At 40.1% G+C, this 115,343-nt stretch carries 101 protein-coding genes and 1 tRNA gene (1 of these 102 running past the window's edge); 49 read left to right on the forward strand and 53 right to left on the reverse strand.

Going from position 1 to position 115,343, the window contains the following annotated elements; genetic code table 11:
• The 13 genes from CFS60_RS06965 to abc-f form a co-directional block, all read right to left on the reverse strand.
• Nucleotides 1–202 (reverse strand): hypothetical protein (locus CFS60_RS06965; RefSeq protein WP_369823185.1); only part of this gene is annotated, 202 nt, incomplete at its 3' end.
• 272 nt (nucleotides 203–474) lie between these two features.
• Nucleotides 475–1,815: a D-alanyl-D-alanine carboxypeptidase PBPD1 gene (pbpD1, locus tag CFS60_RS06970; protein ID WP_088839014.1), complete on the reverse strand. Its 1,341-nt coding sequence runs from the start codon at nucleotides 1,813–1,815 to the stop codon at nucleotides 475–477.
• Between the two features lie 114 nt (nucleotides 1,816–1,929).
• On the reverse strand, nucleotides 1,930–3,621 hold the full coding sequence (locus CFS60_RS06975) for a CocE/NonD family hydrolase (protein ID WP_088816029.1): 1,692 nt from the start codon (nucleotides 3,619–3,621) through the stop codon (nucleotides 1,930–1,932).
• 100 nt (nucleotides 3,622–3,721) lie between these two features.
• Nucleotides 3,722–6,112: an immunoglobulin-like domain-containing protein gene (locus CFS60_RS06980; protein WP_088839015.1), complete on the reverse strand. Its 2,391-nt coding sequence runs from the start codon at nucleotides 6,110–6,112 to the stop codon at nucleotides 3,722–3,724.
• A 237-nt stretch (nucleotides 6,113–6,349) separates the two neighbouring features.
• Entirely contained in the window at nucleotides 6,350–6,619 is a 270-nt protein-coding gene (locus CFS60_RS06985) for a YiaA/YiaB family inner membrane protein (RefSeq protein WP_088810052.1), read from the reverse strand.
• Nucleotides 6,620–6,742: 123 nt separating this feature from the next.
• Nucleotides 6,743–7,870, reverse strand: coding sequence for a GGDEF domain-containing protein (locus CFS60_RS06990; RefSeq protein WP_159458297.1), 1,128 nt, complete (start codon nucleotides 7,868–7,870; stop codon nucleotides 6,743–6,745).
• A 91-nt stretch (nucleotides 7,871–7,961) separates the two neighbouring features.
• Nucleotides 7,962–8,318 (reverse strand): hypothetical protein, encoded by a 357-nt coding sequence (locus tag CFS60_RS06995; protein WP_088810054.1) that lies wholly within the window; start codon nucleotides 8,316–8,318, stop codon nucleotides 7,962–7,964.
• A 122-nt stretch (nucleotides 8,319–8,440) separates the two neighbouring features.
• A complete protein-coding gene (locus CFS60_RS07000) occupies nucleotides 8,441–10,600 on the reverse strand; it encodes a DNA topoisomerase III (protein ID WP_088839017.1) in 2,160 nt (719 codons plus the stop codon).
• Entirely contained in the window at nucleotides 10,597–12,381 is a 1,785-nt protein-coding gene (gene recQ, locus CFS60_RS07005; protein ID WP_088810181.1) for a DNA helicase RecQ, read from the reverse strand. Before recQ ends, CFS60_RS07000 begins: the two co-directional genes overlap by 4 nt.
• Before the next feature lie 802 nt (nucleotides 12,382–13,183).
• Nucleotides 13,184–14,332 carry an ArgE/DapE family deacylase gene (locus CFS60_RS07010; protein ID WP_088810056.1) on the reverse strand — a complete coding sequence of 383 codons (1,149 nt, stop codon included), beginning with the start codon at nucleotides 14,330–14,332 and terminating at the stop codon, nucleotides 13,184–13,186.
• Between the two features lie 244 nt (nucleotides 14,333–14,576).
• Nucleotides 14,577–15,113, reverse strand: a complete 537-nt coding sequence (locus CFS60_RS07015) for an O-acetyl-ADP-ribose deacetylase (RefSeq protein ID WP_088810057.1) — start codon at nucleotides 15,111–15,113, stop codon at nucleotides 14,577–14,579.
• Between the two features lie 53 nt (nucleotides 15,114–15,166).
• Nucleotides 15,167–15,889 carry a Crp/Fnr family transcriptional regulator gene (locus tag CFS60_RS07020; protein WP_088810058.1) on the reverse strand — a complete coding sequence of 241 codons (723 nt, stop codon included), beginning with the start codon at nucleotides 15,887–15,889 and terminating at the stop codon, nucleotides 15,167–15,169.
• Between the two features lie 97 nt (nucleotides 15,890–15,986).
• Entirely contained in the window at nucleotides 15,987–17,600 is a 1,614-nt protein-coding gene (gene abc-f, locus CFS60_RS07025; RefSeq protein ID WP_088839018.1) for a ribosomal protection-like ABC-F family protein, read from the reverse strand.
• 453 nt (nucleotides 17,601–18,053) lie between these two features.
• On the opposite strand from abc-f, the gene CFS60_RS07030 reads away from it, so the two are divergent.
• Genes CFS60_RS07030 through CFS60_RS07040 form a run of 3 tightly spaced genes read left to right on the forward strand, consistent with a single transcriptional unit; the run spans nucleotide 18,054 to nucleotide 21,275 of the window.
• Nucleotides 18,054–19,508, forward strand: a complete 1,455-nt coding sequence (locus CFS60_RS07030; RefSeq protein WP_088839019.1) for a glycoside hydrolase family 1 protein — start codon at nucleotides 18,054–18,056, stop codon at nucleotides 19,506–19,508.
• A gap of 52 nt (nucleotides 19,509–19,560) precedes the next feature.
• Complete coding sequence (locus CFS60_RS07035) at nucleotides 19,561–19,863, forward strand: PTS sugar transporter subunit IIB (RefSeq protein ID WP_088810061.1); 303 nt, start codon at nucleotides 19,561–19,563, stop codon at nucleotides 19,861–19,863.
• 35 nt (nucleotides 19,864–19,898) lie between these two features.
• On the forward strand, nucleotides 19,899–21,275 hold the full coding sequence (locus CFS60_RS07040) for a PTS sugar transporter subunit IIC (protein WP_088810062.1): 1,377 nt from the start codon (nucleotides 19,899–19,901) through the stop codon (nucleotides 21,273–21,275).
• A gap of 52 nt (nucleotides 21,276–21,327) precedes the next feature.
• Here the strand turns inward: CFS60_RS07040 and CFS60_RS07045 are convergent, their stop codons facing one another.
• The 4 genes from CFS60_RS07045 to CFS60_RS07060 form a co-directional block, all read right to left on the reverse strand.
• On the reverse strand, nucleotides 21,328–22,056 hold the full coding sequence (locus CFS60_RS07045; RefSeq protein ID WP_088810063.1) for a MurR/RpiR family transcriptional regulator: 729 nt from the start codon (nucleotides 22,054–22,056) through the stop codon (nucleotides 21,328–21,330).
• A gap of 83 nt (nucleotides 22,057–22,139) precedes the next feature.
• Entirely contained in the window at nucleotides 22,140–22,796 is a 657-nt protein-coding gene (locus tag CFS60_RS07050) for a DUF1129 family protein (protein ID WP_088816024.1), read from the reverse strand.
• Nucleotides 22,797–22,882: 86 nt separating this feature from the next.
• Nucleotides 22,883–24,016, reverse strand: coding sequence for a hypothetical protein (locus CFS60_RS07055; protein ID WP_088810065.1), 1,134 nt, complete (start codon nucleotides 24,014–24,016; stop codon nucleotides 22,883–22,885).
• A gap of 12 nt (nucleotides 24,017–24,028) precedes the next feature.
• On the reverse strand, nucleotides 24,029–24,916 hold the full coding sequence (locus tag CFS60_RS07060) for an ABC transporter ATP-binding protein (RefSeq protein WP_088810066.1): 888 nt from the start codon (nucleotides 24,914–24,916) through the stop codon (nucleotides 24,029–24,031).
• Nucleotides 24,917–25,066: 150 nt separating this feature from the next.
• Here CFS60_RS07060 and gshAB point away from each other — a divergent pair, with 150 nt between their 5' ends.
• Together gshAB and CFS60_RS07070 are read left to right on the forward strand one after the other, a co-directional pair.
• A complete protein-coding gene (gshAB, locus tag CFS60_RS07065; protein WP_088839020.1) occupies nucleotides 25,067–27,400 on the forward strand; it encodes a bifunctional glutamate--cysteine ligase GshA/glutathione synthetase GshB in 2,334 nt (777 codons plus the stop codon).
• Nucleotides 27,401–27,669: 269 nt separating this feature from the next.
• A complete protein-coding gene (locus CFS60_RS07070) occupies nucleotides 27,670–28,224 on the forward strand; it encodes a hypothetical protein (RefSeq protein ID WP_088839021.1) in 555 nt (184 codons plus the stop codon).
• A gap of 176 nt (nucleotides 28,225–28,400) precedes the next feature.
• Here the strand turns inward: CFS60_RS07070 and ychF are convergent, their stop codons facing one another.
• From ychF to CFS60_RS07145, 15 genes are all read right to left on the reverse strand, one after another.
• Nucleotides 28,401–29,501: a redox-regulated ATPase YchF gene (ychF, locus tag CFS60_RS07075; RefSeq protein ID WP_088810069.1), complete on the reverse strand. Its 1,101-nt coding sequence runs from the start codon at nucleotides 29,499–29,501 to the stop codon at nucleotides 28,401–28,403.
• Nucleotides 29,502–29,649: 148 nt separating this feature from the next.
• Nucleotides 29,650–31,116: a catalase gene (locus tag CFS60_RS07080; protein WP_088810070.1), complete on the reverse strand. Its 1,467-nt coding sequence runs from the start codon at nucleotides 31,114–31,116 to the stop codon at nucleotides 29,650–29,652.
• 107 nt (nucleotides 31,117–31,223) lie between these two features.
• The gene (locus tag CFS60_RS07085; RefSeq protein WP_088825768.1) at nucleotides 31,224–31,430 is read right to left on the reverse strand and encodes a DUF951 domain-containing protein; all 207 of its coding nucleotides are present in this window, start codon (nucleotides 31,428–31,430) and stop codon (nucleotides 31,224–31,226) included.
• Nucleotides 31,431–31,456: 26 nt separating this feature from the next.
• Nucleotides 31,457–32,302, reverse strand: coding sequence for a ParB/RepB/Spo0J family partition protein (locus CFS60_RS07090; RefSeq protein ID WP_088810072.1), 846 nt, complete (start codon nucleotides 32,300–32,302; stop codon nucleotides 31,457–31,459).
• Complete coding sequence (locus CFS60_RS07095; protein ID WP_088810073.1) at nucleotides 32,295–33,056, reverse strand: ParA family protein; 762 nt, start codon at nucleotides 33,054–33,056, stop codon at nucleotides 32,295–32,297. Before CFS60_RS07095 ends, CFS60_RS07090 begins: the two co-directional genes overlap by 8 nt.
• A gap of 188 nt (nucleotides 33,057–33,244) precedes the next feature.
• The gene (locus CFS60_RS07100) at nucleotides 33,245–33,982 is read right to left on the reverse strand and encodes a transcriptional regulator (protein WP_088810074.1); all 738 of its coding nucleotides are present in this window, start codon (nucleotides 33,980–33,982) and stop codon (nucleotides 33,245–33,247) included.
• Between the two features lie 106 nt (nucleotides 33,983–34,088).
• Entirely contained in the window at nucleotides 34,089–34,394 is a 306-nt protein-coding gene (locus tag CFS60_RS07105) for a hypothetical protein (protein WP_088816018.1), read from the reverse strand.
• Between the two features lie 13 nt (nucleotides 34,395–34,407).
• Nucleotides 34,408–35,262, reverse strand: a complete 855-nt coding sequence (gene noc, locus CFS60_RS07110) for a nucleoid occlusion protein (RefSeq protein WP_088816017.1) — start codon at nucleotides 35,260–35,262, stop codon at nucleotides 34,408–34,410.
• A 71-nt stretch (nucleotides 35,263–35,333) separates the two neighbouring features.
• Nucleotides 35,334–36,050, reverse strand: a complete 717-nt coding sequence (gene rsmG, locus CFS60_RS07115; protein WP_088816016.1) for a 16S rRNA (guanine(527)-N(7))-methyltransferase RsmG — start codon at nucleotides 36,048–36,050, stop codon at nucleotides 35,334–35,336.
• A gap of 133 nt (nucleotides 36,051–36,183) precedes the next feature.
• A complete protein-coding gene (gene mnmG / locus CFS60_RS07120) occupies nucleotides 36,184–38,070 on the reverse strand; it encodes a tRNA uridine-5-carboxymethylaminomethyl(34) synthesis enzyme MnmG (protein ID WP_088839022.1) in 1,887 nt (628 codons plus the stop codon).
• A gap of 12 nt (nucleotides 38,071–38,082) precedes the next feature.
• On the reverse strand, nucleotides 38,083–39,456 hold the full coding sequence (mnmE, locus tag CFS60_RS07125) for a tRNA uridine-5-carboxymethylaminomethyl(34) synthesis GTPase MnmE (protein WP_088816014.1): 1,374 nt from the start codon (nucleotides 39,454–39,456) through the stop codon (nucleotides 38,083–38,085).
• A 191-nt stretch (nucleotides 39,457–39,647) separates the two neighbouring features.
• Nucleotides 39,648–40,895: a DUF1015 domain-containing protein gene (locus CFS60_RS07130; protein ID WP_088839023.1), complete on the reverse strand. Its 1,248-nt coding sequence runs from the start codon at nucleotides 40,893–40,895 to the stop codon at nucleotides 39,648–39,650.
• A 69-nt stretch (nucleotides 40,896–40,964) separates the two neighbouring features.
• Entirely contained in the window at nucleotides 40,965–42,149 is a 1,185-nt protein-coding gene (locus CFS60_RS07135) for a 3-phosphoglycerate dehydrogenase family protein (RefSeq protein WP_088839024.1), read from the reverse strand.
• A complete protein-coding gene (serC, locus tag CFS60_RS07140; protein WP_088810082.1) occupies nucleotides 42,142–43,236 on the reverse strand; it encodes a 3-phosphoserine/phosphohydroxythreonine transaminase in 1,095 nt (364 codons plus the stop codon). Before serC ends, CFS60_RS07135 begins: the two co-directional genes overlap by 8 nt.
• A gap of 273 nt (nucleotides 43,237–43,509) precedes the next feature.
• Complete coding sequence (locus tag CFS60_RS07145; protein WP_088810083.1) at nucleotides 43,510–43,863, reverse strand: hypothetical protein; 354 nt, start codon at nucleotides 43,861–43,863, stop codon at nucleotides 43,510–43,512.
• Nucleotides 43,864–44,066: 203 nt separating this feature from the next.
• On the opposite strand from CFS60_RS07145, the gene CFS60_RS07150 reads away from it, so the two are divergent.
• Nucleotides 44,067–44,666: a nitroreductase family protein gene (locus CFS60_RS07150; RefSeq protein WP_088839025.1), complete on the forward strand. Its 600-nt coding sequence runs from the start codon at nucleotides 44,067–44,069 to the stop codon at nucleotides 44,664–44,666.
• Between the two features lie 38 nt (nucleotides 44,667–44,704).
• Here the strand turns inward: CFS60_RS07150 and CFS60_RS07155 are convergent, their stop codons facing one another.
• Both CFS60_RS07155 and CFS60_RS07160 read right to left on the reverse strand, forming a co-directional pair.
• The gene (locus tag CFS60_RS07155) at nucleotides 44,705–45,022 is read right to left on the reverse strand and encodes a co-chaperone YbbN (RefSeq protein ID WP_088810085.1); all 318 of its coding nucleotides are present in this window, start codon (nucleotides 45,020–45,022) and stop codon (nucleotides 44,705–44,707) included.
• A gap of 65 nt (nucleotides 45,023–45,087) precedes the next feature.
• Entirely contained in the window at nucleotides 45,088–46,437 is a 1,350-nt protein-coding gene (locus CFS60_RS07160) for a hypothetical protein (RefSeq protein ID WP_088839026.1), read from the reverse strand.
• A 112-nt stretch (nucleotides 46,438–46,549) separates the two neighbouring features.
• Between CFS60_RS07160 and CFS60_RS07165 the strand changes: the two genes are divergently transcribed.
• Entirely contained in the window at nucleotides 46,550–46,933 is a 384-nt protein-coding gene (locus CFS60_RS07165; protein ID WP_205408901.1) for a VOC family protein, read from the forward strand.
• A gap of 143 nt (nucleotides 46,934–47,076) precedes the next feature.
• Here the strand turns inward: CFS60_RS07165 and CFS60_RS07170 are convergent, their stop codons facing one another.
• The 13 genes from CFS60_RS07170 to CFS60_RS07230 all read right to left on the reverse strand — a co-directional run bounded on the left by CFS60_RS07170 (nucleotide 47,077) and on the right by CFS60_RS07230 (nucleotide 67,760).
• Nucleotides 47,077–47,868, reverse strand: a complete 792-nt coding sequence (locus CFS60_RS07170; protein WP_088839027.1) for a class A sortase — start codon at nucleotides 47,866–47,868, stop codon at nucleotides 47,077–47,079.
• A 29-nt stretch (nucleotides 47,869–47,897) separates the two neighbouring features.
• Complete coding sequence (locus tag CFS60_RS07175; RefSeq protein ID WP_088839028.1) at nucleotides 47,898–48,410, reverse strand: DUF4352 domain-containing protein; 513 nt, start codon at nucleotides 48,408–48,410, stop codon at nucleotides 47,898–47,900.
• Nucleotides 48,407–48,631: a hypothetical protein gene (locus CFS60_RS07180; RefSeq protein WP_088816008.1), complete on the reverse strand. Its 225-nt coding sequence runs from the start codon at nucleotides 48,629–48,631 to the stop codon at nucleotides 48,407–48,409. The genes CFS60_RS07175 and CFS60_RS07180 overlap by 4 nt, the downstream gene beginning before the upstream one ends.
• Before the next feature lie 59 nt (nucleotides 48,632–48,690).
• A complete protein-coding gene (locus CFS60_RS13955) occupies nucleotides 48,691–56,094 on the reverse strand; it encodes an isopeptide-forming domain-containing fimbrial protein (protein WP_088839029.1) in 7,404 nt (2,467 codons plus the stop codon).
• 616 nt (nucleotides 56,095–56,710) lie between these two features.
• A complete protein-coding gene (locus tag CFS60_RS07190; RefSeq protein WP_088839030.1) occupies nucleotides 56,711–57,823 on the reverse strand; it encodes a glycerate kinase in 1,113 nt (370 codons plus the stop codon).
• Nucleotides 57,824–57,834: 11 nt separating this feature from the next.
• The gene (locus tag CFS60_RS07195) at nucleotides 57,835–59,979 is read right to left on the reverse strand and encodes a glycoside hydrolase family 65 protein (RefSeq protein WP_088839031.1); all 2,145 of its coding nucleotides are present in this window, start codon (nucleotides 59,977–59,979) and stop codon (nucleotides 57,835–57,837) included.
• Nucleotides 59,976–61,004 (reverse strand): Gfo/Idh/MocA family protein, encoded by a 1,029-nt coding sequence (locus CFS60_RS07200; RefSeq protein WP_088839032.1) that lies wholly within the window; start codon nucleotides 61,002–61,004, stop codon nucleotides 59,976–59,978. The genes CFS60_RS07195 and CFS60_RS07200 overlap by 4 nt, the downstream gene beginning before the upstream one ends.
• Nucleotides 61,005–61,019: 15 nt before the next feature.
• Nucleotides 61,020–61,811: a sugar phosphate isomerase/epimerase gene (locus tag CFS60_RS07205; RefSeq protein WP_088810095.1), complete on the reverse strand. Its 792-nt coding sequence runs from the start codon at nucleotides 61,809–61,811 to the stop codon at nucleotides 61,020–61,022.
• 12 nt (nucleotides 61,812–61,823) lie between these two features.
• Nucleotides 61,824–62,876 carry a zinc-binding alcohol dehydrogenase gene (locus CFS60_RS07210; RefSeq protein ID WP_088810096.1) on the reverse strand — a complete coding sequence of 351 codons (1,053 nt, stop codon included), beginning with the start codon at nucleotides 62,874–62,876 and terminating at the stop codon, nucleotides 61,824–61,826.
• Nucleotides 62,877–62,954: 78 nt separating this feature from the next.
• Entirely contained in the window at nucleotides 62,955–63,806 is an 852-nt protein-coding gene (locus CFS60_RS07215; RefSeq protein WP_088816005.1) for a carbohydrate ABC transporter permease, read from the reverse strand.
• Nucleotides 63,793–64,674 (reverse strand): carbohydrate ABC transporter permease, encoded by an 882-nt coding sequence (locus CFS60_RS07220; RefSeq protein WP_088810098.1) that lies wholly within the window; start codon nucleotides 64,672–64,674, stop codon nucleotides 63,793–63,795. Before CFS60_RS07220 ends, CFS60_RS07215 begins: the two co-directional genes overlap by 14 nt.
• A 93-nt stretch (nucleotides 64,675–64,767) precedes the next feature.
• The gene (locus CFS60_RS07225; protein WP_088810099.1) at nucleotides 64,768–66,072 is read right to left on the reverse strand and encodes an ABC transporter substrate-binding protein; all 1,305 of its coding nucleotides are present in this window, start codon (nucleotides 66,070–66,072) and stop codon (nucleotides 64,768–64,770) included.
• Nucleotides 66,069–67,760, reverse strand: coding sequence for an alpha-amylase family glycosyl hydrolase (locus CFS60_RS07230; RefSeq protein ID WP_088839033.1), 1,692 nt, complete (start codon nucleotides 67,758–67,760; stop codon nucleotides 66,069–66,071). The genes CFS60_RS07225 and CFS60_RS07230 overlap by 4 nt, the downstream gene beginning before the upstream one ends.
• Before the next feature lie 209 nt (nucleotides 67,761–67,969).
• Between CFS60_RS07230 and CFS60_RS07240 the strand changes: the two genes are divergently transcribed.
• The 6 genes from CFS60_RS07240 (at nucleotide 67,970) to CFS60_RS07265 (ending at nucleotide 72,622) form a co-directional block, all read left to right on the forward strand.
• Nucleotides 67,970–68,989, forward strand: coding sequence for a LacI family DNA-binding transcriptional regulator (locus CFS60_RS07240; protein ID WP_088810101.1), 1,020 nt, complete (start codon nucleotides 67,970–67,972; stop codon nucleotides 68,987–68,989).
• Nucleotides 68,990–69,181: 192 nt separating this feature from the next.
• Nucleotides 69,182–69,514, forward strand: a complete 333-nt coding sequence (locus CFS60_RS07245; protein WP_088810102.1) for a PadR family transcriptional regulator — start codon at nucleotides 69,182–69,184, stop codon at nucleotides 69,512–69,514.
• Complete coding sequence (locus tag CFS60_RS07250) at nucleotides 69,507–70,094, forward strand: HAAS domain-containing protein (RefSeq protein ID WP_088810103.1); 588 nt, start codon at nucleotides 69,507–69,509, stop codon at nucleotides 70,092–70,094. The genes CFS60_RS07245 and CFS60_RS07250 overlap by 8 nt, the downstream gene beginning before the upstream one ends.
• A 1-nt stretch (nucleotide 70,095) precedes the next feature.
• Nucleotides 70,096–71,187 carry a DUF4097 family beta strand repeat-containing protein gene (locus tag CFS60_RS07255; RefSeq protein WP_088825758.1) on the forward strand — a complete coding sequence of 364 codons (1,092 nt, stop codon included), beginning with the start codon at nucleotides 70,096–70,098 and terminating at the stop codon, nucleotides 71,185–71,187.
• Between the two features lie 95 nt (nucleotides 71,188–71,282).
• Nucleotides 71,283–71,355, forward strand: a tRNA-Val gene (locus tag CFS60_RS07260).
• A 100-nt stretch (nucleotides 71,356–71,455) separates the two neighbouring features.
• A complete protein-coding gene (locus tag CFS60_RS07265; protein WP_088839034.1) occupies nucleotides 71,456–72,622 on the forward strand; it encodes a metallophosphoesterase in 1,167 nt (388 codons plus the stop codon).
• A 130-nt stretch (nucleotides 72,623–72,752) separates the two neighbouring features.
• Here CFS60_RS07265 and jag read toward each other — a convergent pair whose 3' ends face one another.
• The 5 genes from jag to CFS60_RS07290 form a co-directional block, all read right to left on the reverse strand.
• A complete protein-coding gene (jag, locus tag CFS60_RS07270) occupies nucleotides 72,753–73,373 on the reverse strand; it encodes an RNA-binding cell elongation regulator Jag/EloR (RefSeq protein WP_088810106.1) in 621 nt (206 codons plus the stop codon).
• Nucleotides 73,370–74,233 (reverse strand): membrane protein insertase YidC, encoded by an 864-nt coding sequence (yidC, locus tag CFS60_RS07275; protein WP_088810107.1) that lies wholly within the window; start codon nucleotides 74,231–74,233, stop codon nucleotides 73,370–73,372. The genes jag and yidC overlap by 4 nt, the downstream gene beginning before the upstream one ends.
• A gap of 40 nt (nucleotides 74,234–74,273) precedes the next feature.
• A complete protein-coding gene (rnpA, locus tag CFS60_RS07280) occupies nucleotides 74,274–74,636 on the reverse strand; it encodes a ribonuclease P protein component (protein WP_088810108.1) in 363 nt (120 codons plus the stop codon).
• A gap of 83 nt (nucleotides 74,637–74,719) precedes the next feature.
• On the reverse strand, nucleotides 74,720–74,854 hold the full coding sequence (gene rpmH, locus CFS60_RS07285) for a 50S ribosomal protein L34 (protein WP_007548627.1): 135 nt from the start codon (nucleotides 74,852–74,854) through the stop codon (nucleotides 74,720–74,722).
• 147 nt (nucleotides 74,855–75,001) lie between these two features.
• The gene (locus CFS60_RS07290; RefSeq protein ID WP_088810109.1) at nucleotides 75,002–75,469 is read right to left on the reverse strand and encodes a hypothetical protein; all 468 of its coding nucleotides are present in this window, start codon (nucleotides 75,467–75,469) and stop codon (nucleotides 75,002–75,004) included.
• Between the two features lie 437 nt (nucleotides 75,470–75,906).
• Between CFS60_RS07290 and dnaA the strand changes: the two genes are divergently transcribed.
• The 23 genes from dnaA to CFS60_RS07410 all read left to right on the forward strand — a co-directional run bounded on the left by dnaA (nucleotide 75,907) and on the right by CFS60_RS07410 (nucleotide 103,416).
• Nucleotides 75,907–77,256 (forward strand): chromosomal replication initiator protein DnaA, encoded by a 1,350-nt coding sequence (gene dnaA / locus CFS60_RS07295; protein ID WP_088810110.1) that lies wholly within the window; start codon nucleotides 75,907–75,909, stop codon nucleotides 77,254–77,256.
• Nucleotides 77,257–77,437: 181 nt separating this feature from the next.
• Nucleotides 77,438–78,583: a DNA polymerase III subunit beta gene (gene dnaN, locus CFS60_RS07300; RefSeq protein ID WP_088810111.1), complete on the forward strand. Its 1,146-nt coding sequence runs from the start codon at nucleotides 77,438–77,440 to the stop codon at nucleotides 78,581–78,583.
• Nucleotides 78,584–78,635: 52 nt separating this feature from the next.
• Nucleotides 78,636–79,979 (forward strand): MATE family efflux transporter, encoded by a 1,344-nt coding sequence (locus CFS60_RS07305; RefSeq protein WP_088816002.1) that lies wholly within the window; start codon nucleotides 78,636–78,638, stop codon nucleotides 79,977–79,979.
• Between the two features lie 160 nt (nucleotides 79,980–80,139).
• Nucleotides 80,140–80,379, forward strand: coding sequence for a S4 domain-containing protein YaaA (yaaA, locus tag CFS60_RS07310; protein ID WP_369823186.1), 240 nt, complete (start codon nucleotides 80,140–80,142; stop codon nucleotides 80,377–80,379).
• Between the two features lie 12 nt (nucleotides 80,380–80,391).
• Nucleotides 80,392–81,498, forward strand: coding sequence for a DNA replication/repair protein RecF (recF, locus tag CFS60_RS07315; protein ID WP_088810114.1), 1,107 nt, complete (start codon nucleotides 80,392–80,394; stop codon nucleotides 81,496–81,498).
• 50 nt (nucleotides 81,499–81,548) lie between these two features.
• Nucleotides 81,549–83,486 carry a DNA topoisomerase (ATP-hydrolyzing) subunit B gene (gene gyrB / locus CFS60_RS07320; protein ID WP_088810115.1) on the forward strand — a complete coding sequence of 646 codons (1,938 nt, stop codon included), beginning with the start codon at nucleotides 81,549–81,551 and terminating at the stop codon, nucleotides 83,484–83,486.
• A gap of 62 nt (nucleotides 83,487–83,548) precedes the next feature.
• On the forward strand, nucleotides 83,549–86,074 hold the full coding sequence (gyrA, locus tag CFS60_RS07325; RefSeq protein ID WP_088816001.1) for a DNA gyrase subunit A: 2,526 nt from the start codon (nucleotides 83,549–83,551) through the stop codon (nucleotides 86,072–86,074).
• A gap of 136 nt (nucleotides 86,075–86,210) precedes the next feature.
• On the forward strand, nucleotides 86,211–86,465 hold the full coding sequence (locus CFS60_RS07330) for a hypothetical protein (protein ID WP_088810117.1): 255 nt from the start codon (nucleotides 86,211–86,213) through the stop codon (nucleotides 86,463–86,465).
• The gene (locus CFS60_RS07335) at nucleotides 86,462–87,814 is read left to right on the forward strand and encodes a tripartite tricarboxylate transporter permease (RefSeq protein WP_088810118.1); all 1,353 of its coding nucleotides are present in this window, start codon (nucleotides 86,462–86,464) and stop codon (nucleotides 87,812–87,814) included. The genes CFS60_RS07330 and CFS60_RS07335 overlap by 4 nt, the downstream gene beginning before the upstream one ends.
• Before the next feature lie 21 nt (nucleotides 87,815–87,835).
• Nucleotides 87,836–88,804 carry a mevalonate kinase gene (mvk, locus tag CFS60_RS07340; RefSeq protein ID WP_088839035.1) on the forward strand — a complete coding sequence of 323 codons (969 nt, stop codon included), beginning with the start codon at nucleotides 87,836–87,838 and terminating at the stop codon, nucleotides 88,802–88,804.
• Nucleotides 88,761–89,729: a diphosphomevalonate decarboxylase gene (gene mvaD / locus CFS60_RS07345; protein ID WP_088816000.1), complete on the forward strand. Its 969-nt coding sequence runs from the start codon at nucleotides 88,761–88,763 to the stop codon at nucleotides 89,727–89,729. Before mvk ends, mvaD begins: the two co-directional genes overlap by 44 nt.
• Nucleotides 89,722–90,795 carry a phosphomevalonate kinase gene (locus CFS60_RS07350; protein ID WP_088810121.1) on the forward strand — a complete coding sequence of 358 codons (1,074 nt, stop codon included), beginning with the start codon at nucleotides 89,722–89,724 and terminating at the stop codon, nucleotides 90,793–90,795. The genes mvaD and CFS60_RS07350 overlap by 8 nt, the downstream gene beginning before the upstream one ends.
• A gap of 270 nt (nucleotides 90,796–91,065) precedes the next feature.
• On the forward strand, nucleotides 91,066–92,169 hold the full coding sequence (qoxA, locus tag CFS60_RS07355; RefSeq protein WP_088810182.1) for a cytochrome aa3 quinol oxidase subunit II: 1,104 nt from the start codon (nucleotides 91,066–91,068) through the stop codon (nucleotides 92,167–92,169).
• An 18-nt stretch (nucleotides 92,170–92,187) separates the two neighbouring features.
• Complete coding sequence (gene qoxB, locus CFS60_RS07360; protein ID WP_088810122.1) at nucleotides 92,188–94,167, forward strand: cytochrome aa3 quinol oxidase subunit I; 1,980 nt, start codon at nucleotides 92,188–92,190, stop codon at nucleotides 94,165–94,167.
• Entirely contained in the window at nucleotides 94,155–94,766 is a 612-nt protein-coding gene (gene qoxC / locus CFS60_RS07365; protein WP_088810123.1) for a cytochrome aa3 quinol oxidase subunit III, read from the forward strand. Before qoxB ends, qoxC begins: the two co-directional genes overlap by 13 nt.
• Before the next feature lies 1 nt (nucleotide 94,767).
• Nucleotides 94,768–95,100, forward strand: coding sequence for a cytochrome aa3 quinol oxidase subunit IV (gene qoxD, locus CFS60_RS07370; protein ID WP_088810124.1), 333 nt, complete (start codon nucleotides 94,768–94,770; stop codon nucleotides 95,098–95,100).
• Between the two features lie 148 nt (nucleotides 95,101–95,248).
• The gene (locus tag CFS60_RS07375) at nucleotides 95,249–96,148 is read left to right on the forward strand and encodes a tyrosine-protein phosphatase (protein ID WP_088810125.1); all 900 of its coding nucleotides are present in this window, start codon (nucleotides 95,249–95,251) and stop codon (nucleotides 96,146–96,148) included.
• Between the two features lie 535 nt (nucleotides 96,149–96,683).
• Complete coding sequence (locus tag CFS60_RS07385) at nucleotides 96,684–98,117, forward strand: 6-phospho-beta-glucosidase (protein ID WP_088815997.1); 1,434 nt, start codon at nucleotides 96,684–96,686, stop codon at nucleotides 98,115–98,117.
• Between the two features lie 236 nt (nucleotides 98,118–98,353).
• Nucleotides 98,354–100,261 (forward strand): beta-glucoside-specific PTS transporter subunit IIABC, encoded by a 1,908-nt coding sequence (locus tag CFS60_RS07390; protein ID WP_088815996.1) that lies wholly within the window; start codon nucleotides 98,354–98,356, stop codon nucleotides 100,259–100,261.
• A gap of 40 nt (nucleotides 100,262–100,301) precedes the next feature.
• Entirely contained in the window at nucleotides 100,302–101,102 is an 801-nt protein-coding gene (locus CFS60_RS07395) for a histidine phosphatase family protein (protein ID WP_088839036.1), read from the forward strand.
• A gap of 85 nt (nucleotides 101,103–101,187) precedes the next feature.
• Nucleotides 101,188–102,027 (forward strand): LD-carboxypeptidase, encoded by an 840-nt coding sequence (locus CFS60_RS07400; RefSeq protein ID WP_088810130.1) that lies wholly within the window; start codon nucleotides 101,188–101,190, stop codon nucleotides 102,025–102,027.
• 70 nt (nucleotides 102,028–102,097) lie between these two features.
• Complete coding sequence (locus tag CFS60_RS07405; protein ID WP_088810131.1) at nucleotides 102,098–102,433, forward strand: DUF4064 domain-containing protein; 336 nt, start codon at nucleotides 102,098–102,100, stop codon at nucleotides 102,431–102,433.
• Nucleotides 102,434–102,756: 323 nt separating this feature from the next.
• Nucleotides 102,757–103,416 (forward strand): DedA family protein, encoded by a 660-nt coding sequence (locus CFS60_RS07410; protein ID WP_088810183.1) that lies wholly within the window; start codon nucleotides 102,757–102,759, stop codon nucleotides 103,414–103,416.
• Nucleotides 103,417–103,477: 61 nt separating this feature from the next.
• Here the strand turns inward: CFS60_RS07410 and CFS60_RS07415 are convergent, their stop codons facing one another.
• A complete protein-coding gene (locus CFS60_RS07415) occupies nucleotides 103,478–103,993 on the reverse strand; it encodes a hypothetical protein (RefSeq protein WP_088810132.1) in 516 nt (171 codons plus the stop codon).
• A 228-nt stretch (nucleotides 103,994–104,221) separates the two neighbouring features.
• Here CFS60_RS07415 and arcA point away from each other — a divergent pair, with 228 nt between their 5' ends.
• The 13 genes from arcA to CFS60_RS07480 form a co-directional block, all read left to right on the forward strand.
• Nucleotides 104,222–105,439 (forward strand): arginine deiminase, encoded by a 1,218-nt coding sequence (arcA, locus tag CFS60_RS07420; protein ID WP_255387556.1) that lies wholly within the window; start codon nucleotides 104,222–104,224, stop codon nucleotides 105,437–105,439.
• Nucleotides 105,440–105,607: 168 nt separating this feature from the next.
• Complete coding sequence (rpsF, locus tag CFS60_RS07425) at nucleotides 105,608–105,901, forward strand: 30S ribosomal protein S6 (RefSeq protein WP_088810134.1); 294 nt, start codon at nucleotides 105,608–105,610, stop codon at nucleotides 105,899–105,901.
• Between the two features lie 53 nt (nucleotides 105,902–105,954).
• Complete coding sequence (gene ssb / locus CFS60_RS07430; RefSeq protein ID WP_088810135.1) at nucleotides 105,955–106,479, forward strand: single-stranded DNA-binding protein; 525 nt, start codon at nucleotides 105,955–105,957, stop codon at nucleotides 106,477–106,479.
• Between the two features lie 54 nt (nucleotides 106,480–106,533).
• Nucleotides 106,534–106,773 carry a 30S ribosomal protein S18 gene (rpsR, locus tag CFS60_RS07435; RefSeq protein WP_036097540.1) on the forward strand — a complete coding sequence of 80 codons (240 nt, stop codon included), beginning with the start codon at nucleotides 106,534–106,536 and terminating at the stop codon, nucleotides 106,771–106,773.
• A 433-nt stretch (nucleotides 106,774–107,206) separates the two neighbouring features.
• Nucleotides 107,207–107,821 carry an accessory gene regulator B family protein gene (locus CFS60_RS07440; protein ID WP_088810136.1) on the forward strand — a complete coding sequence of 205 codons (615 nt, stop codon included), beginning with the start codon at nucleotides 107,207–107,209 and terminating at the stop codon, nucleotides 107,819–107,821.
• Nucleotides 107,805–107,957 (forward strand): cyclic lactone autoinducer peptide, encoded by a 153-nt coding sequence (locus CFS60_RS07445; RefSeq protein WP_088810137.1) that lies wholly within the window; start codon nucleotides 107,805–107,807, stop codon nucleotides 107,955–107,957. Before CFS60_RS07440 ends, CFS60_RS07445 begins: the two co-directional genes overlap by 17 nt.
• A 95-nt stretch (nucleotides 107,958–108,052) precedes the next feature.
• Nucleotides 108,053–109,348: a sensor histidine kinase gene (locus tag CFS60_RS07450; RefSeq protein ID WP_369821469.1), complete on the forward strand. Its 1,296-nt coding sequence runs from the start codon at nucleotides 108,053–108,055 to the stop codon at nucleotides 109,346–109,348.
• Between the two features lie 15 nt (nucleotides 109,349–109,363).
• Nucleotides 109,364–110,092: a LytTR family DNA-binding domain-containing protein gene (locus CFS60_RS07455; protein ID WP_088810139.1), complete on the forward strand. Its 729-nt coding sequence runs from the start codon at nucleotides 109,364–109,366 to the stop codon at nucleotides 110,090–110,092.
• A 130-nt stretch (nucleotides 110,093–110,222) separates the two neighbouring features.
• Entirely contained in the window at nucleotides 110,223–112,196 is a 1,974-nt protein-coding gene (locus tag CFS60_RS07460) for a DHH family phosphoesterase (RefSeq protein ID WP_088810184.1), read from the forward strand.
• 1 nt (nucleotide 112,197) lies between these two features.
• Nucleotides 112,198–112,644, forward strand: a complete 447-nt coding sequence (rplI, locus tag CFS60_RS07465) for a 50S ribosomal protein L9 (protein WP_088815990.1) — start codon at nucleotides 112,198–112,200, stop codon at nucleotides 112,642–112,644.
• 37 nt (nucleotides 112,645–112,681) lie between these two features.
• Nucleotides 112,682–114,028, forward strand: a complete 1,347-nt coding sequence (gene dnaB / locus CFS60_RS07470) for a replicative DNA helicase (RefSeq protein ID WP_088810141.1) — start codon at nucleotides 112,682–112,684, stop codon at nucleotides 114,026–114,028.
• Between the two features lie 78 nt (nucleotides 114,029–114,106).
• Nucleotides 114,107–114,562 carry a universal stress protein gene (locus CFS60_RS07475; RefSeq protein ID WP_088839039.1) on the forward strand — a complete coding sequence of 152 codons (456 nt, stop codon included), beginning with the start codon at nucleotides 114,107–114,109 and terminating at the stop codon, nucleotides 114,560–114,562.
• Between the two features lie 175 nt (nucleotides 114,563–114,737).
• Nucleotides 114,738–115,343: the beginning of an adenylosuccinate synthase gene (locus CFS60_RS07480; protein ID WP_088810143.1), read on the forward strand. Its footprint extends 687 nt past the window's final position; only the first 606 of its 1,293 coding nucleotides appear in the window; it begins with the start codon at nucleotides 114,738–114,740; its stop codon lies off the right edge, out of view.

The following is a 115,343-nucleotide window of genomic DNA, read 5'->3' on the forward strand; positions in this document are numbered from 1 at the left end:
CAAGCAAACTCCCGCCTACCGTCTGATAGGTTTCGCGAAAATAATACTGGGAAGCTTGAATCGCTTGCCCGTCTAAGAAATAATCCGCCGAATAACGAAAGGCGCTTGCTTGTACCGCTTGAATACGGGCACGCATGGTGGCATTGGCCTTTTGTAAGGCTTCTTGAAAGGCACGTACTTCGGCAATACTAATCCGGCTCATGAGGACAACGCCTTTCGAAGCTCGGCTTGCGTATGGTGCTTACTTCTTGTCTCCCTTAACTCGCTTATGAATGTACGCAATTGGTTTTTGCTAATTCGGATTTTAATCATATCCACTCACCTCTTTGTTGTCTAATAATTACATGGTTCAGTATAACACAAAGGAATATAAGAGGGAATTGTGCACGAAATCGCTAATTTTACAACTAAAACAAATACATTCATTGCAAAGCAAACCCTAGACAAAGCCTTTGCCTAGGGTCTAAAATTTTTTTAGTTAAACCAACCTTTAACTCCGTCAGATACGTATGTTCCTACACCTTGGAAGAAACCGCCGACTGCATGCATGCTTTGCGTGAACCAGCCTGCTTCTTCGACATTTGCATTTGTGATAACTGGAACGGTTAACACGTCTGTGCCGTCAACATAGCCTAGCTTATCACCATCTTTAAGAGTAATGGACATCGTTCCTACGTTGGTACCTTTTTTGACTGGCGCATCAATTGACTTTTCTTTTAATGTTACTTTGTTGTCTAATTTGGCATCACCAGTTGAAATGGAGACAACGAGATTGGCATTTTCTCCAGTTACAAGGCCAACTGTATCTTCTTTCCCTTTCACGACATCAATCGTTTTAGGGTCTTTCACTGCAGTTCCTGCTTTTGCTACTTCTTGAACTTTAAAATTATTGAAAGCATAATCGAGCATTTTGTTTGTTTCGTCAAAGCGCGCACTGTTGTGCTGACCTGCGCCAGTTCCGCCATTTGCATGGAGAATGACTGTGATGACGCGCATACCATTTTGTTCAGCCGTTGCAGTTAAGCACATTCCCGCGTAATCAGTCGTACCCGTTTTAAGACCATCAACGCCTGTGCGGCCGTAAATCAGGCCTGGCAGAAGCCAGTTCCAGTTTGTCATTGCGATACGGTCGGACGTTCCCGGTCGGAAATCCTTCTTCGTAATGCTCGCCGTTTTCAGAACTTCTGGATAGTCATCGACGAGATGTTTCGCTAGTTTTGCCATGCCACGCGCGGTCATCTGGTTTTCATCTTTATTCGTCCCAACTTGTTCCATACCTTTTAGATCTTCATTGTTTAACCCAGTAGAATTGACGAACTTGTGGTCGCCAAGTTTTAGCTCATTCGCTTTCTTATTCATCATTTCAACAAACTTACCTTCGGAACCGGCGATTTTTTCCGAGAGTGCAATAGCCGCACCGTTTGCGGAATAAATAGCTATCGCCTCATATAACTCTTGGACGGTGTATTCTTCGCCGAGGCGGAGTGGCACGTTTGATAATGACGTGTCTTGTGAAATTTTGTGAGCGTACTCTGAAATCGTGACTTTATCGTCCCATTTTATTTTTCCATCATGAATTTGCTCAAGGAGAATGTATTCGTCCATCATTTTCGTCATGGACGCAATACCTAATAATTTATCGGCATCTTTCGAATATAAGATTTTTCCAGTACTTTCCTCAATCGCAATGGCTGCACTCGCATTCACGTTTGGTGCATCTGCCGCCTGCGCTAAACTCGGGCTCATAAATAGTCCACTAATTGCAATCGTTCCAGCCATTAAAACAGCGCCGATTTTTTTTGTAAATTTCTTCACTCTACCTTCTCCTTTATAAAACCACTGGCACGCGCCAGTTTTCTCTAAAATTAAAAACATAACCATTTTATTTTACCATGAATACGGAATACCGTACACCAACTATAGACTTATCTATTTTTTTATTATCGGCAAAATGACACAGGACGGATGTTCCGCATCATGAAAAATAACTTGGTTTGCGGGGATGCTCGTCGCCGTGTCAATAAAGCTTCCACCAGTGTTTGGATTCGGATCAAAACGCGGGAAGTTGCTTGAGGAAATTTCCACGCGAATCTGATGCCCTGGAAGAAACACATTACTAACTGCCCATAGATCAATCGTATATTTTAAAATGTGGTTTGCGACGTCATTTTGATGCACACTGGACGCACGAATGATTCCATCGGTCAAATTGAATGCCGTTCCGTCTGGCGCAACGTCCACCAGTTTGGCCGTAAAATCGGTGTTCACCGCATCCGTTTTCGCATACAATTCCACAACAATCGGCCCTGTCACTTCAAGTGGCTCCTCCACCGAAGCGGACGTGTAGCACAAAACATCTTCGCGAAGTTCAAGCGCCGCCTGATCTTTCGGTCCATCAACTTGAAGCCCCTTGTGGAGCGTACCACCGCCATTCGATGGCACCGGATTTTCAGGATTATACGTGTAAAAATCTTGCGTTTGATTCCCCTCCGGAAGCTTTGTGTGCAGCCTGCCGTCGCCATTTCGCGTGTTCGCCGACCCTTCGCTTGCCAAATAAAACGGCGTGAAGTGCGTATTCTCAAGCGGCCAATTTTTCGCCGACCGCCATTCATTCGCCCCCATCGCAAAATATTCAACCGCTGGACGCGGCGCCTCATCTCTGCCCTTCAAATGATGATCAAACCACGCAAGATGCAATTTATGCATACTCGGCCCGCTAAATTTATTCGCCGCCGACCCAAAATCCCGATTTCCAATGTACTGTGTGAAATTCGCATGCGTCCACGGCCCAATAATCAGTTTATCCCCCAAACCACGTTCATGCCCATTTTTAAAATTCGCAATCGTTTTATCCAAAAAGCAGTCGTACCAGCCCGCAATATGTAGCCCCGGCACATTCACACGCGCATAATGATCCCGCACCGTAATCCCGCGCCAGTGCGCATCATCTGGCCGAAGTGAGAGCAATTCCGAAAAATAATTCATCGCACCCGTTCGCACAATTGGTGGCCACTCCACATACGGCTTAAAGTCATACCAAGAATCAATGTCGTCTAAGTCACGCAATACATCTTGCAGACGCTCACTCCGTTTTGATGACTCTTCCCGTGCAATCATATTTGGAAGCATCGACTCCAAATTCCATGTTTCCCACATGCCGAGTTCGAGCGCACCGTCATGGTCATTAAACACGTCTGTCATACTATTTTGCGCCATCACAGGTGCAATCGCTTTTAGTTCAGGTGCTCCGCTAATCGCAGCAAGCATTTGCGTATAACCGTAGTAAGACAGGCCAAACATGCCTACCACGCCGTTTGCATATGGCAGGTTAGCAGCCCATTTAATCGTGTCAAACCCGTCACTTTCCTCCGCCACATATGGCACAAATTTTCCAGAAGAAGAATAACGACCACGCACATCTTGCACAATAACCACGTAGCCCGCCTCCGCCAAAATTTCCGCCCGCATAAAGTTCAAACCGTACTCCTTGCTATAAGGTAGCCGCGTTAGTAAAACCGGGTAAGTGCCTTTTTCTGGGCGATAAATATCCGCCATAAGTGTAACCCCGTCACGTGTTTCCATAGCTACATTTCGTTCTAAAACAATCCGTCTCGATTCCATTTTAAAACCACCTCTCCACCTTATTTTTTCGTAAATTGGAAGAGAAGTCAAAAAAGAGGCTTCCTAATTTGCAGGAAACCCCCATTGTAATGATTTACTTCTATTTAGATACTTTAACGCTTTCCTTATTTTCCTTCTTCTTTTTTCGCCATAGAAGAAGCATTCCGAGTGTCAATAAGATAAACCCTAGCACTACCGTTTTGGTCGATGCAGTATCTCCCGATTTCGGAAGTGTTTTAGTTGGCTCAGATAATTTCAAAAGTTCCGCTTGTACAATGACTTCGCGAGTAAATTCCGCCACATTCCCGTCCGAATCCGTTACTTTATAAAAAACTTGGTACGTATCTGGGTAATTTGTATTTACGTTATTCGAAATAATTTCAATCTTAGCTGTCAAGTTGCCGTCCTCTTTATCTTGCGCTGTTAGATAGACAAACGGGTCAAACAACTCACCTTGTTTTAAAGTTATCGTCTCCTGCCCCGTTATAACCGGCGCCTCAGTGACAATTACTGTACGTATAAAGAACGCTTTATTTCCATCGCTATCCGTCACTTCGTAGCTTACTTCATACGTATCTGATTTACTCGTATCGACGTTGTTGCTTGTAATCTCAACTTGGCTTGTAATGTCTCCATCTTCTTCATCCGTCGCGTTTATCGTACTCATTGGATCAAATTTCGCATTTGGATTTAAACGCGTTTTAGCTTCCCCAGTTATTAGCGGCATTTCTGTAACCAAAACCGTGCGGGTAAATACAGCTTTATTCCCGTCACTATCCGTCACCTCGTAGCTCACTTGATACGTGTCTGGTTTGCTCGTATCAACATTATTACTTGTAATCTCAACTTGACTCGTCACTTCCCCGTCTTCTTTATCCGATGCCCCGATTGTACTCATTGGATCAAATTCCGCATTCGGATTTAAGCGCGTTTCCATCTCCCCTGTTATTACTGGGGCTGCTGTCACAATAACGGTACGAATGAAAGTCGCTTTATTTCCATCACTATCCGCGACCTCGTAGCTTACTTCATATGTATCAGATTTACTCGTATCAACAGGGTTGTTCGTTACAACAACACGACTCGTTATATCTCCGTCCTCTTTGTCAGCCGCTCGAATCGTGCTCATCGGATCAAATTCCACATTCGGGTTTAAGCGTGTTTCGCGCTCACCCGTTATCGCTGGAATATCTTTTACAATAATCGTGCGGTTAAAAGTCGCTTTATTCCCGTCACTGTCTGTAACTTCATAGCTTGCTGCGTATCTGCCTGATTTACTCGTATCAACCGAATTGCTCGTTACACGAACACGAGCTGTAATATCCCCGTCCTCTTTATCCGTCGCACGAATTGTACTCATTGGGTCAAACAGAGCATTCAGTTGTATAACCGTTTCCGCTTCCCCCGTGAGGACAGGTCGTTCATCGGTTCTCACCGCAATCGCATCATCAACTGCGTCTGCATTGTAACTTTCTTCCTCAAAGTTTTCATCACTATAGGTTGCTGCTGTATCAGGGCTCGCAGCAGATGTTTCACTGCTCCCAGTTAACGGAATGGTTACATTCACAGTAGCATTTTTTGCAATACTATCTGTTTTAAAAGTAAGCGTGCGCGTCGCTTCATTATAACTTTCCTGACTAACCCTCGTATTCGCGGACGTTAATCTTCCAGTTGTGTAGGATAACTCATTCGGAATCCGAACAGAAAATTGATTGTTAACAGCTGTCATCCCACCTATATTTTTAGCTTCCAATTGATAATCCGCACTCTGACCAATTTTTATACTATCCAAAGAAAATTGACCCTTCACTTGAAGTTCAGACGGCGTTGTAAACTGGACGTTATCTAAATAGTTTCCTCTACTCGTAAACTCACCCGTATTACTGACCGCACGAAATTGAAAGCGCGTTGTTGTTTGGCCCTCAGGAATTGTATAGCTACCTTTATATTCTCCCCAGCCACTATTCCCATCAGTCATTCTTACTTGTTCAATTAGTGCCCCACCAGGCGCACCAAATTCAGCAATAGCAATATCTGCCTTTTGTCTACCCATGTGATAGACTTGCCAACGAATTTTTGTCCCTGGTGTTGTTGAAATATCTTGATAAAGCGCTGAATTCTCATGTGCATTTAGTTCGGCCCATTGCGTGCCACTTTGTGCATGAAAAGTTTGCTGAATAATCGTATCAATAAAACCTGTCTTCAATAACTCAATTTGATTGTCGCTAGCTGTTGTTTGCCACCCTGGTACAAGCGATGCGTCAAACCAGTTCCAGTTTTCCGCACTGTTAAAAGATGGATTCTCAAAATCACCATTTTGAAGCGTATTAACTGCTGCATCATTTTGAACGTTTGAATGACTTACTGCCGTATCCGCATCTACTTGCATATCTAGCTTTCCTTTGATAATAGGCGAAATGATTAAGCCTGTCACAAGAGTCAAAACAGCAATGATTCTCATCTTTTTTTTGCCGATTTTTTTATTTTTCATTCAATCAAACCCCTTTTTGTTGAATTTTTTAAATTTTACAAATTATCTAACGATAAATTTGTATTTACAGTATACACATATTTAAAAATAAGTGACAACCTTTATCTTTATATAAATCGAATCAAAAAACCTATTTTCACTTTTTTGTCAATTTTCAAAGACAAATAACTACATTTTGGACCTATCATACAAAAAAAACAAACCAGAAATTCTCCTTCTGGTTTGTTTCAACGTAAACTAATTTTGACTTTCTCGTTCAGCACTTTGATCAATTGCACGGAACATCTGATTGTAACGCTCTTCGTCTTCTTGATTATCCCGTACTACTTTTGCAACTGTGAAGGCAGATGAAATTAAACCAACAGCTCCCATCAAGTAATATCCTTTTACCATTAACGGTTCTTTTAACGTAATTAACCCAATTACCATCAATGCTAAAAATGTAACAAATGATCCCCAAGCCAACAATACAAAAGCTGGTGAATTTCGATAAGCTTTTCTCTTCATAGATAGTCTCCTTTTTTATAAATCTGTTTACTTATTCACTATATCATACCATTGTATGATTATTTGTGACAATTTTTCGACACTTATTCTTTTAAACATAAGAATTTTCCCGATTCCAGTTACTTATCCAGCAACCGCGTCTTGCATGTCTTCACTATTACATAAAACTACTTTGTTTCTCCCCGTATGTTTAGCCTCATAGAGCGCTTTATCTGCATATTGATAAAGCTTATTAAGTTGTTTTCTACTTTTTCCACCCGATGCGATACCGATTGAAATCGTTGTTCGAATTGTTTCGCTTGAGCTAAGTATAATAGGATGCTCTTGAATAGCTAATCGAATTTCTTCACCTATTTCATGGGCTTTTTCACTAGGCGCGTTTGGCAGTAGGTAGCAAAATTCTTCCCCGCCGACTCGGAAGAGATTTTCAGGCATCTCCACTTTTGTTTTCATCGTTTGAGCAATTGATTGGAGTACGCGGTCACCAGATGCGTGCCCATACGTATCGTTAACTTTCTTAAAAAAATCAATGTCCATAATAAAAATGGCGAGCTCCTGAATTTTCGGGTTCTTCGCAAGCTCTTTTGTACGGCTGCTGAAAGCTCTCACATTGTACAGCCCCGTTAAAAAGTCCACATACGCGTACTCAACCTCTTCGCGGAGTAAGCGTCGCGTCGTGAGCATATCATTGATAATAAAATTAATGCTAAATAGCGCTACGAATGAAACTACGAAGATACTCCCGCCAATAAAAAACACAAATGGCTGATATCCGTAATAAAGAAACAACGTAGCCGTATAAATCGTCACCCCTATTGTGTTTAAAAGGAGAAAGGACTGGATTTGGTGCAATTTGCTTTTCCTAAGCTTCACCGCAATAAAAATAAGCGGGAGTGCCACGGTTAACGTGCAAAACACCCCAAATAGCGTAGATTCGTTTAGTCCTCCACCAATAAAAATACGAATGCCACAAGCAACCAGGGCGGCAAGGAGCGCAGGGGAAGCGCCAATATAATACGCTAATAGCATAAAAACAATAAAACGTAAATCAACTTGAATACCACTTGGTAACTTAATCGCGAAAAACATCAAAGCAAAGTTCGTCACAGAAGCCGCCATAACAATATAACAACGTGTTTTCCAAGTAAGACTCAACTTTTTTTCATTTGGAATTATCTTATTGATGATGTAGCAACCAGTAATCACAATGAAAACGTTGGTCAGAGACGCCATAATAACTTCTATTAACATATACATTCCTTTCCATGATAAATTCGTCTACTTTATTTTAACAATTTAAGCAAAGAATGTAAAATTAATCACAAAAAGGCGGTTTTGCCATTCAAATCTTATTTAACCTAACTTCCAACTCTTTAACCCAATTTGTAATGGCGTCATAAAACAAGACAAACTCAAAATCAGACATATTATAATGAACTATATATTGATTATCACGTAAGCAAATCATAATCGAAGAACGTATTTGTTCCTCCAAAGCATCTTTTTGAATGTCTTCACGATAAAATACCCAGTGTGTGGCTGTTGGGATTGGCTCCGTTTTCTTCTTTAAGTCTTCTGCAATGAGTCTACAAATTGTTTCTTCTAGTCCCTCTTCCTCTATGCTTGAAAAGTGCCCGTACCAAAGCGTACGACTGCATTCCTCACCTGAAGAGTGGCTCTCATCATAAAATTGTTTCATCTGCTTCAGCTCCTTTATACCTCTTAATTAAATCCTCAAGAAATTGCGTTTGATTATCAGACAACCTCTTTATTATAACTAGCAAAATCGAATGTTCCACGTGAAACATTCGATTCCTTCAACTACTTATCTAACTTCAATTTAGCTAAAGCCTCTGCCATAGGATTGTTAAATGGCTCATCTTCTTGTTTATTCTGCTGTTTCATATATTTCGCAACATCTTTTTTAGAAACATTTTTATTTTTTTCTTTGCCACGACGATCATTAAAGGCACTCAGTTTTTCACGATAGCCACACGTACCACAAACAAAAATTTGTTTATCTCCTTGCCCTTTTAGCTCTAGTTTTTTATGGCAATTGGGGCAGCGCGCATTGGTTGCACGCGATAGGGATTCGCGGTGCCCGCATTCTCGGTCTTGGCAAACTAGCATTGTGCCGCGCTTACCTTTGACCTTCAGCATTAACTTACCGCAGTCTGGGCATTTTTGCGAGGTGACATTATCATGCTTAAATTTGCGATCGTTTTGCTTGATTTCTAAAACGGCTTTTTTAGCATAGTCGCGCATTTCGCTCGTGAATTTTTGTTCGTTCAGTTTTCCAGATGCAATTTGCGATAGCTTTTGCTCCCAAACAGCCGTTAATTCTGGGGATTTCAAATCAGACGGAACTAAGTCCAGCAATTGGCGTCCTTTTGATGTAATTTGAATTTCTTTCCCGTGTTTTTCCAAAGAAAAGCTGTTGAAAAGTTTTTCAATGATGTCTGCGCGTGTTGCTACTGTGCCAAGCCCCCCCGTTTCACCAAGCGTTTTTGCTAAACTCTTATCGGAAGTCGCCATATACTTGCTTGGATTTTCCATTGCCGAAAGCAGTGTGGCTTCATTGAATCTTGCTGGCGGCTTGGTTTTTCCAGAACGAATTTGAACCTGTCTGACAGGAATTTTATCGCCGACTTTCATTTTGGTTACCGTATCAGCTTCATCGTTCCGCCCAGCTATCGCCTTCCAACCAAGTGATCTAACTACTTTTCCTTTTAAAGAAAAGGCGACATCTTCCATCTTAGCTTCTACGCTCGTTTCCTCGTACACATAAGGCTCGGAAAGTACGGCTAGAAAGCGCGTTACAACTAGGTCATAAATTTTCCGTTCTTTGTCCGATAAATCGCCAAGTGACACAGTTTCTTCAGTCGGAATAATCGCATGGTGATCACTAACTTTGCGGTTATCAACAAAAGATTTATTCGCTTTTATTCCTTTTTGGATAATGCTGCGCGCAAATTTCGCATATTCGCCGACACCGCAACCTTCAAGACGCTCTTTCAAAGTAGGTACGATATCATCAGAAAGATAGCGCGAATCTGTACGTGGATAAGTCAGCACTTTATGACGCTCATATAAATTTTGCATTAAGTTTAATGTTTCTTTCGCAGAGAAATCATAGCGCTGGTTCGCATCACGTTGCAGTTCTGTTAAATCGTACAGCCCCGGTGAAAAACTCTTTTTCTCTTTCACATCGACACTCGTCACATGCAAATCAGCACCACGCAATTTTTTCAGAAGCGTTTCAATTCGCTCCTTATCAAAAACTTGCCCCTCTTTCCAAGTAAAAGTCCCATTTTCTGTAACGGCTTCGAGCGTATAGTGTTCTCTTGGCTTAAATTTTTGAATTTCTTCCTCACGAGCGGCAATCATTGCGAGCGTAGGCGTTTGAACCCGACCACAAGACAGCTGCGCGTTAAATTTCGTCGTCAATGCGCGTGTTGCATTAATCCCAACAACCCAGTCCGCAACCGAACGGGCAACTGCCGAATGATATAGGTTTTCATAGTTCTTTCCGGGCTTTAAATTTTTGAAGCCTTCCCGAATTGCCTTGTCCGTCACAGACGAAATCCACAGGCGCTTAACAGGTTTGCGCACTTTCGCATAATCAAGCACCCAGCGCGCAACTAGTTCGCCTTCGCGTCCCGCATCCGTCGCAATGACAACCTCCGAAACATCCTTTCTAAGCAAAAGTTTCTTCACCGTTTCGTATTGACGGCGTGTTTCTTTAATTGGTACTAACTTCATTTTTTCGGGTAAAATTGGGAGATCTGCCATATCCCAGCTCTTAAATTTCGCGTCGTACATCTCAGGATCCGCCAGCGTAATGAGGTGCCCAAGAGCCCACGTCACAATATATTTGTCGCCCTCTAAAAAGCCGTTCTTGCCATTTCCTCGCGCATTTAAAACGCGACCAATATCTTTACCAACTGAAGGCTTTTCAGCTAGCACTACTGTTTTTGTCATTCTACATTCACTCCAGTTTGTTCATTTTGTAAAAGCGTTAAAAATTCAAAGCCATATTTTTCCATCTTCACCGCTCCAACACCTTTAATTTTCAGCATATCCGCTTCATTTTGCGGCATAAATTGACACATTTCACGCAGCGTTTCATCCGAAAAGATAATGTATGGTGGGACCTTGTCGCGTACGGAAAGCTCTCGTCGTTTCTCACGTAACAATTCGAATAGCGTTTGGTCCACATCAAGAACAACACGCGTCGCCTGTTTCGCTTCTTTTCGCATCACAATTAGTTCCGATTTCAGCACTTGAACGGCTTTTTCCGTCAAATAAAGCGAAGGAAATTGTCCGTCTGCCGGTTGTAAATATTTTTCCGCTGTCAAATAGTCGATGAGTTGCAAAACGTCTTTTTGTGACATGCCTTTCATTAAACCGTGCGTACTAAGCTGATCAAAACGCCATTGCTTCACTTTTTGGTCATTCGATCCGGTTAAAACTTTGGCCACAAGCACCTTTCCGAATCGCTCACCCATACGTTTCACACAAGAAAATACTTGCTGTGCTTGAATCGTAATATCTTTTTCCTCACGTGTATCTAAACAATTACTACATTTCCCGCAGTTTTCCTCGTCCTCACCGAAATACTGAACGATATATTTTTGCAAACAAATCTCTGTGTATCCGTAACCCGACATTTGTCGCAGCTTGCGGTATTCGTTCTCTTTCCGTTCATCCGGGAGCTCCGATTGCTCAATCAAAAACTGCTGAATGTGCGTATCCTGCGGCGAAAACAGTAAAATACAGTCACTCGGCACACCGTCACGTCCCGCACGTCCTGCTTCCTGATAGTACGCCTCCATGTTGCGCGGAATGTTGTAATGCAAAACAAAGCGCACATTCGATTTATTGATGCCCATGCCGAATGCATTTGTTGCTACAATCACTCTTTTTTCGTCAAAAAGGAAAGCAGTTTGTGTTTCGTCGCGCTCCGTATCATTCATGCCCCCGTGATATTTTCCGGACGAAACCCCGTTTTTATTCAAAAACTCCGCAATCCGTTCGACTTCCTTACGCGTAGCCGCATATACAATGCCCGATTCGGTATTATTTTGTGCCAAATAATCGAGCAAATACTTATCCTTGTCTTGCCCTTTTACGACTTGAAAAGCTAAATTATCTCTAGAAAATCCCGTTTTGATAACATGCTCATTTTGAATGCCGAGCAATTTGCAAATATCCTTTGAAACGTCTGGCGTTGCTGTAGCCGTCAAAGCGACAATCAGCGGCCTTACAGCCATATCATTCAAATAATCGCACAGCTTCAAATAGCTTGGCCGAAAATCGTGTCCCCACTGTGAAATACAGTGCGCCTCATCAATTGCAAAAAGCGAAATTTCCGTTTCATCTAAAAGGCTTTGAAATTGTGGCGTGTCTAGTCGTTCGGGTGCAATATACAGCATTTTGAGGTTCCCTGTCCGCGCCAAATTAAGTCTTTCATTCACTTCTCGAATGGATAATGTGCTATTAATAAACGTCGCCGAAATTCCCGCCGCATGAAGCGCATCGACCTGATCTTTCATGAGCGAAATAAGTGGCGACACCACAATTGTAAGCCCCTCAAAAACAAGTGCCGGAATTTGATAACATAGCGATTTCCCGCCGCCCGTCGGCATAATCGCAAGCGTGTCTTGCCGATTTAAAAGCTGCCGAATCGCTTCTTTTTGCCCCGAACGAAATGACGCATAACCAAAGCTCTTTTGTAAAATCTCTTCTGCCTGTTTGAGCACCATATACGCCTCCTTTTCCGAATTTAGTCTATTTAAAAGTGTACCACAAAACGCGCAAAATGAATAATCGCTCACCAAACGCAAAATTCCATTTTGACCTGCAATTTAGGCATGAAAAAAACACCCAAATATGGTAATTTGAGTGTTTCTATACATTATACGCTGTAATTAGGTGCTTCTTTTTGTAATTTGCATATCGTTGTGGGTGGCTTTCGCGAAGATTGACACAACAGTAGCCATGCTAGAACGAATTCCCCAAATTAACTGAAACTGCACATCATAAACAGAGCCTTTAGCCAGAACACGCCCTTCCATATTCACATGAAATTCAAGTTTTCAAAGTCGACATAAAAAAACCAACGTGGAAAAGGGAGGGAACCACGTTGGTTAAAAAGGGAGTTTTGGAATTTTCATTTGGGGGAAATGAAAATCATTTGTTGTTAGCTTATGGTTATATTTTAACTGCACTCTACTAAAATCTACTGTGAAAAAAATGAAAGTTTGTTAAGAAAAACACGTTTCCCGGTAAAGCTGTTATATTTTGTCATCTCTTGGTGGCTAAATCAAGTGGTTTTTCCAAACTTATTATTGCAGACTGATTCTTTCTTGTAAATATACTTTTTCAATCCATAAAAAAACCAGTGTGGAAAAGGGAGGAACCACACTGGTCAAAAAAGGGAGTTTTGGGATTTTCATTTAAAAGGGGAAAATGAAAATGTTTGTTGTTAGCTTATGACTATATATTACCGAGAAATCCCTAAAATCCACTGTGAAAAAAATGAAAATTCACTAAGAAAATGATTTATTTCTTTTCATTCAGGAAGCGAATCGCAATTTGTTTATACACATCAATCATTTCCAAATAATTCGCGATGCTGACATATTCATTCACTTGATGCGGCGTTTCGTTCCCTGGTCCAAAAATAATTGTCGCAAATTCTTTTTTTGATTTTGTGAATTCCGCAGCATCTGTCGTTCCTGAAATCCCAAGAAGCGGCATTTTCTTTCCGATAAGCTCTTGCGCCACATCTTGCGCGACTTGAACGAGTTCGGAGTCGGCTTCACTAAACACGGGTTGCTTATCATAATCCCACTTTAATTCCAACTGAACTTGCTCTTGTCCATTTAACTGTTCTACAATTTCAGCAAATTTTTGCTTCACTTCCTCATTGCTAACTTCTGGAATAGTTCGGATATTCCCTTGCATGTATGCTTGCTCAGGAATGCTATTCACTTGATTACCGCCTTCAATAATGGTGACATTATGGATAAATTTTCCTAAAATTGCATTTTCCTTCTGTATAGAGTGAACATAACTTTCTATTGCACGATAACAAAGCATCAAATTGTCAATTGCGTTAATTCCAAATTCAGGTGTCGAACTATGCGCATTTTTTCCAAAAGAAACAATCTTATAATTCATCGATCCTTTGTGCGCATAGACAATATTATGCCCGCTCGGCTCACCGATAATTAAACCATCTAAATTATCAGCATACCCTTCGTCAGTAAGCTGCTTAGCGCCTAGCTCCCCTACTTCCTCACCAACAGTCGCAAGCAATTTGATTTCTCCGTCTAACGAAATCTTCTCTTCGGCAAGTTCAATCATCGCAATAATAAGCGCCGCCAGCCCAGATTTCATATCCGTTGCCCCGCGACCGTATAGCTGATCATTTCGTTCAGTTCCTTCAAAAGGGGGCGTGTCCCAATCCGCCAAGTTCCCCGCATCAACCACATCCATGTGACCCGAGAAACCTAATACGCGACCATTTGGGTTCCCAATACGACTTATTAAATTCGCTCGCTTTTCAGCAAACATCACTTTTTGAGATTGAATCCCATGGCGACTCAAAACCGCAGCTAAATAGTCTGCCACAGCCTCTTCGTTTCCATTCGTAGAATCAATGCTTACAATGTCTTTCAAGATTTGTATTTTTTCTTGTCGCTCCATGTCCCATCCTTCTTTCACCTAGATTTACTCTTCCTTCTATTCCCTAAATTCATTACTTTTACGCACAAAAAAACCAACGTGGAAAAAGGGAGGAAACCACGTTGGTCAAAAAAGGGAGTTTTGGGATTTTCATTTTGGGGAAATGAAAATGTTTTGTTTGTTGTTAGCTTATGACTATATATTATCCAGATTTCCCTAAATTCTGCTGTGAATAATATGAAAGTTCCCTAAGAATTCCATTTTTTTATTTTAATAAACCTTTTTCTCGTAACTTAATATCATATAATTGATAATTTTCTACATCAAAACATACAAAACAAATTTCCTCTAAGGACGTTTCAGGTTCTGCAGATAGCCATTCGGAAACTGTATCTATTGCAACTTCAGCAGCCAGTTCTTTCGGGAATTGATAAATACCCGTTGAGATATTGGGAAACGCAATACTTTTTAGCTCTTTATATGCCGCGATATCAAGCGATTTCCAGTAGCAAGAAGCTAATAAATTCGGCTCGCGTTTATCTCCACCCTGCCAAATAGGTCCAACTGTATGAATAACGTATTTTGCCGGCAATTGGAATCCTTCGGTAATGACTGCCTCACCCGTTGTACAGCTTCCAATTTTTTGCGCAATCTTCTTACAAGCCGAAAGCAATTCGGGGCCTGCTGCTTGATGTATGGCACCATCTACGCCGCCACCGCCAAGGAGTGTGTTGTTTGCGGCATTTACAATTGCATCGGTCGTCTGTTCTGTAATGTCACCTTGTACTAAACGTATTTTCATAGAAAAGCACCTCCTCCCTCTATTTTAAAGCATAGAAAGAGAAAGTGCATTTTTTAAAGACGATTAATATCTTTTATAATCCATGGCTTCGGTCGAACGTGTAAAATATCATCTTGCACAAGTCGGCCAAGTGTTAGCGCAACAAACTCACGTGTTGCAGTCGAATACTTTGCTAAAATGGGTTGAGTAATCTCTGAAGGCAAAATAATTTGACCTTGTTCATCTTCTCTGCCAAGTTCTAGTCCAATTTGAGCAATACAAGCACGAATTCTTTCTTCTTTAGACAAAGTATTTTTGACTAAATGCTCCATCGCCATCTGCAAAAGTCGCTCCTTCTGATTTAAAAAAAAGCGCGAATCAATTCCAGCACGTGCTAAAATGCGAGTTAAGAAAGAATGATTAATTTCCCAACATGCCCCACTTGTCAAAGACTTGATATTTACTTGAGTTGTTGAGTCGAATTGCATAAGTGCATCTGGGGCAAAAAAAGCACTTTCAGTTAAAAATTTCAATGTTAATTCTTGTTGTTCCATCTCTTCAAAACTAAGGTTTAACATCATTGTTCCGGCAACTAGAAAATATACTTTTCCATCTGGATTTGATTCAGTAAAAATGGTTTGACCCTTTTTAAAAAGAATCATTTTAGCATGCTTATTAAAGTCTTTCTCACGTTTACAAAGGGTTAATATTTCATCTTCCGAAATCTGAGTGGCTTGATTCTCTCTATTATACATCATAAAAAACTCCTCTTTGTCGTTTCTCTCAACTAAAATCATAATCCACTTCTACTAATTTTGTTAAACCTTTTTTTGTAAAATTAATATATAAATTAACAAGTTTCACAAAAAAGTCACAAAAAATATCTTATTTTTGTTAAAATATAACTTTTTCAGAAAACCAGGAAAAATTTCCATCAAAATTGTTTAATATTTTATTATGCAAATAAAGTGTCCGTGAACAAGTTTCGTCAATAAAATATCGATCATGTGATATCACAATTAATGTTCCTTTAAATTGACGAATTGCTTCCTCAAGCACTTCGCGCGATGCAATATCCAAATGATTCGTTGGCTCATCTAAAATAAGCGTGTTGACTGGCTGATTGATGAACTTGGCTAATCTAAGTCGCATACGCTCTCCCCCGCTTAGTTGCTCTACTTTTTGAAAGACCATTTCCTGATAGAACATAAAATTCGCCAACATGTTTCGTGCTTCTCCTTCTGGCACGTGAACCTCCTTACGAAATGCTTCAAGCACGGTTTCCTTGCCCGACATTTCGTCCATTTGTTGCGATAAATAAGCGATTTTCACATTACTCCCAACCTTCACACGCCCTTTGCTCGGTGCCTCCTCTCCTAAAATCATCCGCAGAAGCGTTGACTTACCGGCACCGTTATCGCCAATAATCGCAACACGCTCCCCCTCACGAATATGCAAATTAACATCTTCAAACAAAACCCGGTCATGAAATGATTTCGTCACTTCATCAAACAAGACAACATCTTCCCCGCTTCGTTTCGCCTCTTCAAACTGCAACTGCATTTCCTTTTGACTTAAAGCAGGACGTTTTACTTTTTCCATTCGCTCAAGCGCTCGTTCCATACTCTTGGCTCGCCTAAAGAAGTTATCATTTGGCGGGTTGGCTTGTATTGCCCATTCTCTAAGTTGCTTAATTGCTTGCTTCATCTTTTTAATTTTTTTCTGTTGGTCTTTATATGCTTGAAATTCTCTTAAAATCCGTTCTTCACGCTCTTTTAAATAGCCAGAAAAATTAGTATGGTACGTGATGAGTTCCTGATTTTCCAATTCAATCATTTTTGAAACAATTTCATCCAAGAAATATCGATCATGTGACACAACTAAGATGGCACCTTTATAGCGCTGTAAAAATTGCGTCAACCATGTCACTGCTTTTAAATCCAAATGATTTGTCGGTTCATCAAGTAAAATCAAATCGTTTTTTTGCAATAAAAGTGCTCCTAAAGCTGTTTTCGTCTTCTCACCACCACTTAAATCTTTAAATTTTTCCGCTTGTAAAGAACTGATACCCAGGCCATTCATTACTTTCGCAATTTCCGAATCCATTTCATAACCGCCTTGTTCCGCAAATGATGCAAGTAAATCGCCATATCGATCCATAATTTTAGTCGAGGCATCCATCTCCATTTGTTTTTCCAAGTTCTCCATTTGCGAAGCAATTTCAAGCAGATTAGAAAAACTGCTTTTTAAAACATCATAGACTGTCACATCAGCTGTTTTTTCTTGGAATTGATTCAACATACCGATTCGCAGACCTTTTTTTCGAGTCACATTTCCACTATTAATACTTTCCAATTCTGCAATAATTTTTAATATCGTACTTTTACCTTCACCATTTCGTCCAATGAGACCAACTCGTTCACCTTCCATGATTTGCATGGAAATATTGTTTAAAATGTTATCACCCGCAAAGCTTTTACTTACTTGATTTAAATCTATAATTTTCATCTTTCTTCCTCCTTCATACGCTGAAAAGAGGCATGAATGTTTCACGTGAAACATTTTTTGTACGCAAAAAAAAGCACCAGACAAGCGCCTGGTGCCTTCCCATTTATTCAAAATGAGATCCATGCTTCTCTTCAAATTCCATCTATGCATTTACTGAAAACTGGGCATACTTGTCCCCTGTAAATGCGAAAATGGAAAAAAGCGCACGAACAATATATAAGAATTCAACTAAACTTGCTTGTGCCTTTGAAAGAAACATCGATCTCACCTCACTTTTAATTTATTTCTTACAGAATAACTTGATTTTGGCATTTTGTCAATGAAACATGTTGTTTCAGTTTTGAAACTTTTACCAATCACATGAAACAATGACCAGAAAGGCATGAAACTATTTACGTTTAGAAATAAATCGCTTACATTGAGAATAACAAGTTTAATGACGGAGGTGTCAAAATGGAACATAAAAATCTAAAGCCCTTTCCAGAAGATTTCTTATGGGGTTCTGCATCTGCAGCCTATCAAGTTGAAGGAGCTTGGAATACAGACGGAAAAGGCCCATCAGTATGGGATAATTTTGTAAGAATACCCGGAAAAACATATAAAGGAACAAATGGAGATGTCGCTGTTGACCACTACCATCGCTACAAAGAAGACGTTAAATTGATGGCTGAACAAGGATTGCGCGCCTATCGTTTCTCCGTTGCTTGGAGCCGTGTAATTCCGCATGGCAACGGGGCGGTTAATGAAGCTGGCTTGCAATTTTATGAAAATCTCATTGATGAACTGATTTCTTGTGGGATAGAACCAATTGTAACGCTCTATCATTGGGATATCCCACAAGGTATTCAAGACGAATACGGCGGCTTTGAATCTCGGCGTATTATTCAAGACTTTACGGATTACGCGGAGGTGCTATTTAAACGCTTCGGCGACCGTGTGAAACACTGGGTGACCCTAAACGAGCAAAATGTATTTATCACGCACGGGTATCAATTGGAGTATCACCCTCCTGGGATTTCGGACTTAAAACGCATGTATGAAGCAAATCATATCGCCAATTTAGCGAATGCTTCCGCGATTAATAAATATCGCGAACTTGGCCTGGATGGGAAAATTGGACCTAGTTTTGCTTATGGACCAAGCTACTCGATTGATGCAAATCCAAAAAACGTTTTAGCTGCCCTTGATAATGAAGAACTAAGTGCCTATTTTTGGATGGATGTTTATACGTTTGGCGAATATCCTATTGCCGCTTGGAACTGGCTGGTAGAAAATGATCTTGCACCTACGATACAGCCAGGGGATATGGAGCTCTTAAAACGTGGTCGCCCAGACTTTATGGGTGTCAACTACTACCGCACTATGACCAATGCTTTCAACCCAAGAGATGGTGTTGGGGCTGGGAAAATGAACACGACGGGCAAGAAAGGCACTACGGAGGAAAGCGGGATCCCGGGAGTTTCGAAGCACGTGAACAATCCACATTTAGAGAAAACGAATTGGGACTGGGACATTGATCCGACCGGGCTTCGAATTGGGCTTAGACGTATCACGAGTCGTTATCGCTTGCCGATTATGATTACCGAAAATGGGCTTGGTGAATACGATTCGCTAACAGAAAACAAGGAGATTCACGATGAATACCGTATTGATTACATTCGTAACCATCTATATGCAATTCAAGAAGCAATCACAGATGGCGTCGAAATGATTGGTTATTGTACGTGGAGCTTCACAGATTTACTTAGCTGGTTAAACGGCTACCAGAAACGCTATGGTTTTGTTTATGTAGACCGCGATGAAACCGATGAAAAAGAGCTTGCACGTTACAAAAAAGATAGTTATTTTTGGTATAAAGATACGATTGAAGAAAATGGGCGCAATATTGAACGAGAAATGAAAAAATGAGTGCTACTCCTCCGCCCTTTTCGCAGGGCGGAGAAAAAACAGGAGGTTTACTATGAAACAAATTTTACTTGTTTGTGCAGCAGGAATGTCCACCAGTTTGCTAGTTGAAAAAATGAAAGCGCACGCAAAAGAGATTGGGGAGGATGTTGCGATTGAAGCGCTATCGATTTCTGAAGCAAGCAATAAAATAAATGATGTCGATATCGTCATGCTTGGCCCACAAGTTCGCTATCAGGAGAAGCAGATTAAGGAAATGGCTGCTGGCCGAATACCTGTAACCGTTATTGATATGATTGATTATGGTAAAATGAACGGTGCTGCAGTCTTAACGAAGGCGCTTGCTGCAATTCACTAAAAATTAAATGATTTTTAAAATGGGAGGTTTTTTAAATGAGTATGATGACCAAATTTGAGCATGGTATGGAGCGCTTTTTAGTTCCCGTGGCAAACAAGCTAAATTCACAACGCCACATTGCAGCCATTCGTGATGCATTCATTTTAGTTTTCCCTTTAATTATGGCTGGTTCAATCATTATTTTACTTAACTTTGCAGTCCTATCTCCAGACGGATTTATCGCTAAAATTTTATTTCTTGGTAAGATTTTTCCCAATTTAGCGGAAGCACAAGCCATCTTTGCTCCTATTTTACAGGGCTCCACCAACATAATGGCCATTTTGATTGTTTTTTTAGTGGCACGAAACTTGGCAATCTTTTTTAAACAAGATGAGCTCTTATGTGGTCTTACAGCTATTGGGGCATTCTTCATAATCTATACGCCGTACACGATGGTTGAGGAACAAGCTTACTTAACTATCAAATTCTTAGGTGCCCAAGGGCTTTTCGTCGCTCTAATTGTTGGTCTTATTACTGGGGAAGTTTTCAGTCGGTTAGCACGTAACGAGCGGTTAGCAATTAAAATGCCGCCCCAAGTGCCGCCAGCGGTTTCACGCTCGTTTAGAGTGCTTGTACCGGTTATTATTGTCATGATTCTCTTCTCTGTTTTAAATTACCTTATTTCGCTGATTGCTCCAGCGGGACTTCACGATTTGGTGTATAAAGTCATTCAATCACCACTTAAAGATATGGGGACAAATGTTTACTCCGTCTTAATTCTTGGCTTTATTTCGAACTTGCTTTGGATTCTTGGTATTCATGGTCCAAATACAGTTGCTGCGATTCGTGATACCATTTTCACTGAACCAAACTTAGCAAACTTATCTTACGTTTCGGAACATGGATCGGCTTGGGGCGCACCATACCCGGCAACTTGGGCTGGCTTAAATGATGCTTTTTCTAACTACGGCGGCTCTGGAATGACGCTTGGTCTTTTAATCGCCATCTTCATTGCCTCTCGCCGCGCTGATCATCGTGATATTGCCAAGCTTTCTATTGCGCCCGGGCTTTTCAATATTAACGAGCCTGTCATTTTCGGGCTACCAATTGTATTAAACCCGATTATGTTTATTCCTTTTATCGTCGTACCGGCAGTCACTACACTAGTTGGGTATTTCTTTGTAGCAACGAAAATCATTCCACCGATTGCTTATCAAGTGCCTTGGACAACTCCAGGCCCGCTGATTCCTTTCCTCGGAACAGGTGGAAACTGGCTAGCTCTACTGGTTGGGCTACTCTGCCTGGCCATCGCAACTGTCATTTATTTACCATTTGTTATTATTTCGAATAAAGTAGCCGCGTCTGATGCTGCAATGGACGCTAAAGCAACCGAATCGGCTGAGAAAACAAAGCCCGAAGTTGTAAATGAATAATTAAATCGCGCGCACCAAAAAAGAAAGTTCTCAAGAAGGAGAACTTTCTTTTTTAGGCATGTTCTTGATTATATGTACGTTTTGCCATCGATTCTAGCAAAAACAACACAGGAATTTGAGTCGTAATATTTGTCCGGTCAACCATTTCTGGCGTCACAAAGTACGGAATATTTACATCTGAAAGCCCTGCAAGCGTGTTCTTTGTTGTGTTCGTAATGCTAATAATTTTACTGCCATACTCGCGCATGTTCTGCGCCTGCAAAATGACTTGATCTGTTTCACCAGATACCGATAAAATAATCATAACAGCATTCTCAAACTGCTCTCCAGGATTGGGGTAAAAGGGGTCTTTAATATAAAAGGTTCTTTTTTTCAAGTTGGAGAAATAACGGGAGCCATATTCTGCTAGAATCCCTGATGTCCCTATCCCGAAAAACACAACCAGGCTTGCTTGCTGAATCATGCTAACTGCAGCATCCAATTGCTTGTCATAGTCACGATTTAACGTCCGCTCAAAAAACTCTTCCAAAACCTCAACTGTATCCGCTGTTTTCCTCTTACTATTTGATTTAGCTTCTTGTTTTAATTGAACTTTAAATTCTGAAAAGCCATCAAATCCGAGTTTTCGTGTAAAACGAACAATTGAAGCTGGCGAAACATGTGTCGCTTCTGAAAGTTCTCTCACTCGCATAAACATAACTTTATCCCGATTTTCCATAATAAAACGGTATAAATGTTGTTCTGTTTCCGTAAATTGCTTAATAATTTCATAGGAAAACATCATATTCCCCCCGATTTGTTATGATTATTTCCCGGGAAATAATCATAGGAAGCAGGTTGATTTCAACCTGCTTCCTTCTTATTTTATAATGATGGAATGTTTTTCTTTCTTTTAATGTACCATCTAAGTGCTAGAATGGCAGCTCCGGCAATGACCATGACCGTCGGATCTAACGCAACGTTAATTGCTGGTGGAACTGTAATTTGAACAATCGTCATAATGAACATCCACAGTGCGATAACTAGGACGGCCATTAATATGTAGCGAAGTGTTCCACCTTTTCTTCCTGCACGCATTTCTGTTGCATAACGGCGTAAAATAATCATGGCGAAACCACCTATAATACCCGTTATAAGGAGAACAGCTAATCCTAAAGTTTGTCCTTGGAAATAAGCACTCAATCCTGAAATAAGCATCATTGCGCCCAGAACGAGTAAGCCTCCGTCTAAACCAAGCCACCATTTGCTTGTATTTGGTGCCGCTTCAGCACGTGCTGCTTTAACCGTTAAAGAAGTGACATATTCTGTCGGTGTTAAGTCAAACAATTTGCGGGCCGTTACGCCTTGTTTTTGTTCCGCCAAGATTTTTTCTGTCATTTCAATAAGAATACTTTCTTGCTGTACTTCTGGGTAACCCGTCTGACGTAAATGTTTTTCAACTTCTTGTACATATTGCAAGTTCTTTTTTGTGAGCTTTTCTTTTTGCTCGGCTAAAGAAATGTTTGTCGTTTCAGTAGTCACTAAATTAATTCCTCCTAATTTTCAAGCTGAATTCTTTTCCTACAAACTCTATTATACCTAAACTTTTTCTAAAACGCGATATTATTTCAACTTGATTTTGCCATTTGGAAATACGCATTATAGCGCCGAACAATCCATATTGCTGCGAAAAAGGCAATGAAAAGGACGACTATCGCAATACTGAGATAAAGGGACAAGGAAATACCACTTTCTACATTGCCATCCGTAGCATTGGCAACAAATAAACCTGAACTGAGCGCGAAAAAGAAATACACAATCCATTTCACCCAGCCAAACGCGAACAATTGGCCATTGCGTTCCAATTTTTGGTTATTAAATAGCCAAATGGCGAAAATAACACATGCAATCATTAGTGCAAAGAAAAACCAAAGCGGGCCGACTGATTTTAACTGCATATCAAACGGCGAGAAGACTTTCAAATAGTCCTCACGTAAAATGAGCGATGACATATCTAATTCACCCTTATTGCGATTTAAAATCATATACATTTTGTCTAGGCTGGCGATAAGCAACACTGGGAAGAGAAGCGCACCAACACCTATTAAAACGCTCGCAACTGGCGAAGCAATACATAAGCCGATAATGACGGCTACTAAGAAAATTAAAATAAAACTTAGGTAGGCTCCTAAAATGTCGTGAAGCAATTTCGTTTTTTCCCAGTCAAGATATTCGGCTGGTATTTTAGCCTGAAAGTAAAGCATTCCCGCCCCTAAAGAACTGAGGAGACCGACTGTAATTGCGCTGATGCCTAGCAACATTTTGACCGATATAACGTGGCGTCTTTTGTATGGCAACATGGCGGTAAAGCGATTTTTGCGTGTGAACCGCTCAAAGGCAACGATAAATAATCCAAGAGCAAAGACAGCAATCTTAATGATGTCAAAGAAAATCGATCCTGTAAATGATATGTAATAAGGACTTATATCCTCATATTTTGGGTTTACCAACTCTGGAAATAGTGGATTCAAATAAACAATCGTTAAATTCGTTTTAATCTCTTCTTTGGAAAGCTGCAAATCGGGGTCACTTTCCTGTTCTTTTTGGAAACTTTCAGAATGATAATAGTCGCGCGTATCTGCCCACGTATTCGCATCCGTCATCAGCCCGCCAAAAATCCCGATAAAAAACATGATAACAAGAAGAACTAAAATCCATCTAGCGCTTTGCCACTCCTTGTACCACAATCCTTTTGAAAACATATTTTTTCCTCCTTATAACTCTAAGTACGAAATCTTTTCTTCTGCTAAATAAAAGGTGAAAATGTCCTCCATCGTCATGGTCATTTCCTCCAAGAGAAGGACTTGTTCTCGTTTTAAGCGCTCTAAAAATTCCTCTTTATCTTGTGATACGTAAATCGTAAAGATTCGTCCATTCCGGTAAAGCAGTTTCGCTTCCTGCTTAACAAAATCCGGCACACCTTTTGTTTTAAAAGCGACTTGAATTTTCATTGTCTGCTGCCTAAATTCTTCCAAATACAAATCCAGTTCAAGCGATGCGCCTTTTAGAAGTAAAACACGGTCAGCAATTTCGTCAAGCTCGTCTAGGCGATGCGAGGCGACTATAACGCTTGTATGTTTCTCCTTCGCCTGCTCTAAAATAAAATTCAAAATGTCACGTTTAATCATGACGTCAAGCCCTTCCATCGGCTCATCTAAAAGTAAATATTTCACATTTAAGGAAAAAGCTAAAATCATAAAGAATAACGCTTTCCTACCTTTTGAAAAAGAAATGATTTTGGTGTCCATCTTCATGTCAAAACGTTCCATTAGCTCTTGAAAATAAAATTCATCGAAATCCGTATAAATTGAGCGGTATAGTTTTACAATCGTCTTGACATTATGAGAGTTAAAATAATTCATACTATCTTCTAAAAAGAAGATTTCTCGCTTTAAAGCTGGCTTATTTAAAATATTCTCGCCATCAATTGTGACTTTTCCTTCATCTGGCAAAAAAATCCCTATTATCGTGCTGAATAAAGTTGTTTTTCCGACACCATTTCGTCCGATAAGCGCTGTAATTTCACCCGGCTTTAACTCAAAAGAAATATTTTGTAACACAATGTTGTTATCAATAACTTTTTTGATGTTTTCTACGCGCATAATATCCCATTCCTTCCAAAAATATACTCACCCATTTATTATACATGAAAGCAGTGTAACTATTAAAGTATTTCACAAACCAATTGTTATACTATTCACTCGCTTTGTTGTAATATTGAGTATGAAAATAAACGCGCCTGAGGTGAAAACATGATTAACTTAGATTCACAGTACATTTCTTTTATTAAAAAAAACCCTCTTTTAGCTAAACAACTTTTTTCGGGACATTTCGGATTGGAAAAGGAAAACTTACGCGTGACGCCTAGTGGGCATCTAGCGCTAACCAAGCATCCCTCTATTTTTGGACCAAAAGAAGAAAATCCATATATTAAAACCGATTTTTCGGAAAGCCAAGTTGAAATGATTACGCCTGTCTGCGATTCTGTGGAGGATGTTTATAATGCGATTACAAATTTGCATAATATTGTTTCGCTAGCGCTTCCTGAAAATGAGCAGCTTTGGCCAAACAGCAACCCTGCCCTTATTCCGGCCGAGGAGGACATTCCGATTGCCGAATACCAGACAAAGGATCATCCAAATCGCCTTTACCGCGAACATTTAGCGGTGGAGTACGGTAAGAAAATCCAGCTTTTATCTGGCATTCATTACAATTTCTCTTTTTCTGATGATTTTTTGAAAGAGCTTTTTCAAGCGTTTCGCAAGGAAAATGAGACGTTTCAGGCTTTTAAAAATCAGATTTACTTAAAAGTGGCCAAATATTTTATGAAAAATCGCTGGTTATTGATTTACTTAACGGGCGGCGGCCCTGCCTATATGGACGGCTTTACGACCGTTCCTGATGCTGTGAAAACTGCGGATAATGCGCGGATTATAAAGGACGGCATTTCCTTACGAAACAGCTCTGCGGGCTATAAAAACAAGGATTCCTTGCATATTGATTACGATTCTTTTGATGGTTACATTTCCTCAATTGCTCGCCACATTGAAAATGGTCGAATTAATAGCATGCGTGAATTTTACAATCCTATTCGGTTAAAAAATAGCCATACCGACCAAACGCTTGAAAGCCTAGCTGAACAAGGCGTTGAATATATTGAAATTCGCGCAATCGATTTAAATCCACTTGAGAAAAATGGGATTTCCAAGGAAACTTTGCATTTTATTCATCTGTTCTTAATTACTGGTTTGCTTTCTGAAAATAATCGACTTTGCCCTGATAATCAGCAGATATCTGATGATAATGAGGAGAAAATTGCACTTTTCGGCCTTGCACAACCACCTATTATGGGTTGTGACCATGTGGAAACTCCATTTTTAGAGGCTGGTTTACTAGAATTAAACAAAATGTCGACGTTCCTTTCAGAGCTTGTCCCAGACGATAAGGAGCTGCAAGACGTCATTTCACTTCAAAAAGAACGTCTGGCTAACCCTGCAGAAACGATTGCCGCCCAAATTGCGACAAAAATTAAAGAGCTCGGCTATTTAAACTTTCATTTAAATGTCGCTAAGGAATCACTAGAAGAAGCAGATGCCGAAGCATACCGTTTTATCGGCGCGGAAGACATGGAACTTTCTACGCAAATTTTATGGAAATCTGCCTGGAAGAAAGGTTTAAAAGTCGACGTTTTAGACCGGTCGGAAAACTTTTTACGTCTGTCACTTGGTGATAAAAGCGAAATTGTGAAGCAAGCAACCAAGACGTCTAAGGATAATTATGTGACGGTACTTGTAATGGAAAATAAAGTGGTGACAAAACGCATTTTGGCTGAAAATGACATTCGCGTTCCGTTTGGGGAAAATCATACTGAGCTAGAGGATGCTCTTTTGAGCTATTCAAATTTCGCAGGAAAACAAATTGTGATTAAGCCTAAATCAACGAACTACGGTGTAGGCATCAGCATTTTTAAAAACTTTTTCACAAAAGAAGCTTTTGAAGAAGCTATCAAAATTGCGTTTAGCCATGACTCTGCGATTATGATTGAAGAATTCATTCCTGGCGATGAATATCGTTTTCTTGTAATGGGTGATGAAGTGGTGGCGGTGCTAAAACGAATTCCGGCTAACGTTGTTGGTGACGGAATTCACTCGATTCGCGAACTTGTGGAGGAGAAAAATTCGGATCCACTACGCGGGACAGATCATTTAAAGCCGCTCGAAAAAATCCAACAAGGGCCTGAAGAAACCTTGATGCTTTCGCAGCAGCAGTTGATGTGGGAGGATATACCGAATTTAAATCAAACGGTTTATCTCCGGGAAAACTCAAATATTAGCACTGGCGGTGATAGTATTAACGTCACTGATGAAATGGATTCTTACTATAAAGATTTGGCTGTTCGTGCGGCAAAAGTTGCCCATGCAAAGATTTGTGGTGTCGATATTATTGTGCCACCTAATCCAACTGACTATTTAAATGCAGCGATTATTGAGCTAAATTTCAATCCTGCTACTCATATGCATGCGTTTCCTTACAAAGGTGAACGTGTTGCGACAGGTGATAAAATTATCGATTATCTTTTTAAATAACCTTTTGGAGATAATTAGATTTTAAAAATAAAAAGCATGAAACCGGTAATCACGCCATTTTGAAAATGGGCCCTACTGGTTGCATGCTTTTTATTTTGACCAGACTTTTTTATTTCACTTAAAACTCTAAAAGTTGGAATACAGACTGGGACTAGGGCTTTCCCCTCTTTTTAATGCCGTTTTTATTTTTGTATATAATTTTATTGATTTTCATTTTTTCGTATGATAATATATAAAAGAAAACAACACAAAAAAAGAGGAGGATTTACATGAACACTATTAAAAAAACTTTTTTCCCAGCACTTCTATTTTTAGCAATGGTTGCAGCAATTGTTTGGGTAGTACCTTCACAAGATGCTGAGGCAGCAGTTCCAGAAAATAATTTAACTTATCTTCTTACTTGGCAAGCGGCAACTGCCGAGATTGATCACTACACAATTTATAGAGATGGGCTGAAAATCGGATCCACTTTTGGAACTGGCTTCTATGATATGGGTCTTGCACATGGAACTACATATAAATATAGGATTGAAGCTACTTATAAAGATGGATCTGTGACCTATAGTCACGGTTATCCTCAAATCTACACAACACCTGGAACAAACGATTTGAAATTCCGCATATCTTGGAAATATTCAGGAGTCGGTTGTTACTTCAATGTGTTCCGTGATGGTATAAGAATCGCAACTACTGATGGTTTTACGTATACCGATCAAAACCTTACACCAGGAGAAACTTATACTTATAACCTACAAACTGTCGATAGAGCTGGAAATAAATCTGTAAAAACTGCTCCACTTTACTACACAGCTCCAAGTAATTAAAGCAGAGCCTATTCCTCTAAAAGTTTAGATTAAAAATCTCTAACTTTTGGAGGTCTTTTTATTGTTTTAAATTTAAATTACATATGGTTTAAGATTGTCTATAAAGAAAAACCCGACCGGCTAAATCCAGTCGAGTTTTAACTAAAATAGTAAGCTTTTGTTTCACGTGAAACACTTTATACGTTAAATCGGAAGTGGACAACGTCCCCATCTTGCATGGGGTATTCTTTTCCCTCCAGACGAACTTTCCCAGCCTCTTTAGCCCCTTGCTCTGAGCCGTATTCAACGAGTGCATCATATGCAACCACTTCGGCACGAATAAAGCCGCGCTCAAAATCTGTATGGATAATTCCCGCACATTGCGGCGCTTTCATACCCTTACGGAAAGTCCATGCACGTACTTCTTGCACGCCAGCAGTGAAATACGTTGCTAAACCCAGTAATGAATATGCAGAACGAATTAATTTATCCAAGCCAGATTCTTCAATGCCAAGTGCCTCTAAAAATTCACGCTTATCTTCGTCTTCAAGTTCCGCAATTTCTTCCTCCGCGCGCGCACATACTGCAATAACCTCTGAGCCTTCGCTAGCCGCGAATTCCTGCACTTTTTGCACATAAGGATTGCTAGACGGATCAGCCACGTCTTCTTCACTCACATTCGCGACATAAAGAACAGGCTTTTTAGTTAAAAGGAAAAGGTTCTTGACGATTTTGTCTTCCTCTTCATTAAATTCCACTGCACGTGCTGGTTTATCGTTCTCAAAAGCATCTTTTAGCTTAGAAAGCACGTTAAATTCAGCGACAGCGTCCTTGTCTTTCTGCTTTGCAAGTTTCTCCACACGACCAATTCGCTTATCAACCGTTTCAAGGTCTGCTAAAATCAGCTCTAAATTGATTGTTGAAATATCGTCTAGCGGATCAACTCGGCCTTCAACGTGTGTAATATTTTCATCTTCAAAACAACGTGTCACATGACAAATTGCGTCCACTTGGCGAATGTGAGATAAAAATTTATTACCAAGCCCCTCACCTTTACTTGCTCCTTTTACAATCCCAGCAATATCGGTGAATTCAAACGTAGTTGGTACCGTCTTTTTAGGTTCTACAAGTTCAGTTAATTTATTTAAACGTTCATCAGGAACTTCTACAATTCCTACATTTGGATCAATTGTTGCGAAAGGATAATTGGCTGCTTCCGCCCCAGCTTTCGTAATTGCATTGAAAAGTGTAGATTTCCCTACATTGGGAAGCCCCACAATACCAGCTGTTAATGCCATGTTTAAATTGCTCCTTTGTTAGTTATTAACATACAAAACGAGTTAGTCTCGTTTATTTTCACTAAGTAACATTATAAAGGTTTTTCCCCTAAAATACCACCCTCCCATAAAAAAACAAGCCAGTTAAAACCGGCTCGTCAGTTTACTTTCATTTTAAATCTGTAATATGTTTTTCTAAATCAATACCTGTTCCGGCTGCAACTCGAGCTGCAAACTCTGGTTCAGCTTGATAGAAGTTGCGCAAGTTGCGCACTTTAATATCTTCACGGACAGTTTCCCAGTCATCAACAATATTTTTAACAAGCGCGTCACGCTCCGCTTCCGTATAACGATGCCACACTTCTTTCGCATGTCCAAAATTATTTTTCTTCTCCGCTTCAAGGCGGCCAGCAACATGACCTCGTATTTCTTGCTCTGGCTCAATATAAGTTGGATTTTCTTTTGGCTCCGTCTCATAACTATTTGGTTCAAAATTAATACCACTCGTCTGTTGTTTAAATGGCATTGCCCCATCACGTTGATTATTTTGCACAGGTGTTTTCGGGCTATTTATCGGCAATTGCAAATAATTTGGTCCCACACGGTGCCGCTGCGTATCTGAATACGAAAATAAACGACCTTGCAATAAGCGATCCTCCGACGGTAGCATACCTCTTACAAGCACTCCCGGATTAAATCCAACCGATTCCGTTTCCGCGAAAATATTTTCAGGGTTACGATTTAATTGGAGCGTTCCGACTAATTCATATGGGAAAACATCTTCAAACCAGTCTTTCGTAGCATCTAGTGGATTGAAATCAAATTTATCAAGGTCAGCTGGATCTAATACTTGCACATATAAATCCCACTCCGGATAATTACCTGCTTCAATGGCTTCATATAGGTCACGTGACGCATGGTTGAATTCTTTCGCCTGAATTTGAGAGGCTTGTTCGGTTGATAGATTGACAATCCCCGCTTTTGGTTGCCAACGCAATTTTACGTATACCGTTTTTCCTTCTTCGTTTATCCATTTAAACGCGTGTACACTTGAACCCCTAATTTCCCTATAAGAAGCAGGTGTTCCTTCGTCACTGAATAAGTATGTAATCATCGTAATCGCTTCTGGCGTCAAACTGATGAAGTCCCAATAACGGTTTGGGTCTTGAATATTTGTTCGCGGATCTGGCTTAAGCGAGTGGATTACATCTGGAAATTTAATAGCATCACGAATAAAGAAAACTGGTAAATTATTACCTACAAAATCATAGTTCCCTTCTTCTGTATAAAACTTAACTGAAAATCCGCGCGGGTCTCGAAGCGTTTCAGGAGAATGCAATCCGTGAATAACTGTTGAAAAACGAGCAAACACTTCGGTCTCCTGTCCTTCTTCTTGAAGAAAGTGCGCCATAGTATATTTTTTCATACTATTCTTAACAACAAATTTCCCGTGTGCGCCTGCTCCTCTCGCATGTACAACACGCTCTGGAACACGCTCTCTATCAAAATGGGCTAGTTTTTCAATTAATACATAATCCTCTAGCAAAGTAGGTCCTTTGAGTCCCGCAGTCATCGAGTTTTGATTATCACCAATCGGAACACCTTGATTTGTTGTCAAATCTTTTTTATCATTCATGTTAACCCCTCCATCTGTTTAAAATAATTATTAAATGATACTAATTATAGTGTAAGGTAGGCCATTTAATTATTCAACTATTTCAACTTAAAAAAAGAATCTAGATTCTAAGATCCAGATTCTTCAAATTTTGTAACTATTTTCTTCACTTTATGCTCAAACTCTCGTCTTGGCAGCATCACGCTATGCCCACAACCAACACACTTTATCCGAATATCCATTCCCATCCGAATAATTTGAAATTTATTTTCCCCACAAGGGTGAGGTTTTTTCATTTCAACAATATCGTTTAAACCAAAATCTAATTTATCCAAACTCACTCACCCTTCCAAGAACTCCTTTAATCCAAATCGATATCTAAAATATCTAAAATCCTGTTCAAATCGTCGTCCGACAAAAATTCGATTTCAATCTTTCCTTTTTTATCTCGGCGTTTAATATTAACTGCTGTTCCAAATTTACTCCGCAATTGATCTTCACTTTCGCGAATATAAGCTGGTATCTTCTTAGGCTTTAATGTTTCACGTGAAACATTCTCATTTGTTTCCGTAACTAGTTTCTCTAACTGTCTAACAGTCAAGCCATCTTTCACCGTTTTTTTCGCAAGCGGTAAAATGTTTTTCTTTGCTTTTAAACCTAGCAACGCCCGACTATGTCCAACTGATAACGAGCCATCTCGCAGCATATCTTGAACTTCATCTGGTAAAGTTAACAACCTGATAAAATTAGCAATATACGGACGACTTTTCCCAACACGTTCCGCTAATCTGGCTTGTGTTAATTTTAAATTCTCCATTAAAAATGCGTATGATTCGGCCTCTTCTAGCGGAGATAAATCTTCACGTTGTAAGTTTTCTATAACGGAAAGCTCCATTAATTCAACATCGCTAAGTTGGCGTACAACAGCTGGTATTTCTTCTAAATTCGCCGCTTTGGAAGCTCTGAAACGTCGTTCACCTACTACAATTTGATACTTGTCATCAATTTGGCGTAAAATAATGGGCTGTAAAACACCGTGCGTCTTAATTGAATCCCGCAATTCATTGATGGCCTTCTTATCAAAATTCTTTCTTGGCTGAAATGGATTTGCTTCGATTTTCTGAGTTGCAACAAAAACAACTGCTTCTTCATTCGTATCCACTGTATTAAAAAGTGCATTTATACCTTTACCAAGGCCTTTAGCCATGCGAAATCACTTCCTTCGCTAGTTCTAAATAAACTTCTGCCCCTTTTGATTTTGCGTCGTATAGAAGAATCGGTTTCCCGTGGCTAGGCGCTTCACTAAGTCGAATATTTCTCGGAATGATTATATCAAACACTTTATTTTGGAAATATTTTTTAACTTCTTCAATGACTTGAAGACCTAAATTCGTTCGCGCATCTAGCATGGTTAGAAGTACTCCCTCAATTTGCAAATCTGCATTTAAATGCTTCTGTACAATTCGGATTGTATTTAACAACTGGCTAAGCCCTTCTAGCGCATAATATTCGCATTGAACTGGAATAAGCACAGAATCTGATGCAGTGAGCGCATTTAAAGTTAATAGTCCTAATGATGGTGGACAATCAATTATAATGTAATCGTACTCTTCTTTCAGCGTATCAATTGCTTTTTTAAGCCGGATTTCTCTAGAGATAGCTGGTACCAATTCCACTTCTGCCCCAGCAAGCTGAATAGTAGCCGGAACGACATCCAGATTATCTAATTCTGTCTTCTGTCTAACTTCTTGAATTGGAACATCATCAACGAGAACATTATAAACACAATTTGTAATCTCGCCTTTATTAATGCCCACTCCACTCGAAGCATTCCCTTGTGGATCAATGTCCACAAGCAAAACCTTCTTTCCTAAGAAAGCCAGGCTTGAACTCAAATTAACTGAAGATGTAGTCTTTCCTACACCACCCTTTTGATTTGCTAATGCAATAACTTTGGTCACTTTTTTCTCACCAACCCTTATCTACTTGCTGAAATATATATCTTCTTTTCTATTTTACCAAAACTTTTTGATTTCGTCTTATATTTCTTCAAAAAAATGTTTCACGTGAAACATTTTAACTGAATTCCATTGTTTTACAACACATAAAAAGACGCCACAAAGGGCGCCCTTAAAGGATTTATAGCATATTATTTCGCTGAGATTTCATTTAAATTAAATGTTGCCTTAACTTCCAGTGCCTGCCAAGCCTTTTGATACATACGCAAAGTCAAATCTGGATCTCCTGCTTCAATACGCTCGATAATTGTTGGCGATAAGTCTGATTTTAGCGCCATATCAAGTTGAGACCACTTCTTAGCAATTCGCTTGGCAAAAACAAATTGACCTAGTCTCGCAGAAAAACTATCTAAATAGTGAACGATACCTTCGTTTTCATACGCAAGTTCTTTTAAAGTGTTAAAATCATAGTCGCTCATACCAATGCTGAGCTCGGCCTTTACACGACTTAGGAAAATTCGTTTTGCTTCTTCACGATAAGCTCCCATGTTATCTGTAAATGGGTTCTTATCTTTGAAATATCCTTTAGCAAAACAGTAGTATGTTTCAGATTCTGAGAAGGCAGTAAAATAAATAAGGCGGCAGTTTTTATCTTTAAAATGAATTTTCATTTCTTGAATAGGTTGGTCAATGGACGTTTCAATACGCGTGCTTTGCAGGGAATACGCTTGGCTCTTCCCTATCGTAAGATGAATATCTGGTAAAATTTGCTTGCCAGTACTCATTTTTCTTGTTTCCGCTTGTTCCAATTGTAACAGCCCTTGAAGAAGTAACGTTGCCATCAAAGGTTCTTCAAGAATTAAGTTGCGTACAAAGTCATACGCTTGAAATTCACCTTGTTCGTCTTTTACAAAAACAATTTTAGCCATACACCTGCGCGGTTAACCCGCTCCCTCCTTTATCTCTTATCTGTTTTTTACATTTTCCTTTTTCTATACCCTAAAAAAAGAAAAACAATCCCTTGCAAGATTGCCTCTAGTTGTTTGCTGCATCGTACTTTTTCGCTTTTTTATACCAGCCATAAATATCACGTACGAGTAGGATAATATATACGAAAGCAACAATGTACATTAAATAACCTAATCCCATATTTAAAAATGCTCTTGCCGTGCTCACTTCAGACGCCGCACGACTCGTCATCATCGGGTACATAAAGAAAATAACCATGCGTTGCGGTTGCAAGCTCAAGATAGCCGTTGTAATAGAAGATACGAATGATGGTAAAATCATTGCCGCGCAACTAATTCCGATAATATGCCAAATAATTTTCACGATTTTCATAACAGATTCCTCCCTATGATTTATTTTTTGGAATCTGAATCGTAATCTCAAAAAATTCCTCGGATTCCTGCTCTTTAACTTCTAAGTCTAACCCACTTTTTTGAACCAGCTGAACAGATTCTTTAATCGTGTTAAGCGCAATGCGAACATCCTTACTGACAGCCCGAATTTGTGGCTTTTTAGGCTTAGGAGCTTCTTCTTTTTTTGTTAAAATTTCTTGAATAAGTTGGTCGGTTTGTTTCACATTAAAATTTTGCTTGATAATTTCGTTTAAAACCAATGTTTGCTGCGCCTCTGTTTCAAGAGCGAGAAGCGCACGCGCATGCCTCTCAGAAATATCTTTCACCAAAACCGCGTCCTGAACCTCTTTAGGCAACTTCAAAAGCCGTAGTTTATTCGCAATAGCCGATTGGCTCTTCCCAACTTGTTTCGCTAAATCGCCTTGCGTCACACTTTGCATATCAAGAAGCGCATCATACGCTTTCGCTTCCTCAATTGGCGTCAACTGTTCGCGCTGCAAATTTTCAATTAATGCAATCGCAGCCGTATCATCATCATTAAAATTCTGAATAATCGCAGGGATTTTTTCTAAATTTAAATGGCGTGCCGCACGATACCTTCTTTCTCCAGCAATAATTTCATAGCCGCCATCTTTTATTTCGCGCACTACGATGGGCTGAATTAAACCGTGAATTTGGATGGTTTCAGCCAATTCTTCAATTTTATCTTGATTAAAAACCGTTCGCGGTTGAAATTGGTTAGGTATAATGGAATCAATTGACAGCTCTTCAACATGTTTTTGCAAACTCATTTCTTCGGCTTCGTTATTCTCATTTTTATCCTTTTTTCCAAATAGTGAAAAAGCCATGCAGTTTCGTCCTTTCCAAGCTTCGTTCGCTCATTTTAAGTCCTACCTCTATTTTAGCAGAATGAAAAACATTACTCAATCGGTTGTTTATTCGGCGTTCCCGCCTTACGCGGATACTTATTCGGTGTTTCCTTTGTTTTTTCAATGACATATATATTTCGTTCGCTTCGCTCAACTGGAAGTTCAAACGCAAAATGATTCGTCACTTTTCCCCCAAAAAGAGAAATTGCCTTTGCAGCCACTTCGAGCTCCTGCTCCGCCTGCTGTGCCTTCATCGCAAGGAAAACTCCGCCTTTTTTCACAAGCGGTAAGCATAGCTCCGACAACACACTCATTCGCGCAACGGCACGAGCTGTTACGAGGTCAAACTGCGCCCGGTGTGCCTTGTTTTGGCCGAATGTTTCCGCACGGTCATGATAGAAATTCACATTTCCAAGTTGCATTTGTTCCGCCAAATGATTCAAAAATGTAATTCGTTTCGCGAGGGAATCGACAATGCTAACTTCAAGGTGTGGGAAGCAAATTTTAAGTGGAATGCTTGGAAAACCAGCGCCCGCCCCAACATCACAGACAGATTTAACATTTGTAAAATCTACAAAAAAAGCAGCCGAAATCGAATCATAGAAATGTTTCAAATACACGTCTTGTTTTTCAGTGATTGCGGTTAAATTCATCTTTTCATTCCATTCGACCAGCGTTTTATAGTAACAATCAAATTGATTCATTTGATCTTCATTTAAAAGAATGCCTTTTTCAGCAAGAGCAGCCTTAAATTGTTCTGGATTCATTTTCTTCCCCTTTTCCAATCATTTTCCATTTTATTTTATCATAACTCGGGCATTCTTGTTAGACTATACCAACAAAAAAAAGCATTTAAATCGGAATCAGCCAAGCTAAAACCTGTTTAAATGCTTCTTAAGCTTATTTCACTTTCGCAATTTTTCCTTGTTCAATATAAACGAGCAAAATGGAAATATCTGCTGGGTTGACGCCGCTAATTCGGCTAGCTTGTGCGATGGAAAGTGGTCGAATTTTTTTGAGCTTTTCAACCGCTTCTGTCGCAAGTCCGAAAATCGCGTCATAATCAATATTTTCAGGGATTTTCTTGTCTTCCATGCGCTTCATTTTTTCAACTTGCTGATAGGACTTTTCGATGTAGCCTTCATATTTGATTTGAATTTCCACTTGTTCTGCAACATCCGGTGAAGCAATTGTTTCACGTGGAACAATTTGGATGATTTTTTCGTATGTCAATTCTGGACGGCGCAAGAAATCTGCGGCTAAAATACCATCTTTAAGTTCGGCGCTACCTAAACTGCGTAGCATCGCTTGGACTTCCTCAGTCGGCTTAATTCGCGTCTTTTGGAGGCGTCTGATTTCTGCTTCAATTTCGGCTTTCTTTTCTAGGAAGCGAGCGTAGCGAGCATCCGAAATCAAACCAATTTCATGTCCAATTTCCGTTAAGCGCAAATCCGCATTATCATGGCGTAGCAGTAAACGGTATTCTGCGCGAGAGGTCAATAGACGGTACGGTTCCTCCGTCCCCTTTGTAACCAAATCATCAATTAAAACACCAATATACGCCTCGTCGCGGCCTAGAATAATTGCGTCCTTGCCTTGCACCTTGCGGCAAGCGTTAATTCCCGCCATCAGGCCTTGACCGGCCGCTTCCTCATAACCACTCGTGCCGTTCAGTTGTCCGGCTGTAAACAAGCCCGGAATAAGTTTCGTTTCAAGCGATGGCCAGAGCTGGTCAGGCATCACCGCATCATATTCAATCGCGTAGCCCACACGCATCATTTCAACATTTTCAAGCCCCGGAATCGTCCGAAGCATTTTTTCTTGAACGTCTTCTGGCAAGCTCGTTGAAAGCCCTTGGACATAAACTTCTTCAGTGTTGCGACCTTCCGGTTCAAGGAAGATTTGATGGCGCGGCTTATCACTAAAACGCACGATTTTGTCTTCAATGGACGGGCAATAACGCGCGCCCGTTCCTTTTTTCGTGGCTGTAAACATTGGCGAGCGACTTAAATTTTCATTAATAATGGTATGTGTGCCTTCATTTGTGTAAGTGAGCCAACACGGCAATTGGTCAAGCACCATGCTAGTTGTTTCAAAGCTAAATGAACGCGGGTTTTCGTCTCCCGGTTGAATTTCTGCTTGCGAATAATCAATCGAACTTGATTTGACACGCGGAGGGGTGCCCGTTTTAAAACGTCTTAAAATGAAGCCTAATTCCTCCAAGTGTTCGGACAGCTTGACGGACGGTTGCTGATTGTTTGGACCACTGGAATATCTTAGTTCGCCGACAATAATTTCACCGCGCGAAAAAGTACCCGTCGTTAAAATGACAGCATCCGCCGTGTATTTTGCACCGCCATTTGTAATGACACCTTTGCAAACTCCGTCTTCGATGACTAGGCGATCAACGAGACCTTGCTTTAGCGTAATATTAGGCTCTTTTTCGATGGTGTGCTTCATTTCGTGCTGATAATCCCATTTGTCCGACTGTGCACGGAGCGCGCGCACTGCTGGGCCTTTTCCGGTGTTTAGCATGCGCATTTGCACATACGTTTTATCCGTGTTACGTCCCATTTCGCCGCCGAGCGCATCGATTTCGCGTACGACAACGCCTTTTGCGGGACCGCCGACAGACGGATTACACGGCATGAATGCCACCATATCCAAATTAATTGTGAGCATGAGCGTTTTTGCGCCCATACGCCCGCTAGCTAAGCCTGCTTCAACGCCTGCGTGGCCAGCTCCAACGACAATAACATCATATTGTCCTGCATCATAAATTTGCATCTATTTCACTCCTTATTTTCCAAGGCAAAACTGATTAAATAATTGATCTAATAATTCGTCCTGTACCGAGTCGCCTGTAATTTCGCCTAGCAAGTCCCAGGCGCGGGTCATATCAATTTGCACGATATCAACTGGCATGCCTGTTTCAACACCTAAAATGACAGCGTCTAGCGCGTCTGACGCCTGATGAAGCAAGGCGATGTGGCGCACGTTTGAAACATACGTCGCATCTCCAGCATCAATTTCGCCAGTGAAGAAGAGCGTTTTAATTGCTTCCTCAAGCTCCACAATGCCGCCGTCCGTTAACATGGATGTTTCTACGACTGGTTGCCCGCCTGCTAAACGCGTGACGCTAGCGATATCTATTTTGCGTTCTAAATCGGTTTTGTTTAACACGACAACAAAACGGGTTCCGCGTGCGGCTTCAAAAAGCGCCTCGTCCTCTTTCGTTAGCGGTTCATTTTGGTTCAAAACGAGCAACAGAAAATCGGCTTCTGCGAGAGCTTTTCGTGATCGTTCTACCCCGATTTTTTCTACAATATCCTCGGTTTCGCGAATGCCCGCCGTATCAATCAAGCGAAGCGGCACGCCGCGCACATTCACGTACTCTTCAATGATGTCACGCGTCGTTCCTGCGATGTCCGTGACAATCGCTTTATCTTCCTGAATGAGCTGATTCAAAAGCGATGATTTCCCCACATTTGGTCGGCCGATAATGGCCGTCGCAAGACCTTCTCGTAGAATTTTCCCCTGACTTGCGGTTTGAAGCAACTGGTTCACCGACGCTTTCACGAGGTGCGTTTTCTCGAGTAGCATTTTCACGGTCATTTCTTCCACGTCGTCGTATTCTGGGTAGTCGATGTTCACCTCGACTTGCGCTAGCGCGTCTAAAATTTCCTGTCTAAGGCTCCGGATTAAGCGCGACAAATTGCCGTCCATTTGCTTGAGCGCAATGCCCATCGCTCTGTCCGTTTTCGCTCGAATTAAGTCCATCACGGCTTCCGCTTGTGATAAATCAATTCTTCCGTTTAAAAAGGCGCGTTTTGTGAACTCTCCTGGTTCAGCTAGGCGAGCGCCACTTCTTAGTAGGAGCTGCAACACCTGATTCACCGATACGATGCCACCATGGCAATTGATCTCCACAACATCTTCACGTGTAAACGTCCGTGGCGCACGCATAACCGAGACCATCACCTCTTCAATTGTTTCGCCTTCTTCTTTTATATGACCATAATGAATGGTATGACTTTCTGCGTCACTAAGCCGTTTTTTGGCATAAAAAATACGATCCGCTACTGGAATCGCCTCATCACCGCTTAATCGAATAATTGCAATGGCACCCTCGCCTGGCGGTGTTGAGATCGCAGCAATAGTATCAAAATCCATTCTACCCCACCTTTCTCCGCAACAAAACGGATAAATTTAGTTTGAATAAATTTTCATTTGCACTCAACAGTTCGCTCTGCTTTCACCAAAGCTTGCTATTCACAAGTTATAAAATTTAATATCTACTATTTTAACTTATCCACATGTGAATAACAACCGTTTTTTTAAAATTAGACTGATGAAGATTATCATCAGTCTAATTTACTTTCTAGTTCGTGGACAAAAAGACCGCTTAATAGTTTAGGTTCAAACCATGTGGATTTTGGTGGCATAATTTCATTGGCGTCTGCCACGCTTAGTAGGTCATTCATTGTTGGCGGGTACATGGCGAAGGCAATAGAAAATTCGCCACTATCTACGCGTTTTTCTAGTTCGGAAAGGCCGCGAATGCCGCCAACAAAATCGATGCGGTCGTCACGTCTAATATCGCGGATGTCGAAAATCGGTGTGAGCACTTCATTTTGGAGAATCGAAACATCAAGGCTGCCGATGACATCATTCGGTATGCGACTTTTTTTGGCGGTTAAGCCGTACCAATTGCCGCCTGTGTAAAGTCCAATTTGTTTTGGCGCGCTTGGTTTAAACGGCGCAGATTGTTTTTCTGTGATGTCAAAACGCGCTTTTAGTTGGTCGAAGAAATCGGTCGGGATAGGTACATTTAAAACGCGATTGTAGTCGAGGATTTCGAGTTCTTCAGCCGGGAATAAGACAGCTAAAAAGAAATTGAATTCCGCGTCTGGCCCTTCATTCGGGTGCGCCTCCCTCCGTTTTAATCCTACCTTAACAGCCGATTCCGTGCGATGGTGGCCGTCCGCAATGTAAAGCGCCGGAATGGACGCGAATGCCGCCGAAATGCTTGCGACAATGTCCGCATCGTCAATATGCCAAACCTTGTGTGCCACATCGTGAAAGCTTGTAAAATCATAAATAGGGGCGTTTTCAGCCTTAAATTGCTGAATCACAGCATTGATTTCTGCTTTTCCACGGTACGTCAAAAAAATCGGACTCGTATTCGCATCACAAGTGTCAACATGACGAATCCGGTCGAGCTCCTTTTCCTCCCGCGTGAACTCATGCTTTTTAATCTTCCCAGAAATATAGTCGTCAATCGCCGTCGTTGCTGCAATCCCCGTCTGCGTGCGCCCATTCATCTCCAGTTCATAAATGTAAAAACCCGCACGAACATCTTTTTTCAACCATTCTTTTTGTAAAAACGCCCGTAAATTTTCTTTCGCTTTTAAGTAAACCAAGTCATCATACGGCGATAATGATTTCTCAAGATCAATTTCCGCTTTATCAATATGTAAAAATGAATATTCATTCGCATCGCCTAGCACCCTTGCTTCTGCACTACTTAAAACATCGTATGGCAAGGACGCCATTTTATTCGCTACATTTTCATTCGGTCTTACTGCCTGAAACGGTCGTACATTCACCATTAGTTTTCCTCCTAAATTTGAAAAGCCTCAAGAAATTTCTCAAGGCTCCATTATTTCCCGGGAAATAATTTATACCGTAACGCCTAAAGGCTCGATAATTCGCACACGCAAAATGCCACCAACAGCTTCTAATTCAAGCTTGATTGCTTCTAAACTATTGGAATCATTTCGGTCCATATCGACTAGCGTATATGCATAATCGCCGCGGCTACGGTTCGTTAAATCCATAATGTTCATCGCATGATTCGCGACAATCGTCGTCACTTGTCCAACCATGTTCGGGATATTGCGGTGGCACACACCAATTCGCGGATGCCCGTTATAGGGCATATCAACCGCTGGATAGTTCACCGAATTTTTGATGCTACCTGTTTCTAAGAAATATTGTAATTCGCGGGACGCCATCAGCGCACAATTGGTTTCCGCTTCTTCCGTTGAAGCACCAAGGTGAGGTAGGACGCGAACTTTTTCCGTTTGAAGCAGCTGCTTGGTTGCAAAGTCAGTAATATACATGCGCAATTGATTGGCTTCTAGCGCCTCACAAATTGCGTCTTGATTCACAAGTTCCCCGCGGGAGAAGTTAAGCAACACGGCGTTTTGCTTTAATAAAAGCAAGGTTTCCGCATTGAACATTTCGCGCGTATTGTCGCGCAGCGGAACATGAACCGTAATATAGTCGCATGTCGCTAAAACTTCTTCAAGTGTGATGGCACGTTTGACGTCTTTTGAAATCTTCCATGCCGTGTCCACCGAAACATACGGGTCAAAGCCAACGACATCCATACCGAGCGCCACCGCATCATTGGCAACCAGTGCACCAATCGCGCCAAGTCCAATAATACCTAATTTTTTCCCATAAAGCTCCGTTCCAGAAAAAGCCTTTTTGCCCGCTTCTACTTTCGTTTCAACATCGTCGTCATCGATTCCTTGCACCCAAATGTTGCCCTCGATAATCGGCCGAGCCGCCATAAATAAACTCGCAAGCACTAACTCCTTCACCGCATTTGCATTGGCTCCAGGCGTATTAAATACGACAATACCGCGCTCCGAGCAGACTTCAAGCGGAATATTATTCACACCCGCACCAGCGCGCGCAATCGCCTTTAATGATTCTGGGAAATCATAATCGTGCAGACCATAACTTCTAAGTAAAATACCATCAGGGGACGCATTCGCATCAAGCACATATTTTTCCAAATCAAAAGTTCTTAACCCCTCATCGGCAATCGCATTTAACGTTTCAATATTAAACATGAACCTTTCCCCCTTCATGGCTACGTGCAAAATCCTTCATAAAAGCAACAAGCGCCTCAACGCCTTCAATTGGAAACGCATTGTACACGCTCGCCCGCATTCCGCCAACCGAACGATGCCCTTTTAAATTCACAAAACCTTTTTTTAGAGCCTCTTTTATAAACGCTTGATCTAGTTCTGCGTCACCGGTCGTAAAAGGAATATTTGTCAGCGAACGAACAGACGGCTCAACAGGTGAGCTAAATAGATTCGATTCATCGATATACGAATAAAGCAGACCTGCTTTTCGGCGATTCAAAGCCTCCATGCCGCTCACACCACCTTGCGCCTTAATCCATTCGAATACTAGTTTCGCCACATATATCGCAAACGTAGGCGGCGTATTGTGCATCGACCCATCATCTGCCATCACCTGATAATCAAGCATAGAAGACAAGTTCTCCGCCCCCCCAATTAAATCCTCGCGAACAATGACAATCGTAAGTCCAGCTGGGCCGATATTTTTTTGCGCACCCGCATAAATAAGTCCAAAATCACGCACATCGTAGTGGCTCGCTAAAATATTCGATGACATATCCGCAACTAACGGCACATCACCCGTCTTAGGCACGTTAAATATCGCTGTTCCTTCAATCGTATTGTTTGCTGTAATATGCAAATAAGCTGCATCTTCAGACGGTGCAGGGATATTTGGAATATAGCTGAAATTTCTATCTTCAGATGACGCAATGACGGAAGTCGTAACATTCGGCAGCTTTTTAGCCTCTGAAATTGCCTTTTTCGACCAACTTCCTGTATTCACAAATTCTATTTTTTTGCCTTGCGCTAAATTTAAAGGCACCATCGCAAATTGTAAACTTGCACCGCCTTGTAAAAAAAGCACTTTGTAATTATCTGGAATATCCATTAACTCGCGAAGCAGCTGCTCGGCCGAATCAATAATTTCTTGAAAAAGTGCAGACCTATGGCTTAGCTCCATGACTGACATCCCTGATCCTTTATACGATAATAGTTCTTCTTGGACTTGCTTTAGTACTGGAACTGGCAAAGTTGCCGGTCCCGCTGAAAAATTATAGACACGCTCCACTCATCATCGCTCCTGTTCACAGTCATTTTACTAAAAAACGAATCACCAGTATTTCTTCTCAAAAGGTTACCAATCATTTGCGCCAACCGGTGAGACATGAGCCTTTTTTGTTTTTTTCGACAAGACACCTACTTTCGAAATTGTGAAGTTAGCCACAATTTTTTAAATTGCTTAAAAAAACTGTCTTTTTATACTTTTGTATATTATAGCAGAAGCTCTTTTGAATTTAAACAAAAAAATAGCAAACGACCATGATAGTCGCTTGCTATTTCCCTACATTAATTCAATATTCACTATATCGCTAAATTGAACGGCATAGATAATTCCAAGTACATCTTGCAGTAAAATCTCCTGCGTTACTTCATCTAATTCGAGAGGCACAAGCTCTAACGTGCGTACCCAGCCTAACCCGTGAAAAGCTTCCGGATCTTCAAATGGAGCCAAGTTTAAATGGGCTACGTCGGCCTCCTCAAAATATTGCAAACGCACCAGCCATTCTCGTTTTATGGCATCTTGAAGTGTAATAAGAAAACTTTCTTGTTCCACAACATCGCGCACTGGACGCACTTTTAAAGACGCTAGACTGGTATCAAATTCAATTTCTTTTAGCGGCAAAGCATAAACCATTATCATCACCTCTTCCTAATTTCATTATACGAACAAACGTTCTTTTTTGCAAGCTTTTTATTCTTACTTTTAAATTTTTTTCATTTAGAACCACAACATAGATAGCGTTTACATCAACTTTTCTCGAAATTTTATAGTTGAAATTAAAAATATAGTTGCTATACTTATGTAAGTAAATAACATTTAAAAAGGAGTTTTAATCAATGACAAATACATTTTTAGATTCAATTAAAGTTCGCCGTTCCATCTATGCTTTAGACAAAAACGTCTCTTTATCACAAAACGAAATCGAGGACATCATCAAGGAAGCCGTTAAATTAAGCCCATCTTCTTTTAATTCCCAAAGTTCTCGTGCCGTTATTCTTTTTGGAGAAAGCCATGACAAGCTTTGGAATATGACGGAGGAAACGCTTCGCGGCATCGTTCCTGCTGAAAGCTTTGCGTCCACTGAAGAAAAAATCGCTTCCTTCCGTGCTGGCTATGGCACCGTTTTATTCTTTGAAGATACAGAAGTTATCGAAGGCTTACAAGAAAACTTCGCTTTATACGCAGACAACTTCCCAATCTGGTCTGAACAATCAACTGGTATCGCGCAACATTCTGTATGGGTGGCACTTGCAAACGCTGGAATTGGCGCGTCCTTGCAACATTACAACCCCCTAATTGATGATGCTGTACAAGCTGAGTTTAACCTTCCAGCAAACTGGAACTTACGCGCACAAATGCCATTTGGTAACATTGTCGCTGAACCAGGTGAAAAAGAATTTATCGATGACGAAAAACGTTTCCGTACGTTTAAATAAAAAAAGAAGCCACATGTCGCTGAATGACATGTGGCTTTTTAAATGAAACTTTTTACACGACTACGAAGCTCCTCGCAACTTACAATTCCCGCAATACTCCCTTTTATTTCACCATCCACAATTACGATGGAATTCGGAATCCCTTTCACTTGAAAACGCTCCGCAAGTGGTCTTTCTTTATCTATATTTACCTTCACAACTTGAATAAATTCGCCTTCCATCTCAGAAAATCGGTCTAGCGTTGGCCAAAAACATCGGCACGGTGCGCACCATTCTGCCCAAAAATTCAATAATATTCTCGGATGATTGGAAATTAATTCGTCAAGTTCCTCTTCTTTCGCATGTATAATCGCCATTTCCCTCACCTCTCGTTCAGATTATGCCAAAGTCCATTATGCGTCAAGCAAACGAGCTTAGGTGTTTACTTTTTAACACTTTTCACATATTTTTTTATCCCGATAAACCAGTAACTCATAATCGCAAGTGCAATTACACCAGCAGCAAAAAGCAAATCTGGGAGAAAAGCATGCTCAAAATTTCCTTTACCGCCGAGCGCGTAGACAACATTTGTGATCGTCAACTTTTCAGAAAAAAGGCTCCCCAGGAAAAGCAAGAACACCAATGTAATTTGATGTGCAATACTGCCTAATTTATTCCAACGACTTCGGAGCAACAAACTCGCGTCTTTCATCGCGTCCGACGAATGACTATACGCCTGCCGATTTAAAAACCGGCCCGTCATTGAAGAAAACATGCCTATAATGAAAACGCCAATTGAAATCGTCCATGGGAAAACCATACAGACTACCCCAATGGCTATTCCTATCGCGTATAGCTCCAAAATCGGGCGCTTTTTCCAAAATTTCTTAAACAACGGTTCAAATAGCAGTGAAAATATAATGCCGAAAAAATACACTAAATAAATTCTAAACATCATGTAATTGAAATTTTGCTCTGCTAAAGAGTAAAACGTCCCATATAAGAGGGCAAAACTAACGGCCATTCCTTGACCAAGTGAAAAATAGTGAACTAGCACGGATAGTTTTAAAACAGGACGGAAGCGAATAAGCGTCACGGTTAAGATGATAATCCCTACTAGGCAGGCTAGAACTGCAAGGGTTACTAGGCTTGCCAAATCAGTTGTTCGGACACCCTTTATAACGAAAATGATGACTGAAAACACAAGAAAAATAATAAATGGGCGCATTAAAAAGCCGGTTTTTTCAATTCTCCCCACTTCATAATTTGGCAATTTGTAAACAAAATAGAAAGTCACAACTAAAAGTAGCGCATAAAATAAGAACGCCACCCATGGAAAAGTAAACTTCACGAGGAAGATTGCGGCACAAATTGCGACAAGGAGAACAGAAAGCGCAGCTAAGTAATTTTTATTGCTCATTTTTCTCCCATAAAAAAATCGCTCGTGATATTGCAAAGTAATGTAAAGTGGCAGAATCATACTGCTTGAAATTCCGATAAAAACGGCACCGATTTCAATCCAAAATGTTGCGAACGGGGCAAGCGTGGCAATTAGCGAACCGAATATGCCCATGCATAAAAGTAGCAATAAATGCTGTTTGGCGTTCATTCTTCTACCGAATGCGTTAAATAAAAATGTTCCTGTGTAATTAAACACGTAAAAAATAATAAGCGCGGCATAGCCGTTTAGCCAGCCTTCGTACTCATTTCCAACTAAAATAAATAGTAGATATGGCAAAAATGGCGCTGCATTCACAACCGCATACATATAAAACTTCCCTCTAGGGCTCATCCAATTCAACCTCCCTATTCCTTTTCAATCATACACTTTTTCTAGCGACTTTTCACACATTATTAGCCATGTTATAATGCAAAAAAAGACGTTTTTAGAAGGAGGAATTCAGTTGAAAGAAATCAATTCTTTTCTAATGTTCCAAAATAAAGCGGCTGAACAGGCGATACAGCTCTATTTAGAAACTTTTCGTGATGCGGAGATACTCTTCATAAATAAACATCCAAATGAAGCTGATGGCATCATGCTTGGGAAAATCAAAATCCATAATTTAGAAATTTTCATAAGCGATAGCAGCGTTAAACACGATTTTGATTTCACCCCATCTACTTCTTTTTTCATTAACTGTGAGGATTTAGAAGAACTCGAATCCTATCTTGCCCTACTTTCCGCAGATGGCAAAGTTTTAATGCCTCTAGATAACTACGGATTTAGCCAAAAATTCGCATGGGTATCAGACCGCTTTGGCATTTCATGGCAATTAAATCTACCATAATGTTTCACGTGAAACAATTTTTAAATCTCTCACAATAGGTTTGCGATGATAATTTTGTTTTCACCCATTTTTCGGCAAGCAAAAAGGAGCCTCCAATACGCGAGACTCCTTTTCATTTTATTCTAAACTAATTGAGGCCTAGGTTATTTATTCTTTTTAGGCTTTCTCCACATAATCACAATTATGAGGCCAACTATAAAAATAACACTTATTCCGATAATGATTGTCCAAAAATTAAAGGTTGGCATTGTTTTCGTTTGAAAAACCACTTTGCTATTACTTACTTGAGTTAATGGGAGTTTCTGTACTAAGTCTGCCGTTACAATGAGGCGATTTGTTGTTGCTGTTGGTTTGTCACAAGTAATAAGCGTAAGTGTAGGCTTTTCCGTTTGTTTCAACACATTTGTATTCGTTTCTGGAACTACTTTTACGTTTGAAATTTGGTAGCTGTATTGAAATGTGTCGTCTTGGAGATAAACCTTTTCTCCCTTTTTTGCATTCATAAGAGGACCAAAGAAAGCATTCTCTCGGTGAATATGATGGGCGGCTAAAACATAGTTACCCTCTCCCATTTTCCGGTCACTAACCACTGGAGCTGCACCTACATATAAATTTTCGTTTGTCATTTTTTGTAATATCGGTAGCTGGATATGGAGCTCCGGTATGCTAATTCCGCCAACAACATCCTCCGAATAGTTGTGCGTCGCTGATTTCGATATGCCTTTTACGGATGGTGGCTGTATATCTGCAGGCGTATTGCTCTTAGGAGCTTCTGTGCTCGCCTTATCTTCATTTGCTGCAAGTTCTTGACTTGTATACTGCGTTACATCATATTTAGTCGTCTGGTAAGTTAGGTATTCATTTTTCAGAAAAGGTATACTAAAAAGAAGAACACCAATCCAGATTAGCAAATAGCAAGTAATTCGGAATTTCATAACTTAGTGACTCCCTTATTTAAAACAGATTAATTCTGTATTTTTATCGATTTTTGTTGAGCTGTTTTTGTGCTTGAAATAACAAGTTCCAGACTATCTGCTTTTGCTGCTTTTGCAGGCATTTCAAAAACGAGTTGTCCTTCTTTACTTTCTCCCTTTGCTAAAGTACTCAAGAAAAAGACATCTTTCATTTTCCCGTCTTTATTTAAAGCGTTTGAAATTGTTGCGCTTTCAGATAATGGATATTCTTTTTTTGTTTTTGTATCTTTTATTTTAAATGTCAATAGGCTAGCCGGTTGCTCTTTATTAGCTTGATTGGTCATTTCAGCATCTAAGATGAGAAATGTTCCTGTTGCTTTCTTTTTCCACTCAGAAGTCCCGACTTGATCTGTCGTTTCTTGACTTAATACTTGTACTTTCATGTTCTCTACAACTGCACTAGTAGCTTCTTCTTTAAAATTAAACGCCCAGTAGCCTCCAAATCCAATCAAAACTACACTGACAACGATAATGAACAAATACCATTTATTACGTTTCTTCATTTTTGAATCTCTACTTTCTTTTTAAAATTGCGATGAAAAGTTGTTCGACATTTTGGACAGCTTACATTTTGCATTTTTTGTTGAATTGTAAAATGATAACCACACTTCTTACAATGAAAACTTACCTCTTTATTTTTTAAATAGGCTTGAATAATCGCTTCTTGTTCCTTTAGCGACTTCTTTTGAATCCTTGGATATGTTTCGGGCTCATTATTTTTCAATTTTTTATTTCCTTTCAAAAAATAGCTAGGCAAGACACTCTTGCCTAGCTATTGTTGTGTTAAGCGTTATTGTTACGTTTTCTGCGCGCTACAAGCGTAAGCGTGCCTAGTAGTACAAGTGCACCAGCAAGTATCCAAATCATGTTGTCGGTATCACCTGTATGAGGTAGATTACCAGCAGGATAATCAAGTGGTGGTGTTACTGTTGGTTTTTCCGAATAGATTGTTTTAGATGTTTCACCAAATGTTAGGCTCGCACTATTTGGAATACCCCCATTTTTAACAAATGGCGCTAATTCTTCGTTTGTCGCACTATCTTTGATTTTTGTCGTAATCGTCATTGTATACGTATGACCTGCTAGATACGAGAAGTCGCCATCTTTCTTCGCTAAGTCAAACGAAACGTTGTTTCCATCAATGTTTACTTGACCATTGCCTGTTACATCTGTTCCGTTTTCATCAACTACAGTAACATTTTGAATGTCTAGTAGGTCATTAACTGCATCGCTGATGTTAGCTTGTGCCCATGATGATGTTGTGTTTCCAAAGCTTGTTTTTACATGCCAGTCAAAGCTGTCATCGCGGTTTGCCAAGTCTAGGTGTTGTGTGTTCTCGACATCTTTATGAATCACTGGCTCCTCTGTTGGAGGAGTAACAGTTGGAATTTCAGAGTGAATCACTTCTCCAGCATTACCAAAGTGTAGATCCGCTTGGTTTGGAATTCCTCCTGAAGCAATATATGGTGCTAACTCTTCGTCTGTTGCACTATCTTTGATTTTTGTCGTAATCGTCATCGTGTACGTATGACCTGCTAAATACGTGAAATCGCCGTCTTTCATTGCTAAGTCAAACGAAATGTTGTTACCGTCAATGTTTACTTGACCATTGCCTGTTACATCTGTTCCGTTTTCATCAACTACAGTAACATTTTGAATGTCTAGTAAGTCGTTAATAGTATCGGTGATACTTGCTTCTGCCCATGTTGTTGTTGTGTTTCCAAAGCTTGTTTTTACATGCCAGTCAAAGCTGTCATCGCGGTTTGTTAAGTCTAGGTGTTGCACGTTTTCAACATCTTTATGAATCACTGGTTCCTCTGGCGGTGGAGTAACAGTTGGAATTTCAGAGTGAATCACTTCTCCGGCATCACCAAAGTGTAGATCCGCTTGGTTTGGAATTCCTCCTGAAGCAATATACGGTGCTAATTCTTCGTCTGTTGCACTATCTTTGATTTTTGTTGTAATCGTCATTGTATACGTATGACCTGCTAAATACGTGAAATCGCCATCTTTCATTGCTAAGTCAAACGAAATGTTGTTACCATCAATGTTTACTTGACCATTGCCTGTTACATCTGTTCCGTTTTCGTCAACTACAGTAACATTTTGAATGTCTAGTAAGTCGTTAATAGTATCGGTGATACTTGCTTCTGCCCATGATGTTGTTGTATTTCCAAAGCTTGTTTTTACATGCCAGTCAAAGCTGTCGTCACGATTTGTTAACTCTAGAGCTTGCGTGTCCTCGACATCTTTATGAATCACTGGTTCCTCTGGCGGTGGAGTAACAGTTGGAATTTCAGAGTGAATCACTTCTCCGGCATTACCAAAGTGTAGATCCGCTTGGTTTGGAATTCCTCCTGAAGCAATATATGGTGCTAATTCTTCGTCTGTTGCACTATCTTTGATTTTTGTTGTAATCGTCATTGTATACGTATGACCTGCTAAATACGTGAAATCGCCATCTTTCATTGCTAAGTCAAACGAAATGTTGTTACCATCAATGTTTACTTGACCATTGCTTGTTACGTCTGTTCCATTTTCATCAACTACAGTAACATTTTGAATGTCTAGTAAGTCGTTAATAGTATCGGTGATACTTGCTTCTGCCCATGATGTTGTTGTGTTTCCAAAAGTTGCATTTACATGCCAGTCAAAGCTGTCATCGCGGTTTGTTAAGTCTAGGTGTTGCACGTTTTCAACATCTTTATGAATCACTGGTTCCTCTGGCGGTGGAGTAACAGTTGGAATTTCAGAATGAATCACTTCTCCGGCATTACCAAAGTGTAGATCTGCTTGGTTTGGAATTCCTCCTGATGCGATATATGGTGCTAATTCTTCATCTGTCGCACTAGCTTTGATTTTGGTTGTAATTGTCATCGTGTACGTATGACCTGCTAAATACGTGAAATCACCATTTTTCATTGCTAAATCAAATGAAATGTTGTTGCCGTCAATGTTTACTTGACCATTGGCTGTTACATCTGTTCCGTTTTCATCTACGACGGTTACATTTTGAATGTCTAGTAAGTCATTGATTGTATCCGTAATACTTGCTTCTGTCCATGATGTTGTTGTATTTCCAAACTCTGCGTTCACATGCCAGTCAAAGCTGTCATCACGGTTTGTTAAATCTACATGTTGTGTGTTTTCCACATCTTTATGAATCACTGGTTCCTCCGGCGGAGGCGTCACAGTTGGAATTTCAGAGTGAATCACTTCTCCAGCATTACCAAAGTGTAAATCTGCTTGGTTTGGAATTCCTCCTGATGCGATATATGGTGCTAATTCTTCATCTGTTGCACTATCTTTGATTTTTGTCGTAATCGTCATCGTGTACGTATGACCTGCTAAATATGTGAAATCGCCATTTTGCGTTGCTAAGTCAAACGAAATGTTATTACCATCAATGTTTACTTGACCATTACTTGTTACGTCTGTTCCATTTTCATCAACTACAGTAACATTTTGAATGTCTAGTAAGTCGTTAATAGTATCGGTGATACTTGCTTCTGTCCATGTTGTTGTTGTGTTTCCAAAAGTTGCATTTACATGCCAGTCAAAGCTATCATCGCGGTTTGTTAAGTCAAGGTGTTGCACGTTTTCAACATCTTTATGAATCACTGGTTCTTCTGGCGGTGGAGTAACAGTTGGAATTTCAGAGTGAATCACTTCTCCAGCATTACCGAAGTGTAGATCCGCTTGGTTTGGAATTCCTCCTGAAGCAATATACGGTGCTAATTCTGCGTCTGTTGTGCTATCTTTAATTTTTGTCGTAACTGTCATCGTGTACGTATGACCTGCTAAATATGCGAAATCGCCATTTTGCGTTGCTAAGTCAAACGAAATGTTATTACCATCAATGTTTACTTGACCATTACTTGTTACGTCTGTTCCATTTTCATCAACTACAGTAACATTTTGAATATCTAGTAAGTCGTTAATGGTATCGGTGATACTTGCTTCTGCCCATGATGTTGTTGTGTTTCCAAAAGTTGCATTTACATGCCAGTCAAAGCTATCATCACGATTTGTTAAGTCTACATGTTGTGTATTCTCAACATCTTTATGAATGACTGGTTCCTCTGGCGGTGGAGTAACAGTTGGAATTTCAGAGTGAATCACTTCTCCGGCATCACCAAAGTGTAGATCCGCTTGGTTTGGAATTCCTCCTGAAGCAATATATGGTGCTAATTCTTCATCTGTTGCACTATCTTTGATTTTTGTCGTAATCGTCATCGTGTACGTATGACCTGCTAAATATGCGAAATCGCCATTTTGCGTTGCTAAGTCAAACGAAATGTTATTACCATCAATGTTTACTTGACCATTACTTGTTACGTCTGTTCCATTTTCATCAACTACAGTAACATTTTGAATATCTAGTAAGTCGTTAATGGTATCGGTGATACTTGCTTCTGCCCATGATGTTGTTGTGTTTCCAAAAGTTGCATTTACATGCCAGTCAAAGCTATCATCACGATTTGTTAAGTCTACATGTTGTGTATTCTCAACATCTTTATGAATGACTGGTTCCTCTGGCGGTGGAGTAACAGTTGGAATTTCAGAGTGAATCACTTCTCCGGCATCACCAAAGTGTAGATCCGCTTGGTTTGGAATTCCTCCTGAAGCAATATATGGTGCTAATTCTTCATCTGTTGCACTATCTTTGATTTTTGTCGTAATCGTCATCGTGTACGTATGACCTGCTAAATAATTAAAACTACCATCTTGCATCGCTAAGTCAAACGAAATGTTATTACCATCAATGTTTACTTGACCATTGCTTGTTACATCTGTTCCGTTTTCATCAACTACAGTAACATTTTGAATATCTAGTGAGTCGTTAATGGTATCGGTGATACTTGCTTCTGTCCATGTTGATGTTGTGTTTCCAAAAATTGCATTTACATGCCAGTCAAAGCTATCATCACGATTTGTTAAGTCTACATGTTGTGTGTTCTCAACATCTTTATGAATGACTGGTTCTTCCGGTACATCATTAACAACGACACCAACACGTTCAGGTTCAACAGCTTGTAGATTGTTAGAAGCATAAGCAAATGAATTCCATGCTGCACGAGTTTGTTCATCGATTGTTGGGTTTGTTAAACTTGCATCTAACACTGTTGGTGCTTGCATAGAGAAGTTTAACGCGATGTTATCACCAGTATTAAAGCTTGCATTATCAAGTAAAGTAATCTTAAAGCTGTGAATTTGACTCCAATCCATTACAGATGTTGCGTCCATCCAATTTGGTTGTTGCGCATCTATTGGATTTGTAATTGGAGTTGTTGTTTCTGGATAAAGAACGTTTTCTGTTAAATCATCTCTAGTCGGATTAGTAGCCGTACTATAAGTGATGGCTACTTTTCCAGCCCATTCAGCCGGAACTGTAATCGGACCCGTCATAATTGGTGTAAATTGGCTTCCCCGTTGTGTATTATCTGTAATACCTAAATCGCCAACAGAAGGAAGTACGTCCATTAATACCATTTGATTAACTTGGGTTTCTCCGTCATTTGTAAGATTAAGTTGATAATCAATTGTTCCACCTAATGAAGTATGACCAAATTTAGAAAACTCGGTATCTTGGTCACCCTTAACTAATTTAGAGGTCGTGATTTTATCTTCACGGAGAAGATAGTATTTATTACCTGACACTACTAAGTTTTCATCTACATTACCATTGCCATTAATATCATTTGTATCTTGTACTTTAACAGAATTAGTAATAACATCCCCGGTTTGTGTTGGAACGTCAAAATTAGCGTCTCCAACCGAACCATAGACCATTGGTGTTAAAGTAGATGGTGCATCTTCGGCAATATTAACAGCGAAGAAATAAGAAATGGATTTTCCAGGATATAAACTATCTTCATTCCATTTAACGTGAATTAGTTGTTGCCCCGTTCCATTGTAGTTGGAATCAACTATTTTAATAGTTCCCTCTTCGTTATTTCCATCAGTGGTAGCTGATCCCCACGTAAGCTGATCAGCCATTTGATACATAGGATTCGCTTCATCCACGGTAACCCCTTTTGGAAGCAACAACATCTCTTCTAATGGACTTCCTGCTTTTTCTACAGAAGAAGTGTCATTAGCTAATTGACCTTGAACAAAATTTCTTCCTGGTTGAACAATCCCGTTTTCTTGATTTACTATTTTGATAGAGCTACTAAGAATTGGAATCGAACCTGCTGGTTTTGGAACAATGGTTGCCGTTCTCTCGCCTGTCAGCGTCGAACTATCATTCATATCAGCATCATTATTCCAAGAAACTTGATTTCCTTCTGCATTGTAACCTGTCACATCATAAGAAACCGTGTTAGTAACTCCACCAGTGTATCCAGGTGTCACACTATAATACATATAAATCCAATTATTATATCCTGCTGGTCGATATTGATAGGAATACCGAATCTTACTAACATGCGTCCCATCAGCAATTCCATAATCATGTAATTTATATGTTCCTGGTCCAACACCTTGTGCTAGTAATTGTTCTTGCCCATTAATCGTGACATAGATATCCACTTTCGATTCTTTTGAAGGGTCAACAGAAACCGCATCAGGGGGAGCAGCATCCGGGTTATAATCACTAGGCTTAATCACGAACTCACTTAAATTTAATGCATTATCAATATTATAATTAACTTCGTATTTATCATAATCCATTGTAGGACTATTTGTTAAATAGTTTGTTAAAGCAAGTAAAAATCCTAAACGAGCACTATCATATACACTTGGATTTGGATTAGCACTATCTCCGCCAACACCGCCTTCTGCATCCTTAGGACCATAATGCGATGGACTAATAAGCGTTCCAGATGGTGCTGGAACATCTCCACCAAATGGACCCGCATACGTCTTAGCGGTTGCATCCTTAGAAATCGCTTGATCACTGTAATCTACAGCTGAAACCGTAGCGGTATTCGTATAGGATGTTATCTCCGTTATGCCCGCATCATAAGTCGTACGGACTTCAATCGTTTTATTAAATAAGGAATCTCCGCTTGCTACTGCTTTTTGTGCATCAATCGTAGGTGCATCAAATTCCCATGTTACAGTTCGTGCTGCGCTATCATACACTCCGCCAGAATCATCACTAACATAAGTTAATCCCGCGGGAATCGTATCTACTACTTTAATTTTACTTCCTTCTTTAAAGTAAAGTAAGCCTGTGTCTTTTGCATCTGCATTAACTTTGATAGACCATACACCAGTATCGCCTTCTACTGCTGGATCACTACTTGCAGTACCATTTTTCAATGTTTCTACATATGCTTTTGAAACCGAAACACTTGATGAAGCTTTTGCTGTAACAGTTGCATCATCTGTTGCATTTCCAGTAAAATTATCAGCTGTGAAACTAGCCTTTGCAACGAACTGTGTTCCATCCGTTGTGACACCATTTTCAGTGTGTACCTTAATAATTACTTGCTCTGCTTGCCCAGCACTTAATGTATCAAAATGATACGTTAAACGATGTGCATTAGCATCATAGCTTGGAACAACATTGAAAATGGCCAACTCATTTAAATCCTGCGTAAATGAACCATTCGCTGGAAGATCAATAGTAATATTTGCATTTTGATATGTTATTTGACTTCCTGTTACTTTAAAGTTCAAAGCAAAAACAGTATCTTGCCCTGCTTGAACAGAAGCGTTCACTGGAGCAATATCAATATCAGCATTGACAGTCCCAGATTTAAGTGAAGGCGTTCCTAACGAGCTTTCTGCCGTAATTAGCAATGTGTTTGATGTGTGATCCACACCATCTATAGTTGTTTTACCGATAAGACCATAATTACCCGCTTTTTCAGCCTTCAATGTTAAATCAGCGGCGTTATCTTTTTTATCCTCATTCCAAGTAATCGTGATTTCTGATTTATCTTGGTTAAAAGTTGCAGTTTTAATGTTTGCTTTTAAGTTGTTGTCGGCAACTTTATCAAAGGAAATATCATTTGGGATTGCAATTGTTGCTGTATCACCACTTGTTTGGGAAATATGAACATCAAAATTAGAGCCCGTTTTAACGTTCTGATTTTCCGTTGATAATTTAAGCACTTGATCTTCTGTACCTGAGTTAGTGTTTGTTGCAGCTAAACTAACAATGGGAGATACAAGCGTTTGAATGATCAATAGCAAAATTGCAATGCCAGCAAATCCTTTTTTGAAATTTGGCATCTTTCTTCCCTTCCTTTGTAATCTATTAATTTGATAAACATCCTTTCTCTTACGAAATGTGGTTGCATATAATACCGTATGCCATTAGATTTTAGCATTACTAACTTCAAAACCTATGCGTAATTTACACATTTAAAAAAATTTTTGTGACTATTTTTAAAACATTAGTCAATCTCTATTAAACCATTGCTTTCACTATCCTAAAACAACTCTTTAATAAACGTTCTTTATTGTCACCACATGATTAACTAAATAACTTTTCCATGATTAAAATAAAACCACGGACAACGTAAAAATTACAGAAAATATTTGGCTTTATTTTATATCGCTGAAAAGAAAAATGTTATAAAATTTTAAACGCAATAAAAAAACTTAAACTTTTGTTTCAATCACACCCTATCATATTATAATTGATAACTTTGAAACGCTTGTGTAGTTTACACATTTCAAATCTTGTTTGTGGCAATTCTTTAAAGTTCTACCTTATATCCTACTTCAGCATTATGATAAACAAAAATAAGCATAAACCTAGTAACTACCATCCTCAAAATGGCTTTATTACTAGATTTATGCTTTTAAATCTATTTATCTTGAAACGAACTCAAAAAATCAGCTTTTAGAAGCCTCTTGTCACTAGCGCTGCGACATTGCGAGCTGTCCGTTCAATATTTTCAGCCGCGTCATAGAGCGTTTCAGCAAGCGAAGCTACACGACCTATTGAAGGGAAAACAGCCGTAATACCTTTTGAATAAAGCTCCGAAACGTCTTCTGTCACACTACCACAGATGGCGATGACGGGCACGTTTTTGGGGGCACATTTTGCTACACCAAGCGGCGCTTTTCCTTGCGCGGTTTGACCGTCCATGCGCCCTTCGCCCACAATGATAAGATCAGCATCTTGGCAGACTTCTTGCATCTTTAAGCGAGCTAAGACGAATTCAATTCCAGCGTTTAGTTCCGCAGAAAGGAATTCGGCAAGTCCTGCACCCATTCCACCTCCCGCTCCGCTACCTGGTTCAGTTGGAATGCGGCCAAAATGGCGGGTATAAAAATCAGCGAGCATGGCATCAACGCGGGCAATTTCAGCTTGCGGCAACCCTTTTTGAGGTCCAAAAATGGCTGTCGCGCCGTTATCCCCACAAAGCGGACTCGCCACATCGCTTATGACGCGAATTTTGACGTTTTCAAGCGCCTTTGGAACACCTGTGCCATCAATTTGCGTGATGCGCGCTAGGTTTTCACCAATTGGTGCCACTTCATTTCCCGCAGCGTCTAGGAAGCGGTAGCCCATACCTGCTGCCATTCCAATTCCACCATCATTTGAGGCGCTACCGCCAACGCCGACTAGAATTTCTGTGGCGCCCAAATTTATCGCATGGCGAATGAGTTCCCCGACGCCAACTGTGCTCACTTTTAGAGGGTTGCGCATTTCACGCGGGATTAAGTCGAGCCCGCAAACTTCGGCCATTTCAATGAAAGCAGTGTGCTCTTTAAAAGCGTATGACACATTCCGCTTTCCTCCCAAAGGGCCAGTTACTTCGAGCTCCTGAACTTCCGCTTCGTACGCGTCAGAAAGCACCGCAAGCGTCCCTTCGCCGCCATCAGCTACTGGAAGCAAAACGTATTCTGCGTGTGGGAAAACCTGCGCAAAACCTGCGCGAATGCTTGCAGCCACTTCTTTCGCGGACAAACTCTCTTTAAATGAATCGGGCGCAATCACTACTTTCATGGCGCTACCTCCTAAAATTTTATTGTTAATGTTTGTTCTAACACATATTTTTTGCCTAAAACGGAAAGCTGCATCGGCACATCCGTTTGTTTTTCGATACGAAGCGCGCTTTTTGTGAGCGCAAAAGCCAATTGTTCTCCTAAATAGCAGAACTGAAAACGCAATTCATGCCAGCTATCCGGTAAATCCGGATTAACCGATAGGACGCCGTCGCGAATTTGAATACCAGAAAAACCGTGAATCACCATGAGCCAAATGGCGCCAAGTGAAGCCGCGTGAATTCCGTCATCTGACGAGTGCGGATTATCGCCAAAATCAATGCGACAAGCCTCTTTGAAAAAGCGGTAACTAAGTTCGCGGTTGTCACACCACTGAGCTACAATGGCATGAATGGCTTTACTAAGCGATGAATCATGAATCGTTCGCGCCTCATAAAATGCTAGATTTTTTGCCATAACACTTTTTGGAAACAGCGCCGGGAATAAATAGAGCAGCATGACCACATCGGCCTGTTTTAAAATTTGCATTTCGTTGACTTCTGAACGCGCGTAGTCTAGCAAAATGCTTTGGCTACCTTGTTTTTTCTTATATTTTTCCAAAGAAATAACGGGCTTCTGTAAAAAAGTATCGTCTTGTGGAATGATACCCTCCGCGTTCGGTTTTGGCAAATGAAGTCCTTGCAAAAATTTTTCCGCCTGCGGTTTAAACGCTGGGTTCCATTTGGCGGCTTCCTGCACGTTAAAGTGCGCCATATAGTTCGTGTAGGCGTTATTATCAACGTGTTCCGTGTATTCATCAGGCCCAATGACGTCCCGAATAACGAGCTTGTCTCCCGCTTTTTCCGCGCGACTTAGCCAAAATTTCGCCGTTTCGAGGAGCAATTCGGCCCCGCAAGCGCGCATAAAAGCATCGTCTTTCGTCGCCGCGTAATAAGCCACCACCGCAAACGCAATATCCGCCACAATGTGGTGCTCCGCAAGTGCCGACGCAATTTTCTGCCGCTTCCCAGTTTGAATATTAATCGCCGCAAAAAGAGGCGTCTCCTCATCGCCACTAAAAGCACTTTCCCACGGGAATAAAGCTCCTTTGTAGCCGTTCTTACGCGCTTTTTCACGCGCTTTTTCAAGGCGGTGATAGCGGTAGAGCAGCAGGCTTTTGGCTTCACTTGGCTTTTTATGTAGCACAAAAGGTAAAATAAAGATTTCCGTGTCCCAAAAAACGTGCCCCTTGTAGCCCTCTCCGGTCAGCCCTTTCGCGCCGACACTAAGAGGCACCTCCCCATTTGGCGTCATAATTTCAAGATGGTACAGCGCAAATGAAACGAGCAATTGGTCATGCGCATCGTCCGCTTGAATTTGAATACCCGCAACTTGCCAAAATTCCTGCCATTTTGATGCTGATTCTGCCAAACAAGCATCATAATTTTCTGCTGGAATAGCAGCTATATCGATTTCAGCATCTGTGAAAATATGCGTCATTTTTTGAAGCGTTATCATTTTATTTTTCACTGCTTGATACGTTACTTTACCCGTTAATTGGCGATTTTTCGCAAAAAAAACAGCTTTTTCAGAAAGCGTTGAAATAATCGTCATGTTCGCTTGGCTTTCTGTTGTTTCATACGAAGCATACATGCGAGTTTCCCCCAAAACGCGCAGTTCCCGCTCAATTAATTGCTGTGTGCCAAAATTGGTTTGCTGCCCATCAATACCCGTTTCAATTATAATTAGAGCGTCGCCAGAAAGCGGTGTAATCGACACACGGCTCGCAATAAGCGACTTCGTTTGTTTGGACGCAAAACGGCGAAACTCCAATTGATAGGACTTGTTTTTCGGACTGCGCCACTCGATTTGACGGACGAGTTCTCCTGTCGCCAAATCTAAGGATAGTTCAAATTGAGCGAGCTTTCCTAGCTGCATGGAGAACACTTCGCCGTCCAGTGTAATTTTAAACCGCATCACATCAGGCAAGTTGACGAGTTCGGCGCTGACGCCGCCAGCAGGCTTATTGTAAAGTCCCGCTACATACATGCCGCGCACCTGCTCGGAGTAGTCCTCTTCAAACGCGCCGCGCACGCCTAGATTTCCATTTCCAACCGTAAAAAGAGTGCCATATTTATTTAAACATTCCATTTTAAATTCGCGTTCTGACCATCTCATAAATAGACACACTCTTCCTTCTCGGCGGACTCATAAAGTGCGGCAACAAGACGCTGGATGACATACCCTTGCTCGCCGGAAGCGACTTCACCCGTCCCTGAAAGAACTTTTTCAACAAAAGCCGCCATGCTTTCTGGATGACTATCTTTTTGATTAAAACGAGGTTCCCGGAGCATTTCTAGCTCGCCGTCCGTATCCGTATAAATTTCCGCTGGGTAGAGCGTTCCGCCCGCCCGATCCCCGAAAAACGCAACATCAAAAATCCGTTCTTCCTTCATATGCAAAGCAAAAGACGTTTCGAGTTCCAGCACACTCCCGTCCGCAAACTCAATCCAGCCGAGAAGCGCATCTTCCACCGTGAATTTTTCCGGATCCCAGCTGCCAAACGAGCCCGTCCGTTTTTTCGTACCAATTTTTTGGAAACTTTTTGCCATAACGCGCTTAACTTCCGGGAAATCAAGCACGTACATCGCCGTATCGAGCATGTGAATGCCAATATCAATCAGCGGCCCCCCACCTTGAATTTCCTTGTTCGTAAACGTCCCCCAACCCGGCACGCCAGAACGCCGAAGCGCCCTAGCACGGGCAATATAAATATCGCCAAAAAGCTTTTTCTCTTGTTTTAAAAACTGCGCTTCATCTGAAAAACGGTGGTGAAAATCATACGCGAGTACGAGCCCTCTTGATGCGGCTTCCTCAGCCATCGCGAGCGCCTCTTCAGGCGTCATCGCAGGTGGCTTCTCGCACATGACGTGCGCACCGTTTTGAAGCGCCAACATCACATTTTCAAAGTGGAAACGATTCGGCGTACAAATGCTCACCATATCCACTTTTTCATTTAAAAACAGCGATTTAGCATCCGAATATGCTGCTAAAAAGCCGTTTTGTTCCGCAAATTCCTCCGCACGCTTTAAATTCGGATCACAAACAGCCGCAAGAATAAGCTCCGGTCGCGTCTTATAATACTCAGCATGAACCGTTTCTGCCACTTGCCCTGCCCCAATTATCGCCACTCTCTTTTTCATCCCATTAACCCCTAACTACAAACAACTTTTAATATGTGCAAGCGCCTCTTTATAAGCCTGCTCTTCATTCTCACTGCGAATACGACATTCAAACGTCATATATCCATCGTAACCAAGCTCTTTTAGCGTATCGAAATGCTTTTTAAAATCAAGCGCCCCGCTGCCCGGCTGATACCGATGATTATCGGCAAGGTGAATGTGTTTCACATCTTTTTGATGCGCCGTCAGTGCCTCTGAAATACCGTCCTCTTCAATATTCATATGGTAAAAATCGGCGATAATTTTCACATTCGACAGCTCATTTTTATCAATATAATCTTGGGCATCTTGAAGCGTATTAATCATATGGTCCTGATAGCGGTTGAGCGGCTCAAGAAAAATCGTTGTACCCGTTTCGCCCGCTACCTTGTCAAGCTCAATTAGCGAAGCGCTGACCGCTGCAAAATCGCCTTCAGTAGAGCGCGGGGACGTCATTGGTGGGAGGCGATACGTGAACATGCCCCAGGCCGCCGGCACAACAATGCCTTTGCCGTTAACCTCCTTTAAAGCGCGTAAAATGGCTTTAATCTCTTCCAAACCTCGCAAACGTCTTTCTTCGATGAAATCGCCAATCCAGCCATCATAGCCGCCACACGCGGTTGAAACTGGCAGTCCGGTCGTCTTGATTGCCGCTTTTATTTCTTCTAGATTTTGAACAAGTTGCTTGCCGTCGATTTCAAAACCATCGAAGCCTAAATCTTTCACATACTGAAATTTTTCTTGAATATTTTCTGGAAAAAATGCTTGGTTTTGCGTTCCGATTTTCATCCTAATCTCTCCTTAAAAGTTAATGCCCATTTTAATGCTTTCATCTGGGTGCTGATCCACGTATTTCATGAAGCCAGCCGCGCTTTCAGAAAATGGAATGACCGGGTCAATGATATCCTCACAGTCCAAATAGCCGTTCATCAAAAGCTCAAAACACGTGTCTTCAATGCGTTTTCTGTCCCAGCGTGGATAATCTGGATTTGGTTCGCTTGCCGCACGGGAAAAGACAATTTTCGCGTTATTAAAATGAGCTTCGCGTCCTAAATTGAAGCCATCTGGAAACGGTTTGGCGAAAGCCACGTAGGAAATAATCCCACCGTATGCAATGCCGCGCAGTGCGCTTTGTAGCGCCGCCGAGTTTCCGCTTGTTTCAATAATCGAATCGGCGCCCAGTTTATTCGTCACTTTTTTGATTTCGAGGCCGACATCGACTTTTGTAGGGTCAAAAGTGAAATCGGCGCCATGTTTTTTAGCAATTTCTAGGCGATGTGCAATTGGGTCCACACCGATAACAATACTTGCACCCGCTTTTTTGGCAAGCTGGATAGCAATTTGTCCAATAGCGCCTAGACCTACAACAACGACAAAATCCCCTGCGCGAACATGTGCGTCGCGAACGCCGCTCATAGCAAATTGGGCAGGATCATAGCAAACAGCATTTTTGTAACTACCGCCGGCTGGGATTTTACGCAACTTATAATTGTTCACGCCTTTTGCAATGACGGTTTCTCGAATTTGTCCGTAAGTGAGTACTTTATCCCCGACCGCATATTCGGTCACAGTTTCCCCAACCTCCGTAATTTCACCACAAATCATGTTACCAAGCGGCAAGTCGCCGAATTCAATGCCGCGTTTCGCCCCCTCGTCGCGCTTCACAAACATATTCCATTCTGCCGAAAATTCTTCATCAATAAAAGGACTAATCCCTCTAAAATCAACCACTTCCGTCCCATGTTTTGGCGAAGCAAATTCAACCTTTATTTTCACTTCATCTTTCTGAATAGCTACTTCTTCATATTCCACAAGCGCCGCCACACGCGGCTCTGTCGCAACTAATTTTTTCATCTAACAAACTTCCTTTCAATTCAATGTTTTACTAAGTCCTCGCTTTTTGGCGAAAAATTCCGTTTACCGTTCAGCCTGCTAGCCTTTGACGCCGCCGTCAGTTAAATTCCCTTTAATAAAGCGCTCTGACAACGCGTACATAATCACAACTGGAAGCGCCGTAATAAGCGAGGCTGCCATCATTCGACCCCAAATGTAATCAGGCGTGCTAAATAGCGTGTTCAGCCCAATTGGGAGGGTGAATTTCTCGGAACTCGATAGGAAAATCGAGGCGAATAAATAGTCGTTCCAAGCAACCATGAAACAGTACACGAACACGGAAATGATGCCAGAAACGGCAAGCGGAATAATAATCCGCAAGATAATTTGGAAGCGGTTTAGGCCGTCCATCATCGCGGCTTCCTCAATATCGTCCGGTATGGTGTCAAAATAGCTTTTCAACATGAAGACAGCTGTCGGCAAGGTTTGCACCACCATTGTAATGATTAGCGACGTTTCTGTGTCATACAAGCCTAAACTTGAAATAATTTTAAACAAAGGAACGATTAACAAAATTCCTGAAAACATGTACACGGTATAAAAGCTTGCGTTTATAGTGATGCGTCCTTTAAACCGCAGTTTGGACAATGCATACGCGCCTAATATCCCAAGAGCCACAGCGACCCCAGCCGCAACGAGTGACACAATTAAACTGTTTTTAAAGTAGGTTAAAAACGGGAAAATATCAGGATTAAAAATATCGATATAATGTTGCCACGTAAAATCCCGCGGAAAAATTGTTGGGCTCGTTGAAATGGCTTCTTTCGTCCCTTTGAACGATGTCATAAGCATAATGAAAAATGGGAAAAGGGAAACTATCAAAAAGGCAACCATGGTAATATAAAACGCGATTTTTTTCGTGCGTTTTGCTTTTTTGCTACTTACCGCCATTTAAATCCACCCGCTTTCTTGTAAAAATAATAACCACGAAAATAATGACAAAGAGGATAACTGAAATGGCCGCCGCTTTCCCTAAATCATTAAAGGCAAACGCCGTTTTATACAAGTAGACCCCTAAAATGTTGACTTTATTCGTAAGTAAGTACACATCGGTGAACATATAGAACATCCAAATCGCCCGAAGTGTCACAACCGTTGCTAAAACAGGCATAATCGCCGGCAAAGTAACAATTTTAAATTTCTGCCAAAAGTTCGCGCCGTCCATATCCGCCGCTTCGTAAAGCGAATTATCAATCGTTTGTAAAATGGCAAGAAACGAAATGAAAGCGTACGGGAAATAGCGCCAAATCGCGAAAAGCACGACTAAAAAGAAACTCGAAACAGGATTATCAAACCAAAGTGGCGCAGAATCAAAAATGTGCAGTAAATCGACCGTAAAATAGTTGACAATACCATATCCATTATTAAACATATATTTCCAAGCAAAAATTAGTGAAATCGACGGTGTCACATATGACAAAATGATGAGCGACCGCGCCGTTTTTCTAAATTTAAATTCACGGTTAAAGAAAATCGCAACAGCGAGCCCAAGCACCGTACTGCCCGCCACAACTAAAACCGTGTAGCCCACTGTCAGGCCAAGCGACTTATAAAATTCTGGATCCTTTAAAATGTCCAAATAATTCGTCAACCCAATAAATGTCGATTTCAAATTTGGATTGAGCGGCATATCTAGAAAACTAATATGAATGTTCGATAGCATCGGATAAAGTACGAGCGCCGCAAGCAAAACAAAACTTGGAGCCAGCAAAATCATCGCGAGCTTAAAATCGGATCGTTTATAAACTTTTGTTTTCATAATTCCCTCCTACCGAATAAACGGTTTACGCCTATTCTTGAAGCGGAACGGCACTCTTTTCTAAAATTTCGACCAAAAGAGTGCCATCCTTTTTTATTTCCCTGATGCATTTGATTCAGCTTTAGCTTGCGCCTCTTTTAAATCCTTCGAAGGACTGCCGCCGCCAACGGTTACATTGTTAACCATTTGAGCGATGATGCCCGAGCTCGTAATATCCCCCATCTTCGTGAAGTTTTTACCGTCAACAAGTCCGAAAACTTGGATTTCGTCAAACGAAGCTGCAATTTCATTCGAAAGGTCGCCAAATGCTTGAACGACTTCATTATTTTTGTACGCGTCTTCTTTTAAAACGTCCTTATTAACCGGTTGCGCACCGCCTGGTGACATCAGTACCCAAGACGCCATATTTTTCGGTTCCGATAAGAATTCAACAAACGTACTTGCCGCTTCTTTTTGTGCCTCATCAAGCCCTGCCGAAATCGTTAAACCTGAAACCGTACCATAAACAGCTTTTTCTTTTTGTTCTGGAATCGCAAAACCGATGTTGCTCGCGTCGCCGTCTTCAAACACAGCGGGCAGAATATAAGTTGAGTAAATCGCCATTGGCGCCGTTTTATTCATAAAAGCATCTTTAATTTCCGTAACATCGTTCGAGCCTGGCATCGTGTACTGCGAAAGCTCTTTATAGTAAGAGAGCGCCTCATTCATCGGCTTCGTATCGATTGTAATATCGCCGTCAGCATTTAAAACATTCGCTTTGTTAGAAAGAGCAAACTGAGAGAAGGCTTGCTCACTCATTGTGCTTTCTGCTGTTGGCATTGCAATCCCATACTTTTTATTTTTTGCATCCGTAAAGTGTTCTGCAATTTTCAAAACATCGTCCCAGCTTTTTGGTTCCGAAAAACCAGCGTCTGAAAGAGCCTTTTTGTCGTACCAAATGCCTTGTACCCAGCCACTAATTGGTGCCGCAATATAGCTTTTGCCGTCCTCAGAACGAACTAAGTTGCGAGCTCCCTCGTAGTAGCTATCTTCCCCAACTGTTTCCATCACATTTTTAACCGCATCTTGGTCAATCAATTTATCCTTATCCATAACTTTCGCGAAATCTTGACTTACTTCCATGACAGCCGGAAGCTTGCCAGAACGCGCGAGCGTCACCACTTTTGTGTTATACGCATCTTCCTCAACCGGAATTTGCTTCACTTTAATGTTTTTATGTTCTTTTTCAAAATCGGCAATCAATTTGTTGATGACATCTAGGCGATCTTTTTCCACCGAAGAGTGCATAAATTCAATTGTAACCTTCTCATCACTCGCTTTAGACCCACCTCCGCAAGCCGTCAGTAACGCGCCCAAAACAAGCACAACAACAAGTAAAACTAAGCTTTTTCTTTTCATGATTTTTCCTCCTCATTTGGTTTTAACCAGTAAAATGCATATGGTTCTAATTCTAAGGTACCGCTCCCACGATACGATTTACCCGAAATAATATCGGTGTAATTCCCTTCCTCTAAATCAAAATGTACCGTTTTATTAGCTAAATTATGAATGACTATCATTTCACCCGTTGCATTCACACGTTTTAAAGCAAACAATTCTTCGCCGCCGTCTAAAACTTCCATCGTAACGTCTGGGTGGAATAAAGGCTCATTTTTGCGCAGCGTCACGAGTTTTGTTAGCGCATCATACGTTTTATGGCGTAAACTTTCCGAATCCGCCAGTTCAGACGTAATTTCATCATAATGATATTTTTTACGATTAATCGAACGGTTATGTTTCGTTTTCTCTACGCCATCATAATCATTACGACTACCAAGCACACTTTGCACATAAATCGCCGGCACGCCCGGAATCGCAAGTAAGATGCTGTGCGCCACCAAAAAGCGCTTCAAACGCAAATCGTCCGCATCATTTATATGATTAAGCGCATCCATATACGTCACGTTCACCTCATAAGGACTTTTCGACCCGTCCGGATTTTCTTTATAAGAAACAAGCGCCCCTTCATCTTCAAGCAATTTCACAAGCGCCAAAATCTCTTCCTCTGGTACAATACCGCGAATCGGATTTAAACCAATGCCATCATGTGAAGCAAGAAAGTTAAAGTACGTTGTTTGTTTAAACGGCGTTTCAATCTCGCTTGCCCATGCCGAAAGCACTGACGCCTGCCCGCTTTTAACCGCATGGAGCACCAGTGGCGGCAACGGAAATTGATAAACCATTTGGGCTTCATCGTTATTTCCAAAATAACTAATATTATCGCGGTGTGGCACATTTGTTTCCGTAATTAAAACCGTACCTGGTTTTGCCGTATCCGCAATTAAACGGAACAATTTAATGATTTCATGCGTTTTCGGTAAATGAATTGAAGTCGTCCCCGGCTCCTTCCACATAAAACCTACCGCATCAAGCCGCACATAAGATGCCCCTTCTTCCAAGTAAGACAGCAAGACGTCCACCATTTTGTAAAGCACTTCTGGATTTTCAAAGTTCAAATCAATTTGATCGTCGCTAAAAGTGGTCCAAATATTCACTTTAGACCCATCTTTTTTCAAAAAAGGAGTTAAAAGTGGTGTCGCTCTCGGTCTAGTCACCTGACTTAAATCTGTATCCGCTGGCAAATCAATGAAAAACGCCTCATACTCCGGATTTCCCGCCAAATATCCCTTAAACCAATTGCTTTCCTTTGAAATATGATTGCACACGAAGTCGAACATCAGTCGCGTTTCGTCCGCGAGCGCCTGAATTTCCTGCCAATCGCCAAGCTCCGGATTCACTTTTTTATAATCAATGACCGAAAAGCCATCATCTGAAGAATAAGGATAAAACGGCAATATGTGCACCAGTTCAAACGAATTTTTCAAATATTTATCAAAAAACGTTTTAAATGTTGCCAGCTTCGCCTCGTCCTCCTTGAAAATTTGATCCCCGTATGTAATTAAAACAATATCCTTTTCGTCCCACTCCGCTTTACTATAAAGCGCTTTCTTTTTTGTTTCTAAAATACGCGCTTCAATTCTATCCGCAAGCTCCGGGACAACATCTGCATCATAAATGCGCGCCAAAATTTCTTGTAATTTTGCCATGATAACCTCCTTTTCGTGGTACCGCTCCCATAAAATGAATTATAAAATAGAAAGCGCTTTCTGTCAATTTATTTTTAAATTTTTTTACGAAAAGCTTTGGTATATCGTATTCTATTCTGCCGTGTTGGACAATTCCATTAAAATTGAGTAAGATACATTTAGAATCTTTTTTCATAAAACCGATACCATAAATAGAAAGGAAGATGGAATTGGCTGCCACGATATACGATATTGCGAAACATGCCGGTGTATCGAAATCAACGGTCTCACGTGTACTCAACAAACAAACGAATATTTCCGAAGAAGCACGCGAAAAAGTGCTCCGCGCCATTAAAGAATTAGATTATCAGCCTAGTAAACTCGCACGCGCACTAACTTCCTCAGGTTTTGATGCCATCATGGTCATTTCAAATCGCTCCACGAAAACAACATCAGGAAATCCATATTTTTCAGAAATCATTCATTCGATTTCAGTAGAAGCAGAACGGGAAAATTTTGATTTAATTTTGCAAACAGCCAAAAATAGTAAAGATGAGCTCCAGAAATGCCTTACAAAAATCCAAGAAAAGATGATAAAAGGCATTATCATGCTTAGTTCACCCGCAGACGAAACCTTTTTTGATAAAATTGACGCGTATAATATTCCTATCGTTGTTACGGGGAAAGTTGAAGGCGCTTACCGAAATATTTACTCCGTCGATACCGACAATTTTGGCGACAGCTACGCCCTAACCAAGTTTCTTATCCAAAACGGTCATAAAAAAATCGCCTGTATCCATGCCCCACTCGACTACCACGTTTCCGTTGACCGCCTAGCCGGCTTCAGAAACTGTCTATTCGACCATCAACTAGATATTCGTGCAAGCTGGATTATTGATAGCGGTTATCAAATTGAAGATAGCTACAAAGCCGCTGTACAATTAATGTCAAGCGACGATAAACCAACCGCCGTTTTCGCAACCGATGATATCAAAGTCATGAGCATTTACAAAATGGCGGCTGATCACGGATACAAAATTCCAGAAGATTTATCCGTCATCGGCTACAACGACAAAGTTGCATCAACCTTTTTGTCCCCCCCACTAACATCCATTGACATTCCCATTAATCGTCTGGGACAAAGTGCTACAAAACTTCTCTTTCAAATATTAAAAGGAGAACAAAACATTCCAAAAGAGACCATCATCTCCACCAATATGATTATAAGAGAATCCATTAAAGAGATTTAAATCAGGCCGAACAAAGTAGTTACTTTGTTCGGCCTGATTTATTTTAAGGAAGTATGTCTAGAATTCCAAGTAAAACTATCAATTCCATTTTAGTACCTTGCATTGAACAGTAGTTAGTGGTATACTATATTCGGGTAGTGAATAATAATCAGTACTGAGAAAATAAATATAGCAAAGAATGGAGGGCTTTTTATGGAAGTCAATCCGCAGTTTAAGAAAGGCGTCCTAGAATTATGTTGTTTGTATTTGATTCGTTCCAAGGACCGCTACGGTTATGAACTCGCGCAACAAGTTTCCATATACATTGAAGTCGCAGAAGGTGCCATTTATCCGGTATTACGACGACTTGTAAAAGATGAATATTGTACCACTTATTTGAAAGAGTCCACCGAAGGACCCTCACGAAAATATTATCAATTAACATTAAAGGGTGAAATTTACTTGAATGAATTAATTTTTGAATGGAGTAACTTTACAAACAGCGTCACAAAATTAATGGAAAAGGAGGGAGTGCGAGATGAATAAAGAACTATTTTTAACCGAATTAGAAGAGCGACTAGCCTCACTAAATCCAGCTGATCGCGAAGAATTACTCGAAGATTACCGCGAACACTTTAGAAGTGGCGAAGCAGAAGGCAAAAGCGAAGAAGAAATCGTCCTAAGCCTCGGCACGCCAAAATCAATCGCCGAAGACATCTTCACACAACGCGAAGAACTACTTCAAGACCCTATGACTCCGCCAGAAACATACTACGTTCCAAGAAAGCCGACCACAAAAGAACGCACACCAGGCTTAAGAGTCATTTTGCTCATCGGTCTTATCTTCCTAGATTTAATTCTTTTAATTCCCATCGGCATTTCAATTTGGAGTTTTGTCATTTCACTTTGGATTTTAGTCGGTACGCTCGTTTTATCACCAGTGTTACTACTCGTTTCCCTCATGTTTGGACAAACACTCGAAATGTATCAAGGCTTTGCAAGCATTGCCATGACCGGCCTAGGCTTAATGCTATTACCAGTTATTCTTTGGTTTACAAACCTTGTTAAAAAACTAAGTGTTCTAGTCATTTCTTGGCATACTTACACGCTGAAAGGAGGACGTTAAAATGAGAAATACAAAATGGACTTGGCGCGTCTTCTTTGCCGGCTTAGCTTTACTTATCATCGGCGGAATTGGCTTTGCTTTCACATTTAATGGCAACGTAATTGAAAAAGGCGAAGCTTATAACAAAACATTTACACTGACAGATGACAAGGTTGAAAATATTACATTAAATACGGAACACGACAGTAATATTATTTTTAAGGAAAGTCAAAATGGCAAAAATTATGTAGAAGTATCTGGTCACTACACAAAAAGTGAAATCGAACAAATTAAAACGACAGAGGTGCAAAATGACGGCACCACGCTTAACCTTGAAGTTAAAAACAAAGAACCGTTTGTTGACTTTATGAAGATAAATATATATGGCAAACAAGAAATTACGATTTATTTAAACAAAGAACAAGCTCTTAAAGAACTTGTTGTAGAAGGAAATTCGTCGGATATGATGGTTTCTGACGGCAGCTTGCAGACGCTTAAAGTGAGCGCTTCTTCTGGTGAAATTCAGCTTGAACGCACAAATGCTGACCAAATCAGCGTAAACAATGACTCTGGCGACACCCGCTTAGTTGACCTCACTGGTGACACAAATGTGAAAGCTTCTTCCGGGGAAATCGAAGCCGCGCGAATTGATGGCGATTTAACGACTGAAACGACCTCAGGCGATATTGATGCCGAAAATGTAACAGGCAGCGCCATCAAATTGGTGAGCAATTCGGGTAGCATTTCTGCTGATAACTTCAGTGCGAAACAAATTTCGCTTGAAACAAATTCAGGTGATATTGAAGGCAGCCAGTTAGATGGAAAAGTTCACTCAACCAGTTCTTCTGGCTCAATTGAATTAGATGGCCTCGGGGCAAGCGCTTCGGCCAAAACGAGCTCCGGCGATATTGAACTAGCCTTCAATCAGGAACCAAAAACGGTCACTGTAGATTCCAATTCGGGCGAGGTAAATGTAACGTTGCCGGCGGGAATTAAAGCCATTTACAATGTGCGCTCAGATTCTGGTGACATTAAAATGCCAAACAACTCGAAAAATGCATCTAGCGAAATAAACGCGGTCACCTCTTCTGGTGACATTAAAATAAGCGATTAAATTTAGCAAGCCAACACTTTGTTTTAACCAAAATAAAGGTGTTGGCTTTTTTGTTATTGACTTCTGCTGTTAAAATTCGTATCATTGGTTTATACGGTCCTGTAGCTCAGTTGGGAGAGTATCACCTTGACATGGTGGGGGTCGCTGGTTCGAGACCAGTCGGGACCATTTTGAAGCCTGTTTTCTACTCGTTAGAAAATGGGTTTTTATATTTATGCTATACTAAAATTAATGATTGTTTCACGTGAAACATTAAGGACGGGTTGTTATGGAAATTAAAACGTCAATTCATACTTTTTTTCTTTTAGTAGGTTTAAATCGCTTAGGGAAAGAAGTGTTTTTAGAGAAAATCATTTTGCCACAGTTGATTTTGGATTGCGAGGTACCACCCAAATTTGTGCATTTGGAACAAAACGCGGGTGATTTTGACCAAAAGTTGTTGGCAGCGATTCAGTATCCGGCAAATACGGAGTATGTTTTTGTTAGCGTGCCGCACTTGGCGGATGAGTTTTTGGATTATTTGAAGCGACATGCGCTGAAGAATCGATATTCGATTGAAATTTTTGACTTTGGGGATTCGAAATCGGCGTTCCACCATTTCAGTGACGCCAAGGTTCACCGTGTGGATTATCGTGAGAATTTGACGATTTCAAGCAATTACGAGGCGTACGCGACCTGTTTGCTGCCAGAAAATAAAACGTATCACATTATTGGAGATACGCATGAATGTGTAGCGGAGCTAAAAACCATGCTGGAAGACTTTGGATTCCAATTTGATGGATCTGACCGGGTTGCGGCTTGCCCGCCTGATGACCAGGCGTTTATTTTTTTAGGGGATTTTATTGATAAGGGCAAACAAACGCGGCAGATGGTCGAATTTCTCTTTGAAAATCAAAAGTATTTTTATTTTGTTCTCGGAAACCACGAAAGTTTCGTCTACAAATATATTCGCGGGGAAATTAAAGGGGCCAATCAAACAATTGTCGACACCTATTTCGACTCAATCCCCGTTTTGAAGGCCGATGCAGAATTACTTGCGAAATTTAACGCGCTTGTAAAAAATGCAAAGCCTTTTTACGAATTAAAAGGGCGTTTTATCGCCACACATGCGCCTTGTAAAAATAAGTATTTAGGCAAAATGGACGAGAAATCGCTACGTAAAATGCGAAATTTCCATTTAAATCGCGATATGCCCATTCAGGATCAGCTGCTATTTTTGAAAAAAGAAGCTTCTGAAGAACTTCCATTCCATTTTTTCGGTCATGTCGCCTGCGCGAATGCATTTCGAATCCACAACAAAGTGCATCTCGATACTGGCTGTGTTCACGCAAATTTGCTTACAGCCGCAATCACTGACGGCACTACCGTGCAAATTCACTCCATTCCCTCACATCATCACACGACTTTAACTAAAAAACTACCACATTTATTCTAAACGTCAAAAGACTGATGACAAATGGTGAGATTCTAGGCAAAGCCGAGTACCGCACCGGAGCGTACTTGAGTACGTGAGGAGCGGAACGGAGGCTTTAACGACGAAGATTGCTGTTTGTCATCAGTCTTTTTCATGATTTTGCTGGTTTAATTACAATATAACGGTACGGGTCGCGCCCTTCCGAATGTGTTTCAACTTTGGTATTTTCGCTTAAAATAGCATGAATGATTTTGCGTTCAAATGATGGCATTGGTTCCAAATGTACTGCACGCCGTGTTTTAATTGCTTTATCACCCATTTTTTTAGCGAGTCCAGAAAGTGTTTCATAACGTCTTTCACGATAATCGCCAACATTAATGATAATGTTTTTAAATTGTTCAGTTTGTTTGTTAGCAATTAGTTGTGTTAAATATTGAAGCGAGTTTAAAGTTTGACCATGTTTTCCAATTAAAACGCCTAGGTTTTCTCCAGAAATTTGGATTTTGATGTCTTTTCCCTCTTCTTCCACGTCAATTGAGATTTTTGCACCCATTTTTTCAGCAATATCCAAAATATAGTCGGTCGCGATTTGCGTGCCGTTTTCTTTTTCAATTACTTTAACCATAGCCAGACGTGAACCTAATCCGAAAATACCCTTTTTCCCTTCGTCCATAACCTCGACATCAACTTGATTTTTTTCAAGTTTTAGTTCTTTAAGTGCATTTTGAACAGCTTCTTCTACAGTTTGTCCTTGCGCAGTTATATCTCTCACTTTCTTTTCTTACCTCCTTTTTTCGAAGCTTTCATGTTTGCAGCTTTCTTTTGAAGTCTTGCTTCCTCTGCTTCTGCCGCTTCACGCGCTTCTAGTTCACGTTTATTTTTAAAAGGATTGTTTATTAAAAGTGTTTGGAATACGGTGAATACGTTACCGATAATCCAGTAAAGAGCCAGTGCTGATGGTAGCGTAATCCCCATGAATAAAATCATAACTGGCATGATATAAATAATCATCGCCATTGATTTATTTTGTTGTGTTTGTCCCATCATTGAAATTTTAGATGAGGCAAATGTTGTTAGGGCTGCTACAATTGGTAAAATGTAATAAGGATCTGGACTTCCGAGCGTCATCCACAAGAATGTATCTGTTTTAATTTCAGCAGTTCGGCTAATTGCTTGATAAAAGCCGATTAGAATAGGCATTTGAATCAAGAGTGGCAAACAACCCATCATTGGATTGATGTTATGCTCTTGGTATAAACGCATTGTTTCTTGTTGCAGTTTTTGTTTCGTTTCATTGTCTTTTGATGCATATTTTGCTTGAAGTTCTTTTAATTTTGGCTGAACATTCATCATTTCTTTTTGACTCTTAATTTGTTTAATCATAAGTGGCATAATGAGCAAACGAATTAAGATTGTAACAACAATAATTCCCATCGCGTAATTGCCACCGAATAAATCTGCAAACCAAGTAATCACCCAAGATAGAGGATAAACGATGTAATGACTCCAAAATCCTGTAGAGTCTTTTGTAATTGGGTCAGTTGAATACCCACACCCCGAAAGAACTGTCATAAGTAAAACGACTAAACTTGTAATAAACAGTTTTTTCTTCAGGTTCTTTTTCTTTTTCAAAAAGTATTACCTCCCATTCCGCCTTTTTTAAAATTCCCACTCATTTTGAATAGCTCTTTTTAGAACGTTTCATCGCCTTAGCAATTTTTAAAACGTGCTCTAAACTACTCTTTACTTCGTGAAAATCCATGTTGGCCGCCGGTTTTCTGGCGATAATAATATAATCATTTTGCGAATCAATTTCGTTCTCAAATTCATGAAAAGCTTGTCGTATGTAACGTTTAATACGATTTCGACAGACAGCGTTTCCAATTTTTTTACTAACGGATAAACCAATTCGAAAATGTTGTAAATCTTCTCTCTTTAATTTATACACGACAAATTGCCGGTTAGCAAATGACTTCCCTTTCTTAAAAACAAGCTGAAAATCATCATTTTTTTTGATCCGATACTCTTTTTTCATACAGACTCCTTTGGAATGTCCTACCTAAGTAAGAAAATACTTTAAACCTTCCAATAAAAAAACCACTGAGCCTTTTCAGTGGTCTACGCAGATAATACTTTTCTTCCTTTACGACGACGTGCTGCTAAAACTCTACGGCCGTTTTTAGAACTCATACGTGTACGGAAACCATGTACTTTTTTTCTTTTACGTTTACTTGGTTGATATGTTCTTTTCACTTTGTTACACCTCCCATAAATGGGTCCAATCGAATTAAATCTATTAGACAGTCTTAAATATTGTACGTAAATTAACTTTATTTGTCAATAGAGCTAGATAAACTCCGCACATAATCATACCATATTTTAAACATCAAAAAAACCCCTTTACTGCGATAAATTCAGATATTTTTTTCTCTCTGTTTTAAAATAGGGAATTTTTCGTTTGGAGACTTCCTCTAAATATTGAAGAAACTCACCAATTTTTTCATACTCTAGTGGGCATTCAAAATATAAATTTTTTTGAATCAAATAATTATCCATGTAATAGCTTGACTCATTAAATTTCAATAAATCTTCTATAAAATGAATAACTTTCGAAAATTTTGGCATCTCATCGACGTCTTCTATATCTGTGAAATGGAAGAAAAGAACATAAATATGATTTTTTTTAAGGCTTTCTTCAAATATTTTTGGTTCAATGCTACTTTTATAAAAAACAGTAAAATCTTTTAATACAGCTGGTTCCCTTTTATCATAAATGACTAAATAACCAAACGCTTTTTCTCTATTACTTTGTTCAGCAACTCGGTAAAATTCTAAATCTTTACTATTGATTAATCTCTGAAAATGCATGCTTGAACACAACCTTTTTGTCAAATTTACACTGTACTTTCATTCTACCATAGCTTTATATTTTTTGTTTAGTATGTGGATAAACTTAAACGTTCTTTTAAAATTATCCACATATTGCGATTTTTATTGTGGATAATTTGAATTGATTTTAAATTTTATTCAGATGGCTACTCACAAGTTATACACAATAACACATACTGTGGACAACTTTTTTTCACAGGTGGATAAGTTTGGGGAGCAATTTTGAAAGTCCTTGCTATTCAAGCTTTTTTTTGATAATATATCAGGTGTTGAAGAGTAAAATAATTGGGGAAAACTAAACTTATCCACAGTATCGTTTTACATTGTGGATATTTTTTAAACAGTACCGGGATATCTTTATCCACTGTTTTTCTAGCTTGTGGATAAATAATAAAAAAAGAAGAGGGGGGAGTTTTTTGCAACCAATTGAAGATGTTTGGTCTGATGTGCTACAAATCGTCCAAAAAAATATGAGTAAACCAAGTTACGACACATGGATGAAATCAACGACTGCACATTCATTAGAAGATAATACATTTATTATCTCAGCTCCTAATAATTTCGTACGGGATTGGCTAGAAAAAAGTTATACGCAATTTATCGCAAATATTTTGCAAGAAGTAACCGGAACATTGTTTGAAGTTCGTTTTATTGATGGTGAACAAGATGAAAACTTTGATTATAAGCCCATCCCACCTAACCAAATTATGTTGGATGAAAATGATCCAGACAATGCCAAACATATGTTAAATCCTAGATACGTTTTTGATACATTTGTTATTGGCTCAGGAAATCGATTTGCTCATGCGGCTTCACTTGCTGTTGCCGAAGCGCCTGCAAAAGCCTATAATCCATTATTTATTTACGGGGGCGTAGGGCTTGGAAAAACCCATTTAATGCACGCCGTAGGTCATTACGTACAGCAACATAAAGAAAATGCCAAAGTTATGTATTTATCAAGCGAAAAATTCACAAATGAATTTATTAGTTCTATTAGGGATAATAAGACCGAAGAATTTCGAACAAAATATCGGAATGTCGACGTTTTATTAATCGATGATATTCAATTTTTAGCTGGTAAAGAAGGAACACAAGAAGAGTTCTTTCATACTTTCAATACACTTTATGACGAACAAAAACAAATTATTATTTCCAGTGATCGGCCGCCGAAAGAGATTCCAACATTAGAGGACCGACTTCGTTCTCGCTTTGAATGGGGACTCATTACAGACATTACTCCACCGGATCTTGAAACACGGATTGCTATTTTACGGAAAAAGGCAAAAGCAGATGGCCTTGACATTCCAAATGAAGTCATGCTTTATATTGCCAACCAAATTGATTCCAATATTCGGGAACTTGAAGGTGCACTCATTCGTGTAGTCGCGTACTCCTCTTTAGTCAATAAAGATATTACTGCTGGCCTTGCTGCGGAAGCTTTGAAAGACATTATTCCGAACTCAAAATCGACCGTTATAACGATTAGCAGTATTCAAGAAGCAGTTGGCGAATATTTCCATGTTAAATTAGAAGATTTTAAAGCAAAAAAACGAACGAAAAGTATTGCTTTTCCTAGACAAATTGCGATGTATCTATCCCGTGAACTTACAGACGCTTCACTTCCAAAAATTGGTGATGAATTCGGCGGGCGTGACCATACAACGGTTATTCATGCTCACGAAAAAATTACACAACTCTTGAAAAGTGATACAGCTTTAAAAAATGATATCGCTGAAATTGAAAAAAACTTACGTAAGAATGTTTAATTGAATTGTGGACATGTGGAAAACTTGAACTTACTTATACACAACTTATTAACATGTGGAAAACTTTTTATACGAAGTCATTTTCTTACTTATCCACAAATCCACAGTGCCTATTACTATTACTACGATTTTTTATTAATTAATTAAAAGGTTTTACAAAAAATGATGATGGGGGATTTTTATGAAATTTGTTATTCAACGTGACCGCCTAGTTCTTGCTGTAAATGAAGTCACACGTGCTATCTCTTCCCGGACAACAATTCCAATTTTAACAGGGATAAAAATGATGGTGAATGATGAAGGTGTTACTTTAACAGGTAGCGATTCTGACATTTCAATCGAGGCATTTATCCCCTTAATTGAAAATGATGAAGTCGTTGTTGAAGTAGAATCATTCGGAGGCATCGTTTTACAATCTAAATATTTTGGAGATATTGTGCGACGCTTACCTGATGAAAATGTTGAAATAGAAGTCACAACAAATAATCAGACGACAATTCGTTCTGGACAAGCTTTTTTCACTTTAAATGGCTTAGATGTTTACGAATATCCGAAACTACCAGAAGTTTCAGATGGTAAAAAAATTCGGATTCCAATCAACGTACTTAAAAATATTATTCGTCAAACTGTTTTTGCGGTTTCCGCAATTGAAGTTCGACCTGTACTTACTGGTGTCAATTGGATTATTAAAAACAATACGCTAACGGCTGTTGCAACAGATAGCCACCGACTTGCGTTACGCGAAATTCCACTTGAAGCCGAAATTAATGAGGAGTACAACATTGTTATACCAGGAAAAAGTTTAGCTGAATTAAATAAAATTTTAGATGATGCGACGGAATCCATCGAAATGGTTCTCGCAAACAATCAAATTCTATTTAAATTAAAAGACTTGCTTTTCTATTCTCGTCTTTTGGAAGGAAGCTATCCAGATACATCGCGCTTAATTCCAACTGATACAAAATCAGAGCTAGTCATTAATGCGAAAGCTTTCTTACAAGCAATTGATCGTGCTTCCCTACTGGCGCGTGAAAATCGAAATAATGTTATTAAATTGACGACACTTGAAAATGGACAAGTTGAAATTTCTTCTAACTCTCCAGAAGTCGGAAATGTTTCCGAAAAACTATTTAGCCACAGTTTTACAGGTGAAGAATTAAAAATTTCGTTTAATGGGAAATATATGATGGATGCGCTTCGTGCTTTTGAAGGTGATGATATTCAAATTTCCTTCGCTGGGACAATGCGCCCATTCGTCCTTCGTCCTCGCGATGCAGAAAATCCAAATGAAATTTTACAACTTATTACACCTGTTCGTACGTATTAATTAAAAGCCCGCCTGATTTGGTGGGTTTTCTTTTTGAAGAGGTGCTTACGTTTTGATGAAAGATATGACTAAAGGAAATCCAACAAAATTAATTTTTTATTTTGCCATGCCAATGCTACTCGGCAATCTAGTTCAGCAACTCTACATTATGATTGATGCGGTAATTGTAGGGAAATTTGTTAGCGTCGACGCCCTCGCAGCAGTTGGTGCAACCGGCGCTATTAATTTTTTTATGATTTCCCTCATCATCGGTTTAATGAGTGGAATTGCTGTTGTTGTGGCGCAATATTTTGGGTTTCAAGATTACAATAAATTGAAAGATGTCATTGCAACGGCTTCTATCGCAGTTGTTGTTGCGGGAATTTTCTTCACCATTGTGGGGGTGCTACTCGCGAAACCATTACTACTTCTACTGCGCACGCCAGAAAATATATTGAATGACGCTAATATTTTTCTAACTACCTTGTTCATCGGCATCTTGCCAATGAGTTTATATAACGGAGTTTCGGCGATTTTACGTGCACTTGGAAATTCAATTACCCCACTCCTCTTTCTTATTTTTTCGTCACTTATGAACATCTTCCTCGACTTTGTTTTTGTTGTTTGGATGGATTATGGTGTGCAAGGCGCAGCTTGGGCGACTGTTTTATCACAAGTTATTGCCGCGATACTTTGCATTTACTACGCTTATAAACATGTTCCCTACATGCGCATTCAGCGAGATCGTTTTAAAATACATAAACCTCTTTTGCAGGAAATGATTCGTATAGGTTTGCCTTCAGGGCTTCAAGGGGCTTTCATCTCCATCGGGAATATGGCCATTCAAAGTTTAATCAATGGCTTCGGAGCGACAGTTGTTGCGGCCTATACCGCTGCCAGCCGAATTGACTCCCTCACCTACCAACCAGGCATTGCTTTCGGCGCTGCCTCTTCCACATTTGCCGCACAAAATGTTGGAGCTGGCAAACTGGACCGCGTAAAGAAAGGTTTTTGGTCGGGTATTAAAGTTGTCACCATAACAAGTTTAGTTATCACACTCATTGTGCAGCTTTTCGCGAAACAGTTTTTACTTCTTTTTGTAGACGGAAAAGAAAAAGAAGTGATTGAGATTGGTGTGAGTTATTTGCTTATTGTGTCTTTGTTTTATGTTGTTGTGGGGATTTTGTTTGTTGTACGTGAAACGCTTCGTGGTACTGGCGATGCCCTTGTGCCTCTAATGATGGGGATTTTTGAACTTGTTTCACGGCTTATTATTGGTTTTGCACTTTCTAAAGTTATGGGCTATGAAGGATTATGGTGGGCGACTCCAGTTGCTTGGGTTACGGCAACAATGCTTGGACTTTGGCGCTATAAGTCAGGTGCTTGGCAAAAAAAGGCTGTTATTCGAAAAAAATAGGAAAAATTAAAAAAACGTCACAGAAAGGCGTTTTTTTTAGTTTTTAAGAAAATAATATCCCCCCACTAGAAATAGTAAAAAAAGCCATAATTGAGTTATACGAAAATAAACTTTGTAATTATGGCTAAAGTTTAGTAAAATAGAAAGGTAGAGATAAAAAATGATTGGGTGTGAAAATTTGGCTAATGTAATAACAATCGATCGTGAATTTGTGACACTCGGGCAACTGCTACAAATGCTTGATGTTGTAAGTACAGGCGGTATGGCAAAAGCTTTTTTAAGCGAACATCCGATATATATCAATGGTGAGCAGGATAACAGACGCGGGAGAAAGCTGAGAAATGGCGATGTTGTACTTATTCCGGGAACTGGAAAAGTAAAAATTGAACAGGCGCTGTAATGGTGTAGAAAGATGCATTTAGAAAATATAGTCTTACGAAATTTTCGAAATTATGAAGAGTTAATGCTCGAATTTGATCCATCTGTTAATGTTTTTCTTGGCGAAAATGCGCAAGGAAAAACGAATTTGCTTGAAGCGATTTTAATTCTAGCGTTAGCAAAATCACATCGAACAACGAACGATAAAGATTTTATTAAATGGGATTCTGACGCAGCAAAAGTTGAAGGTCGCATCATGAAGCACGGTCAAAGCGTCCCTCTCGAACTCACTATTTCCCAAAAAGGTAAAAAAGCAAAGGTTAATCATTTGGAACAAAAAAAATTGAGCCAATATGTAGGAAACCTAAACGTGGTCATGTTTGCACCAGAAGATTTATCACTTGTAAAAGGTGCACCAGGCGTTAGACGTCGATTTTTAAATATGGAAATTGGTCAGATGCAACCCGTTTATTTGCACGATTTAAGTGTGTATCAGCGGATTTTACAGCAACGCAATCAATTTTTAAAGCTCGCCCAAATGAAGAAAAAATACGATGCGGTCATGTTGGATATTTTAACAGAGCAATTTGCGGAAGTGGCCGTTCGCCTAACTGAACGGCGTGATGCATTTATTCGAAAACTCGAAAGTTATGCGGCACCCATTCATCATGATATTTCACGGGGGCTTGAAACGCTTAAAATTAGTTATGAACCTTCAGTATCGCTAGTTGAAGAAGGAGATTCCATCTCAGCTTTACTCGAAAAAATGAAGACGATTCGGCAGAGAGAAATCGACCGAGGTGTAACGCTTATTGGACCACATCGGGATGATTCTCTATTTTATGTTAATGGGCAAAATGTTCAGGTTTTTGGCTCTCAAGGGCAGCAAAGAACAACGGCGCTATCTATTAAACTCGCTGAAATTGATTTGATTCATGAAGAAACAAACGAATACCCTTTACTCCTGCTGGATGATGTTTTAAGTGAACTTGATGATTTTAGGCAATCTCACTTATTAAATGCGATTGCGGGTAAAGTTCAAACTTTTGTTACGACAACGAGTGTCAGCGGAATTAATCATGAAACACTTACGAAAGCCACAACGTATATGGTTGAAAATGGCCACATTAAAAAATCCTGATTACTAGGTTGATATAATTTTAGAAATAAAGAAAGTGCGGTGGAACTTAAATGTCAGAAGAAAATATTTCAAATGTACAAGAAAATGCATCTGATTATAGTGATGATCAAATTCAAGTATTAGAAGGCTTAGAGGCGGTTAGAAAGCGTCCGGGTATGTATATCGGTTCAACAAGTCAACGCGGTTTGCATCACCTTGTTTGGGAGATTGTCGATAACGCAATTGATGAGGCACTCGCTGGATTTTGTACAGAAATTGAAATCACGATTGAAAGCGACAATAGTATTACAGTAAAAGATAATGGTCGTGGTATTCCAACTGGTATTAATGAAAAAGTTGGCCGTCCTACGGTAGAAGTTATTTTCACTGTTCTTCACGCTGGGGGGAAATTCGGCGGTGGCGGATATAAAGTTTCCGGCGGTTTGCACGGTGTTGGTGCATCAGTCGTCAACGCCCTTTCGACAAGTTTAGAAGTTTCCGTTCATCGTGACGGTGAAAAATTCTATCAGCGTTTTGAACGTGGGAATGTTGTGATGGATATGGAAAATCAAGGGAAAACCGATTACCGTGGAACAATTGTTCACTTCACACCAGACCCAGAAATTTTCACTGAAACTGTTGAATTTGATTATGAAACACTTCGTACGCGTACGCGCGAATTAGCGTTTTTAAATCGCGGTTTAAAAATCTCCATTGAAGATAAACGTGCAGAACATGAAACGAAAAATGAATATCATTATGAAGGCGGAATTAAATCCTACGTGGAACATTTAAACCGCGCAAAAGAAGTCATTCACGAGGAACCGATTTACATTGAAGGTGAACGTGATGGCATTATGGTTGAAGTTTCCATGCAGTACAATACAGGCTTCTCAAGCTCGATTATTTCGTTTGCGAACAACATTCACACCTATGAAGGTGGAACACACGAATCCGGCTTTAAAACCGCATTAACGCGTGTTATTAACGATTATGCGAGACGAAATAAGCTGTTTAAAGACAGCGACGAAAACCTGTCTGGTGAAGATGTCCGCGAAGGTCTTACTGCAATTATTTCCGTTAAACATCCAGATCCACAATTTGAAGGGCAAACAAAGACGAAACTTGGTAACTCCGAAGCGCGTTCGATTACGGATAAACTGTTTTCAGAAGCACTTAACAAATTTATGATGGAAAACCCTGATGTGGGTAAAAAAATGGTTGAAAAAGGCGTAATGGCCGCTCGCGCCCGTCTAGCAGCTAAACGTGCTCGTGAAGTGGCGCGTAAGAAGAGTGGACTTGAAATTTCAAGCTTGCCCGGTAAACTGGCCGACTGCTCATCAAGAAACCCGGAAATTAGCGAACTTTACATCGTTGAGGGTGACTCTGCCGGCGGTTCTGCAAAACAAGGTCGTGATCGTTTATTCCAAGCAATTTTACCGATTCGTGGGAAAATTTTAAACGTAGAAAAAGCGCGTTTAGATAAAATTTTAGCTAACGAAGAAATTCGAACGATTTTTACAGCGATGGGAACTGGTTTTGGCGGTGATTTTGATGTATCCAAATCGAGATATCACAAACTTATTATTATGACCGATGCCGACGTAGATGGTGCGCACATTCGTACCCTTCTACTCACATTGTTCTACCGCTATATGCGCCCGCTTGTTGATGCTGGTTACATTTATATCGCTCAACCCCCTCTTTTCCAAATAAAGCACGGGAAGCAAGTGGAATATGTTTATTCCGATAAACAACTAGAAGACTACTTGGCAGATTTAGACGGCGAGAAATATAGCATTCAGCGTTATAAAGGTCTTGGGGAAATGAACCCTGAACAATTATGGGAAACAACGATGAATCCAGAAAATCGGACGTTGCTACAAGTAAGCATTAATGATGCTATTGATGCTGATGAAACGTTTGAGATGTTAATGGGTGACCGCGTTGAACCAAGACGTAAGTTTATTGAAGAGAATGCACAATACGTTAAAAATCTAGATATTTAAATTATTTCCCGGGAAATAATTTTGAATAAGCTTGACAAACGGAAAGGGAGGTTTCGCTTAAAATGGCAGAAACACCGAATCAAAGAATAACTGAAGTGAATCTAAATAAAGAAATGCGAACATCGTTTCTCGACTATGCGATGAGTGTTATCGTGGCACGTGCACTTCCTGATGTTCGAGACGGGTTAAAACCCGTTCATCGTCGTATTTTATATGCGATGAACGATTTAGGAATGACTTCTGATAAAGCGTATAAAAAATCGGCACGTATCGTCGGTGAAGTAATTGGTAAGTATCACCCGCATGGTGATACAGCTGTGTATTTTACAATGGTTCGTATGGCACAAGATTTTAGTTATCGTAACATGCTTGTAGACGGTCACGGGAACTTTGGATCTGTCGATGGTGATATGGCTGCGGCAATGCGTTATACAGAAGCACGTATGTCCAAAATTTCAATGGAACTTTTAAGAGATATTAATAAAGACACAATTGATTACGTCGATAATTATGATGGCTCTGAAAAAGAACCAGTCATTTTACCTGCGCGTTTCCCAAACTTATTAGTGAATGGTTCCTCAGGTATTGCGGTTGGAATGGCAACAAATATTCCGACTCATCATCTTGGTGAAGTAATTGACGGCGTATTAGCGCTTAGTCATGATCCAGAAATTACAATTCGTGATTTAATGGAACATATTCCAGGACCAGACTTCCCTACTGCTGGTATGATTATGGGACGCAGTGGTATTCGCCGCGCTTATGAAACTGGTCGCGGTTCTATCACCGTTCGTGCCCGCGTAGATATTGAAACGAAAAATAACGGGAAAGAAACAATTGTTATTACTGAACTTCCGTATCAAGTGAATAAAGCCCGCTTGATTGAGCGTATTGCGGAATTAGCGCGTGAAAAGAAAATTGACGGAATTACAGATTTAAATGACGAGTCCGACCGTTCTGGTATGCGAATTGTTATTGAAGTTCGTCGCGATATTAGCGCAAGTGTTATCGTTAATAATCTGTATAAGATGACAGCTTTACAAACAACATTCGGCATTAACATGTTAGCGCTCGTAGATAACCACCCTAAAGTTTTAAATTTAAAAGAAATTTTGTATTACTATTTAGAACATCAAAAGGTCGTTATTCGCCGTCGTACGGAATTTGAACTCCGTAAAGCGGAAGCGCGCGCCCACATTTTAGAAGGTTTACGTATTGCGCTAGATAATATTGATGCAGTTATTCAACTCATTCGTAGTTCTAAAACGACTGAAGCGGCAAAAGAAGGTTTAATGACGCAATTTAGTCTTTCTGATAAACAAGCGCAAGCCATTTTAGACATGCGTTTGCAACGCCTGACTGGTTTAGAACGCGAAAAAATTGAAGAAGAATATCAAAATCTAATCGCACTTATCAATGAATTAAAAGCGATTTTAGCTGATGAAGAACGTATTTTAGAAATTATTCGCGAAGAATTAGAAGAGATTAAATTGAAATATGCTGATAAACGCCGCACAGAAATCTTAACAGGTGACCTTGTCAGCATTGAAGACGAGGATTTAATCCCAGAAGAAGAAGTTGCTGTGACCTTAACAAAACGCGGCTATATCAAGCGTTTGCCACTTTCTACGTATCGCAGTCAGCGGCGCGGTGGGCGCGGTGTCCAAGGTATGTCTACGCATGAAGATGATTTTGTAGAACATCTTGTGGCGACGAGCACACATGATACGCTACTTTTCTTTACAAATACAGGAAAAGTTTACCGTGCGAAAGGTTATGAAATTCCAGAATATGGTCGTACGGCAAAAGGGATTCCAATCATTAACTTACTTGGAATTGAAAGCCAAGAGCAAGTGAATGCGGTTATTAATTTAAGCGAGTTTACAGATGATAGCTATCTATTCTTTACGACTAAACACGGTGTAGTTAAACGGACGACCCTTTCGCAATTTGCTAAAATTCGTCAAAGTGGTCTTCGCGCTGTTGAACTTCGTGAAAATGATGAACTTATTTCTGTTCAAATGACAGATGGCCAAAAGAATATGATTATCGCAACAAAAGATGGTCAATCAATTTATTTCCCAGAAAATAATATTCGTGTAATGGGACGTACGGCTGCTGGAGTTCGTGGTATTCGTCTTCGTTCCGGTGATGAAGTTATTGGAATGGAAATTTTGGAAGACGATGAAAAAGTGCTTGTTGTAACAGAAAATGGTTACGGGAAACAAACCGCAGCTGAGCAATATCCACTACGTAATCGCGGTGGTATGGGTGTCAAAACCGTTTCTATTACAGAGAAAAATGGTCGGTTAGTGGCAATGAAAACTGTAACTGGCGAAGAAGATATTATGCTTATGACCGTAAGCGGCGTATTGATTCGTTTTGAAGTTGATACCGTTTCTCAAACAGGACGGAGCGCTATGGGCGTTAAACTAATTCGTTTAGATGAAGACGAAAAAGTAGCCACAGTAGCGAAAGTTCCAAAAGAAGATGAAACGGAAGAAGATTTAGAAGAAGAGGATCCACAAGTGTTAAAAACAGAAGTTCCAGATGAGAGCTTTGAAGACGGTCCAAGCGAAGACTTGTAAAAAAGTCAGTAAGTTCCAAGTGAGTTCAACTTACTTGGAACTTTTTCTGTGCGGATATTGAAAAAAAATCAATAAATGATTATGATATTCAGATAGTGGTTTGATTTATAATTCATTTGGAAAGCAGGAAAAAAGTATGCCAAAAAAGAAAGATGATGCTCAAAATATTGAAATTTGGGCGGATCTTGTTCACATAAAAGATTTAGTTTTAGCGACATTCATTTGTGTTGTTTTCACAATGGGCGGTTATTTTATTGCGCCTAATGAAGCACCGTTACCCCTATTTTTCGGCCTAGGTGGAGCGATTGTAGGTTTTATTATTTCGAGTTTTATTATTAAACCGAAGCGTACGCTAAAAGAAATTGATGAAACGGAGGATGTTGAAAAATGACCGTCCAACTTGTCATCGAAATGATTTTAGCGTCTGTTTTGGCGGCTGGTATTTACACGATTATCGGCATTGCGCCTGGAACTGATGAAACAGCCGTTCTGGCGCCTGTTACGCTTGCGCTCGTCCTTTTAGGCGTTTCGCCGATGGTTGTGCTCGCTTTTTTTGTTTCGGCAGTCGTAACACTCAATTTGACTGATGCGGTTCCTGTCGCCGTTGCAGGGACACCAGGCGGGGTCATGGCTTCGCCGATGGTTCCATATGGGCTGACACTTAAAAAAGCAGGACAATCGGTTGTGGGGATTCGAAAAATGGCTTCAGGCGCGGCCATCGGGACGATTATCGCTGTTCCTGTTAGTTTAGGGCTAGCCACACTACTCGCCCCACTGTCCGAAGTTATTACCAAATATGCCGCGCCCGTCTTTTTTGTCGGGGCAATTTTCTTAGCGCTTATGAGTAAAAATAAAATACTCTCGATTTTGGCTATCTTACCCTTCGGTTTGCTAATTGAAGGCCTACGTTATTTGTACTGGGGAATTGGCGCCATTCCAGAAGGAAAAACCGTTACCATTTCCTTTTTCCTTGGAATTACCATTGGCCCAATGATTTTCAGTATCATTTCACTGCTCAATAAAGAATATCGCGATGCCCTTCCAAAGCACGCAAAACGGGAAATTACGATTGCAAATGTCGGGAGGCAAAAAGGTTTTCCTAACCCATTTAAAGTTCTAACAAAGCAAGAATCATGGGCAACAATTGGGACTTCGCTCGCTGGGTGCTTTACGTTTTTCATGAGTCCTGTCGGGATGACCGTTTTATTCGGAGAAGGTGTTGTAAGCCGTGTAAAAGACCCGATTAAAAAAGCTAAAATTGCGTTAGCAAGCATGGAAGGTTTGGCGCATTCCACTTATTTAGCAGGTCTTTTAATTCCATTAATTGCGCTCGGTGTGCCGCTTTCACCCGTTGCAATTGGGCCGGCCAATCCGTTGTTTAATGCGCCGCCCGTCTTTACGCTCGATCATAACATGTATCACATTTTATCGATGTCGGAATTTACGGTTGCAACGATTATCGGTTCTGTAGTAGGACTTGGACTAACATATTATGTTATCATGAAGTATTCCCAACAAATTTGCCGTTTTGTATTTAAATACATTCCTCATGAAGCCATTTTGGGACTTTTCATTGCACTCGTCATGATGTTAAGTTACATGGACGGCGGTTTTATTAATATGGCGGGAGTTTTACTTGTAGCAATTGTATCAGGAGCTTTAAGCCGACTTGGTATTAATTTTGGTGTGCTCTTTATGACGCTTTATGCAGCGCCGTGGATTGTTACAACGTTATTTTAATGTAGGAAGGAATGGAGCCGATTGGCGACTGGAAGTGCTACAGCAAAATTAATTTTATGTGGTGAACATGCTGTCGTTTACGGGGAACCAGCAATTTCAATCCCCTTCGCGCAAGCTGTCATTCAAACCGAAGTAATAAAAACTGAAAAAGAAACGAAATTTTCATCTGCTTTTTACACAGGTGATTTAAAAAATATGCCCGATTTTCTTGAGGGAATTAAACAAATGGTTGTCGCGATTTTGGACAAACTAGGCCAGACCCCTGTTTTAATTCGCGTTTTAAGTGAAGTACCAATCGGCCGAGGACTCGGCTCAAGCGCGGCCGTATCGACTAGCATCGCTCGCGCACTGTACGCCTACTTTGAGCAAACAATTTCCGACAGCGAATTGCTCGAACTGGTCAATCAATCAGAAAAAATCGCCCACGGGAATCCAAGTGGCGTGGACGCGGTCACAGTTGTAACGGGCAAACCAATTTGGTTTGAAAAAAACAAGACGCTCGAGCCACTTCATTTTGAAAAGAAAATCTATTTAGTGGTGGCAGATACTGGTATTCCTAGTGAAACGCGCTCTGCCGTAAGTGATGTCGGACGCTTATTGCAAGAAAATCCAAAAAAATATCGGCCATTTATTGCCGAACTTGGAAATATTTCCCGGGAAATAAGAGGGCAACTTGAAAATAATCCCGATTTGAAAATCATTGGGGCGGAGATGAACAAGGCGCAAAACCTTCTAGAACAGCTGACAGTGAGTGATTCGAGTCTGGAAAAATTAATCCGTGTCGCTCTACAAAACGGAGCTTTAGGTGCGAAGTTAACTGGCGGAGGCCGAGGCGGTTGCATGATTTCTTTAGTTGCGGGCGCAAAACAGGCGGAAAAAGTCGCGCAAGCTCTGAAAAATGCAGGCGCAGCACAAGAATGGATTTTTACGATTGGAGAAGGTAATCATGAAAGCAACAGCGATAGCTCACACGAATATAGCGCTCATTAAATATTGGGGCAAACGCGATGAAAAACTGATTTTACCCGCGAATAGTAGCTTATCGATTACTTTGGATAAATTTTATACCGAGACGACTGTGGAATGGCTAGAGGACGCAAAAAACGATTCGTTTAGCTTAAACGGCCAAGTGAAACAAGACGCGAAAGTGGCGCAATTTTTAAATGTGCTCCGTGCTGAATTTGATGTGCCTTACTTTGCAAAAATTGATTCGGTTAATCACGTTCCAACCGCCGCCGGACTCGCCTCATCCGCATCTGCATTTGCCGCTCTCGCAGTAGCGAGTTCAGCAGCGCTTGGTCGAAAAGATGACATGGCAAATTTATCTCGGCTCGCTAGGCGCGGTTCGGGTTCAGCGACCCGCTCATTATTTGGCGGCCTTGCGATTTGGCAAAAAGGCACACGTTCAGACGGCCGCGACTCGTTCGCAGTCCCATTTCATAGCAATTTAACGGAAAAAATTGCCGTTGTGGTGGCGGTTGTATCTGACGAAGAGAAAGCTATTTCAAGCCGCGATGGAATGAAGTCCACCGTTTTGACCTCGCCATTTTTTGGTGAATGGATTCAGACGGCGGAAGAAGATTTACGCAACATTAAAAACGCGTTTTTATCCGAAAATTTTGTAGAAGTTGGCGAAATTCTCGAACATAATGCAATGAAGATGCATGCGACAACTTTAGGCGCAAAGCCACCTTTCACATATTTCAGCTCTGTTTCAATTTCTGTCATGGAGGAAGTTCGAAAACTTCGTGCAGAAGGCATACCCGCTTATTTTACGATGGATGCTGGGCCCAATGTAAAGGTAATTTGTTTGCGAGAAAATGAAAATTTAGTAGCAGAGCGTATGCGAAAATTTGTTAAAGACGCTCATATTTGTCACGCTGGAGAGGGAGCAAAGGTGATTCGAGTTGACTAAAATTCAAGTGAAAGTTCCAGGAAAACTTTATATTGCGGGCGAATATGCGGTCGTGGAATCAGGTCACACGGCGGTTTTAACGGCTGTTGATAAATATATTACGCTGACGATTGAAGATGCTGCAAAAAACCAGCTGATTATTCCACATTACAATGATGCGGTTTCGTGGCCTCTAGGCGGGGAACTCAAAGCGGAGGGTGATCATTTTGCTTTTACAGCACTGGCAATTAATACGGCGACGGCTTATTTGAAAATCCGTAAAATCGCTCTTTCACCGATTAAAATTACAATTGAAACGGAACTTGTGAATGATGATGGTGTTAAATTTGGCTTAGGTTCTAGTGCTGCTGTTACAACGGCGATAATAACCGCTTTAATGGAAAAATTTGCGCCTGATACGGAAATGTTGACCAAGTTTAAAATGGCTGCCTTGTCGCACCTTGTTGTTCAAGGAAATGGTTCTTGTGGTGACATTGCATCGTGTTTATACGGCGGATTAATTGCGTACACGACATTTGATCAGGAGTGGGTCAAAATGCATTTGCCGTACAAATCACTCGCTTGGTTTTTGGCAAATCCATGGCCGAAATTAAAAATTGAAAGACTACCTAATTTTGAAATGCCATTTTTAGTAGGTTGGACGGGAAATCCAGTCAGCACCGGCCGTTTAGTTGCGGAAATCCAACTTTTCAAAGAAGAGCAACCCGAAAAATATGCTGATTTCCTATTTAAATCCGAAGAAGCTGTTCAAAAGTTTTTATTGGGTATTAAAGAGCAAGACGTGAAAATAATGTTTGCGGCGCTTCGAAAAAACCGCGAGATTTTGCAGAAACTTGGTAATAGCGCAGGTGTTAGCATTGAAACGAGCTTGCTTTCGGAGCTTGCTAATGTGGCGGAAAGTTTTTCGGGTGTAGGAAAATCTTCTGGTTCAGGTGGCGGCGATTGCGGGATTGCGCTCATTCCAAATCAAGATTTAGCAGCAGAAGTGACTGCAAATTGGGTGGAAGTAGGTATAAAGCCTCTGCCATTTCAAGTTGGCGAAGTTCAGATTAAAAGTGTGGAATAAGTAGACTTGTTTTAGGGAATATCCTAGTAGCAAGTCTCTTTTTTTGTAGTTTGTGAAAAAAATCATATGCCAAGTTTTTGAACAAACAAGAAAAATCAGCTATAATGTAAAGCGAGTATGGATTTAAAGTTTTTTAATTACTTTAAAAGTTTGTGATATATTTAGAATGTGAAACTTAAAAAGGGATTTGAAAACAATTTTTTAGAAGTTGTATTTTTGCGCAAAAATACACACAAAAAACACACATCAAATGGAAAAGAGGGGATTCGGGTGTCGAAGCTACTAAAATCATTCCTACTAACCACGCTAGTTGCTGCTGTTGGCGTACTTGGCGGTTGTGGTGATTTAACAGTACTAGATCCAAAAGGGCCTGTAGCAAAAGGTCAAAGCGATTTGATTTTGTATTCCATTATTTTTATGCTTATTATCGTTTTGACAATTTTTGTATTGTTTACGATTATTCTTTTTAAATATCGTGAACGTAAAAACCCAAAAAATTATGAGCCGGATATGCACGGTAGCAGAAAATTGGAGATTTTATGGACGTTAATTCCAGTTGTCATTGTTATTGCGCTAGCTATTCCGACTGTAAAAACAATTTATGCGGGTGAGGAAGCACCAAAAGTTACTTCTCATAAAGACCCTGTTGTTATTTATGCGACAAGCGTTGACTGGAAATGGCTCTTTAGTTATCCAGAGGAAAGTATCGAAACGGTAAACTACGTACATATTCCAACTGATCGTCCCGTTTTATTTAAACTAACGTCTGTTGATACAATGACGAGTTTCTGGGTGCCGCAACTTGGTGGTCAGAAATACGCGATGACAGGTATGACGATGAATCTTTATCTGCAAGCAGATGAAGAAGGAACGTTTAAAGGGAGAAATTCAAACTTTAACGGTGAAGGTTTCCACGAGCAACGCTTTAATGTGATTGCACAATCGGATGAGGATTTTGCGGCTTGGACTAAAAAAGCGCAGCAGTCACCGAAGCTGACGCAAGATGTTTACGATAAGCTTTTAATTCCAGGCGGTTCAAAAGAAAAAACATTCTCTGGAACACATTATGATTTTGTTGATCCAGCGGCCGATCCAGAATACGTTTTCTACGCGTATAAACGTTTTGGCTTTGAGCTAACAAATCCACATAATCCAAATGTAAAAGTGACTGTTTCAGATACACCATTATTACCGGCGCGTCCGGTGACGGTGACGAACCCACAATTTGAACGGCACAATATGGAACCGATGATTATTAAAAACGGTTCAGGTTATCATAAAGATAAGCATTATGATGACGAAATGAAGAAAATGGAAGACGATATTCAAACGAATGAATTTAATAAAAAAGAATCGGATGACGCGGGCGAATAAAAAAGGGGGCTTTTGAACATGAAATGGAATGAGTTTATCATCACTGGCGACCCTCTGATTTTAGGTGCACAAGTTTCAATTGCACTCGTCAGCATCGGGATTGTCGTGTTACTTACGTATACAAAAAAATGGAAATGGCTCTTTAAAGAGTGGATTTCATCAGTAGACCATAAACGAATCGGAATTATGTATCTACTGGCAGCTGTATTAATGTTTTTCCGGGGCGGCGTAGATGCGCTTATGATGCGTACACAACTCGCCTTACCAGGTATGGAATTTTTAGATGCACAGCACTACAATGAAGTTTTCACAACGCACGGAACAATTATGATTTTATTCATGGCAATGCCGTTCGTTATCGGGCTTATGAACATTGCCGTGCCGCTTCAAATCGGGGCGCGTGATGTGGCCTTCCCGTTCCTAAACAATTTGAGTTTTTGGACGTTCTTTATGGGCGCAATGCTGTTCAATTTGTCTTTCGTTATTGGTGGCTCACCAGACGCCGGTTGGACAAACTATGCGCCGCTTGCTGAAGAATTTAGTGCCGGTTACGGGATTAATTTCTATTTACTCGGGGTACAAATCGCGGGTATCGGTACGCTAATGACGGGGATTAACTTCTTCGTCACGATTATGCGAATGCGAACAAAAGGCATGACGCTAATGAAAATGCCAATGTTCACTTGGACAATTTTAATCACGAGTTTGATTATTATCTTTGCTTTCCCAGTTTTAACGGTGGCATTAGCACTAATGTCCTTTGACCGCCTATTCGGCACTGCCTTTTTCACGCTGGCAAACGGCGGACTTCCAATGATGTGGGCGAACCTGTTCTGGGTTTGGGGGCATCCGGAAGTTTACATCGTAATTTTGCCGGCATTCGGGATATTTTCAGAAGTTATTTCGACATTCTCGCGCAAAAAACTATTCGGCTATCCAGCGATGGTTGCGGCGGTTGTTGTTATATCCGTCTTAAGTTTCCTCGTTTGGGTCCATCACTTCTTTACAATGGGTTCAGGCGCACTCGTTAACTCGTTCTTCTCGATTACAACGATGATGATTGCCATTCCAACGGGTATTAAGATATTTAACTGGCTCTTTACGATGTATAAAGGTCAAATACGTTTTGACACGCCAATGCTTTGGTCGCTTGCGTTCATTCCAAACTTCGTTGTCGGCGGGGTAACTGGGGTTATGCTTGCGATGGCAGCGGCCGATTATCAGTATCACAATACGTATTTCCTAGTTTCTCACTTCCACTACGTATTAATTGCGGGTACGGTATTCTCCTGTTTTGCAGGTTTGATTTACTGGTATCCAAAAATGGTCGGGTACAGACTAAACGAGAAAATCGGAAAATGGTTCTTCTGGGTTTTCGTAGTAGGATTTAACGTATGTTTCTTCCCACAATATTTCTTAGGTCTTGACGGTATGCCGCGCCGCCTTTACACATACGTGCAAGGTGATGGCTGGACAACGTTAAACTTTATTTCCACAATCGGGGCATTCCTGATGGGGGCTGCGTTTCTTATTCTTTGCTGGAATATCGTTTACAGTTACAAACACTCTAAGCGGGAAGTTACTGGTGATCCGTGGGACGCTCGCACGCTCGAATGGGCGACAAGCTCTTCAGTTCCACCAAAATACAATTTCGCGATTCTACCAGAGTGGAATGATTTAGACGATTTCTACAACATGAAACAAAAAGGAAAATCTTACTTAGATAATAAAAATTATAAGCCGATTCATATGCCAAGTAATACAATGCTAGGCTTTATCATGTCTGTGTTCTTCTTTATCGCAGCGTTTGGTCTCGTGTTTTACTGGTACTGGCTAGGAATTCTCGGCGGATTAGGTGTTCTTGGCTGTATGGTTTATCGTTCGTTCCAAAAAGACGATGGCTATCACGTTGAAGTAGATGAAATTATTGCAACGGAAGAACATAATGCACGCGAACGTGAAACGGGCATAAAGGAGGGTAACCCATGGAATCTGTAAAAACGAATTCTTCGCTTCCATTAGAATATCAATCGGAGCAAGGCAGACTAAACATTTTAGGTTTTTGGATTTTCCTTGGCGCCGAAATAGCACTGTTTGCAACGCTATTCGCAACCTATTTCGTTATGTTTAAAGCTGGTTCTAATGCCGGGCACCCACCGTCCGAAATGTTTGAGCTACACCTCGTTTTAATCATGACGTTCTTGCTTCTTACGAGTAGTTTCACGTGTGGTCTTGCAATCGGCGAGATGCGTAAAGGCAATACGAAGATGTTAATGGTCTATTCGATTATTACACTTCTGCTTGGCGCAGGTTTTGTCGGCTTTGAAATTTATGAGTTTGCGCATTACGTGATGGAAGGTGTGACGATGAAAGTCGGTTCTTACTGGTCGGCATTCTTCGTTCTACTTGGGACTCACGGACTTCACGTAACAATTGGTCTGTTTTGGATTTCATTTATTTTGATTCAAATAAAAATGCGCGGTTTGACGCCACGTGCAGCATCAAAAGTATTCATTTCGAGCCTATATTGGCATTTCCTTGATGTTGTCTGGATTTTCATCTTCACGGGTGTCTACCTGTTAGGGATGGTGAACTAAAATGGCAGAAAATAAAAATACAAATAGCGCACATGTGGAAACGGGAGTTCCGTGGAAGCATATCATTGGCTTTATTTTATCCATCGTCCTTACACTTGTAGCGGTTTGGGTAGCACTTTACTCCACGCTCGACTACAGTGTAAAAGTCGTCATCATCTTCATCTTTGCCTTTATCCAAGCGGCACTGCAACTGCTCATGTTCATGCACATGACAGAAGGTCGCGACGGCAAAATTCAAGTCGGCAACATTCTCTTTGCAGCTTTCATCGCAATCGTAGTTGTGCTCGGCTCATATTGGGTCATGGAAATTGGGCACATGAATCATTTAATGTAAAGTAAAAACGTGCTTTCCTATTTCAGGAAAGTACGTTTTTTTTTGAGAAAACACATAAAATTCATAATTATTCACACGAAATTTACCTCTCCTTTATCGAAGCCTAAAAAAAGCACTTTATAATAGGCATTAGGAGGGGATTTTACATATGAAAAAATGGATGAAAGTTACTGGGATTTCAGTTGTTTCAGCAAGTTTGATACTCGCAGGGTGTCAGGCGAATGAAAATGCAAAGGCAGACAGTAAAAACGCTATTTCGGAGAAAAAAATAGTACCCGGCAAGCAAATTGCACTCGAAGGCGCTATTAATGTGCGAGACCTCGGGGGATACAAGACGGAGGACGGAAAAACCATAAAACCACACCGTTTAATTCGCTCGGCAGAACTCTATACCGTGACTGGAAATGATATCGATAAGCTGAAAAAAACGTACGACTTAAAACAAATTGTTGATTTTAGAACAAATAGTGAAGTGGAGAAAAAGCCAGATCCACCCATTCAAAACGTGAAAAATACACACGATTCTGTCATGAAGGATAACGGTGCATCCACAAGCACGGAAGATTTAATTAAGAGCCTAAGCACAATGGACAATCCAGAAAGCTTTTTAATCGAGGCAAATAAAAGCTTCGTGACGGACGAAAATTCACGAAAAGCGTACAAAGAGTTCTTTGATATTTTGCTCGAAAATGAAAAAGGCGCCGTTTTATGGCACTGTACCGCTGGAAAAGACAGAGCAGGATTTGGAACCGCCCTCGTTTTATCCGCCCTAGGTGTGCCAAAAGATACGGTGATGGAGGACTATTTATTATCCAACAAATATCGCGCGGACGAAAATGAAAAAGCCGTTCAAGCTGTCCTTGCAGAAACAAAAAACCAGCAAGCCGCAGACGGAATGAAAGCCGTCATGGATGTGCGCGAAAGCTACTTAAACGCTGCGTTTGATGAAATCGACAAAACATACGGCTCAATGGACGCGTTTTTAAAAGATGGTCTCGGGCTAACTAAAGAAGACATCACAAAATTGAAAAGTATGTATCTTAATTAGTATAATAATGATTTACAAATTTAGTTATATATGGTAAAAATGATTCAATTAGTGCAGGAGGCGTGACATTAGGTAGATAATTGAAATAACATATTTTTGTCTTATGAATGAACAAAATGAAAATGTTGAAGTAATGAAGAGTTTCATGAATACAGATTTTCAAGAAGAGTATTTGAAATTTTATGGAAAGAAAGTAGATATGAAACTATTTGCTATGGAAGACTCTATAGAGCCTTTTGTAGAAAATAAGAAAGTGTATACAGAATTGAAATTGCATGGTATTAAAAGCTTACCCATACTAATTGTTAACAATTAGCTTGTTGCCAAAGAACATTTTGCTTTAGTAAAAATATTACCAGAATATCTAGGAATAGGATTATCCATACAATCCGAGGAATAATAAAATGTAGGCTACCACAGCATTACGTGGTAGTTTTTTATTTATTTGAAAAATTTTTTATAAAAAAAGCTTGCTCTGTAATGCATTACATATTTTATAGTGAAGATGCAAATGAATTTTGAGAGGAGCTTCAACATGACAAATTTTAAATTTCCAGATAACTTTTTATGGGGCGGGGCAGTTGCTGCAAACCAATGTGAAGGCGCTTACTTAGAAGATGGTAAAGGCTTATCGCTTGTGGATTTACTTCCTTCTGTTGAAGAAGGTCGTTGGGACGCACTTGTTGACCCGCAAAAAACACTCGCTACAAAGTACAATTATTATCCGAGCCATGAATCAATTGATTTTTATCACCGCTACAAAGAAGATATTAAATTATTCGCCGAAATGGGCTTTAAATGTTTCCGGCTGTCCATTAGCTGGCCGCGAATTTTCCCGAATGGGGACGAAACGGCGCCAAATGAAAAAGGACTCGAATTTTATGATAAAGTTTTTGCCGAGTGTCATAAATACGGAATTGAACCAGTTGTCACAATTAATCATTTCGATACGCCAGTAGGCCTAATGAAAGACTATAATGGCTGGGCAAACCGCAAAACGATTGATTTCTATTTAAATTTCTGTGAAACGATTTTCAAACGCTATAAAGACCAAGTGAAATATTGGATGACATTTAACGAAATCAATATGATTCTACACATTCCAATGTTTGGCGGCGGCATGGACATTACAAACGCTGAAAATCCTGAAGAAATGAAATATCAAGCGATTCATCACCAACTTGTTGCTTCTGCTATGGCGACAAAATTAGGTCACGAAATCAATCCAGAAAACATGATAGGCTGTATGCTTGCGGCAGGTACAACTTACCCAAACACGCCAAATCCAAACGATATTTGGAAAGCGATGGAAGCTGACCGTGAAGGCTACTTCTTTGTTGACGTGCAGGCACGTGGCTATTATCCGAGCTACAGCAAGCGATTATTTAAACAAAAGAATATTCAGTTGAAAATGGAAGATGGCGATTTGGAAGTAATGCGCGACCATACAGTTGACTACGTAGCGTTTAGCTATTATTCTTCCCGCCTAACAAGCGCTGACCCGGAAGTGAATAAAGAAACTGAAGGTAACGTGTTTGCGACACTTAAAAACCCATACTTGAAAGCAAGCGAATGGGGCTGGCAAATTGATCCGCTTGGTCTACGCATTACGATGAATGCCATCTATGACCGCTACCAAAAACCTCTTTTCATCGTAGAAAATGGTCTTGGTGCTGTCGATAAAGTGGAAGCAGACGGTTCAATTAACGACGATTATCGTATCGATTACTTACGTGAACACGTTCGCGAAATGGGCGAAGCGATGGAAGACGGCGTAGAACTTCTAGGCTACACACCTTGGGGCTGTATCGACTTAGTCAGTGCAGGTTCCGGGGAAATGAAAAAACGCTACGGCTTCATCTACGTTGATCGCGACAATGAAGGAAAAGGCACTTTAAACCGCTCGAAGAAAAAGTCTTTTGACTGGTATAAAAAAGTGATTGAAACAAACGGTACTGATTTAGCTTAACGTTGTTTTGACGGGTCTAAACACGGTTTGTTTAGGCCTGTCAAAAAATTTTAAAAAAGGTATTGCAAACGCTTTCTATGTATGATATATTTAACTCATCACAAAGGATTGTTACCAATTCGTTGGGCAAAACCTAAGCTGATTTGAAGGATACGTGCAATTTGTGCGCAAAATCCTCAAATGAGTTTAGGTTTTTCTTTTTGCCCAAAACTATTTGAAGAAAGAAGGGGTCGGCTATGAAATATGAACAGTTAGCCAAAGATATTCTCGAAAATGTCGGGGGTACAGAAAACATTAATAGCGTGTTTCATTGTATTACACGTCTAAGATTTAAATTGAAAGATGAGAAAATTGCCAATACTGAAAAAATTAAATCGTTAGATGGCGTTGTTTCCGTTATTCAAAGTGGCGGACAATATCAAGTGGTTATCGGAAACCACGTGCCAGACGTTTATAAAGCAGTACTTGAAGTAGGCGGTATTAACCCAGAAGGTTCTAGTGAAGCAGATTCTGGTGGCGGAGGTAACATTTTTAACCGCTTTATCGATATGATTTCGGGTGTATTTACACCAGTACTAGGCGTATTAGCTGCAACAGGTATGATTAAAGGTTTCGCTGCTGCATTCTTAGCCTTCGGTTGGTTGACAGCAGATTCTGGAACATACCAGATTTTATATGCTATTGGAGATTGTCTATTCTACTTCTTCCCAATCTTCCTAGGTTACACAGCGAGTAAGAAATTTGGTGGAAATATATTCATCGGTATGGCCATCGGGGCTGCCCTTGTTTATCCAACATTAGCAGGTATCTTAACTGGAAAACCAGAATATGTGTTATTTGCGGGAACAATTTTTGAATCCCCAATTCATGTAACATTCTTAGGTATCCCAGTTATCTTGATGAGCTATGCTTCGTCTGTTATTCCAATTATTATTGCAACATGGTTCGCTTCTAAAGTTGAAAAAGTGGCGAAGAAAATTATTCCAGATGTTATTAAAACATTCATCGTACCATTTGTCACACTACTAATTGTTGTCCCACTTACATTCATGGTCATTGGACCAATTGCAACATGGGCAGGTAAATTGCTAGGTGCAGGTACCATTTGGATTTACGATTTAAGTCCAGTAATTGCAGGACTTATCCTAGGTGGATTCTGGCAAGTTTTTGTTATCTTCGGACTTCACTGGGGACTTATTCCAATCGCAATCAACAACTTAACACAATTACACTATGACCCAGTGTTAGCAATGTCATTTGGTGCATCTTTCGCACAAATTGGTGCCGTACTTGCAGTTATGATTAAAACTAAAAATCAAAAACTTAAATCACTAAGTGTTCCAGCATTTATTTCAGGAATTTTTGGTGTAACAGAGCCAGCGATTTATGGGGTTACGTTACCACTTAAAAAACCTTTCATCATGAGCTGTATCGGTGGTGCAGTCGGTGGTGCAATCATTGGCTTCTCAGAAGTTAAATCATACATTATGGGTGGACTTGGAATTTTCGGATTCCCGAACTTTATTAAACCAGGATCTCCTGTTGATAGTACAATGCTTGCGGCAATTATCGCAGTCGTTGTAGCATTCATCTTAGGTTTTATCTTAACGTATGTATTTGGTTTTAAAGATCCTGCAAATGCAGAAGCAACAACTGAAAATGTTCCACGTGAAACAGAAACATTGATTGAACGTGAAGTTCTAGTTAGCCCAATTGAAGGCGATGTTATCACTCTTGCAGAAGTAAAAGATGAAGCATTTTCATCTGGCGCACTTGGAAAAGGTGCAGCAGTTGTTCCTACAGAAGGTAAATTATACGCACCAGCAAGTGGAACTATAACAACGATTTTCCCTACAGGACATGCAGTTGGAATTACAACAGATGATGGTGGCGAAGTATTAATGCATGTTGGTATGGACACCGTACAATTAAATGGTGAGCATTTTACAACACACGTGAAACAAGGCGATCGTGTTGAAAAAGGACAACTTCTAACAGAATTTGATATTGCTAAAATTGTAGCGGCAGGCTATGATATTACAACACCAATCATTGTGACAAACTCAGAAAAATATTTAGATATCCTTGTCGTTGATGATAAAACAGTCAAAGTTGGCGATCGTTTAATCACATTAGTCATCTAGAACTTGCTACTTAATCAAAAACAAAAAGGAGTAATGTGGAATGAAAAAGCACATTTGGAAACTGTTGTTTGTTAGCTTAAGCTTACTGTTGCTCGCAGGTTGTGGCACAAAAGATGAAACTTCGAAAAAAGAAAGTGCTGAAAAAGCAGATGGCCCAGTTACACTTTATGTAACCCGTCACGGAAAAACAATGTTTAATACAGCTCACCGCGTTCAAGGCTGGTCGGATACTCCCCTCACAGAACCCGGCGTTGAAGTTGCCGAACAACTCGGTTCGGGCGTATCAGATATTGATTTTAAAGCAGCCTATTCAAGTGATTCTGGAAGAGCTAGAGAAACTGCAAGAATAGTTCTTGATACAAAAGGACAGAAAAAGCTAAATGTGCAGGAAAGTCCTAAATTACGAGAAGTTTGTTATGGTAGCTATGAGGGCGATTTAAATGAAAATATGTGGACAGATATTGCTAAAAATTTAGGTTATCCCTCACAGGAAACGATGATGCAAGATTTTGCAGCTGGCAAAGTAAATTTAGATCAAAGTTTAGCAGAAGTCGTTAAATTAGATAAAACTGGTAGCGCAGAAAGCTATGACGTTGTGAAAAAGCGCATGCAACAAGAACTTAAAACTATCGCGGAAGAAAATGCAAAAAATGGTGGTGGAAACGTGCTAGTTGTAAGCCACGGAATGGCTATCGGTGCGATGATTTCGGATATGACTGAAAACTACAAAGAGAAAGAACTTGAAAACGCCAGCGTCACAAAAATCACGTATGATAAAGGTAAATTTACAGTCGATTCCATAGGCGATATGAGTTACGTTGAGGCCGGTAAGAAAAAATAGCTAAAATTTAAAAGTGGAAACGTGCAAATAAAACGTGCGTTTCTGCTTTTTTTTGGATAAAATAGCTCGTATAGGGGGCGTTTCGATGATTTTAAAACGCGGAAGTAAAATTGGCGTGATTGCCTGTTCGAACGGACGGTTGTCTAGTAGCCGACTGGAATGGGAAGAGTTGTACAAAAAATTAGCAGGAAAATATGGTTTGGAAGTGGTGCAAGCAGATACAATTTACGCTCACGCGAATTCGATTTACAGTGGAAGTGCAGAGGAACGCGCAAATGAACTTCATAAACTTTATTTGAACAAAGAAATTGAAATGATTTTTGATATTTCAGGCGGTGACGTTGCGAATCAAATACTGCCTTTTTTAGATTTTAAATTGCTGTCTGAAAATCCAAAGCCATTTGTTGGCTACAGCGATTTAACGACCATTTTAAATGGTATTTATGCAGTGGCGGGGCAACCGGGAGTGCTGTTCCATCTGAACCATGATTTAAGCCAGTTTGAGCGTTGTTTTATGGAGGGTGAGCCGTCTGGTTTGGTTGGGGATTTCATTACGGGGGCGCCGAACCTTGCGGGGACTTTGATTGGCGGAAATATCCGCTGTTTTTTGAAGCTTGCTGGCACCAAATTTATGCCCGATTTTAAGCAAAAAATCATTTTGTTTGAAGCACTTAGCGGCAATGAGGCGAAAATGGCCACGTATATTGCCCAGTACGAGCAACTGGGCGCTTTTTCTCAGTGTAAAGGTCTTTTGCTAGGGCAGTTCACAGAAGCTGAAGAACAAGGCTTCCGTCCGCAAATTGACCGCCTATTCATTGAAGTGGGCGAAAAATATGGCATCCCCGTTTTCAAAACAAATCAAATTGGCCATTCGAGTGATGCCGTCCCAATTCCGATAGGCGCCGAAATTTTTATTGGAAAATGAAGGCGTTTTATTGCGAACCGCCTAGGAAGGTGGTAACATTAAGAAAAAGCATAAAAAGGAGAGTGACATAATGAAAGTAGAAGGATTGCTTGGCTTTTTGGGGGCAGCACTTGGTATCGCTTTTAGTTTAATGGTTTTGACCATTCCAGGGATTTCACAAGCGCTTGAAGAAGAATCTGTGGCTTTTTATATACTGACTAGCGGGGCATTAGTATTGTCTGCTATCGGTTTAGTTGGCTCATTCGTTGTGGCGCATAAACCGCGCATGGGCGGCGTTATGATGATTGCAGCAGCAATTGGTGGCACCATGTCCGTTTCGATGATGTTCCTAGTGCCTATCATGCTTTTAGCGCTGGGCGGTTTAATCGCACTTATTAATTATGAAGAAGCTTCAGCGGAAGCATAAAATAGACTGATGGCAAATGGTAAAGAATCACACCATCTGCCATCAGTCTATTTTTATGCGAAAAAATAACGTCTTGTGCCTGAAGACGTTATTTTAAATTATGAGAAATTTTTACAGTGACCAGTTTCCGCTGGTACATGTATAACATAACATAGTTCTTTTATGAAAGATGTAGCCATTTTTTGACAATTTGACGAATTTAATGACATTTTTGTGGGAATTTTTTTGTTAAAGTTTTGTTAAATCAATCGTAAGTTGGATAAATGAGTGTTAAATCTGTGATACAATGAATAAGATATTTTTATAAAGGAAGTGAATGCTTGGTGGATTTTATCTCGTGGTTATTTGATTTTATTCTACATATTGATGAACATTTAGTTGAAATTATTAATACGTTTGGAATTTGGACGTACGTAATCTTATTCCTCATCGTATTTATTGAAACTGGACTGGTTATTTTTCCGTTCTTACCGGGAGATTCTCTCTTATTTGCTGGCGGCGCGCTAGCGGTTTTAGACGGATCAATTTTAAAGATTGTTCCGCTTATTATAGTTTTATGGGTCGCAGCAGTACTTGGGGATACCGTCAATTACCATATTGGTAGAAAAATTGGAACGAGTATACCAGAAGATAGTTGGTTTGGAAAAATCATTAATCGGGAGAAAATGGAAAAAGCCGAAGCATTTTTTAATAAACACGGCGGAAAAACAATTTTCATTGCTCGTTTTATGCCATTTATCCGCACGTTCGCACCATTTGTAGCAGGTGCCAGCCGAATGAATTACCGTTATTTCTTAAATTATAACCTACTAGGCGCAACCGTTTGGGTACTTCTGTGTACACTTGCCGGTTATTTCTTTGGGAACATCCCAATCGTCAAAGAGAATTTCTCTATCGTTGTTTTAGGTATCATTTTCGTATCGGTCATTCCAATGTTCGTATCATTTTTTCAAGCGAAATTTGGCAAGAAAAAGAGTAATTAAAAAAAGCGAAAACAATTGAAGTCCTTTAGTCTAGAGGCTTTTCTTGTTTTCGCTTTTTTGTTTAAGTATTTAAGTGGATCGTTAGTGGAATATCAGTAAGTGAAGCGACTGTTTCATTATTTTTATTTTTAAAATGGAGTTCCAAAGAAGGGTGCGTATTTTCCAAAAAACGAGAAATATCAGTAGTACGCGCATTCGTCGGAACCGTAAATGAAATTTCGAATGAGTACAGATCCGTGTAAGCCACTTGATTGTTTGCAATCGGAATAACATTTGTCGGCAAGCTCATCACATCGCGAAATTGGTCCTCAAAAGCAACCGATAAACTAAAATTCTCAACATTTTTAAGCTGTTTGTTTAAAATCGGGCTGAGTGACATCGGTAAACAAATTTTTAACTCGGACTGTTTGAATTCCGCTTGAGCCGAATGAATATCAATATGATCTTTTGAAAGCAATTGCGCGATTTTCTCGATGGAATAGGTTTGTTTTTTAGTCGTAGAAGATGGAATTAAAATAACAACAGCGCATAAAACATAGATGCATAATAAAAGAGTAATTAAGTACTTATTTTTCAACATATGGCCTCCTAAAAAGGTCTATGTTAAATTTTATCATAAAATAACAAAGACGACGCTTTCTTTTTAAAAAATTAAATAAAGTAATGTATATCGAAAAACGCTTTGTACCAGTGGTTAAATTGATATTTCATGCATTTTTCTTATAAAAAAGTTAAATTTTATACATAAAATTGACATAAAGTGTTCACATTTTAGGGAAGAGGGTATGAATAGAAGGAGGATGTGATAAAGATGAAACTAGGAATCAATTCGGAAATTGGGACTCTTAAACAAGTGGTGGTCAAACGGCCTGGGCGGGAACTGGAAAATTTAACGCCGCAATTTTTACATGAATTATTGTTTGATGATATTCCTTTTTTGCCTGCGATACAAAAAGAACATGACTTTTTTGTCAACGTGTTGCGGGAAAATGGCGCGGAAGTTTTTTACTTAGAAAATTTGCTAGAGGAAGCGATTTTGGCGAGCGATACGCGCGCAATTTTTATTCGCGACACTGTTAAAGAAGCCGGACAGTTTGGCGAAAATGCCCAACATCTTGAATCTTTTTTGAATGATTTTGAGACTGCAGAACTTATTCAAAAAGTGATGACGGGGCTTAGGAAAACGGAGGTTCCAAAACGGCGCCTAGCGCGGCTTGACGAAATGCTTGAACATCGGGATCCTTTTTATTTGGCACCGCTGCCGAACCTTTATTTTACGCGCGATCCGGCAGCTGTAATTGGCAATGGTCTTTCCATAAACCAAATGAGTCAGCCCGCAAGAAAGCGGGAATCCTATTTTATGAAGTTCATCGCCACACATCACCCCGCTTTTTTTAAAGAAAACGCCCCTATTTGGTTTGACCGTGATAACCGATATGCACTTGAGGGCGGCGATGAAATTGTGCTGTCTGAAAAAGCGATTGCGGTGGGAATTTCCGAGCGAACGGATCCGCGAGCTATTCAAATGCTCGCGACAAATTTATTTCAGAAACATCAAGGCATCCGGCAAGTCATCGCGTTTGAACTCCCCAAAGAGCGCGCCTTCATGCATCTAGACACCGTATTTACAATGGTCGCGAAAAACCAATTCATCGTCCATCCAAGCGTCATCTCAAGTGAACTCAAGTTGTTCATCATGGAGTGGGACAAACGCCTAGCAGACATTAAAATTACAACATCTAGCAATATAAAAGCCGTTTTGAGCGAAGCCTTAAACGAACCTGAAATTGACTTGATTCCTTGCGGCGGAAGTGATCCCATCAACTCTGACCGCGAGCAGTGGAACGACGGGGCCAACACGCTTGCAATAAAACCGGGGGAAGTTGTTACATATAACCGCAACCAAGTTTCCAATGAACTTTTGAAGCGCCACGGAATTAAAGTTCATGAAATTATCAGTTCTGAGCTTTCGCGTGGTCGGGGTGGCCCGAGATGTATGACAATGCCACTTTACCGGACATAGGAAAACGATTTTGCATAAATTTATTGATGCAAGTTTCGCACTATGGTATAATACTTTATTGTGAGTAATTATAAATTATTCCTTGCTCGTTTCTAAATGCATTTGCTATTTAGAGATAGGACAATTTGTCTTATTAGAGCCGCTAAGACCACAAGGAGGTGTAAAAAGATGGCTAGAAAATACGAAATTAACTACATCATTCGTCCGAACATTGAAGAAGATGAAAAGAAAGCGTTAGTAGAACGTTTTGACGGAATCTTAACAAGCAATGGTGCGGAGATCATCGAATCAAAAGAATGGGGTAAACGTCGCTTGGCTTATGAAATCCAAGACTTCCGTGATGGATTTTACCACATCGTCAAAATTTCTGCTGAAAACGCTGATTCTATCAATGAATTTGATCGTTTAGTAAAAATTTCTGATGATATCATTCGTCATATTATCGTTAAAGAAGAAGAATAAAAGCTAATTCAAGAAATTTCTTGATTTATTAAATGAGAGGAGGCTTTTTCTAGATGATGAACCGTGTCATTTTAGTAGGACGTTTAACTAAAGATCCTGAACTTCGCTACACTCCTTCTGGTGTTGCCGTTGCGACTTTTACACTTGCTGTAAATCGCACATTTACAAACCAACAAGGGGAACGTGAAGCAGATTTCATCAATTGTGTTGTTTGGAGAAAACCCGCTGAAAACGTAGCAAATTTCCTGAAAAAAGGAAGTCTTGCTGGTGTTGACGGTCGCGTTCAAACACGTAATTATGAAGGCCAAGATGGAAAACGTGTCTATGTAACCGAAGTCGTTGCTGAAAGTGTCCAATTCTTAGAGCCACGTAATGCAAATAGTGGCGGTGGAAATGGCTACCAAAGTAATAACGGTGGTGGTAATAACAATACTAACAGCTATAATCAGGAACCTGCTGGCGGTGGTTACAATCAGAATCAGCAATCTCAATCTCAAGGTTATCAGCAAACAAACAATGATCCTTTTGCTAGCGACGGAAAACCAATCGACATTTCGGATGACGATTTGCCGTTCTAAACCGGATTTGCTTGCTTAACCAAAACACTTGGATAGAGAATAGGAGGAGAAATTATGGCTGGAGGACGCAGAGGCGGACGTCGTCGTAAAAAAGTATGTTATTTTACGGCTAACGGCATTACGCACATTGACTATAAAGATGTAGAATTACTAAAAAAATTCATCTCTGAACGTGGTAAAATCTTACCTCGTCGTGTAACTGGAACAAGCGCTAAATATCAACGTAAATTAACTGTTGCTATCAAACGCGCTCGTCAAATGGCATTACTACCATTTGTTGCAGAAGAAAAATAAATTATAACTAAAAGCCCCTTTTTAAAGGGGCTTTTAGCTTATAGAAAAACACAAAACAAAACGTAATCCCACTATATTCAGACGGATGACAAATGGTGAGATTCTAGGCAAAGCCGAGTACCGCACCAGAGCGTACTTGAGTACGTGAGGAGCGGAACGGAGGCTTTAACAACGAAGATTGCTGTTTGTCATCCGTCTGAGCCCCTTTTTAAAGGGGCTTTTTTATAGGTGATTAAACTTGTATTTTTCAGATTAATTAAGCCTAAAAACCCTATAATAATGTCATAATACCCATTTTAAAATTCTGTCAATTACACAAAAAATGGAGAAAAAAACTTGATTTTGGTTATTTAGGACTAAAAACGGACATTTCAGGGCATTTTTCGTTTTGACTATTAATTTAGAGGTAAAATAATAGACGGAGGTGAAAATATTGAGTAGTGCAACAGAACAAATTACACTGACAGAAAAATTAGCAGATAAACTAATTTCAAAAGAGCGTTTTCAAAATGATGAAGAAACGTATTTGAAAGTGAAGTACGGCGTAGAAGTTATTTTAATCAACGTATTTAAAATTTCTTTTGTCTACATACTTGCTTTACTGATTGGGGTGTTTTGGGAAACCTTAATTACACATCTAGCTTTTATAGTTTTAAGAAGATATTCTTTTGGACTTCATGCGATTAAAAGCTGGAACTGTACAATTACAAGCCTTTTGATGTTTGTTTTAGGACCATTTGTATTTCAATCCGTTCAGTCTAATAATATAGCTGTCATAGTTGTGTTTGCTTTTGTTCTTATCAATATGTTTCATTATGCTCCGTCTGACACAGAAAGTCTGCCTCTTATTGGTTCAGGAGAAAGAAAAATCTTAAAAAGAAAAGCAATGGTATGTACATTAGTATTGTTTTTAATAACATTACTTGTACCTTTTGCAGAGATGAAAACACTAATCATGTTGGGGTCAGTCTATCAAGTCATTTCGATTCATCCATTAATGTATAAACTATTAAACAGGAGGTACAAGAATTATGAAAGCTATGAGTAAAAAAATGGGTAATTTTATTGGACGTAAACTAGAGGATCAAGGATTGAAGATTGCAAATACTTCAATGAGAAAATCTTGTTTTGGTGTTACTTATGAGCCGAAAAATCCGATGCTAAAAACGTTAGAAAAAAAATAAAAATTTAGTTACCTTGCTATAGTATTCTGATAAAAAAATATGATAGAATTAATATGAAAGTAAAACAACTTTGGGGGCTAGTCATGAATCCACAAATCATATTGTTTGTTGCCATATTAATTCAAAATATAGGATTTTTTATTGTAATACAAATACTAACGGGACGACTATTAAAATGGAAAGAGGGATTAATCACCTTAGCCTGTGCTATAGCGGTTATCCCTCTTTTTCCAATGATTACTTATTGGTTAAACTTAGTTACCATTGGTATTTTTACTATAGCATTATTATATAAAAAACAGTCTGTATTCTTTGCTGTAACAATTCCCTCGATTACATTTATTATATCAATAATGTGTGATTATATATTAAATCCGTTATTATGGTCAGCTTTTAATATTCAAGTTGGAGATATTTCAAGTGATTTGAGATACACTATACTTTATGCTATCGCCATGATGCTGTTTGCTTGTTTAATCGCATTTGTTTTGAAAAAAGTGATTGATAAATGGAGCGTATATACATATTTAAATCAACGAAAATATGGTTTTATGATTCTTGCAGTTGTGCTTCTTACTTTGCTTATTTATCATTTGAATATATTTTTCAGTGCGGCGGATGGTTTTATTCAAGAAATTGTACGCCTAAATACAGTTATTTTTCTTGTTTACTTTCTTACATTAATTGGTATTTTGTATATGGTACTTCAATCAGCTATACAAGAAATCAAGATGAAGACGCAGCAAGAGCAATTTGAACAGTTGCAAGAATACACAACAACTCTAGAAAGTTTGCATAAGGAAATGCGTATTTTTCGTCATGATTATATTAATATACTTTCAAGTATGGCGGGATACATGGAAAAAGATGATATAGAAGGATTAAAGAAGTTCTTTTCAGAAAATATCGTCCCAATCAACCAAACGATGATTTCAAATAACCATAAAATATCATTACTTCAAAACATTCATGTAATGGAGCTAAAAGGGCTTATTGCCATTAAACTAATAAGAGCGCAAGAACTTAAAATTGATGCGATTGTTGAAGTAGTAGAAGAAATTGATAAGATTAATATGCCGAGTATCGATTTATGTAAAATTGTTGGGATTTTGCTAGATAATGCCGTAGAGGCTGCTGCAGAAAGTAAAGATCCTTTCATTCGTTTGGCTGTTGTGAAACGGGAAGACTCTGTATTAATTGTTTTTGCCAATAGCATACCGGAAAACATGCCGCCTGTGTATAAAATATTTGAAGAAGGCTTTTCAACTAAAGGTGATGCTCGAGGATTAGGTTTAGCCAGTTTAAGAGAAACAATTCAAAAATATTCAAACGTCACATTAGCTACAAAACTGATGGATAGAGAGTTTATTCAAGAGTTAGAAATCATATAGGAAAAGGGGATATATATGTTACCGATCTTTATATGTGAAGATAATAGAATTCAGCGGGAACGACTAACGAAGTATATAGAAGATTTTATTATGCTAGAACATTTTGATATGGAAATTGTTTTTTCTTCTGGTAATCCTTATGAAGTTTTGGAAGAGATTGAAAAATCTGCAGGGATGGGACTTTATTTTTTAGATATTGATTTGCAACAACCCGATTTAAATGGTTTTGAATTAGCAAAGAAAATTAGAGAAAAAGATGCACGTGGGTTTATTATTTTTATCACAACGCATGCAGAACTAACCTATCTAACTTTTACTTATAAAGTGGAAGCGTTAGATTATATCATTAAAGATAATGTGAAAGAAGTTCAGGAACGTGTTCATGAATGTTTGCGGAGTGTGCAACAGCGGATGTTAGATGAGCGCGAGCCAGACAAATATTTTACTTTTAGATTAACGGATAAAAAAGTAATTCACGAGAAGCAAGATGATATTTTGTTTTTTGAAACGTCTACGAAAAGCCATAAAATTGTTTTGCATGGCAAAAATCGGCAAATCGAGTTTTATGCCAAGATGAAAGATGTCGAGAAAATATTAGATGAACCGTTTTATCGTTGCCACCGCTCATTTTTAGTTAATAAAAATAATATTAATGAAGTGGATAAAGCTACAGGCGAGCTGACAATGACTAATGGCGAAATTTGTATGGCATCAAGTAAGTTAATAAGAGGAATGAAACTATAGAGGTCAAATCCGTATGAAAAGTCGGATTGACCTTTTTTGATTTGAAAGTCTGTTCGATAAAAGGTAAAATATAGAGTGGACGACTACATTTTACAGGGATTATCATTTTTTGTTTAGGAGCTGAATGGAAATGCAAGGCTTTTTTGAGAAAAGAATGCTTAAATATCCATTATATGGCTTAGTTGCGGCAACGATAATTTTGTGTGTCATTACTTTCTTCTATGAGTGGTGGCTCGCTGTTATTATATTTGTTGCAGGCGTTGCACTGATTACAGCGATGTTTTATTTTGAGCATCGTTTAAATCAAGAGGTGCAAGAATATGTTTCTAATTTAACGTATCGTATAAAACGCAGCGAAGAAGATGCACTTGTTGAGATGCCTATGGGAATTATGCTGTATGATGACGATTATAAGATTCAGTGGTTAAATCCATTCATGGCGAAGTATTTTGATAATCACAAGCTAATTGGAGAGCCGCTAATTGATGTCGGGCCAGAATTTCTGGCTGTTATTAAAGGTGAGGAACAAGAGGGTATACAGTCTATTAAATGGCGTGAATACCGTTTTGATACAATTGTTAAACGTGAAGAGCGGATTTTATATCTGTATGATCGCACGGAATATTATGAGCTAAATGAGAAATATAAGGCGGAGAAGTCTGTTTTTGCGATTATTTTTCTTGATAATTACGATGAATGGGCGCAGGGCATGGATGATAGACGCCGGAGCGCGTTAAACAATTTGGTGACGTCTATGCTCACGAACTGGGCGCGTGAGCACCGAATTTATTTGAAGCGAATTAGTTCGGACCGGTTTATGGGATTTCTAAATGAGGCCATGTTAGAACGTTTGGAAGAGGAAAAGTTTTCGTTGTTAGATCGCATTCGCGAGCGTACGTCTAAACAAAATATTCCTTTAACCCTAAGTATTGGGATTGGCTATAATGAAGATGATCTGATTAGTTTAGCGGATCTTGCGCAGTCGGGGCTGGACCTTGCGCTTGGGCGCGGCGGGGATCAGGTTGTGATTAAGCAGCCGGAAGGTCAAGTGCGCTTTTACGGGGGAAAAACCAATCCGATGGAAAAGCGGACGCGTGTGCGTGCCAGGGTAATCTCTCAGGCGCTTCAAGAGTTGATCACTCAAAGCGACCAAGTTTTTGTTATGGGACATCGCTATCCAGATATGGACGTTATCGGCTCAAGCCTTGGCGTGATGCGTATTGCAGAGATGAATGATCGTGATGCGTATGTTGTGGTTGAACCGGGTAAAATGAGTCCGGACGTAGAACGCCTGATGACCGAAATTGAAGAGTATCCGAATGTGATTAAAAATATTGTGACGCCGCAAGTGGCTAATGAAAATATTACCAATAAGAGTTTGCTTGTGGTGGTGGATACGCATAAGCCTTCGATGGTGATGAATCGCGAGTTGCTGGAATCGGCTTCGCATGTGGTTGTCATTGACCATCATCGTCGTTCGGAAGAGTTTGTGGAAAATCCGGTACTTGTTTATATTGAACCGTATGCATCTTCAACGGCGGAACTTGTGACGGAGCTTTTTGAATACCAGCCAGATTTGGAACAGGTGGGCAAAATTGAAGCGACAGCGTTACTTTCTGGGATTGTGGTGGATACGAAGAACTTTACGTTACGTACGGGGTCACGCACGTTTGACGCAGCAAGCTATTTGCGGTCGCTTGGGGCGGACACCATCTTGGTACAAAATTTTCTTAAAGAAGATTTAGCGACTTTTACGCAGCGTAGTAAACTTGTGGAATCGCTTGAGATTTATCACGACGGGTTGGCGGTTGCAAAAGGTCATGAAAATGAAGTTTTCGGGACGGTTATTGCGGCTCAGGCGGCGGATACGATGCTTTCGATGGAAAATGTGCAGGCTTCATTTGTCGTTACGCTTCGTCCTGATAAGATGATTGGGATTAGTGCTCGCTCTCTGGGCGAAATTAATGTGCAGGTTATTATGGAGAAACTAGGCGGAGGCGGCCATTTGTCTAATGCGGCGACGCAGCTTAAAGGTGTGACGATTGCTGAGGCGGAAAAAGCTTTATTAGACGCGATTGACGCGTATTGGAAGGGAGAAACATAATATGAAAGTCATTTTTCTAAAAGATGTAAAAGGTTCGGGTAAAAAAGGTGAAGTGAAAGACGTGGCGGACGGTTACGCGAAAAACTTTTTGATAAAAAATGGGAACGCTGTGGAAGCGAATGCGAAAAATATGAGCGCGCTGCGCGGGCAAGAAAAACGTGCGGAAAAAGATGCGCAAGAAGAGCTTGCTGAAGCGAAAGCGCTGAAGGAAAAATTGGAGAACTTGACGGTTGAACTGAAGGCGAAATCAGGCGAAGGTGGGCGTTTGTTTGGTTCGATTACGACAAAACAAATTGCGCAAGCCTTGCAAAAGGATTTTGGGATTAAAATTGATAAGCGGAAAATGGATCTTCCAGATGCGATTCGTTCGCTTGGGTACACGAATGTACCGATTAAGCTACATCACGAGGTTAACGCTACAATGAAAGTACACGTAACAGAAGAATAAAGGAAAAACTAACTTTTAAAAAAAGGAGCTAAGGGCAGTGGATACTTTTCAAGATAGAACGCCACCGCAAAATATTGAAGCTGAGCAGGCCGTCTTAGGGGCTGTATTTCTTGAACCGAATGCGCTGATTACGGCTTCTGAAATACTTATGCCGGACGATTTTTACCGGCAGGCGCATCAGCTGATTTTTGAGACGATGCTTGATTTGAATGACCACGGGAAAGCGGTAGATGTGCTGACAGTTTATGAGGCGCTTGCTGCTGGTGGTCGGATTGAGGATGCGGGTGGTTTACCATACTTAACGGAGCTTTCGGGTGCGGTTCCGACAGCGGCCAACTTAGAATATTATGCGCACATTATTGAAGATAAGGCGCTTCTTAGGCGCTTAATTCGGACGGCGACTCAAATTGCGACGGATAGTTATTCGCGTGAGGACGAGCTGGACGCGCTCATGGACGAAGCTGAAAAAAGCATTTTAGAAGTTTCCGGGCGCAAAAACGTGGGTGCTTTTAAAAACATTAAGGACGTTTTGGTTAAAACATATGATGACATTGAGATTTTACACAACCGAAAAGGCGATATAACTGGTATTCCTACGGGCTTTAAAGAGCTCGATAAGATGACGGCTGGTTTTCAGCGCAATGATTTAATTATCGTTGCGGCTCGTCCATCAGTTGGTAAAACAGCATTTGCGCTTAATATTGCACAAAATGTGGCGACAAAAACGGATGAAAATGTGGCGATATTTAGCCTTGAAATGGGCGCCGAGCAACTTGTTATGCGGATGCTTTGTGCGGAAGGCAATATCAATGCGCAAAATTTGCGTACGGGTTCGCTGACGTCAGATGATTGGCAGAAGCTTACGATTGCGATGGGGACGCTATCCAATTCGGGGATTTTCATTGATGATACGCCAGGCGTTCGCGTTAATGAGATTCGTTCGAAATGTCGACGTTTAAAACAAGAGTCGGGGCTTGGTATGATTGTCATTGACTATTTGCAACTGATTCAAGGGAGTGGCCGAGGCGGCGAAAACCGCCAACAAGAAGTATCGGAAATTTCCCGTTCACTTAAAGCACTTGCGCGTGAACTTGAGGTGCCGGTCATTGCGCTGTCGCAGTTGTCGCGTAGCGTGGAACAACGCCAAGATAAGCGTCCGATGATGTCGGATATTCGGGAATCGGGTTCAATTGAGCAAGATGCGGATATTGTGGCATTCTTATATCGTGAAGACTACTATGACCGTGAAGGCGAAAATGATGGAACGATTGAGATTCTCATTGCGAAGCAGCGTAATGGTCCTGTTGGGGACGTCAAGCTCGCTTTTGTGAAGGAGTACAATAAATTTGTTAACCTTGAAGTAAGATATGATGAGATGGCTTAAAATTAGGCAGGGCGAATAAATCGCTCTGTTTTTTTTGCTAAAAAAAGGGGTAAGGTTTTGTGAAAAGGAGTGGTTGACATGGAAAATTACAAACGGATTTTAGTTGCAATTGACGGATCACCCTCTGCGGAAGCGGCCTTTTTAAAAGCGGCAGGAGCGGCAAAGCGCAACGGCTCGCATCTTGGAATTACGACAATTATCGATACACTCTACTTTGCGAATTTGACGGCGCTTGATGGTGGGCAAACGGTCAATCAATTTACGGAAAATGCAGAAAAGTTGTTGGCGGATTATGAAAAGCGCGCGAAAGAATTAGGCGTAGAAAGCGTGGAAACGATTTTAGATTATGGTCCGCCAAAAGCGACCATCGTGGAAATTGCCGATGAAAAGTTCCACGCAGATTTAATCGTTGTTGGGGCGGTCGGCACGTCGAGGCTAAGCCGCATTTTACTCGGGAGCGTAGCTGGATACGTCACACTTCACGCACCGTGCGATGTTTTAGTGGAGCGAACAAGCCTGACAGATAGACTATGAGCGCACCTGCTCATGGTCTATTATTTTTTTAAAAGTAAAAACGAACGATTTTTTTAATACTAAAAAAATCGTTCGTGATATCCGTTGACGAATGATAGGAGAAACGGTAAAATGAATAATGGAAATAATAGCTAACGCGAATGGTTAGCTAAAGACCAAAAAATGAGGTGTTTACATGTCTTCAGTTGTTGTTGTTGGAACACAGTGGGGCGATGAGGGTAAAGGAAAAATTACAGATTTTCTTTCGGAGAATGCAGAAGCAATTGCACGTTATCAAGGTGGTAACAATGCGGGGCACACAATTAAGTTTGACGGCGTCACGTATAAATTGCATCTAATTCCATCTGGTATTTTTTACAAAGAGAAAATCAGTGTTATTGGAAATGGAATGGTAGTAGATCCAAAAGCGCTAGTGGAAGAATTAACGTACTTACATGAAAAAGGTGTAAATACGGCGAATTTACGTATTTCAAACCGGGCGCACGTGATTTTACCGTATCATATTCGCATTGATGAAGCGGACGAGGAGCGCAAGGGCGCAAATAAAATTGGGACGACCAAAAAAGGCATTGGACCTGCTTACATGGATAAAGCTGCGCGTGTCGGCATCCGAATTGTAGACCTCTTAGACAAAGAAACATTTAAAGAAAAACTAGAACAAAATTTAAAAGAAAAGAATCGTCTTTTGGAGCGCTTTTATGAATTAGAAGGGTTTACTTTAGATGAAATTTTAGATGAATATTATGAGTACGGCCAACAATTCAAGGAATACGTGTGCGAT

The sequence above is a fragment of the Listeria sp. ILCC792 genome, from assembly GCF_900186135.1.
In the GTDB taxonomy this organism is placed as follows: Bacteria; Bacillota; Bacilli; order Lactobacillales; family Listeriaceae; genus Listeria; species Listeria goaensis.

What these genes read in the sequence shown, in the direction of transcription:
- CFS60_RS07210 (WP_088810096.1), bottom strand. Translation starts at nt 62,876, where the DNA reads ATGAAAAAATTAGTTGCGACAGAGCCGCGTGTGGCGGCGCTTGTGGAA.
- CFS60_RS06990 (WP_159458297.1), bottom strand. Translation starts at nt 7,870, where the DNA reads ATGTTAATAGAAGTTATTATGGCGTCTCTGACCAACGTTTTCATTGTG.
- CFS60_RS07250 (WP_088810103.1), top strand. Translation starts at nt 69,507, where the DNA reads ATGAATAAAGAACTATTTTTAACCGAATTAGAAGAGCGACTAGCCTCA.
- CFS60_RS07445 (WP_088810137.1), top strand. Translation starts at nt 107,805, where the DNA reads ATGAAAGCTATGAGTAAAAAAATGGGTAATTTTATTGGACGTAAACTA.
- CFS60_RS07230 (WP_088839033.1), bottom strand. Translation starts at nt 67,760, where the DNA reads ATGGCAAAATTACAAGAAATTTTGGCGCGCATTTATGATGCAGATGTT.
- dnaN (WP_088810111.1), top strand. Translation starts at nt 77,438, where the DNA reads ATGAAATTTGTTATTCAACGTGACCGCCTAGTTCTTGCTGTAAATGAA.
- CFS60_RS07040 (WP_088810062.1), top strand. Translation starts at nt 19,899, where the DNA reads ATGAGTATGATGACCAAATTTGAGCATGGTATGGAGCGCTTTTTAGTT.
- CFS60_RS13955 (WP_088839029.1), bottom strand. Translation starts at nt 56,094, where the DNA reads ATGCCAAATTTCAAAAAAGGATTTGCTGGCATTGCAATTTTGCTATTG.
- CFS60_RS07090 (WP_088810072.1), bottom strand. Translation starts at nt 32,302, where the DNA reads ATGGCTAAAGGCCTTGGTAAAGGTATAAATGCACTTTTTAATACAGTG.
- CFS60_RS07060 (WP_088810066.1), bottom strand. Translation starts at nt 24,916, where the DNA reads ATGCGCGTAGAAAACATCAAAAAAGTTATTGATAACAACATTGTGTTA.
- CFS60_RS07150 (WP_088839025.1), top strand. Translation starts at nt 44,067, where the DNA reads ATGACAAATACATTTTTAGATTCAATTAAAGTTCGCCGTTCCATCTAT.
- CFS60_RS07255 (WP_088825758.1), top strand. Translation starts at nt 70,096, where the DNA reads ATGAGAAATACAAAATGGACTTGGCGCGTCTTCTTTGCCGGCTTAGCT.
- CFS60_RS07215 (WP_088816005.1), bottom strand. Translation starts at nt 63,806, where the DNA reads ATGGCGGTAAGTAGCAAAAAAGCAAAACGCACGAAAAAAATCGCGTTT.
- CFS60_RS07460 (WP_088810184.1), top strand. Translation starts at nt 110,223, where the DNA reads ATGCAAGGCTTTTTTGAGAAAAGAATGCTTAAATATCCATTATATGGC.
- CFS60_RS07455 (WP_088810139.1), top strand. Translation starts at nt 109,364, where the DNA reads ATGTTACCGATCTTTATATGTGAAGATAATAGAATTCAGCGGGAACGA.
- CFS60_RS07030 (WP_088839019.1), top strand. Translation starts at nt 18,054, where the DNA reads ATGGAACATAAAAATCTAAAGCCCTTTCCAGAAGATTTCTTATGGGGT.
- CFS60_RS07385 (WP_088815997.1), top strand. Translation starts at nt 96,684, where the DNA reads ATGACAAATTTTAAATTTCCAGATAACTTTTTATGGGGCGGGGCAGTT.
- CFS60_RS07220 (WP_088810098.1), bottom strand. Translation starts at nt 64,674, where the DNA reads ATGAAAACAAAAGTTTATAAACGATCCGATTTTAAGCTCGCGATGATT.
- ssb (WP_088810135.1), top strand. Translation starts at nt 105,955, where the DNA reads ATGATGAACCGTGTCATTTTAGTAGGACGTTTAACTAAAGATCCTGAA.
- rplI (WP_088815990.1), top strand. Translation starts at nt 112,198, where the DNA reads ATGAAAGTCATTTTTCTAAAAGATGTAAAAGGTTCGGGTAAAAAAGGT.
- CFS60_RS07205 (WP_088810095.1), bottom strand. Translation starts at nt 61,811, where the DNA reads ATGAAAATCGGAACGCAAAACCAAGCATTTTTTCCAGAAAATATTCAA.
- gyrB (WP_088810115.1), top strand. Translation starts at nt 81,549, where the DNA reads ATGTCAGAAGAAAATATTTCAAATGTACAAGAAAATGCATCTGATTAT.
- CFS60_RS07265 (WP_088839034.1), top strand. Translation starts at nt 71,456, where the DNA reads ATGGAAATTAAAACGTCAATTCATACTTTTTTTCTTTTAGTAGGTTTA.
- CFS60_RS06995 (WP_088810054.1), bottom strand. Translation starts at nt 8,318, where the DNA reads ATGAAACAATTTTATGATGAGAGCCACTCTTCAGGTGAGGAATGCAGT.
- CFS60_RS07045 (WP_088810063.1), bottom strand. Translation starts at nt 22,056, where the DNA reads ATGTTTTCCTATGAAATTATTAAGCAATTTACGGAAACAGAACAACAT.
- mvaD (WP_088816000.1), top strand. Translation starts at nt 88,761, where the DNA reads ATGAAAGCAACAGCGATAGCTCACACGAATATAGCGCTCATTAAATAT.
- yaaA (WP_369823186.1), top strand. Translation starts at nt 80,140, where the DNA reads ATGATTGGGTGTGAAAATTTGGCTAATGTAATAACAATCGATCGTGAA.
- CFS60_RS07375 (WP_088810125.1), top strand. Translation starts at nt 95,249, where the DNA reads ATGAAAAAATGGATGAAAGTTACTGGGATTTCAGTTGTTTCAGCAAGT.
- CFS60_RS07200 (WP_088839032.1), bottom strand. Translation starts at nt 61,004, where the DNA reads ATGAAAAAGAGAGTGGCGATAATTGGGGCAGGGCAAGTGGCAGAAACG.
- CFS60_RS07015 (WP_088810057.1), bottom strand. Translation starts at nt 15,113, where the DNA reads ATGAAAATACGTTTAGTACAAGGTGACATTACAGAACAGACGACCGAT.
- rpsF (WP_088810134.1), top strand. Translation starts at nt 105,608, where the DNA reads ATGGCTAGAAAATACGAAATTAACTACATCATTCGTCCGAACATTGAA.
- CFS60_RS06980 (WP_088839015.1), bottom strand. Translation starts at nt 6,112, where the DNA reads ATGAAAAATAAAAAAATCGGCAAAAAAAAGATGAGAATCATTGCTGTT.
- rpsR (WP_036097540.1), top strand. Translation starts at nt 106,534, where the DNA reads ATGGCTGGAGGACGCAGAGGCGGACGTCGTCGTAAAAAAGTATGTTAT.
- abc-f (WP_088839018.1), bottom strand. Translation starts at nt 17,600, where the DNA reads ATGAAAATTATAGATTTAAATCAAGTAAGTAAAAGCTTTGCGGGTGAT.
- CFS60_RS06975 (WP_088816029.1), bottom strand. Translation starts at nt 3,621, where the DNA reads ATGGAATCGAGACGGATTGTTTTAGAACGAAATGTAGCTATGGAAACA.
- CFS60_RS07195 (WP_088839031.1), bottom strand. Translation starts at nt 59,979, where the DNA reads ATGAGATGGTCAGAACGCGAATTTAAAATGGAATGTTTAAATAAATAT.
- CFS60_RS07390 (WP_088815996.1), top strand. Translation starts at nt 98,354, where the DNA reads ATGAAATATGAACAGTTAGCCAAAGATATTCTCGAAAATGTCGGGGGT.
- CFS60_RS07335 (WP_088810118.1), top strand. Translation starts at nt 86,462, where the DNA reads ATGACCGTCCAACTTGTCATCGAAATGATTTTAGCGTCTGTTTTGGCG.
- CFS60_RS06985 (WP_088810052.1), bottom strand. Translation starts at nt 6,619, where the DNA reads ATGAAGAGAAAAGCTTATCGAAATTCACCAGCTTTTGTATTGTTGGCT.
- qoxB (WP_088810122.1), top strand. Translation starts at nt 92,188, where the DNA reads ATGAAATGGAATGAGTTTATCATCACTGGCGACCCTCTGATTTTAGGT.
- CFS60_RS07105 (WP_088816018.1), bottom strand. Translation starts at nt 34,394, where the DNA reads ATGAAAATCGTGAAAATTATTTGGCATATTATCGGAATTAGTTGCGCG.
- CFS60_RS07160 (WP_088839026.1), bottom strand. Translation starts at nt 46,437, where the DNA reads ATGAGCCCTAGAGGGAAGTTTTATATGTATGCGGTTGTGAATGCAGCG.
- CFS60_RS07290 (WP_088810109.1), bottom strand. Translation starts at nt 75,469, where the DNA reads ATGCATTTTCAGAGATTAATCAATAGTAAAGATTTAGAATTTTACCGA.
- CFS60_RS07190 (WP_088839030.1), bottom strand. Translation starts at nt 57,823, where the DNA reads ATGAAAGTAGTGATTGCGCCCGATTCATTTAAAGAGAGTTTGTCCGCG.
- CFS60_RS07130 (WP_088839023.1), bottom strand. Translation starts at nt 40,895, where the DNA reads ATGGTGAATGTACGACCGTTTCAGGCAGTAAGACCGAATGAAAATGTA.
- CFS60_RS07405 (WP_088810131.1), top strand. Translation starts at nt 102,098, where the DNA reads ATGAAAGTAGAAGGATTGCTTGGCTTTTTGGGGGCAGCACTTGGTATC.
- CFS60_RS07035 (WP_088810061.1), top strand. Translation starts at nt 19,561, where the DNA reads ATGAAACAAATTTTACTTGTTTGTGCAGCAGGAATGTCCACCAGTTTG.
- CFS60_RS07070 (WP_088839021.1), top strand. Translation starts at nt 27,670, where the DNA reads ATGAACACTATTAAAAAAACTTTTTTCCCAGCACTTCTATTTTTAGCA.
- CFS60_RS07000 (WP_088839017.1), bottom strand. Translation starts at nt 10,600, where the DNA reads ATGACAAAAACAGTAGTGCTAGCTGAAAAGCCTTCAGTTGGTAAAGAT.
- qoxD (WP_088810124.1), top strand. Translation starts at nt 94,768, where the DNA reads ATGGCAGAAAATAAAAATACAAATAGCGCACATGTGGAAACGGGAGTT.
- CFS60_RS07225 (WP_088810099.1), bottom strand. Translation starts at nt 66,072, where the DNA reads ATGAAAAGAAAAAGCTTAGTTTTACTTGTTGTTGTGCTTGTTTTGGGC.
- rnpA (WP_088810108.1), bottom strand. Translation starts at nt 74,636, where the DNA reads ATGAAAAAAGAGTATCGGATCAAAAAAAATGATGATTTTCAGCTTGTT.
- CFS60_RS07020 (WP_088810058.1), bottom strand. Translation starts at nt 15,889, where the DNA reads ATGATTTTAGTTGAGAGAAACGACAAAGAGGAGTTTTTTATGATGTAT.
- mnmE (WP_088816014.1), bottom strand. Translation starts at nt 39,456, where the DNA reads ATGGATTTTGATACTATTGCTGCGATCTCAACACCGCCAGGCGAGGGT.
- CFS60_RS07145 (WP_088810083.1), bottom strand. Translation starts at nt 43,863, where the DNA reads ATGGTTTATGCTTTGCCGCTAAAAGAAATTGAATTTGATACCAGTCTA.
- gshAB (WP_088839020.1), top strand. Translation starts at nt 25,067, where the DNA reads ATGATTAACTTAGATTCACAGTACATTTCTTTTATTAAAAAAAACCCT.
- gyrA (WP_088816001.1), top strand. Translation starts at nt 83,549, where the DNA reads ATGGCAGAAACACCGAATCAAAGAATAACTGAAGTGAATCTAAATAAA.
- noc (WP_088816017.1), bottom strand. Translation starts at nt 35,262, where the DNA reads ATGGCTTTTTCACTATTTGGAAAAAAGGATAAAAATGAGAATAACGAA.
- mnmG (WP_088839022.1), bottom strand. Translation starts at nt 38,070, where the DNA reads ATGCAAATTTATGATGCAGGACAATATGATGTTATTGTCGTTGGAGCT.
- CFS60_RS07395 (WP_088839036.1), top strand. Translation starts at nt 100,302, where the DNA reads ATGAAAAAGCACATTTGGAAACTGTTGTTTGTTAGCTTAAGCTTACTG.
- CFS60_RS07080 (WP_088810070.1), bottom strand. Translation starts at nt 31,116, where the DNA reads ATGAATGATAAAAAAGATTTGACAACAAATCAAGGTGTTCCGATTGGT.
- CFS60_RS07155 (WP_088810085.1), bottom strand. Translation starts at nt 45,022, where the DNA reads ATGGCGATTATACATGCGAAAGAAGAGGAACTTGACGAATTAATTTCC.
- rsmG (WP_088816016.1), bottom strand. Translation starts at nt 36,050, where the DNA reads ATGAATCCAGAACAATTTAAGGCTGCTCTTGCTGAAAAAGGCATTCTT.
- CFS60_RS07010 (WP_088810056.1), bottom strand. Translation starts at nt 14,332, where the DNA reads ATGGAGCGACAAGAAAAAATACAAATCTTGAAAGACATTGTAAGCATT.
- CFS60_RS07245 (WP_088810102.1), top strand. Translation starts at nt 69,182, where the DNA reads ATGGAAGTCAATCCGCAGTTTAAGAAAGGCGTCCTAGAATTATGTTGT.
- qoxC (WP_088810123.1), top strand. Translation starts at nt 94,155, where the DNA reads ATGGAATCTGTAAAAACGAATTCTTCGCTTCCATTAGAATATCAATCG.
- recF (WP_088810114.1), top strand. Translation starts at nt 80,392, where the DNA reads ATGCATTTAGAAAATATAGTCTTACGAAATTTTCGAAATTATGAAGAG.
- ychF (WP_088810069.1), bottom strand. Translation starts at nt 29,501, where the DNA reads ATGGCATTAACAGCTGGTATTGTGGGGCTTCCCAATGTAGGGAAATCT.
- CFS60_RS07175 (WP_088839028.1), bottom strand. Translation starts at nt 48,410, where the DNA reads ATGAAGAAACGTAATAAATGGTATTTGTTCATTATCGTTGTCAGTGTA.
- CFS60_RS07100 (WP_088810074.1), bottom strand. Translation starts at nt 33,982, where the DNA reads ATGGCTAAAATTGTTTTTGTAAAAGACGAACAAGGTGAATTTCAAGCG.
- CFS60_RS07400 (WP_088810130.1), top strand. Translation starts at nt 101,188, where the DNA reads ATGATTTTAAAACGCGGAAGTAAAATTGGCGTGATTGCCTGTTCGAAC.
- CFS60_RS07135 (WP_088839024.1), bottom strand. Translation starts at nt 42,149, where the DNA reads ATGTTTAATATTGAAACGTTAAATGCGATTGCCGATGAGGGGTTAAGA.
- CFS60_RS07170 (WP_088839027.1), bottom strand. Translation starts at nt 47,868, where the DNA reads ATGAAATTCCGAATTACTTGCTATTTGCTAATCTGGATTGGTGTTCTT.
- CFS60_RS07475 (WP_088839039.1), top strand. Translation starts at nt 114,107, where the DNA reads ATGGAAAATTACAAACGGATTTTAGTTGCAATTGACGGATCACCCTCT.
- CFS60_RS07055 (WP_088810065.1), bottom strand. Translation starts at nt 24,016, where the DNA reads ATGTTTTCAAAAGGATTGTGGTACAAGGAGTGGCAAAGCGCTAGATGG.
- CFS60_RS07330 (WP_088810117.1), top strand. Translation starts at nt 86,211, where the DNA reads ATGCCAAAAAAGAAAGATGATGCTCAAAATATTGAAATTTGGGCGGAT.